Consider the following 115,343-nt stretch of genomic DNA (forward strand, 5'->3'; position numbering starts at 1 on the left):
CCTGATATTCAAATCATCACTAGATCAACTTTGGAACGAAACTTGGGAACAATGCATCGAGCAGGCGCAGATTTTGTAATGTCATATGCATCTATGGGAGCTACTACTATCCTTAATCTCCTACAACGTTCCGATATCTTAATGGTTGCCGAAGGTTTGGATCTTATCAAAGTGACTGTTCCTCAAAAGCTTATTGGCAAATCAATCATCGAGTCTGATATCAGGAAAGAAACTGGCTGTACCGTGATTGCCGTAAAGCATGATGAGGAAACGATGATCAATCCAGATCCTAAGATGGTTTTAAAAGAAGGTCAAAAAATCATTTTGATAGGAACAGTTGATGCAGAGAATAGATTCTTTGAGCTTTATGGAAAATCAATAGACTGATTTTCAGTGTGTAAAATGCATTTACGAATTCTTTATCCTGCGGTATGGGAATAAAGTCCTAACTTTGAACATTTAATTTGCTGTATTGATGCCAAAAATAATTCGAATTACAACTGTTCCATTGTCACTCAAACTATTGCTCAAAGGGCAGATGAAGTTTATGAAAGCCGCTGGCTGGGAGGTAATTATGGTAAGTGCTGACGGAAGAGAAGTCAACGAAATATTAAGAAAAGAAGCCTGTGAACATGAAGTTGTTCCTTTTACAAGAAAAATCACACCTTTTTGGGATATCTACTGCATCTGGATGCTATGGAGATTTTTTTTGAGAGAAAAGCCTGATATCATACATACACACACTCCAAAAGCAGGACTTTTGGGGATGATAGCTGGTAAACTTGCTGGAGTCAATGTCAGAATCCATACCGTTGCAGGTTTGCCTCATATGACTGCTGAGCCAAATAAGAAATCATTGTTAATCAAATCTGAAAAATGGACTTATAAATTTGCAACAGAGGTCTGGCCGAATTCTGAATCTATCAAAGAACTGATCCTGAAAGAAGGCTTGACCACAGTGGATAAAGTTAAGATTATAGGCAAAGGCTCCAGCAATGGGGTTGATTTGAACGAATTTAATAGATCAAGTCTTAAAGAAAATCATCTCGTAGCAGCCACAATGCGAGTGATGCCTGGGGAAAATGAGTTTATCATACTAGCGGTAGGAAGACTAGTCAAAGATAAAGGGATAGATGACTTGGTCAAAGCTTTTTTATCATCCAAAATTGTCAATAAATCCAAATTGGTTCTACTTGGAAGTTTTGAACAAGAACTGGATCCAATTGATGAATCCACCATTCGTCAGATTCAGGATCATCCTAAGATAGTCCATATTGAATGGACAGATCATGTCTCTCACTATATGGCCATATCGGATGTTCTGGTGCATGCATCTCATAGGGAAGGATTTCCAAATGTATTGCTTGAGGCTGGAGCCATGCAGTTACCTATCATTTGCTCCAATATCACAGGGAATAAGGATTTGGTTGAAAGTAGGCGTACAGGTTTAATTTTTCCCGCTAAGAAAGTGGAGGTTTTGCAAGAGGCATTGGAATTTGCTTATGTCAAACGAGAGTACATGCAACAACTTGCCGACAACCTATATTTGGAAATTAAGGAAAATTATAGCCGAGAGTATGTTCATGGTCAATTACTCAAGCAATATGAAAGATTACTTCAAAATAATTAAGAATTCTTAAATAATTGAATTGAATATCATAATTTTAAAATATGAAATATTTAGTAACTGGTACAGCAGGATTTATAGGTTTTCACCTTACCAATGCCTTGATACAGAAAGGCCATGAGGTATTAGGAGTCGATAATATAAACGACTACTATGATGTCAATTTAAAATACAGCAGGTTAGAAGAGGCAGGTATCAGAAGAGAAGATGTGAAACATGGGGTAGCAGTGTCTTCTGCAAAGCTCAAAGGATATTCATTTATGAAAATGGATATTTCTGAGAAAGAATTGCTCATGAGTTTATTTGAAAAGGAAGAAATAGATGTTGTAGTTAATTTGGCCGCACAAGCAGGGGTGAGATACTCTCTGGAAAATCCTGACGCATACTTATTGGCAAACATTCAAGGCTTTTTGAATATTTTGGAAGCATGTAGAGCATTTCCAGTAAAGCATTTGGTATACGCTTCTTCTAGTTCAGTATATGGTGCTAATACCAAAATGCCATTTGCGACTACACACAACGTTGATCATCCTGTGAGCTTATATGCTGCAACCAAGAAGTCCAATGAATTAATGGCGCATACTTATAGTCACTTATTTAAGATTCCTACCACTGGACTAAGATTTTTCACTGTGTATGGTCCTTGGGGTAGACCTGATATGGCTTTGTTTTTATTTGCTGATGCTATGAAAAAGGGTGAGAAAATCAAGGTCTTTAACCATGGCAAAATGAAACGTGACTTCACTTACATTGACGATATCGTTGAAGGGATCGTAAGGGTATCTGAAAAGCCAGCTAGTCAAAACCCAACTTGGTCTGGTGATTCTCCTGATCCGGGAAGCTCATATGCACCTTACAAAGTTTACAATATAGGAAATAGTCAGCCAGTTGCACTGATGGATTACATCAAGGCTTTGGAAGATGCGATGGGAATGACTGCTGAAAAAGATATGATGCCTATGCAAATGGGCGATGTGCCTGCTACTTATGCTGACGTCACAGATCTTTCTGAAGATACGGGATACAAGCCAAGCACTTCTGTTCAAGATGGAGTTGCAAAGTTCGTAACTTGGTATAATGAATATTACAAATAAACTTGCTTTAAAATAAACGTTTCCACTCACCCAACATCATGTTAATGAAAAGCATCCTGATCACTGGCGGAGCAGGCTTCATTGGAAGTCATGTAGTCAAACTTTTTGTTCAAAAATACCCTGATTATCGTGTGGTTAATTTGGATTGCCTAACATATGCAGGCAATTTGGAAAACCTGAGAGAAATAGAGGGTTCAGAAAACTATTCCTTCGAAAAAGTTGATTTGTTAGATGCGGAAGCCTTGGCAGCTGTATTTGAGAAGTATGCTATCTCAGATGTGATTCATCTGGCGGCAGAATCCCATGTAGACAGGTCTATCTCTGACCCTTTGGCATTTGTTCAGACCAATGTGATAGGTACAGTGAACTTGCTGAACGTCAGCAAGACGTATTGGAAAGTATTAGAAGAACACTTATTCTACCATGTTTCTACAGATGAAGTGTATGGATCATTGGGCGAAGATGGTTTTTTTACAGAACAAACTCCCTACGATCCTCAGTCTCCTTATTCAGCATCAAAAGCTTCCTCAGACCATTTTGTACGGGCATATGCCAATACTTATGGTATGCAAACGGTGATTTCTAATTGCTCCAATAACTATGGACCAAATCAGTTTCCAGAGAAATTGATCCCTTTGTGTATTCATAATATCAAGAATAACAAGCAGCTTCCCATTTATGGAAAAGGTGAAAACATCAGAGATTGGCTTTTTGTGGTGGATCATGCAAAAGCTATAGATACTGTTTTTCACACAGGGAAATCAGGGGAGACTTACAATATCGGAGGATTTAATGAGTGGAAAAATATAGATATAGTAAGACTTTTATGTGATCAAATGGACGAGAAGCTAGGTCAAGAAAAAGGTACTTCTCAAAGACTCATCACCTTTGTAAAAGATAGAGCAGGTCATGACATGCGCTATGCGATAGATGCCTCAAAAATTCAAAAGGAATTGGGCTGGGAACCCAGCTTGCAGTTTGAAGAAGGTATCAGTAAAACCATAGATTGGTACTTGTCCAATGAAGAATGGCTAGAAAATGTCACCTCTGGTAACTATCAAAAATACTACTCAGATCATTACCAAGATAGGTAAATATTATTCTTCTTTGGAGGGATTCCATTTGTCAGTTACGGCGTGAATCGTATTAGTCTTTTGAGACGATAAACTGATTCATACAAATCCCTAGAAAACAGGATTTATTCATACACATAGAGGCATTGATTCCCCAGCAGAGGGGTCAATGCCTTGTTTTTTTTGATGTCTTTGATTTATAAAACTCTAAAATCATCAAAACACCTTTTACCTCACTTTTCAAAAACTTAGCGCCTTCGTGCCTTCGTGGCAAAATAGAAATCAAGTAAACTCTTTTATTCTCTAAAACCTAATCCCGATAGCTATATAGACTACAATGTAAAATCCACTTCAAACCTTACATCTTCATAACTTAGTGTCTTCGTGCCTTCGTGGCAACAAAGGAATCAAGTAAACTCATGCTGTAAAACAAAATCTACATTCTAAAATCTAAAATCTACAATACAATCACTAAGACTATATAAATTTCCTCCTTCTGACCTTCAAAAAACCTACAATCTGATTATCTTTGCGAGCAAACGACCATTATGCAAAAGAGACTCGTACTGGATCAAAGGCAAATAGAAATCATTCTCAAGCGATTTTGCCATCAATTGATTGAAAATCATGATACTTTTGAAAATACCGTGCTACTAGGTCTACAACCTAGAGGACCTATCGTTTTGGATAAGATTGCGGCGAAGCTCAAAGAAATTACAGGATTAGATATTCCATTTGGATATTTGGATGCCACTTTTCACAGAGATGACTTTAGGAGAAGAGATTTTCCACTCAAAGCCAATGAAACCAAGATTAACTTTTTGATAGAAGGAAAACGCGTGGTTTTGGTCGATGATGTTCTGTACAAAGGTCGGTCAGTCAGGGCAGCAATGGATGCAATGATTGCCTTTGGAAGGCCAGCCAAGGTAGAGCTGATGGTCTTGGTAGACCGAAAGTTTACCAGAGATTATCCCATTATGCCAGATTACTGCGGATTGAAAGTCAATACCCTGGAGAGTCAATACGTCATCGTAGAATGGGCTGCCAATGGTTTTGAGAATGATGGTATTTGGATCACAGAAAAAGAGAAAAATTAACATGTCACAACTCAGCACAAGACACTTACTGGGAATAAAAGATATCAATGAAGAAGATATCCGATTGATCTTCGAGACTGCGGATAATTTCAAAGAAGTCATCAATCGCCCCATCAAAAAAGTGCCTTCACTAAGAGATATTACAATTGCCAACATATTTTTCGAGAATTCTACAAGGACAAAACTCTCGTTTGAACTCGCAGAGAAGCGCCTTTCGGCTGATATTGTCAATTTTTCTTCCAGCAATAGTTCAGTCAAAAAAGGAGAAACTCTAATCGATACGGTCAACAACATCCTCTCTATGAAAGTAGATATGGTAGTCATGAGGCACAGTAGCCCAGGAGCGCCCCATTTTCTTTCGAAAAATATCAAAGCAAATATTGTAAATGCAGGCGATGGGACGCACGAGCATCCTACGCAGGCGCTTTTGGATTCATTTTCTATCAGGGAAAAGCTGGGGGATGTTGCAGGTAAGAAAGTTGCAATCATTGGTGATATTTTGCACTCCAGGGTGGCGCTTTCCAATATCTTCTGCCTTCAAAAGTTAGGTGCAGAAGTCATGGTCTGTGGACCGATCACTTTGATTCCCAAGCATATCGCTAGCCTAGGTGTAAAAGTAGAGTACGATGTGCGCAAAGCCTTGGCTTGGTGTGATGTAGCAAATGTACTGAGGATTCAGCTGGAAAGGCAGCAGATCAAATACTTTCCTTCACTCAGGGAATACTCGCTGTACTATGGTATCAATAAAAAGATGCTAGATAATCTAGATAAAGAGATTGTTATTATGCATCCAGGACCTATCAATAGAGGTGTGGAATTGAATTCCGATGTAGCAGACAGCAAGCAATCTATCATCCTCAATCAGGTAGAGAATGGAGTCGCTGTCAGGATGGCGGTGTTGTATTTGCTGGCAGGAGGGAAGTAGTTGTAAGGAAGAGTTTTATGATGGATCGGGCATATTCTACTTAAAAAGGGCTGGGTTTACTGAATAAATGTTGATGTCTTTTTATTTCAAAGAGCTTAGGAACTCTTTTGGAGACATGATTGCTAAATTGCTATTTTTATAATCTTTCGTATTTCTGGTAATTATGATAGAGATCTTCTGGTGGTTTTCTGCAGAAAAATTTTGTAGAGCATCTTCAAAATCAGAAAAGCCTGAGTTTATTGCGTCCAAAACAGACTTTTTATCAATTGTCACAATATCAAAAAGTATATTGGTGACTAGATTTCTGAAATGATCGAGTATGTTCATATGTGACATGCCTAATCGCCTCAATAAATAGTATAAATTACTCAAGATGACTGGTGTTGTAAAGCCAAGAACCTCTTTTTTTTCACATAGATTGAGAATTGCTATAGCATCAGATGAAAAAGGTATGCGATCTGTCATGGCATCGAGGATAATATCTGAATCCAAAAGAACAGCTTTCATAGCTTAAGGTGTTTTTCAGTCAATGCATCACTAAGTTCTTTTTTATAGTCAAAATTTTTCGGGAGTTTTATGACTCCAGTCAATTTTTTGACATTTGGTGTTATTTCTTGCTTTTCCCGATCTGTCGGAAGTGACTTCAAGTAATTTTCTATAATCTGCGACAGGCTTTTACCATGTTCTTTTGCAAAAGCCTTAGCCTTTTCGATGACTGATTTGTCAATGGTCAATGTTAGTTTGGTACTCATAAGAAATACGTGTAGTTTCAAGAGTAAATATACGTATAATTAGAGATTAAAGATATTGTATTGTAGGATGTCAACATTGAATTTTGACTATTGATCTGAATAATTGTAAAGATAAACAAGTTATAAATTTAAAAGTAAGTCAATTCCAGTCATTCTACGATATAACAAACCATTGAAGAACCTAAGGCTACATATTATTGAATATCGGTCTTTTCTCATAAAACCAGCTGTTGGTACTAGGGATGTAGATGTGCTACTTTGGCTTTAAGTCAATAGAAGCCCGATTTATAGTGATGGGAAGTATGGTATAACATGTATAGATTCACTTTTTATTCATGATATTTTCCAAGCCCCATTTTTCCATCTCATGGAGTATAGGAGATAAGCTTTTTCCCATTGCTGTTAATGAATATTCGACCCTCGGTGGTATTTCGTTGAATTGCACACGCAAAATCAAATTGTCTTGTTCCAATTCCCTTAATTGCTCTGTCAAGACTTTTCTGGATATAGAGGGTATCCGAGCGGCTATTTCTCCAAATCTCCTAGTCTCTGACCTGAGACAGTACAATATGATTGGCTTCCATTTACCACCTATCAACTGAAGTATTCCAGTTACTGGACATTTAACTTCTTCGCTTATTTTGCCTTTAGTTACCATTTAGTTACCACTTTTTCTTTTGTTACCTTTAGGTAACTTGTTACATTTAAATACTAATATTAGTTACTTTGTGTAACAAATTTAATTTACAATATTTAAAAAGACAAATATGATTTTAGTAACAGGAGCAAATGGACATTTTGGCAATGCCACAATCAATTTTCTATTAGAAAAAGGAGTTCAAGGCAATCAAATCTCAGCCTTGGTAAGAAAAGAGGAATCAGCAGTTGAATTCAGGAATAGAGGTGTGAATGCAGTTATTGGAGATTACGATAGTTACGATTCACTTCTGAATGCATTCAAAGGAGTTGATAAGCTTTTATTCGTATCGGGGAGCGATCTGCTCAATCGACTTTCTCAGCACCAGAATGTAATCAATGCAGCAAAAGAAGCTAGAGTAAAGCATATTGTATATACAAGTATCAGCGCTAAAAATGAGACAGAAACTTCGCCATTATGGCTTGTGGTAAAATCTCATCTTCAAACAGAACAATGGTTGAAAGAAAGTGGGGTTGATTTCACCATACTTAAAAACAACCTTTACATGGATCTAATCCCAGCTTTTGTAGGTGAAAAAGTGTTAGAAACAGGGCTGATTTATTTACCCACTGAAGATGGTAAAGTAGGAGCAGTATTGCGTTCAGAATTGGCAGAGGCTACAGCCAAGGTCCTCATAGGTGTTGATCACGAAGGGAAAGTATATGATTTTTCAAACCCAGAAGCTTTTTCTTATCAAGAAGTGGCAAAAGTGATTTCGGACATTACTGGAAAGTCTATAAACTATGTATCACCTAGTGCTGAGGAGTATGCTGATACATTGAGCAAATATGGTGTACCACAAGACTTCATCGAGCTGTTCTCAAGCTTTGCCGTAGCACAAGCACAGGGTGAGTTAGATACTACAAATGATGATCTGGAAAAAATCCTTAATAGAAAACCTACAAGTATAAAAGAATTTTTAAGCCAAGTTTATACGCAAGCTACACCTATTTAAGCAATAAAAAACTGATCTTATTTGGTTTTATCTACCCTTAATTCAATGTCGTTTAGTTTTGACCTGCCAGGTTTTCCATCAAATAGTGCATGTGCAAATAATTGTTTTTTCCCTAAACACAGAACAAACCTGGCAGGTATTCTCAGTTTAATTAAACGGCATTGACCCTTAATTGGAAAATTGCACTTAAAAAAATGAGTAAATATTATAATTGGTAGAAAAAGCTGCTTTTCATTTTTAAGCAAAATAGTATTCCGTTTCGGGGGGGGGTAACTAATTTATTAGAATTATATTTTAAATTTGAAACTAAGAAAAGTACAATTTTACTTTATTTTTGCCTGAGGATTGGAACCAAGATTTTGAAATTTATTTTTTGTGTATTAATATTAAAAGTTGCTTGTTTTTAAGCTTTTGTTTTTGATATAGGGTTATTTTAAATTTTAATTGGTTATATATGAGGGTATTTGGATTGCTGGCTTTTTATGCAATTTGTCTTTTTGTAGTAGGTTTCTTGATGTTAGATACAGAAGCGATGCTAGTGAGTGAGCTTGCGCATCAAGTAGAAATTGAGATTCCTGAAAATGTGCTGTTGGATATGTTGGAAGAAATGAGGTACTGGAGTAAGTTTTCAGCCTTACTTACTTTGGTGCTTTTGACAATTAAGTGCTTTTTGATGGCATTGGTGCTTTATGCGGGACTTTTCTTTGCCAATAGGCATCAAGGTGTCAAGTTAGGGAGACTTTTTAAGGTAGCGGTCTATGCAGAAAGTATTATTGTAATAGCAGGAATGGTAAAAGTAGTTATAGGAGCATTTTCTGATTTTACTTATACGGAGTTCTCGCTTTTTTATCCTTTGTCGGTTTTGAGTTTTCTAGACCCAGAGGCAATTCAACCTTTATGGTATTATCCATTACAGTTGCTGAATGTATTTGAAATCATATACATTTTTTTATTGATTTATTTCTTTAGTCAAGAAATTGAAATCAAGAAAGCTGAAAGTTCCAAAGTTGTGTTGGGCTCATATCTTTTCTCTATGAGCTTTTGGTTGATTTTGATTTTGTTTTTAACCTTAAACTTTACCTAAGCCATGGTGAGAAAAATAGTTTTGTTGTTTCTAGTTGTCGGGATGTTTGGTATGATTGGGCTTTTAGCTTGGAAATATCAGAAGAAATCAGAAAACATTGCCCAGATCAAAGAGCAGATTCAAATTGCTCCTAATATTCGGCTAAAATCTTTTGATGAAGAGACATTCTCAATTAGTGATTTTGCCTCAGGAAGCCCATTGCTCATCATTTATTTCAACTCGACCTGTGAAATATGTAAGATTGAACTCAATGCCCTCAATGAGCGATTTACTGAATTTGGGTAAATCAATATACTATTGGTAAGTTCCCAAGAAAGGGAAGAGTTGGAAGGATTTATGGATAAATATCCATTTCTCTCCGAATCAAATATAAAAGTAGCATTGGATGAGGAGATGAAGCTTTCGGCTTACTTAGGGGTCAAATCTGTACCAAGTGTTTTTTGCTACGATTCCAAAGGGGAACTAATTGCCAACTATCAAGGACCTGTGAAATTGGACATCCTACTGGATAAGCTTTTGAACAGAAAGGAGGGAGAAAAATGAAAGTAGCGATATCCAAACTAAAGAAGTTTCATGTAAGCCAATTGGGGGAATATGCCTGTGGCTTGGCTTGCCTGAGTACCATCTCCAAATATCATGGTGGAGAAGTCACCCAGGAAAAGCTTCGTGATGTAAGTGGAACTACCATGTCTGGAACCACACTACTTGGTTTGATCCAAGCAGCCGCTGAGATTGGATTGGAGGCAAAGGGCTTTGAAGCTGAAGTCAAACACCTGAAAGAACAGGAATCTCCAGTGATTCTGCATGTGGTCATGGACAAGGTAAGAGAGCATTATATAGTGTGTTTTGGCTTTGATGGGGAGAGATTTTGGCTGAGTGATCCCGGAGTGGGGATTGTTTCTATGAATGAAACGGATCTGATGAATATCTGGAAATCTAGTATTTTGCTTCAGGTAAATCCTACCGAAAAGTTCCAGACCCAAAAAATCCAATCCAACTCCAAAATGGATTGGTTCAAATCCCTGATTGCAGAAGATATTCCAATTCTATTGGTTGCGACTGTTTTGGGGACTTTGATGGCTGTTACCGGACTTTCTACAGCGATTTTTTCCCAAAAACTGATTGATGATTTTCTCCCCAACCAGACCTATGACAAAGCCATTTTGGGAGTGGTTGCCTTGGGGTTGCTTTTGCTGTTCAGGTCATTGCTTGGTTATTTCCAAGGGGTCTTTATGGCAAGGCAGGGTAGAGATCTGAATATCCGGATTGTATCATCTTTTATCGGAAAGATTTTGCATCTGCCGATGAAGTACTTCAAGGGCTTCAGTACAGGTGATTTGATTGCAAGGATGAATGATTCCCTTCGGATCAAAAATACCGTTTCCTTGATTACAGGAACAGTAATTATCAATCTATTGGTCGTGGTGGTGTCATTGGTCTTTGTGTTTTATCAATCTGCCATTATAGGATGGCTTTGTGTAGCGGGTTCTTTGGCTTTTCTCTTTGTGGGATGGAGGTATCACCGTCCTATCATTGCCAAACAAAAGGAAGTCATGGCAGCCCATGCACTGAATGAGACCCAATACATCGATAGTCTCACAGGGATTCAGGTTCTAAGGTCATATGGCAGGGAGGATGTATTTCGCCAGCGGATCGATCAGGTTTATACCCATTATCAGACCAAGGGATATGATTTGGCTATTTTGGGCAATAACTTTTCCTTTTTCACGCAGATTATCGTAGCAGTGTTTACCAGTTTGCTTTTTGGAATGGGTGTTTATTTGGTTTTTCAGCAGAACCTGCAATTGGGTGAGCTGATGGCATTGATACAGGTAGGGAGTTCCATTATTCCTGCTGTGGCAGGATTGGTCGTTGCCAATATACAGTTTCAGGAAGCTAAAGTTGCATTTGACAGGATGCATGAGATTGCAGGATTGAAAGAAGAAGATCAAACGATACCAGAGAGCACATCTAAAACTATCCATGCTGAATGTCTTATGGAAGTCGATCAGGTGATGTTCCGTTACCCGGGGAGAAGTCCAATCCTGAAAGGGGTAAGCTTTGAGTTGCATGCAGGTCAGACCACAGCTTTGTTTGCCCCGGTAGGTACAGGGAAAAGTACACTGGTGGATTTGATTCAGCGCTTTTATATCCCGGAGCAAGGGAGCGTCCAAATGCCATTTTTGGGAATAGGAGAAATTAGCTTGAAACATTGGCGGGATCAATTGGGGGTAGTAAACCAAAAAGAGAAGCTATTCAACAGTTCTGTTTTGGATAATATAGCTTTGAGCAATACCCAGGAGGAGCTGGAAGCTACAGCAAGACTGCTCCAAGAATTGGGTTGGTGGGATATGTTTGCAGGATTGCCACAGGGAGTATTGACTCTCTGTGGAGAAGACGGCAGAAATCTCTCTGGCGGACAGCGACAACTCGTGGGGCTGGCTAGGGCAATAGTCAGAAAACCAAAGATTCTAATCCTAGATGAAGCCACATCGGCGATGGATTATGGGACAGAGCGAAAGGTTCAGACCCTGGTGCGGGATTATGTGAGCAATACAGGTGCATCCCTTTTACTGATCACGCATCAGCCAACCTTGGCAGCGAGTACGGACAAGGTAATGATCTTGGAGCAAGGTCAAATATCTGCTTATGACACAGCGGGTGAACTACTGCAATCGGATAATTTGCTAAGCAGGACCTATCAAAATATGTTGGAACCAAACTGGAGATAAGATGGCAGGATTGAAGTATTACGAACGGACGAAACTCCTGATAGAGTTGATCGAGAAAAAGAAGACGGGAGGGCCTGGTGACTTGGCCAAGACCATTGGTGTCTCCAAGAGAATGGTGTATTTAATTATTGATGATTTAAGATTAACACTTGGTAGGGATATCTGCTATTGTAAAGATGAAAAAAGTTATGTTTTTATCGAAAAAAGTTGATTTGGTGAAAGATTATTTCACTGATCCTATAATATACTTGTATTGTTAAATAAATTATCAACCAAATAAATTAAATTTGTTATGAGAGAGTTAAGTATTGAAAAAATGGAAATGGTGAGTGGAGGCGGCTGTCCTTGGTATACTGGTACTTTAGTTGGGGTGCCTTTTTACACAGCAGCATTATTATCAGGCCCTGCTGGATGGGCTGTAGGAGCTAGTGGTTTAGTTGCCAATGCAGTTGTTGCTTACGCATGTAGGAGAATATAGTCGATGAGTCAAAAGTTATTTAAAACTAAGTTGGATAAATTGAGTCTAGGAGAATCAAATCCTCCTAGATTCTTTAAATTAATGATTTATTTTTATTATGCTTCAAAAAACACATTTAGGTCAAATAAGTTTTTGATTTCTTATGTCTTACTTTATTTTATTCTTTTCTTGAATTATATGAGTTTTTCGTTTCTCAGTTTAATTGTACCAGATCAATCATATTATTTGATTTTTTCATCAATCATATTATTTGATTTTTTTTTAAAATATTATTTACCAGGCTTATTTATTGAGAACGTCAATAATTTTTTTAAAATTTCTTTGTCCAGAATAGATGTTTCCTTATTCTTAATTTTTAACGTTGTTTTTACCTACTCGAATTTTGCGATTATTTTTTCTGGTTTTTTTGGAGTACCTGTTGATTTAATTATTTCAATACTTTGCCAATTTATATTGAGTCACTTTGTGGTTTTACAACTAAAAATGAATTCAAAACCTACATACAACAATACCTTGCTCTTTAATGTGTTTTTATTAATTAGCAATTTACTTTGTGCTATTATTTTCAAAAACATAATTCCAAGTATAGGATTTGTTCTTTCGGGGTTTATAGTTTTTAATTACCATATCAATCATTTATTCCATGCAAAATAATTACTCAGAAATGTTCTCAGTTTTGACTAAGCTTGTTTTTAGCAATAATTTGATTAAGTCAAGAATTTATTTTAACATCATCTACCTTCCGCTTTTTCTTTTTATATTTATTATTATTATGAAAAATTTCGGTTTTGATTTGTTAGATTCTTATGCTGTAATTTCAATCTCTGGAATGTCATTTCATTTTATGGTTACAATTTTTAGTTTAAGTGCATTCAGTCCCAGTATGAAGTTTATTTTGATTAATAATCTTTTAATTAAAATTATAATTTATATTTACTTTTTAGGAGTGATCTGTTCATTTTCTTTTAGTATTTTATCAATTGGCTTGATCTTGATTGGTCAATACCAAATTAGTATTTTACATATATTGATATCATTTCTTTTAGTTAATTTTGTTTTTGCACCTCTAGGGTTGTGGATTTCATCTTTTGATTTCGTGAAAATCAATTTGTTTGAAACAAATAATAGATTCCATCAACCTTCTGCCACCTATATGGTAGTTTCTATTTTCTTCATTATCATATTTTTTTTATTCTTTGACGCTAGTAGTGAATTCCATTGGGATTTAACTTCAATATTATTTTATTTATTTGGTTTGATAGGAATTATTGGGGTTTCTCTAAAATATATATTAAGTAGTGTAATTAGGAATTATAAAAACTCTATTTTGAAATAAATGTAATGATTGAAATAAAAAAGCTAGAAATTAACCTTAAGGAGTATAAGGTAGTGGCAGAAAACATCCATATAATTGAAAATGAGAAGGTATTAATAACAGCAAAAAATAATTCTGGGAAAAGCATTTTTTTATTGGGACTTACAGGACTAATAAAAACCACCAGCAGAGATATTATTTTTTTTGATACACACTGTAAACAAAATTTATGGCAAAATTTCACAGGGATGTATTATGATCAATCTTCATTAATCCCTTATCTTACTCCTCATGAATATTTTATGATGTGTGGGAATTTAAAGGGTTTACCAAAAGGTTTAACTAAAACTAATTATGAAAGATACAGTGACTATTTATTTTTACCCAAAAACGAAAAAAAATATATTAAAGAATTATCATTAGGAACCCAAAAGAAAATTGGATTGATAGCAACCTTATTAGGAAATAATAAGATCATTCTATGGGATGAACCTTTTACCAATTTAGATGATGAAAGCTGTCAGTCATTAGCCTTACTAATCGAAAATGAGCTAAAAGATATCACGATCTTACTCACCTCTCCAAACGTAGAGTTGCCTTATGAAAAATCAACTTCTAAGCTTTTAATAAAGGAAGGTATTGTCAAAAAAATGTAAAGAATCCAAAAAGCATTTCATCTTCTTCAAGAAAAATATTGAACTTCAAGGAAATTGTAGCGGGTTGAGATTAAAATTGTGATATAGTTAAATAAATTATTAACCATATAAATTAAATTTTTAAGAGAGAATTGAACATTGAAAAAATGGAGATGGTGAATGGGTGGCTATCCAACAGAGATTGTATGTTAAGAGGATTAGGGACAACTGTTGCAATTGCAGGAGGTTTTTTATTTCAACCATTATGGGGTGTTGCATTTGTACTTGCTTCAACATCTGGTGATTGCTATTAATAAGTTAAAAGAGAATCATTTTAGGTTTTAAATATGGAAAATCAAAAAATATATGCCATACTTAGTTTGGTTTTTGTAATGGTCTCAATAATCCTTTTGCATTATGAAATTTTCCATCCATCTACTATAGCTGTTGTTTTTCTTGCCCCAGCAGCTTTTTTCCATTTACCACTTATTTTTCAAAGGAGAAAAACCAAATGAATTGTTTGCGTTTTGATGCTCTCTGTTTTTTAAGAATTTTAAAATATTTAATAAAATAATACTATGAAAGAGTCCAATTCAAAAATCATCACTTTCATTCATGTTCTTTTTATAATAGTTATCTACTTGGATCATGAATCAATTATCACAGACGAAGCATGGGCAAAAATTTTTATATTTTACTTTATCATTTTCCATGTTAGAAGTTTTATAACTTTACTAATGAAGAAGAAATTAAAAGTTTAACAATGTGTTAAACGGAGGATTTTTCTGTTGGAATATTTAGAAGTGTAATATAAGCACAGATGGACTTTTGGTGATTTAAGGTTCTTGCTTTGATCCTTCAGCTTGGCTATCATCGAGTTGAAAATTTAAAAAATAATTTTGTAGTTTAAGGAAGGTTTGCTAATTTTAAAAAATTAGTTGTTTTCTATAAAGTTACTTATTGTGATCAAATTGGCTAAATCTAGTACTGTGAGATTATTCTTTTTTGTCCTTATTATTTTGACTGTTTCTTGCAAAAATGAAAGTGTTGGGCAATTTTCGAATCTAACTTTAGATGATTCAAATACCATCACCCTTCCAGTGGATAAGGTGTCATCTAACTTTAAGGTTCTTTCTCAATATCATTATAATGTGAAGAATAAGGAAGAATACCTTATTCATATCAATACTTTTCCCTCTGATCCGAATTATATTTTTTTTGATAATATTGATGATCCCAGACAGTCTTTTCGTTTGAGCTTTCCTCAGGAAGGTCCCAATGGAGTGGGAAGCAGACAGAAATCTGAGGATTGAAATTAGTAGCTCATATACCTATACCCTTTAGATAAGACTACTAGTTGAATTTAAACTTTTCCAACGTTGGATTAAAAGTAAAAACAAATATTGTATACAAATCTGAACTTTGGAAAAGTTACCCTGAACTAAACGACATGGGGTCATATAATCATACATTTAACTTCCTATATTCTAACCATAACTCAAATTCCTCGAAAGAGATTTTATTAGAATTCGAATATTTATGTGTAAAAAATTTTATATTTTTGTGTATAAAAAAGTACTGATGCGAACCAATATAGAGATAGACCAAAAAGTCATTGATGAAATTCTTGAAAAAACAAGTATCAAAACAAAACGTGAGGCAGTCGATTTGGCATTAAAGGAATTTCTCCGAATGATCAAGTTGAAAGAACTGTCCGAATTGGCTGGTAAAGTCAATTGGTCTGGAGATTTAAATGCCATGAGGACTGATTGAAATGGACAATGTATTGATAGATACAAGTGTATGGATTAATTTTTTTGGTGGAAAAGACCAAAAGATTATCAGGGCCGTTCAGGAATTACTCAGTAGAGATCAAGTGGTGATTTGTCCTCCTATTTTCCAGGAGATTTTACAAGGGCTTAAATATCCAAAAGAATTTTTAGAGATAAAGGATAAGTTGAAAGCATTGAAGCAAATTCACGTCGATCCTTTTGAGGCTGCTGAAGGTGCCGCTCACATTTATTCTGTTTTAAGGTCACAAGGTATTACTATAAGAAAGAGCTATGATTGTCTGATCGCTTGGTATGCCATTAATACTAATGCTACACTTTTTCATTTAGACAGGGATTTTATTCCGATTTCAAAGAATTTTAAACTAAGATGCTTTCAGTATGGATAGTAATTGTATTGATGTTTTTCAATAAATACTGTAAATTAAGCTTGCTTTCTAGATTTGTATGAGTTGTGAAAGTGTTTTTGTAAATTAAGAAAAACATTAAATATGAAATCAATTCTTTTTATTTTCGTAAGTCTATTTTTCAATCTCTTTGACCAAGTAATTGACCGAGATAATAAGTTTTCGGTAAGTATTGAGATCAAAGAGTTGATGAATATGAAAGGTAATGCTGATTTGATGGATTCGGCAGGTGAACTAATTCAGGTTATCGAACTAGGTGATGATGGCATCATCATCGGAGATATCACAATAGGAAAGGAGAATGGAGTTTATAAGACTTTGTGGAATCAAAATCATGCCCTAACGTTTAATGCATCATTGACCAAGTTGGAAAGTAATACTCCAGAGAAGCTGATTTTTAAAAGGAAACTTATGCCTAAAAATAGCATAGTATGGAAAGGCAAAGGTGCTGAAGATATATTGGCAAAAACTAAAATAGACCGAGGAAAAGTGGTTATTACAGTGGATAAGTTGGATGATGAAGCTCTATTTGCAATGATTCTCATGGAAAGAATTCATCATGCAAGGTCATTGCTTATAGCGAGTACATCTTTCTGATAGGCTATTATGAAAAAGACTTGGATAGAAAAATTTCATGTAAGTAAGGAACCTACAGTGAAGCGACTGGAAAAGGCTTTTGCTGATATGCCAGAGCAATCCCTTATGCTGATTGCTACGCCTTCATTGATAGCGGATTACTTGAGGCAAGTTCCTATTGGCAAGGCCGTAGATATCAAAACACTTCGTAAGGATCTGGCATTGGAGTATGGGGCTGATCATACTTGTCCTGTCACCACTGGGATATTTTTGCGGATAGTAGCTGAAGCTGCTAATGAAGCACTTCAAGCTGGTGGTACTGTTGAGTCGATCACGCCTTTTTGGCGTGCGATAGTACCAGATTCACCTGCTGCCAAGAAGCTATCTTTCGGTCAAGAATTTTTGCTGCAAATGAGGCAGAAAGAAGAGATATAAGCTATGTAGTTTGCGTAGGGTAGGTAGAAAACCAGCTGTTGCGAGATTTTCAAATTTTTGATGCTTTTATAGTTGCTTCAGCTTTAAAAATTATTGTGATGTTTTATATACGGAGGATTTACAGCACTTAATGGTTGTAGAAGATAAATTGAAAATAGTTAATCCATATATTGCCTAAGCATCACCCCAAATCAGCAAACCAAAATTTCTTCTCGACTTCTTGGCCTTCAGCTGTCTTGAAGTGATAGGACTTACTTACAACCCCTTTCATGGTGATGGGAATTGTTTTTTTGAATATAGGACCATCGTAGCAAAAGGTGTGAAATTCACCATTTTCTCCACAAGGATCTACCTGATCTGTTAAGCTGTTCAAAAAATCGTGATCAAATGTTTTTCCTACCCATTTTTCAGCTATTTTATCCGCATCAGCTGCACAGATCAAAGTTCTGAATCCTTCGGATATGAAATTGTAAGCAGTTTCTTTTGTATCATCTTTCCACAACGGGAAAAGTGCCTTGAAATTCCGTTTTGCTAACTGATCTTCCCTGTAGGTTTTCAAGTCTTCAAGGAAAATGTCTCCATAAGCAATGCTGCTTATGCCAGACTCCTGCAATTCATCCAAATACTTGTTGATAGCTTTTTCATATTCCTTATTATCACCACAAGCAGGGTAGTAGAGCTTATCAAGTGGCAAGCCTAAAGCATCTGCTTGGGCTTCTATCAATGATTCATGGATGCCATGCATGCCTACTCTTCGGCTTTCTTCGCCAAAAGTAGTATGCAATCTAGTGATTTCAATATTTGGGTCATTCATCAGCTTCCAGAGGGCAAAAGCACTATCCTTGCCCCCTGACCAACTCATGGATATTTTTATCTTACTCATTTCGGTGATTTCTTGACACCAAAGGTAAGGAATATTTAGGGTAGTAGGTTTCTTGAAGTACCGTTGAATTTGGTGATACTGATAGCGGTGCAGTTTTCTGGTATCGCTATATTTCTGGTGTTTTGTGATAGATAGCCGCTTCCATAAGGTAGCTCAAGAACTTTGTCTGCCTCATTATCCATGCGAAAAATCACTTTGAAATCATCACCTTCTAGTTTTAGATGATTTATTCTATCCTTTTTCTCTTTCCTCCTAAAAACCTTTAATTCACCTTGATGCTGTTTGGCAATGAGTAAAGTCTCTCCATTTTTTCTTGTAAGACCTACCAAAGCCCTACCTTCGCCAGAAACTTCAAACCCACTGTTATTTTGAGGTGAAAGATTTTTCCCTTCCAAACTTACATCCAATACATTCCCAAAGGAGGCATCATATCTTCCACTTACTGATTCATTGCCATAGAAATTTCCTGTCATGAAGATTTGGTCATGGATGTGGTCAAAATAAGTTCCAAAACTAGGAGCAAGTTGAGTTTCTACAGGAAGAGGGGCAAGTTGGTATTTTCCATTTTCGTCTTTTTTCAAAATACTACTTTCAAATTGATGTGCCTTTAGTACTTGGGCTTTATCCAATTGCTCTTTGACGAAGAAGTTTTCTAAGTTATACTTTGCAAATTCTGAATACTTCAAAAACCTGTTTTTCCAAGAAGGAACTTGGCTTACAAGTTTATCCCTGCCATCTACTGGATAATGTCCATCAATTAGATAAGAGAACATGATGGGATCAATACTTCCATTATGATCAAAATCACCAGCAACAAGTACCAACGGTTTTTCAATATTTACATCCCAGCGTGTATTTTTCCCTGCATTACCGAGTATGTATCTCGGATAGCCATTAGAGTCTGTTCCATAGGCCTGAATGCTGTTCCACCAGCCTTCTGAGTGACTCGGGGCATAAGTTGTAGATACATTTTCGAAGATCACTTTATCCTCGTGCTTTGCTTGCTTGAAAAAGGTAATGGGCATCCATTCACCTACGACAATCAAGTCTATCAATCCATCTTGATCGAAATCGGTCCACAGCGCCGAACTGATCATTCCTAATTGCGAAACCTCAGATATGAGCTGACTGGTTTTATCGATGAACTTCCCATCTTGAAATGAAAGCAAGACAGCTGGTGGCGCTAGGGGATACTTTCCTGGTGTCACCCTTCCTCCAATAAAAATCTCGAAATTCCCATCTCCGTCAATGTCAGCCGCAGTAGCGATAGATCCACTAAAATTGGTATTTGGAATTTCTCCTTCAAACTTGCTAAAATTACCCTTGCCATCATTGAGATAGAGTCTGTCAGCGTAGTTGTCGTCATCTTCGAGGAAGCGACTACCACCACTAACTACATAGAGGTCTAAGTCACCATCTTGGTCGATATCTATGAGCAGGCAACCCATATCATCGGCTGGTTCCTCGCTAAGAATTTCCTTTTTTGTGAAATTTCCTTTTTGATCTTGGATAAAAACGAACCTGGGTTCACCAGAAGATCCACCTACAAATAGGTCATCCAGACCATCACCATTGATGTCACCTACAGCCATGCCTGGCCCATTTTCAGAATGCTTGTGTGGTAAAAGTCGCTGCCTGTTAAAATCATTGTAACTGCGATGCTCATGTGTATGAACAATTCCAACCTCACCCGAAATCTCCTCAAAGGTATAAGAATGGGTTAGTCGATATGGATTTTTAGCATCATTAGCATTCTTGTAATCAAGCTTTATGGTTTGATTGGGCTCTATGTTGGTTACTTGTTGTAATTTGCCATCAGGCCAAACTACATCAAGCTGGATGTCTTGAGCCGCTTTGTCAATTCCAAAATGAGCAATTGGCTCCACAAAGGACTTGTATCCTCGGGTAGGGTAGTGTTCGTAGTATTGGGTCTTGGTTTTGCCATGGAGTTGATAGCTCAAGGAAAGCTTGGAACCTAGTCCCATGGTGTTTAATGAGGAGCCAGTAATTTGAAATTTCAGGAAATTGCTAGCTTCTGGCGTTTTTTCTTGGTGAAGATTTTGGTAAATGTATGCCTCCTCATTGAGATTGTTGATCACTAAGTCTAAGTCCCCATCATTGTCAAGGTCTACATAGACGGCACCATTAGAGATTGAAGCATGCTTCATTCCCCAGTCTTGACTCTTATCGGTAAAGGTTAGGTCTCCTTTGTTTTGATAGAAGTAATTATTCAAACTAACTTCTTTAAGACTTGCCATTCCCTCAAGTAAATAAGCTCTTCTCTCTTCAGGGGTAGAAAATGTACTCAAGGTTTGCTTAAAGTTGATATGATCCATATCAGTCACATCTTTACCATAGCCATTGCTGACGAAGAGGTCTTTCAATCCGTCATTGTCAAAGTCTGCAAACAAGGGGCTCCAACTCCAATCAGTCATCGCCACACCTGCCAAAAATCCAATTTCACTAAATTTTCCATTGCCTTGATTGAGCTGTAGGGTGTTTCGCACATATTGTGGCTCGTATCCTCGGGAGAGGTTGTTCATGAACAAGTCATAATTAGCAGTAGGGGCAAACATGGTTTTTTGCCTATAATTATCTGGTGGAAACATGTCCAGAACCATAATATCAACCAATCCATCATTATTGAAATCTGCAACATCTACACCCATAGCATTGAAGCTTTGGTGTTTTAGCATTTGGTCTATTTGGTTAGTGAAAGTACCATCTCCGTTATTGATATACAGAAGATCATTGGTGATAAAGTCATTGGCAACATAGATGTCTGGAAAGCCGTCTTGATTGATATCACTGATAGCGAGACCTAGTCCATAGCCTTCTATCAAAATCCCAGCTTCTTGGGTTACGTTGGTGAAAGTCCCATCTCCATTATTTCGGTACAGTTTATCATTACTCTTGCCTTTTCCTGATTTTTCTCTTGGTCTAGAGGTATTTCTTTGAAAGGATTCCATGGCATTGGAAAGGATGTAGAGGTCAAGGTGGCCATCCAGATCATAATCAAAAAATGCTGCTTGAGTATTATATCCTCTGTCATCTATGCCATATTCGGCTGCTGACTCTTTGAATATGGGAATGCCATCATCATTGATACCTTGATTGACAAATAATAAATTAGGATTTGGGTTAGTTTCATCACGGTTTGAAATACTTACATAAATGTCAAGTAATCCATCTTGGTTTATGTCAACGACAGTAACACCTTCGGCCCAGGTTGAAGTGGATATGTTAGATGTTTTGCTAATGTCTTTGAACTGGAGATTCCCCTGATTGAGATAGAGTCTACAAGTGACTTGATTCCCTGTAAAAAACAAGTCTGGAAGCCCGTCATTATTGAAATCCCCCACAGCAACTCCACCGCCATTGTAGATATAGTCAAAATCAAGGATATTAAAATCATCATTGATATCTATGAAATTATTGAAGTCTATGCCAGTTTCGCTTGATTTGAGAAGCACAAACATTCCCTCATCCTGCTGCTCCTTTTCCAACCTACATGAGATGAGAAATAAGGTTAGAAAAATTATGAAGGATGAATTAAAATTTGTGATTAAAACATGTTTTCTGAATTTCACGGTGAAATTGAATTAGAGTTTGCAAATGATTATTGAGGCCCAAAGTCGAATATTATAAAAAAGGTAATGATATATAGACAATCCTAAAAGTAAAAAGCTATAAAAAAACCCGAAATATAAACTTCGGGTTTTTTATCTATATCACCCTGTGGTCAAAGACTGTAGGTGAACTAAATTTATGAATGATAGATTAATAACCTGGGTTTTGATCACTATTTGACAAGGCAGGGTTATTATCAATTTCTGCAAATGGCAATGGCATCAAATCATGGTGAGGGCGAAAGTTTGGAACAGGTTCACTTTGTAGGAAGCCTTGTCTTCTCCATCTTCTGATATCTCTATTTCTGATTTGCTCACCAGGCAATTCGACTTGTCTCTCATGTTGAATAGCGATTCTCATTTGAGCTTGAGTACCAGTAGGATACTGAGCAGTAGGGTAGAGCGGCATGTTTACGTCAGCTCTTTGTCTTGTCGCATTGAGAAAAGGCAATGCAGCTGCTGTGTTTCCAAGTTCGTTTTCAACTTCAGCCATCATCAAAAGTACGTCAGCATATCTGATGACCCTGAAATTAATCCCAGATGCCATATTTTCTGCTGCCTGCTTGTAGATCATGGTATACTTTCTCCATGCTGGTCTAGAAGAATCTCCAGAGAAGCTTTCTTCAGTGAGTACATTATTTCCATTGTTATAAGTGTCCCCTAGCTGATAGAAATTGTAATTGAATCGTGGGTCGTCTTTTGTCGCTCCGTTAGCTATTTTTTCAAAGGCATTTACGAGAGAAGTGCTTGGAACCAAGTTTTTCCATGCCGTTGGGCTATACTCTTGGCCTCTGAAGGTCGAAAAAGAAATGCCTGATCCATCTCCATCCCATACGTTGGCATCACCAAAATCCCTTGTCATGATTACTTCAAAGATTGATTCTTGATTGTGCTCATTTTCTTCTTCAAAGTTAGAAAGGTATCTGGGCATCAAGCTATATTCTCCTGAATTGATGATCGCTTCCAAAAGAGGTTTAGCAGCTGCATAATTACCTCTGAACAAGTGGACTTTAGCTAGCATAGCTTGAGCCGCTGCATTGGTAGCTCTACCTAGATCAGCACTACTATATGATGCTTTGTTGGGAAGTAATCTCGCAGCTTCTGTCAAGTCACTTATTGCTTGTTGGAATGTTTCTTCTTCTGTAGACCTTGGTAAAGCACTTTCTATGGCATTTGCCATTGTAGTCATCAAAGGTACTCCTCCCCAAAGTGAACCCAATTCATAATAAGCCCAACCTCTCAGAAAATGAGCTTCACCTTTGATCCTATTTCTTAGGCTCTCAGTAATTTCCTCAGAAACATTGTCGGCATTATCCAAGACAATATTGGCTCTGTGGATGATTCTATACCAACCTCTCCAATTCGAAATAATCAATGGATTAGAAGGATCGATAGCTCCTACGATGATTTGATTTCTATGGCCTTCTAGCTGACCTCCTCCAGAAGCGACATCATCCGATAACATGTCTTGTAAAAAGAAATATTCTCTGATATACAAATCTAAACCTTGTAGACCTGCGTAAGCTGCATTGATTCCAGCTGTGAGCTGTGGACCTGAAACGAAAAACGTTTCCACTGATAGTTGATTTGGGTTGATAGGATTAAGTTTATCCTCATCACATGAAGCCACCCCAATCAAAAGCAATAATGCTGTAATAAATAATCTGATTTTCATTATATATTCTTTTAATATTTTGGGTTAAAACGTAAGTTGTAAACCTCCTATGAAGGTTCTTGCAGCTGGATATTGACCGAAATCAATTCCTTGACCTAGAGTCGTGTTTATACCTGTTCTTGCAGCAATCTCTGGATCATATCCTGAATAATTGGTGAATGTCAGTAGGTTTTGACCAGATACGTAAACTCTGATTCTTGAGATCGACCCTTTGCTGATTTGTTCTACTAATGTGCTTGGGACAGTGTAGCCAAAGCTTAGGTTTTTTAACCTCAAGAAAGAACCATCTTCAATCCATCTAGAGCTTGCTCTAGCATTTCTATTTGGATCACTATTGATCGCTCTAGGCACACCTGTATCCGTATTGTTTGGAGTCCACCTGTCATTCACCACCGTGCTAGCATTGAATAATCTTGTCATCCCTTCGGTGTGAAATCTTAATAAATTGAAAATTTCATTACCTTGGACACCTTGCCAGAACATGGAGAAATCAAAGTTTTTGTAATTGGCTGAGAAATTCAAGCCATATGTGAAATCAGGCATGTAATGACCCAAATATGTTCTGTCACTGGCATTGATTTCACCATCACCATTTATATCTGCAAATCTGATATCACCTGCTGCAGTATGGATTTGGGGATTATATGGATCATCACCCTCTGGCAAATTTTGTCTCGGAGCTGAAATTGCCTCCTCATTGCTTTGGAAGATTGATTCTGCCATCCAGCCATAGAAGTAGCCAATTGGTCTACCTGCTTCGGTGAAAGTCAACGGGTCACCTTGGAAATCTGGACCAAATATGGTATTACCTGTACCTAATGATACCAATTCATTTTTCACAAAGCCTATGTTTCCATCCACGGCAAACTGGAAGTCTCCTGTATATTTTCTATAACCTAAAGTAAGTTCAATCCCCCTGTTGGATACTGTACCTACGTTGGCCACAGGTGCTCCATCATAACCTAATGAAGGTGGCACTGGCACACCTAGGATCATTCCCTCGGTAGTGTTGTCAAACCATTCAAAAGAGAAATTAAGCCTATCGTCGAATAGACCCAGATCAAAGCCTATGTTCTTCATGATGGTCGTTTCCCATCTCAAGTTTGCATTCGCTAAAGTTGAGATAGTACTTCCTGGTGCAGTAGTTCCACCAAAAGGATAGAAAAAGTTGCTGTTGATGGTAGCTTGGTATACATAGTTACCTATTTGGTCATTACCTGTCTCACCATAACTAGCTCTCAGTTTTAGATCACTTAATTGGGTCAAATTTTGCATAAATCCTTCCTCACTAAGTCTCCAGCCCGCAGAAATTGATGGAAAAGTACCCCATTTAGAGTTTGGTCCAAATCTTGATCCACCATCTCTTCTAATTGAAGCACTGAAAAGATATTTTTGGTCGAAATCATAATTGACTCTTGCCAAATAAGATATCAAAGCATACTCAAGCTTGTCACTTGATGCAGTCATATTTTGAACACCTTGCAGTTCACGAATTTCATTGGTTAGGAAATTCTGACCTGATCCTCCTAGTGAAGAGCTAAGAAATGTTTGCTGCTCGATAACTCCCAAGATATCAAATGAATGCTTGTCTATAGTCTTGGAATAGGTAAGTTGATTTGAAATTAATGGAGAGAAAAAGCTGAATCTATTCTGTCCAATGACTGCAAATGGTTGCTCATGAAAATCACCCGCTCTGTATCTAGGCACATATTCGTTTGTAGTACCCAATGCTAAATCTGTACCTACTAAGAATTTGTATTTTAATCCTTCAATGATATCTACATCTATATATGCAGAACCTAGAATTTTATACTCTTGTTGTCTATTAGTTCTTAGCTCTGCATTCAATACTGGGTTCTCAGCATCAGATCCATCCACTCTGTCTGGCCCTCTGAATCCACCCAATCTTGATCCATCCCTTACTGGAAGGTAAGGTACGGATTTTACCATATGCTCTAGCTGAGTTCTACCACTCACAAATGGCTCATTATTCCTGCTTGAATAAGCAATTGTCAATGTTTGACCGACTTTTACTCTCTTGTTTAATTTGAATTCGGTGTTGGATCTGAATGAGAATCGTTCGAAATCCGTACCTCTCATGATACCTTCTTGACCAAAGTATCCAGCGGACACATTATAAATAACTGATTCGTTTCCTCCAGAGATACCAACATTGTGATCTTGAATGGTAGCTTGACGGAACATTTCCCCTTGCCAATCTGTATTTACATTGGCTAAATCTCCTAGGTTATCAAACCTAGCAGGAGCAGGGTCTCCAGCATTTCCTAATAGATCTCTACCAAATGCAATATATTGGTCTCTATCTAGTAGATCGAGTGTTCTCCATGCTCTTTGTGTACCTACATAAGAGTCTACTGTTACTTTAGCTTTTCCTGGTTTTCCTTTTTTTGTAGTTACCAAGATTACACCATTTGCAGCCCTAGAGCCATAGATTGCTGCTGCTGAAGCGTCTTTCAATACCTCAATAGATTCTATATCTGCTGTGTTGATAGAATTCAAGCCTCCAGCAGGCACACCGTCTATAACGTATAGAGGGTCGTTGTTCCCTACAGTACCGATACCTCTGATTCTCACCACAGGATTGGTACCCGGCGCACCAGCATTGGTGACATTGACACCAGCTGCTCTACCTTGGATAGCTGATGCTAAGTTAGGTACTGGCAGTTCAGTGATTTGATCCGAAGAAATAGAAGTGATGGCACTTGTGACTGTTGCCCTTTTCTGCGTACCATATCCCACTACCACTACTTCAGAGAGAGACTCTTGAGTAGGTTGTAGGGAAATGTTAAATGTAGTTGTGTTTCCTACGACTCTTTCGATTTGAGTGTAGCCTATAAAAGAAAATACTAGGACCGAATTGGAAGAAGGTACACTTAAATTGAAAGTACCATCTATATCGGTGGCAGTACCTGTGGTACTTCCTTTGACGAACACGTTTACACCAGGTAGTGATTCTCCAGTATCACCATCTTTGACTGTTCCTGTAACTTGGATTTGTTGATTTCCTGTTTGAGCGAGAGCTTCTATCGGTTGATAGAAACACCATAAAGTTAACATACCTAATAAGGTGATGCTTTTGCCCAACAAACTGGAAAGTTTTGGGTAAATTGTTTTTTGCATAGGTTAATTTGGTTAATAATTATTTACAAACATACCATCTCAATTCTCGGGTGAATTCTGATTATTGATCATGGATTATAACTTTGAATTTATGCAAAAGGATTTGAATTGTGTTTCTCCTGATAATTGATATTAACTTAATAAAGAAGCTAAATTTCGTTTAAGAGAATAAAAAGAAATCGGTTGCATTTTGTTTCATTATTGCCAATACATTAAAAAAATAGCGATTATTAGAAAAATTAATGCTAAAAATAATTTTTTAATTTTCATGAAAAATTGCGTTTAGATGAAATCTTCAAAAAATACCATAATTTTAGCATTTTAGTCAATTTATACCGATCAAGTTAGGTGATTGTCTTAGAGGTTGACTTCGTAATTTAAAGTAGTCCAGACTTAAAATAATAAGTAAATAATGATGGAAGGTTTTTATTTATTACTTTCTTCGAATTAGATCTTATAGATGGATCGAATGAGGTTGAAATGAAAATTATGGATATCTGAAAAGAAACCATTTCCCAGTTATACAATTGTTTTTAAGATTAAGCCATTATTGGAAACTGAGTTCGATAAAGTTGAAAAGTTTTTAATTGATATTGATCCAGAAATAAACCTCAATTTGTTCGTATAGCTACTTATGGTATAAAAGTGGAAAGTGGTTATAAAAAATTCCTTATTCAAATTTCTCAAGACCATAGACCTAAACTATTTTCTAGGTCTATGGTTGATATTTCCTGTTTGTTTTACCTTCTAAAATAGAAACCAGAAGGCGCCACTCCAGTTGGTATGGTCTTCACTTGCTCTCCATTTTGGTCAAGTACAATGGCTGTTCCTGATCCTTGTAATCCATTGTCATCTGATACATAGATGCGCTTTTCTACAGCATCATAGCCAATACCGTACATCCTTCTTCCTTGGTAGAATTCTGAATCAATTATTTGTCCAGAAGTAATAGATATTTTGCTAATCATATCGAAATAATCAGGGTAGCCAGAACTTGAAACAATGTAGGCTTCTCCATTTTCAGCCAATGCAATTCTTGGTGTAGCATTCTGAATGGCTATCTCGGTGGTGTTTGATATGTTATAATTGGTTCTATTGATTTCGTGGAAATAAATGGCAGTGGAAGTTCTTGCAAATAATAGTAGTTTACCATCCAATTCGATAAAGCTAGCTGGAGTACCTACGACTTCTACACTCCTTTCGACTTCATCGCCACCTATGGGCAATACATCTATGGTCCTTGCTGCTCTACATGCGATTAAGATGTCATTGTTGATTTTGTATAATTTTTCTGGACTACTTGATGTTGGGATTCTTTTAGAAACCTGACCACCTGAAAGGTTGTCCACTACAGCGATGTAGGAGTCATTGAGTTGCCAGTTGCTGTCATAGGGGCCATGATCAGAAATATACAGTTTGTTGTCTGCCACGATGAGGGATCTTGGCTGGATCAACTCTGGATTTTCTTCACTTCCTTCTACCGATCCCACACTTTGAAAGGTGTTCTTATTCACAATTTCTACTTTTCCTGTATTTGAGACTAAGTAGAAGAAATCATTATGAGGTACAAGATCTTGAAGCACCCCTGCGAAAGGTCTGCTATTTACCTGCTCAAATATGTTTTGTTGTACCTCTCCAGTTGTGAAATTGTAATGGCTCACATCGCCATCTCTGGAACTGAAATTCCCCTCATTAATGATCAAAAGACCTCTTTCAAATTCGCCTAATGGGGTTTCGTCTCTACTGCTATCACAAGAGTAGATAAATAATGATAAGGCTAGGAGATAGCCTAGTAGTCTAAAGTTTCTCATAAGTTTACATTTATATTAATTTGATAATTTCTTCCTGGCATAGCCCTAAGTCTAAGTACTTGATAATTGCTATTGGTTAAGTTGTTGACTTGAAATCCAATGGAGGTGTTTACCATAGAAAAAAGCTTCAACTTGTGACTGATACCCAAATCCAAAAGCCCATAGGGAGCTACAGCTGAGATGTTGTCTGTGTTCACATATCGCTCACCTACCCAATGGCCGTTGATCATGGCTTCAGTTGCTTGATAGGCAATTCGAATATTGCCTTGAGCTTTGTGCTTAGGTGTTAGTGGTAATTGATTGCCCTGTGAGCGATCATTGGAGGAGATGCTGTTTAGAATTGTGGCAAGTGTATAGTTGTAGGTTGCACTTAAGCTGACTTTGACATTTCCATAAGTCTTAGATGCAGACCCAAAGTACTCAATGCCTTGATTTCTAACTTCACGGATATTTTCTGGACTCCAAAAACTTCCCCTTGGTAGCCAAATGATCCAATTGTCTACCCACATGCTGTAAAGGTTGATTTGATTTTTTAGCTGAAATCCATCTTTTTCCAGTTCTTGTTTCAAGCCAATTTCAGAACTGACGCTTTTTTCGGGTTCGATATCTGGGTTGCCACCAGGTACCCAAAACCTATCATTAAGCGTAGGAATCTTGAAACTTCTAGAAATGGTGGTGTGGGTACTAATTTTATTGTATTCCCCTTTTCTAAAAGTCCAATCTGCTCCAGCACTTGGAGTGAAAGGTGCTAAAGTACCATCATAGAGCATTTGCCTAAGGTTGATTGAAATGGCTAGGTCTGAAATTGGGCGAATATTTATAGCTTGGTAAAACTCTGTCCGATCATCAGTTGCCTGATAGCTGCTCAAGTTACCCCTCACATGATTGTGGCGAATGCCAGATTTTGATTGGAGCTTTTCTGATACAGTCCAGTCTACATCTGTGGATAGTAAATACTGCGCTGTTTGACTCAAACTGCCATTGAAATCGATTTCATCCAATACTACACCTGACTTTATGTTCCAGATCAAATTGCTAGAGAACTGATTATAATCGACCACTGCACGAAAATTCCTGTCTAATTGTTGATCCCGATCATTGGAGCCCATCACCGGTTGGATTTGCCTATCGGTGAAGTTATACCAAATGGAAGTGCTGAGCTGTTGTTTTTTACTTAGGTTCCAAGCCAAATCTTGCATGGCTCCAAATTGCTCTACAGCTGCATGTCTTTGTCTTTCTTCAGGGCTACCAGCTCTTGCGAGGTTATTGAATTTGAAGTTGTTTTTTGTATAGTTCCTATACGCTCGTGTTCTTGTAGAGAAATTTTTATTAGAAAATTCATACGCTACCAGTTGATTCCATCTTCCGAAGCTGCCTAGGGTTGTATTTATTCTTGTTTGATGTCCTTGATTGAATTGATTTCGGCTGTTGAGGTGCACTGCTCCACCTATCGCATCTGTGCCATAAAGTGCTCCTGCACTACCGTAGTGAATGGTAGCTTGATCAAATCCACCTACAGGGATAATCGAAAAATCAGCTTGTCCCAAAGAGGGGCTATTTACTGGTAGGCCATTCCAGAAAACAGCATTATGTCCAGCGGAAGTACCTCTCATGGTCAAAGAAGCGAGCATGCCTGGGCCATATTGTCTAAGAAAAAGCCCCGTTCGCTGCTGCAAGACTTCTGCAAAAGCTTGTCCTTGAAAATCAGCTAAATCTCTTGAGTCTATCGTCTGTAGTGTCTGCCCATGGCTGAATTTCTCAAGAGGCGCGGCATACACATCTATAGCATGAAGTTCTACAGTATCTTGTAGGCTATGCTGGTAAGTAACTGTATCCAAGCTCAAGGATACAAGGTATAATAAACTGATGAGCAACAATTGTTTTGAAGTTAAATAATGGCAAATGATTATTTAAACTCATTGCAAGTGCGAAATTTGTTGTGAGAGAAATGAGGGTGATACAAGCCATTGGCTTTCTTGTTTACTTACAAAGGGTTGGAACCCTTTATGTACTTATTTCCAAGAGCTGTAACAGATTCTTTTCATCTCCGCCTTTCACCCGAAAGCTTTGAATTTGAGTAGAAAAGGCAGGTCTCCTGGCTTCCTTGGATTTGCCAGCCTTCTCATCCTTTCCCGATAGTGATCGGGATGAACAATGGCAATGTAGAGGCAAATCACTTTCTCAGCATTTTCTGAGAAAAGGTTACAGTTGCGGGGACAGCTTCGGTATTACACCGAATTCCCTTTTAATCTCGAGGGCCTGATTTAGGATCGAGAACCAATTCATGCTGCAAACATAAGGATTCAATTCGATAGTTTTCAAACAAACTTTGGAAAAATGATTTCAAATAGAGTCGAGTTGAAATTTTCTTTTGATGAATTAATTGGAGTAGCTTTATAACGGCTTTTGAGTGAAAACCCAATCCCGTTTGTATATTTGAGGTGATTTTGGCTTTATTTTACCCATTATGATTTCTTATCAAAACACCTTCAAACTATTTTCCATCGCAATTTTACTTATCAATCTGCTTGCTTCATGTGAGGGTAAGGTAAGGTCAGTTCCATCCAATGAAAAAGAAATTCCCAATCTCTATGCGAAAGGTTTTCAGGTGTTTGAGGGGGAGAGTTATTGGGTGTTGACAGTCACAAAGGCCTTTGGTGGTACCCATAAGCCATTCAAATATTTGATTTTGGAAGACAAAAATGTCGTGCGACCTGAAGGGGATTTTGATGCTGTGGTTACATTACCGATTGAGCAAGTGATATTAACTTCTACCACTCAAATTCCTCACTTGGATTTACTTTCGAGTACAGAAAAACTCATTGGTTTTCCCAACTTAGATTTGATTTCAAGTCCTTTGTCAAGGAAACACATTGAGTATGGAGCGGTCCGAGACTTGGGGTCGGGTGCTCAAGCCAATGTGGAAATGATGGTAGACTTAGAACCTGATTGGGTGATGATTTCTACGATGGGTGAAGATTTAAAGCATCTAGATTTGCTAAAGACTGTGGGAATTCCAGCCTTGATCAATGGTGAATATGTAGAGCAGCACCCACTAGGAAGAGCAGAATGGATTAAGTTTACAGGTGTATTGTTAGGAAAGTTTGAGCAGGCATGCAAGGTTTTTGAAGAAATAGCCAACGAATATCTCGAGGCCAGTCAATTGGTGGATGAAAATGCTTCAATTAATAGACCTACTGTGATGGCGGGTGTGATGTATAAGGATATCTGGTATGTGCCGGGGAATGATTCATGGGGAGCTCAATTGCTAAAGGCAGCAGGAGGGATGTACATCTTTGATGATCAGGAAGGTACAGGGAGTGCTCAGCTCAGTTATGAATATGTATTGGATCAAGCGCAAGATGCTGAATTTTGGCTTGGTGCTTCTGATTACACCTCTCTTGAAGCCATGAGAGCTTCGGACAAAAGATATGTGAATTTCGCAGCATTTAAGCTAGGTAACGTTTATTCTTACACTTCCAAAAAGGGAGAAACGGGAGGTATAGAATATTTCGAGCTTGGCTACATGCGACCCGACCTCATACTAAAGGATCTTATCAAAATCTTGCATCCAGAATTATTGCCAGATTATTCTATGTATTTTTATGCCAAGTTGGATGAAAATTAAAGGGAAGCATAATACTATTTTTGCAATGTTGCTATTGATGCTCATATTGGTTTTTTTTATCAATATGAGCATAGGATCTGTGACTATCCCATTTATGGAGATTGTGAGACGAATTTTTGGAAATGAATTTTCTAGAACATCCTGGGAAATCATCATCTTTCAATACAGGTTGCCAAAGGCATTTACAGCAGTATTAGCGGGAATATCCTTATCAGTAAGTGGCTTACAGATGCAGACATTTTTCAGAAATCCGCTTGCCGGACCCTATGTATTAGGTATTAGTTCAGGAGCTGGGTTAGGTGTAGCCTTGTTGGTGATGGCAGGTTCAGCTTTTGGGCTTAGTTTTTTTTCAGGAGGTATCGGGCTGTGGGTTGTAGTTATTGCAGCAGCTGCTGGTGCTATTTTAGTTTTATTATTGATGAGTTTTACTGCTTGGCGAGTGAAAGACAGCATGACACTGTTGATAGTAGGGCTAATGTTTGGGAGCTTGGCTGGGGCGATAGTGTCTGTACTGTCTTATTTCAGTGATGCAAATCAACTCAAAGTTTATACCATTTGGTCTATGGGTAGCCTTGGGAGTACTTTTTCTGGTCAGTTAGAATTGTTTTTTGCAGCATGTCTCGTTGGATTTTTGCCAATACTGATTTTTATAAAGTCATACAACGCAATGCTTTTGGGAGAGTCTTATGCAAAAAGTATGGGGGTAAATATTCAAAAACTTAGGTGGGGTATGATCATTAGTACAGGTGTTTTAGCAGGTTCAGCAACTGCTTTTTGTGGTCCTATTGCTTTTATTGGAATAGCAGTTCCCCACATGGCAAGATTGATCTTCAAGACTGGTGATCATAGGGTTTTATTCCCTGCCTCGGCTTTGATGGGAGCGATAGTTTTGTTGTTTTGTGATGGGATCAGCCAGCTTCCAGGTTCGGCTCAAACACTCCCAATCAATGCAGTCACTTCTTTGATAGGTGCTCCCATGGTAATTTGTTTGGTTTTGAAAAGGAATTTTAGCAAAGAATTTTAATCAAAATGGTCAATGGAAGATAGGAATATTGTATTGAAGGCATCAAGCCTTAAGCTAGGTTACAAGAGAAAGGGTGTAGATGTAGTGATAGCCGATAGGCTGGAGCTGGAGCTTTATCAAGGAAAACTTACATGCTTATTGGGGCCTAATGGGGTAGGGAAGTCTACATTAGTAAAGACTATCATGGGGCAATTACCCAGTCTTGGTGGTGAAATTTGGCTTCAAGGAATGTCACTTGGGAAAATTTCAACTAAGGAGCTTTCAAAAAAAATTGCTGTAGTATTGACAGATAAGGTGAGTCTAGGAAATGTGACAGTATATCAGATGATTGCTTTGGGAAGAATCCCACATACGGCCTGGCATGGAAGTATGTCGATTGGAGATCACCAAAAGGTGGAAAATGCCATTGAAATCACAAAAATAGGCTACTTGCGACATACAGTCTTAAGCGAACTGAGTGATGGACAGCTTCAAAAAGTAATGATCGCTAGGGCATTGGCTCAGGATGGGGAGTTATTGATTTTGGATGAGCCGACTGCTCATTTAGACATGATCAATAGGTTTGAGGTTATGCATCTTTTGAGAAGGATTGCCAAGGAAGAGCAAAAGGCAATTTTGGTAGTCACGCATGACCTTGATATTGCTATAGATACTGCGGATGAATTTTGGATCATGCAGTGTAGTCAGCCTTTGGTATGTGGTACACCAGAAGACTTGATCATCAATGGTCAAATCAATTTGTTACTTCCAGATGCAAAACTTCAATTTGATCTTACGTCGGGCAAAGTTCAAGATGCAAGTCCTTTTGAGTTTCCAGCTATCTCAGGGGATGAAACATCAGTGCTTTGGCTAAAATCAATCATCAGAAAAAATGTCGCAAGATTTCTTAACTTGGAATTAGAGTTAACAATAGAAACTAGTCCTTTTCTATTGAAGGCAAAAGATGGAGATCAAATAAAATATTTTCATTCATTTCAGCAATTTATTGACTTTTACGCTATTCGTTGAATTGAGTCATAGTCATATTGATGCCTATAGCACAGAAAGACAGGGTCATTTCAATGGCTTTGTCCATATACATGGGTAGTTCATCAATTTCTTGTTGTGTCCATCTTCCTAAGACATATTCCACTTGCCTTCCTTTAGGGTAGTCATCACCTATGCCAAATTTCAATCGAGGGTAGTCTTGACCTCCTGTGAGCTCTTCGATATTTTTGAGCCCATTATGGCCAGCGGCTGACCCTTTGCCTCTCATCCGCAATTTCCCAAAGGGAAGAGCGACATCATCCACGATAACTAAAACATTTTCTTTTGGAATACTGAGTTCCTTCATCCAATAGTTTACAGCTTTTCCGCTGAGATTCATATATGTGGTTGGTTTGATCAAGTGAATGTGACGTCCTTTGAACTTGAACTCCGTTGTAAAAGCCAGTCGTCCACTTTTCCATGAGACTCCTTGCTTATCGGCAAGTCTATCTAATGTTAAAAATCCTACATTATGGCGCGTCAGTTCATACTCAGGGCCGATGTTTCCTAATCCTACGATCAAGTATTTCATATTGATATTTGTGCTGAAATTAAATCTGTTGATAATATCACCAATTTGGTATAAGAGCTATTCGTGAATGCTATAGTTTCATGCTTATGCAAAAATAAAAAATCCTGCTTGCGAACAGGCAGGATTTTAAAATATTGCATAGAGCTGGAATTATTCAGCTTTTTTACCTCTAAGTGCTCTTGGAATACCGATCGTAGCGATAGATACGTTAGGGCTTGTAAGGATTTCAAAACCTTCTACTGACAACTCACTTACTTTTACAGATTTACCTAAGTCTAGGTGAGAGATGTTTACTGGAATTCTATCAGGAAGATTAGCAGCAAGACCTTTTACTTGAAGCGTTCTAGCTTTCATTTCCAACTTACCACCTTTTTGGATACCTGGAGAAGTTCCTTGGATATCTACTGGGATGTCCATTTTGATAGGCCTGTCTTCCGTATATGCCAAGAAGTCAGCGTGAAGCAATACCTCAGATACTGGGTGAAATTGAGCTTCTCTCAAGATGGCTTTCACCTTTGTACCTTCGATGTTCAAATCTACCATGTGAACATCTGGTGTATAGATCAAGTCTCTGAAAAGGATGGCAGGAGAGTGGAAGTGAATCTGCTCTTTGATACCTGGACCGTAAACTACACAAGGAACGCTTCCTTCTTCTCTGATTTCTTTCAGTGCAGCTCCGTCGAGATTTGCTCTTTTAAACCCTATAATCTCTAAAGATTTCATAAATTTTAAAATTGATTTGTTATAAATAATTAAATGTAATTCTTAAATAAATAATGCAGAGATTGATGTATTTCCTGTCACTGCATGTATTGCTTTTGCGAAAAGGTCTGAAACTGATATTACCCTAATTTTTTCAGACTTTTGTCTTACAGGGATCGTGTCAGTGACTACCAATTCAAGTAGCACAGAGTTTTCAATGTTTTCGTAAGCTTTTCCAGAAAGTACACCATGAGTTGCTATTGCTCTTACAGATTTTGCACCTTTGTCCATGATGATCTGTGCAGCTTTGCAAAGCGTACCTGCTGTATCCACTAAGTCATCTACCAAGACAACGTCTTTTCCTTCTACATCTCCGATCACTTGCATAGAAGCTACTTCGTTAGCTCTTTTTCTGTGCTTATCACAGACTACCATTTCTACTTCAAAATGCTTCGCATAAGACCTTGCTCTTGCAACTCCACCCACATCAGGTGCAGCAAAAATCAAGTTACTTGTATCTAAGCGCTCCAAATAGGGCACAAAGATAGCTGAACCATTCAAATGATCCAAAGGTAAATCAAAAAATCCTTGAATTTGACCTGCATGAAGATCACAAGTCATGATACGATCTGCTCCAGCAGAGGTTAAGATGTTTGCTACAAGTTTTGCAGCAATAGAAACCCTCGGTCTGTCTTTTCTATCTTGTCTAGCATAGCCATAATATGGGATAACTGCACAGACCTTGTAGGCAGATGCTCTCTTGGCAGCATCTATCATCAGACAGAGTTCCAATAAATTGTCAGCAGATGGATTTGTAGATTGAATAAGAAATACAGTACATCCTCTTACTGATTCGTTGAAGCTTGGAGACATTTCTCCGTCGCTAAATTTAGAAAGGGTAAGATCTCCAAGTTTTTTGCCATAATGCTTGGCGATTTTTTCTGCTAATTGGATACTGTTGGTTCCGGCGAAGAGTTTGACCTCAGTCATTTTTGTGAAGGGTTTTGGATAAGAATCTATTTGATTTCGAATGCTTACAAATGTATGGATTTTTCATAAGCATACAGCATGTAAATTTCAGCTTTGAATTATTATTCGGTTTCAATCGATTGTGCCACAAGTTCTTGGCCTATTAGTTTACCAATGATCATATATTGATCAAGTTGCAAGCAGAAGTCTATATCTGCTTCTATGTTGTGGTTTTGTAGTCTCTTGGCGTGTGAAGCTTGGGCGAGAAATCCCGGTAAGTTAGTTTTAGTTGTTTCGTAGAGGGATTTCATTGCTATAGCTCCGTCACAACTTATTGAAAAATCTTGTGCTAATGTACTTACTAATGCTCCTGCGTATAAAGAATCTTCTAAGTTGAACTTTCCTTTCCAGCCTGCACAGTGGATCAGAATGTCGGCATTTTGTGTTTTGAGGTATTGAGCAGTCGCCGAAAGGTTGATGAAGGCACCTATCAAGATTGCTTTAGCTCCTGATTTTGATTTCTCTATAGCAAGTGTCCCATTGGTGGTAGTCATGGCGATTTTTTGACCTGCAAATGCATTATCTAAATAAGCCAAAGGAGAATTCCCAAGCAAAAATCCATCTGCAGGTTGACCATTTCTTTCACCTGCGATCAGGTAGCCTTCAGCTTTCATAGACCTGCATGTTTCCAAGTCTGCTACTGGTGTGATACTGCTTACACCATTACCCAAGGCTGTTATCATCGTAGAGGTAGCGCGAAATATATCTACTACGACGACTATTTTGTCATTGATGTCATGTAGGTGAATTAGCTCTGGACTAAAGCAAACTTCTATATTTTTTTTCATGATAGGCAAAAGAAAAACCCGCAGTGCTCAAGGAAGGACATGCGGGTTCTATTTAATGTTATTTGTAAAGTGGCAGTTTTTCCACCTTAGCGGGGATGTTTTTATTTCTAATCTGTATGTAAATGTCTGTGCCCACGGATGCATATGCTGTTTGTACATAGCCAAGTCCTATTCCTACAGACATGGATGGAGATTGCGTGCCAGAAGTCACTTCACCGATCGTTTCCCCATCCATATTAAGGATAGGGTAGTTAGCCCTTGGAATACCTCTCTCATGCAATATAAAGCCAACAAGCTTTTTATCTACTCCGGCTTCTTTTTGTTTTTTGAGGTTGTTACTATTGATGAATTCTTTTGTGAATTTTGTAATCCAACCTAGTCCAGCTTCTATAGGGGAGGTCTCGTCATTGATGTCGTTACCATAGAGACAATAGCCCATTTCCATTCTTAGGGTATCTCTTGCTCCAAGACCTATGGGCTTGATGTCAAAATCTTTTCCAGCTTCGAAAATTGCCTCCCAGACTTTTTCTGCATCTTGATTTTTTACATAAATCTCAAATCCTCCAGCACCAGTATATCCTGTCCCAGAAATGATTACGTCTTGTACTCCTGCAAACTCACCTACGGTAAAATGATAAAATTTTACCTCGGAAAGATTTATGGGTGTCAAGGATTGTACGGCTTCTATTGCTTTTGGACCTTGGATGGCAAAAAGGGATATTTCTTCAGAGATGTTTTCTAAAGTTGCTCCTACGGTATTGTGCTTATTGATCCATGCCCAATCTTTTTCGATATTAGAAGCATTGACTACTAGCATGTATGCTTCATTATCAAACTTGTACACAATTAAATCGTCCACAATTCCTCCTTGTTCATTTGGGAAGCATGAGTATTGCGCCTGTCCATTGATAAGCTTAGAGGCATCATTAGAGGTTACTTTCTGAATCAAATCCAAGGCCTTCGGGCCAGTTACCATAAATTCTCCCATGTGTGAGACATCAAATACACCCACTCCTTCTCGCACAGCTTTGTGTTCCTCAATATCTGAGGTATACCTTACTGGCATATTGTAGCCAGCGAATGGTACCATTTTTCCTCCTAGTGCCACGTGGAGGTCGTTAAGTTGTATTTTTTTGATGTTTTCTTCCATGATCGGGTTTATTTCTTGAGCAGACAAAGGTAAATAAACATGCATAAGAAAGCGAAACTGAATTTGAAATATTATACTAATGGCTTGCTGCCAGCCTAAATTTTAGGTTATTTTAGCAAAAATTCTAAAACTGAATATGTTCAAAAAAATATCGTTTGTTGTCATTGGAATGATAATGTTAGGGATATCTACAGATTCCCAAGCCCAAAAGGACCGTTATCAACAGAAGGTTAAGTATGAAATGGATGTGACTATGGATGTTGTGAAAAATCAATATACTGGTACTCAGAAGCTTCATTATACAAATAATTCGTCCGATACGCTCTTTAGAGCATTTTACCATTTGTATTATAATGCCTTTCAGCCCAATAGCATGATGGATGTAAGGTCACGAACCATAGCAGACCCTGATCGTAGGGTCATGGATCGAATTCAAAATTTGAGTCCTGATGAATTCGGGATTTTAGAAGTAAAAAAGCTTTCCATGAATGGAAAGCCTGTGAAGTTTGAACATGAAGAGACTATTCTCGAAGTGGATCTAGTTGAGCCAATTCTGCCTGGACAGACGGTAGTATTTGATATGGAGTTCTTTGGTCAAGTGCCCCTTCAAGTCCGTAGAGCAGGCAGGGACAATGCTGAAGGCATAAGGTATTCAATGTCTCAGTGGTATCCTAAGATGGCTGCATATGATACGAGAGGTTGGCATGCTAATCCATATATAGGAAGAGAATTCTATGGGAATTTTGGGGATTTTGATGTGAAAATCACCATTGACAAAAGCTATACATTAGGAGGTACTGGCTATCTACAGAATGCCAATGAAATCGGTAAGGGATATGAGGATGAAGGAGTAAAAGTACCTAGTACGAGAGGAAAAAACCTAACATGGCACTTCAAGGCACCAAGTGTACATGATTTTATGTGGGCTGCAGATCCTAACTACACGCATGAAAAAGTTCAAATGGAAAATGGGCCAATGGTTCATTTACTTTATGTGAAAAATGAGAAGACGGAGGAAAATTGGGGTAAGTTGATGCAGTACACTATTGATGCAATTGAATATTGCAGTGAAAATTTTGGTAAATATCCTTATGATCAGTATTCTGTCATCCAAGGTGGAGATGGTGGTATGGAGTACCCAATGGCCACTTTGATCACAGGACACAGAAACTTACGAAGTCTGGTTGGTGTGACAGTTCACGAATTGATTCATAGTTGGTATTATGGTGTCCTTGGGTTCAATGAGTCTTCCGAACCTTGGTTGGATGAAGGTTTTACCACTTGGGGTACTTCAGTAGTCATGGACGCAGTGTTTGAAAAGGATCCAAATTTTGTCCATGAGGGGAGTTACCGTTCTTATTTTAGACTAGAAAATGCAGGATATGAAGAGCCACTCACCACTCATGGGGATCATTATAATTTAAATTCAGCCTACGGACCAGGGACTTACAACAAAGGAGCAGTTTTCGTAGAGCAAATGGCTTATGTGATAGGTAAAGAGAATTTTGATAAAGCTTTGCTTAAGTTATGGAATGATTGGCAATTTAAGCATCCGAATGGACACGATGTAATTAGGGTTTTTGAGCAAGTAAGTGGCCTAGAGCTAGATTGGTATTATGATTACTTTATAGCTTCTACAAAGTCCATTGACTATGGTGTGAAATCTGTGGAAGCCGTAGGTAACGATTCCAAAATTACCCTAGAGCGAAAAGGCATGATGCCTATGCCAGTAGACTTGGTTGTGACATATCAAGATGGTTCACAAGAGATGATTTATCTCCCACTTGTCATCCAAAGAGGTAGCAAGCCAGAGGAAGAAGGGATGCCTAAGCGTGTCAAAACTCAAAAATGGCCTTGGACGAATTATAGCACAGAAGTAATGTTGGAAAGACCTATAGCTGATATCAAGTCTGTGGAAATTGATCCAAGTAAAAGAATGGCTGATGTGAACAGAGAGAACAACAAGCTCGAAGTAACTACAAGTATTCAGAAAAAGTGATTGTCAGTAGGGTTCGTGAGTTCAGTGGGGTTTAAATATTAACTTGAGCCAATTCGAATTCTATGAATTCAAATGATAATCTTTACCAAGTAATCTGTCATTGGAAACAGCATACTTAATTTTTCTCTTGAATTATTAAGTGGCAATGAAAAGGTCAACAGCTGATTCAAGTTGTTGACCTTTTTTGGCAAAAAAAAAGGAAATCAATTGATCTCCTTTTTATTAACTATGGTATTTTTAATTAACCAGCGTTTTTCTTGTCTTGAACTTCCTTACGGATGTCCTGTGCTAGATTCTTAAGATCTTGCATTCCTTTTCTAACTCTAGTTCCGGCTGCTTGATTGCCTTTGTCATAGAATTTTTCGAAGTCACCTTCTAGACCTAGTACAAGATCTTTAATTTCGCTAAATCTGCTCATAGTAAAAGTTAATTTTAAGGTTGATGATAAGTTTAATTTGACGTTCAATATATGCAAAATGTTTCTAAAACAACAATTAGACGACTTTTTTGTCTATTTTTTTTTATTCCCCAAAGGAAATAGCTAGTTCGGAAGTTTTATAATATCCACTAGCTAGTTTGTCCTTTACAGCTTCAAAGGCAGCTATAGTCTCTTCTACATCTTCTAATGTATGTACAGCTGTAGGTATTAACCTCAAGATAATCATGCCTTTAGGTACTACAGGGTAGATTACCACTGAGCAGAAAATGTTGTGATTTTCTCTTAAATCCTTGCTCAAAGTAGCGGCTTCTCCTACTGTTCCATTCAATACTACTGGGGTTACAGGAGAATTGGAGTTGCCAATGCTGAAACCTTTTTCAGTAAGCCCATTTTTCAATGCATTAACGATTTTCCACAAGTTGTCTTTCAATTCGGGCTGTGTTCTAAGCAACTCTAATCTTTTCAACGCTCCTTCTACAAGTAGCATAGGGAGAGATTTTGCAAAGATTTGAGAGCGCATGTTGTACTTCAGGTAATGGATCACTTTGGCATCACCAGCGATAAATGCACCTATGGAAGCCATAGATTTTGCAAATGTGGAGAAATAAAGGTCTACTTGATCCTGTACTCCTTGTTCTTCACCAGTTCCCGCACCAGTTTTACCCATGGTACCAAATCCATGCGCATCATCTACCAAAAGTCTAAAGTTGAATTTCTCTTTCAACTTGACGATCTCAGCAAGTTTGCCTTGATCACCTGTCATGCCAAATACACCTTCGGTTATTAGTAGTATGCCGCCACCTTGCTCATTAGCGAGTTTGGTAGCTCTTTCAAGTTGCTTTTCACAGTTTTCTATGTCATTGTGAGGAAAAACATAGCGTTTTCCTAGGTGCATTCTCAATGCATCTATGATACACGCGTGGCATTCACTATCATATACGACTACATCTTTTCGATCCAAAACAGAATCGATCACTGAAAGTATACCTTGATAGCCAAAGTTTAGCAAATAAGCGCTTTCTTTACCAACAAAATCTGCCAGCTCTCTTTCCAGCTGCTCGTGAAGGTCTGTCTGACCAGACATCATTCTAGCCCCCATTGGGTAAGCAGCACCCCATTTTTGGGCAGCTTCTGCGTCAGCTTTTCGTACTTCAGGATGGTTGCCCAGGCCGAGGTAATTGTTCAGACTCCAAGTAAGGACTTCTTTGCCTTTGAATTTCATCCTTGGAGCGATTTCGCCTTCCAGTTTTGGGAACGTAAAATATCCTTCTGATAGCTCAGAATGCTTGCCCAAAGGGCCCAAGTTCGTATTTAATTTATCAAATAAATCCAATGCTTTGAAAGGTTTTGTTGTACAATTTTTCAACAACGGTCGATACCGCTAAACTCGCCAAAAGTAATACTTTTTACTATTCCTACAAAATTTGAGGGGTCATTTCAAATATTCTTTCAAATCCTCACATAAATTTATTTACTTCGTGAGTTAAGCTTTTTTGAATAGATGAAAAAACCCAAATATGAAAAAAATACATAAACTTCTGGTAGCCAATAGAGGAGAAATAAGTCTTAGAATCATGAGGACTGCTAGAGAGATGGGCATCAAAACCGTGGCTGTGTACAGTGAAGCTGATCGCCATGCTCCGCATGTCAAGTATGCTGATGAGGCAGTTTGCCTTGGGCCTGCACCTTCTAATCAATCCTATTTGTTGATAGACAAGATCATACAAGCATGCAAAGATCTCCAGGTAGATGCCATACATCCAGGCTATGGGTTTTTGTCTGAGAATGCAAAATTTGCTCAACGGGTCAGTGAAGCTGGGATAATCTTTGTGGGCCCTTCTCCACAGGCTATAGAGGTGATGGGTTCCAAATTGGCAGCAAAGCAAGCTGTATCTAAATATGGAATTCCTATGGTGCCAGGTACGGAAGAGGCCATATCTGACATAGACGAAGCCAAGTCTACAGCTGCATCTATCGGCTATCCAATCTTGATCAAAGCCAGTGCTGGTGGTGGAGGTAAAGGAATGCGTATTGTAGAAAAGGAGGAGGAATTTGAAGAACAAATGCAGCGCGCTATATCAGAGGCTCAGTCAGCCTTTGGTGATGGTGCAGTTTTTATAGAGAAATACATTACCTCACCTAGACATATTGAAATTCAGGTATTGGGAGATCATCATGGAAATGTGGTTCATCTCTTCGAAAGAGAGTGCTCTGTCCAAAGGAGGCATCAAAAAGTAGTGGAAGAAGCACCCTCTGCTGTGGTATCTGAAGCTATGAGGCAGAGAATGGGTGAGGCTGCTATTATGGTTGCTAAGGCTTGTGATTATTATGGAGCAGGGACAGTTGAGTTTATCGTAGACGAAGCCTTGAACTTCTACTTTTTGGAAATGAATACCAGGCTTCAAGTGGAGCACCCTGTCACCGAGATGATCACAGGAGTAGACTTGGTGAAAGAGCAAATTTTGGTAGCTGAAGGCCATCAGCTATCTTTTGGTCAAGAAGATTTGAAAATTCATGGACATGCTGTAGAAATCCGAGTGTATGCAGAAGATCCTAAAAACAATTTCCTTCCTGATATCGGAAAGCTACAAACTTACACCAGACCACAAGGATCAGGTGTCAGGGTAGATGATGGCTTTGAACAAGGTATGGATATTCCTATTTACTATGATCCGATGATCGCAAAGCTGATAACCCATGCAGACACTAGAGAAAAGGCAATGGACAGGATGATCAGGGCGATAGAAGAGTATCAGATCACAGGTATAGAAACTACTTTAGGTTTTTGCAAATTCGTCATGAAGCATGAGGCCTTTAGAAGTGGTGATTTCGATACCAAATTTGTGGAGCGATATTTTACGCCAGAAAGCCTTGATGAGCAGTGGACTGATGATGAACTTTCTCTTCTTGCTGCCTCTGCCGTTGAGATTTTTGAATCTTCAAAGAAGGATTTGCGAAAAATAAAATCTTTGCAAGGGGATCAATTCCCAAGGACAAAATGGAAAAATAGGCTTCTGTAATGGCTGAAATACTACCTATCAAAGCCTTCCGATATCACGAAAAGTACAAATATCTGATGGAGGAGTTGACTTCTCCTTTGTTTGACGTAGTATCTACCAAGCAGAGAGAGGCATTGTATGCTAATCCTATCAATAGCATTCACTTATCTGTACCTCAAGGTCCAAAACCAGCTCAAAGGGCTAAGCAATTGATGGATAAATGGAAGCGAGAAGAGGTCTTGGTACAAGATCATGAGCCTGGAATCTATGTGTATTATCAATATTTCCGCATGCCTGGTCAAGAAGGAGAAACGTGTAGGAAAGGCTTCATCACTCAGATCAAAGCATATGATTGGGAAGAAGGTGTCGTCTTGAGACATGAAAATACCATAGCCAAATCAGTAAATGATCGTGTCGAGCTCCTAAGGCATACCAAGTTCCAATCAAGTGCAACTCATGGACTGTATGAAGATGATGCTCATACACTCGAATCCTATATGGATCAAGCAATCACCAATCCATTGTATGATATTGAGGATTATCAAGGGGTAAGAGAAGTCCTAGGAGTAATCCGAGACAAAGAGACAATCAGCAAATTTGTAAAGCTTCTTAGCGAAAAGCAAGTGATCTTGGCAGATGGTCACCATAGGTATGAAGGTGCCATAGCATTCAGAAAGGAAATGATGGCGTCCAACCCAAGTCATACAGGAGCTGAGGCGTATAATTTCCACATGATGTATCTGACCAATGCATCAGACAAAAACCTGAAGATTTTGCCTACGCACAGGGTTTTTACTGGGATAGATTTGTCTTCCAAAGAATTGCTGGAGAAAATAAAAGCATACTTCATCATCCGTCAACTCAACGATGTGGATGAGATAGAAGAACTTATTTTGCACAAAAAATGGGCTTTTGGTCTAATGTTGGGTGATGAAGCTTATAAAATCAGACTTAAGCCTGAGTGCATCCATGAGCTACCATCTAGTATTCCTGAAGTATTACATGATGTAGACCTGATTGTACTTCACTTTTTCTTGATAGAGAAAGTGCTGGGTATACCTATGGCAGAGCAGCGTTACTCAGATGAGATAAATTATGAACGTAATTTGAGAAAATGTCTGGCCAAAGTAGTCTCTAAAGAAGCATCTTTTGCGATCATTACCAAAGATATAGCCATGAGACAAGTCCTTGAGGTGTGTAAATCAGGTCATACAATGCCACAAAAATCGACCTATTTTTACCCCAAAACACTTTCAGGTCTATTGTTTGCCTCGATAGAGGAGGAGGAGTTTAAGTTTTCATATGATTTGTTTAAAAGATGATCGATCTAAAAAATAAGCAACTGATATTGGCGTCCAAATCACCTCGAAGGAAAGAACTTCTTGCAGGTTTGGGTGTCGATTTTATAATAAAGACCAAAGATACGGACGAGAGTTTTCCAGATGACATGGATCCTTTCGAAGTAGCAGGTTATCTTTCTAAGAAGAAGGGAGATGCATTTGCGCATGAATTGATGCATGATGAAATACTTCTGACAGCAGATACAGTGGTGATTCTGGATGGGAAAATCTTAAACAAACCTAAAGATGCAGAAGAGGCAGTGGCCATGATAACTGCGCTTTCTGGCAAAACTCATCATGTTGTCACAGGGATTTCCTTAACACATGCAAGAGGTCAATCTACTCAGCAGGATAAAGTAAAAGTTGAATTTGCTGAGTTATCATCAGAAGAAATATCTTATTATGTAAATAACTTTTCTCCGCTGGACAAAGCTGGGGCTTATGGTATACAAGAGTGGATAGGATATGTAGCCGTAAGTAGGATAGAAGGGTCTTTTTACACTGTTATGGGATTTCCTGTTCATTTGGTTTACCAAGCTTTGAAGAAATTGATCGATGGGGAATAGGTAGTCTATTTTTATAGGGGTAATTATTACAATCAGGTAAAAGTATTCAGGCAAAATCCTTCGAGGGTTCAAGATTGGATTGATATCATCTAGTCAAAGCCCTAATGACTTTGAAAAAGATTAACCTTAGGGGGGGCTTATGCTAGGGAATATTAAGTGCTATCTTCATTTAATCTCTGATTAGTAAGATACTCTCAGGTTGAAAAAAAAATCGCCTTTGAATCTAGTTGAAAAAATTCTTCTAGATTCAAAGGCATTTTAGTTTTATGATAAATAACTATTATTCTGTCTTTTTGGTCACTTTGAGGAGGTCACCTTCTTTGATTTGCTTGCTCACTGTAAAGTATGGACCGGAGATGATTTCGTCACCCTCTTCAACACCTTCTGTCACTTCTATGTGATCAAAGTCCGAAATTCCTGACTTAATCTCTCTTTTTGAAGCTTTGCCGTCTTTTACTACAAAGACCAATTCTTTGGATTTTTTGCTACCGTCAGCTGTGGTATTTACTTCATCCTCTCTGGTAGTGACAGCTGCCAAAGGCACTGCTAGGATGTTTTCTTTCTTCTGCGTGATGATGTCCACACTAGCGGTCATTCCAGGCCTAAAAGGAAACCTGTTTTTCTCAGTCACCAATTCTGCATAAGAGTCATTCAAAATTCTGATTTTTACCTCAAATTCAGTCACAGCATCTATGCTGGCTTTGGTATTTGCTGAATTTGCAATTGAAGTTACTACTCCCTTGAATTTTTTGGATACAGATGCATAAGAATCTACATCTATTAATGTGGTGTCTCCCAAGCTGATTCTGATAATGTCATTTTCATTGACATTGACTCTTACCTCCATTTTGCTCAGATCCGCTAGTCTTAGCATTTCTGTACCAGCCATTTGTTGCGTGCCTACCACTCTTTCCCCCTTTTCTACTAGGAGTTTCGAAACCGTACCATTTACAGGAGAGTAGACGTTGGTAAGTCTCAGGTTTTCATTGGCTTCATTTACTGTCGCTTGTGAGCTTTTGATGATATACTCTGCACCAAGGACAGTTTGCTTAGCAGCATCTAGATCATTTTTTGCAGTCAAGAAATTTGATTGGGCAAGTTCCCAGTCAGAGTCTGAGATTACTTTGTCTTTGTGCAGTTTTTCATTTCTATTATAGTCTAGCTCTGCTCTGGTATATTGCGCTTCAGCTCTTTTTAAGTTTGCTTCGGCTTGAGCCAAGTTAGCTTTTTGTTGATTTAGGTTTGCCTTGGCTCTATCCAGCGCAGATATGAAATTGTCAGGACGGATTTTTACAAGTAGATCTCCCACTTTTACTGAATCTCCTTCTACCACATTGAGCTCAATGATCTCACCTGCTACATCTGGGCTGAGCTTTACTTCTATTTCTGGCTCGATGACTCCAGATGCGGAAACCTTTTCAGTGATGGTTACTTTTTTAGCAAGTGTTGTTTCCACAGGGATTTCCTTTTCTCCACCAATCCACCCAGCAGATCTACCAATAAATGCGAATACTACCAATACACCTACAGTAATGAGCAGGATGTATAATACTTTGTTTGATTGTTTTTTTGCCATGATTCTAATTATAAATTAAGCGGATTGCCTAGGTAAAAATCTAATACTTTGACTCTAAAGATATAAGTGTACTTTGCTGTGACTAGATCAGCTTGCGCATTGAAAAGGTTGTTTTGGGCCAGTTGGTAATCTGCAAAGTTGATTGCCCCTGCATCAAATCGCTGCTTGGCGATACGGAAGGATTCATCCAAAGCTGATACCCTTACCAAAGATGATCTATAGGCCTGATCAGCAGCGATTGCATTGGTGAAGGCAACTTCGATATCTTGCCTCAACTCATTTTTAACCTCAAATGCTGTAATCTCACTTAAGTTTCTTTGTAGCCTTGCACGTTGCAGACCAGCAGTATTTCTGAAGTTTGAGAATATCGGGATGCTCAATCGAACGCTGGCTGCTTGAGATAGGTTGTTTTCTAATTGTGTCACGAAAGGATCACGATCTCTTAGTAGTGGGTTGACATCTACATAGTTCGTGAAAACATCAGCACCAATACCAAGAGTAGGGTAGAATGCGCCTCTAGCTATTTTGATACCATACTCGGCACTTTCTACAGCTAATTGAGCAGCTTTGATTTGTGGTAAAATCTCTTTCGAAAGTTCATAAATCTCGTCAACGCTTTCTCCAGATAAGGCTACTGTTTCTACCGAAAGGTCGGGAGCAAGTACTTTTAAATGAGGGTCAAATGGCAGCTGCATCGCCTGCAATAAATTAAGCTTAGCACCTCTGAGGGAGTTTTCAGCATTTAAAACTTCCAGTTCGTTGGTTGCATTTTGAGCTTGAAGATCAAGCTTATTGGCAAGTGGTAGAGAGCCCGCATCCACTAATTTGGTGGTGTTCTCAAGTTGCTCTTTCGTTGAAGCCATTTGATTTCTAGCGATCTTCAATTGTTCTTCTGAGAAGATCACATTGATAAACAAGTTGATCACGTTCAAGGTGATATTGTTCTCTGTAGTCTTTACATTAAGTTTACTGACCTCAATGTCGCTTTTGGCTTGGTTGATTGTGTTGGTGATTTGCTGACCTGCAAACAAAGTGAAATTGGTGCTTGCTGAAATATTTACGTTTCCAATCCTATTATTTTCAAAGAGGTTGGTCACGGGGTTGATCGAACGACCCCATCTGTACCCAGTAATTCCACCAGCTGAAAGAGAGGGTAGTCTTTGTCCTTGACTTTGAAGTAATGTGGCTTCATTTAGAGCCAAGTTGATCTCGCTTCTTTTTAGCGTAAGGTTGTTTTCTAAAGCAATTTCGATGCAGGTTTGGAGGTCTAATGCATCATACATACTTTCTTGAGCCCTTATACCTTGGCTAAGTAAAAAGAAAGAAAGCAGCAATTTTAAAGTGTACTTGTTTCTCATGCTATATTTATAAATCTATGTCTGGTATGTATATTAGTTCTTGAATCCAAGGGATACTTTTTAGGTATTCGATAGTGATCGGTTGCATACCAGAATCCATTTCTATGACATGGCAAGCTAGGTCATTTTTTCCTTTTCTAGATACTGACATGGTGGCTATATTGGCTTTTTCTTGTGCTATGACACTAGAAATGAAAGCTATAGCCCCAGAAATATCTTGAGCTTTAATGATCAATGTGTGGGATTGTGCTGTGAAGTCAGCATTGAAACCATCCACGTATGCAATATTGATCAGTCCACCGCCTAGACTTTCTCCAATGACCTCTACACTTTTGTCTTCTTTAAAAAGATTTAATTTTATCGTATTGGGATGGTAGATCGAGGCATTTCCTATCGATTTAAATTTATAGACTAAACCTTTCCTTTCCGCTTCTTCAAATGCAGTTCTAATCTTTGGGTCATCAGTTTTGAAATCCATCAACCCACCTATAATGGCTTTATCACTTCCATGTCCCTCGTAGGTTCTCGCAAATGAATTGTAGAAAGTGATCTCTGCGCGGTCGGGAGTTCCCCCCAATACTCTGATTGCAGCTCTGGCGATTCGCACTACTCCTGCAGTATGCGAAGAGGACGGTCCTATCATTACTGGTCCTATCATATCAAATACACTGCTTTTTCCACTCATCTTAAACTTGGTTTTCCAATTTTTATGCTAAAATAGGATTTAATTTTAAGTCATTGTAAAAACGCTAGTTTAATACTGATGAATGGCTGTTTTTTAACATTATTTATTTTCTTTGTGCTTAATTAGTACTATACGAAATAATATTTTGTACGAAAATGAACGGTTTTATGAACGTTAGTGATACAGTTATTCTTTCCAAGCTGAAGTCAAGCTTTTGGGAATCCACATCGTTTCAAGTTGCTAATCGAGGACTACTGTATGCAGACGGTATTTTCGAAACCATGATTTTCCATAATGGAAAATTTAGATTTAGGGAATTTCATCAGGAGCGAGTCTTAGAAGGCTGTGAAGCCTTAGGATTGAGAAAGGATTCTCTTAGCAGCTTTGAGCAGTTGGAGGTACTTTTAACTAACAAATGGTCTCATTCTGATCCTTGCAGGGTGAGGTGGACTATCTTTCGAAAAAGTGGAGGGAAGTATGCTCCACTTTGTGACGAGGTAGAGGAACTTCTCCAGCTGGAGGCATATTATCCATCTAGCAAATCCAAAAAGAGTGCATTCGTGCATCCTACAATCAAATTGCATGAATCCATGTTTAGCAGTTGCAAGACAATCAACGCTCTTCCATATGTGATAGCTAATAGAGATAGGCAGCTTCAAGGGTTCGAAGAAGTGCTGCTCCTTGATCATAGAGGATATCTTTCTGAGGCTGGAGCAGCAAATTTATTTTGGCAGACTGGTGGAAAATTCTACACCCCATCTCTATCCAACGGTTGTATCAATGGAGTGGGTAGAAGGGTTATCTTATCTCACATGAAGTCAAAACATATCCCTTATGAAGAGGTCGATGCTACTTTGGAGTCTTTGTATGCAGCGGATACTGTTTTTGTTAGCAACGTGACAGGTATCAGTTACCTGCATCAGGTTGGTAATCGGCTGCTAAAGCAATCAAAAGTGGCTTTTTTGGAACATTTGTTTGATTTTTAGAAGATTTAGTTACCCAATTTGTGAATTAAGATCACCACCATTCTAAACTATCAGCTGAACTTTTCTTAGCGAGCAGATCAAAAATAATTTGTCCAATTAGACCTATACAGCAACTGGAGCTTTAATATGAGGATGTGGATCATATCCAATCAGCTCAAAATCTTCAAACTTGAACTCGAAAATATCTTTGACTTCTGAATTGATTTTCATCGTAGGCAGGGGTCTGCACTCCCTGCTCAACTGGAGATGCGCTTGCTCCATGTGGTTGCTGTACAAATGTGCATCCCCAAAGGTATGAATAAATTCTCCCGGTTGTAAACCGCATACTTGCGCAATCATCATCGTAAAAAGTGCATAAGAAGCGATATTGAAGGGTACGCCTAAGAACACATCTGCACTTCTTTGATATAGCTGACAGGAGAGTTGTCCATTGGCTACATAAAACTGAAACATAGTATGGCATGGAGGTAATGCCATATGGTCTACATCAGCTACATTCCAGGCAGAAACAATAAGCCGTCTACTATCTGGCTTATTTTTGATTTGATCTATGAGGTTTTTGATTTGATCTATTTCTCCACCTTTTCCATCTGGCCAATGCCTCCATTGATATCCATATACTGGGCCAAGGTCACCATTATCATCAGCCCATTCGTCCCAAATGCTTACTTTATTGTCATTGAGGTATTTGATATTAGAATCACCTTTGAGAAACCAAAGCAATTCAATGATGATTGATCTTAGGTGGCATTTTTTTGTAGTGACCAAGGGGAACCCATCTTTTAAATTGAATCTCATTTGGTATCCGAATACACTTTTGGTGCCTGTACCGGTGCGATCTCCTTTTTCTACACCATTGTCCAAAATATGTCTCATCAAGTCGTGGTACTGCTTCATTGCTTACGCTTTTTTTAGGGAGCGGCAATTTAAAAAGATTAATAGCAATCAAAAAGTGGTTTTTGGTTTATGTTTGTTTTCATCACAAAATTCTAAACTTGTTTTTTAAATTCATCAGTAGATTGTAAGCCTAGCTGCTCTTCTGTAGCTTTGGTGATCTTTCTGATTTTTTGGTCTAGCTTTTCAGCCTCGCTGAGTATATTGTTGAAAAATGACTGAATCTCAGACTCGTCCATGCTGTCGCGGTCAGTTTTTAGCATTTCTACTAATCCCATGATATTGGCAAGAGGACTTCTTACTTCATGAGATTGAATCCAAGCTATTTCTTTGAACTTCTCGTACTGAGCTCGGATTTTGGCGATTTGTTCTTTTGACTTTGTGATATCTTTGATAAGTTGAGTTACTCCGATCATCTGTTCGTTCGAATCATAGACTGGATAAAACATAAACTCGACCCATTGAAGTTTATTGTCATTTCTTAGCAGTTCTTTTTCAAAAACCTTTATTTCACCATGAAGTGCGGCTATAAAGTTAGGGTAAAATTCCTGTTCAATTTCTTTGAGTATAAAGTCTCTATAATCGACACCAATTGAAATTCTTTTATTTGAGGTAGTTTGACAGTGCTTGATAGCTACTTTGTTAAATGCCATCACCTTGAATTCCTGATTGATTAAGATAATACAATCGGTAGTGCTGTTTAGTATAGCTTTTAACTTGTTTTCTGATTCTAGAAGTAAAAATTTAGCTTGTATTTCTCTGGTATTATCCCTTACAATTATCATAACGTTACTTTCAGAGGGAATAACAATTCCATAAAAGTAAAGGTCAAGCTCTTCATGGTACTCTTGAAAATCAATAATCTTATTGTTTGATTTAGACTCTTTGATCGCATTCCATAAGGGAGAAGCTTGGTTTTGGCTTTTGGAGAATTTGAAAGTGCTATTTTTTTCATCATCACTTTCTAAATTGAAGAGCTTTTCAGCAGCTTTGTTAGAATGAATAGTGTCTAAATGATCATTCAAACAAATAATGCAATCAGAAAGGAAATTGAAAACTTTATCGAATTGAAATTTTTTTATGGCTGGTCTTGGTAAATCCTTTTCCCTTATGCTTACATCAAAACCCACCATAAGAATACCTAAAGGAAGATTTTGAGCACCTAAAATACTTGTAAAAGCCCATCTGGTCGAGACTTTTTGACCAGAAACTATGAGGTGATTTCGAAGATCTACTTGGAAGCTTTGCTCGGGGTTTTTGGTACATAATGATGCTGTATGGATGGCCAAATCTAAATCTTCACTGACTATATATTCAAAAAATGATTTCCTTTCAAAATTGGCTTTTATGTTGAAAAACTTCTTACTAAAGTAATCATTTATATACAAAACTTTGCCTTCCATGTCTACAATAAGCACATAAAAAAGACCCGACTTGTAAATCCAGTCGGGCAAGTGATAGCCATACTCATTATGAGGTTGTTTTTCCTGCGGAGACAATGAAATAAGTGGTTTGGGTGATTAACTTCTTGATTTGGAGTACAAAAGTTACGACAAATATCCATGATCTAAATATTATTGAATAAATCTTTCTTGATAATAGAGTAAGTTACATTTAATTATTTTTGAAATACAAAATAATTATTTTGAAAAACGCAAAGATATCAAAATAGAATTTTGTGTTGAAAAATTAGTTAAAAACCAAACCTTCTAGGGTCTTTTGCTTATTTTATTACCCGAAATACTTTTTTGTCTTGAGCATTTGAACCTTGTAAGTAGTTTTCTGTTTTTGGAAGCATGTTTTGTCTTCCGACCTTGAACCCTTGCACGCCACATCTTAAAGGAGGACGTCTTCATGGTTTTTCTCATGATTTCAATCACTTCTTTTTCTGAAACTCCAAACTGATTATTGATCGCATCAAAAGTGGTACGGTCTTCCCATGCCATTTCTACAATTCTGTCAACTTCTTCTGCTGACAATATTTTTCTCTTTTTCATTCTAAAGGCCTTATTTAGGTCAAACTTTGTCGAATTCTAAATGTTTATGCATTATGCAAAAATTGAATGTGGTATGGTTCAAGAGAGATCTTCGATTGAGTGATCATGAACCTTTGAAAATGGCCATAGCATCAGGAGAACCGCTGATTTTGGTGTGCTTTTTTGAGCCTCAATTGTTGAATTCGTCAGTCAGTGATGAGAGGCACTGGAGATTTGTATATCAAAGCTTGCTAGATATGAATTCTCAACTAATCGAGTTTGGAACTCAGGTATATTGTTTGTACGCTGATCCAGAAGTTTTTTTTGAAGATTTGCATAAAAAATATGCAATAGGCAAGGTGTTTTCTCATTTGGAAACGGGCATTCGGATTACTTTTGATCGAGACCTGAGAGTTGGGAGCTTTTTTGAAGAAAGTGGGATCAAATGGGTCGAATACGCCCAGCAAGGTGTACAGCGGGGAAGAAAGCACCGGAAGAACTGGTCTTCGGCATGGTATGAGCAGATGAACAAACCCTTGCAGAATCCTGATTTGAGTATGGGAGTTTTTGGGAAGCTTGATGAAGTAATGTGTTCTAAATATTGCATGAATGATATTCCCCAATCTTGGCGAATATCACATCCTAAAATGCAGGAAGGTGGGGAACGAATGGCTTCTAAATATCTACATTCTTTTTTGCATGATAGGGTGAAAAATTACAGTCTACATATATCAAAGCCCGAAGCGAGTAGGAGAGGTTGTAGCAGGTTATCACCATATTTGGCTTGGGGGAATTTATCTATCAGGCAAGTCTATCAAGCTTCGGAAGTAGTTCGCAAAAGTGGAAAGCAGAAGAGAAATATTCTGAATTTTCAATCCAGGTTACGTTGGCATTGTCATTTTATACAGAAATTTGAAATGGAATGCCGCATGGAAAATGAGCATGTCAATAGGGGATTTGAACTTATACAAAAGCCTTACGAAGCTGACAAAGTTAAAGCTTGGGAATTAGGGAATACGGGCTATCCTTTAGTCGATGCCTGTATTCGATGTCTGAAAGAGACGGGTTACTTGAATTTTAGAATGAGAGCAATGATTGTTTCATTCCTTACGCATCACTTATATCAAGATTGGAGAGTGGGAAAGGATTTTTTGGCACGTCAGTTTTTGGATTATGAGCCTGGAATACATTATCCTCAGCTTCAGATGCAAGCTGGCGTGACTGGTATCAATACAGTCCGGATATATAATCCCATCAAGCAATCCTACGACCATGATCCTGACGGTGTATTTATTAAAAAATGGGTGCCTGAACTTGAGAAAGTTCCCGTAACATTGATTCACGAACCATGGAAGATCACCCAGATCGAGCAAGAGATGTTGGGTTTCAGGCTTGGGATAGATTATCCGATGCCGATCGTAGATTTCGAAACAGCCTCCAAGCATGCTAGAGAAAAGTTATGGGCTGCACAGCGACTTCCTGCAGTGGTGGAGGAAGCTAAGCGTGTATTAAGTTTTCATACCATGGCTGGAAGGAAGGTGTAAAGGGAAATAGCAAGCAATTTTTGTTACTCACTTTCTCCCGGTCTATACCTTGCTCTTGCATGATTTAATACATCTTCTCTGTAGTAATTGACTTCTTTGAATTCTCCTTTACTGTACATTTCGGCCTGATCCACAAAATGTGGTGAAAATGGATTGCCACTTTGTCCACCTGCAAGGAGTGATTTTGCCCTGACTTTCTCGCCAAACTCTACAGCCGCTACAAAGCTATTGCCCACATTTCCGTACCACTTCTTGGTGTTTGGATAAGCACGACTGCCGTAGGCAGCAAGAGATCCCCACACAGAGGCATTGTAGCCTATAGGTAGGCTAGGAAGCTCATCATAAAACTTGCCCTGAATGTCGTTTGTCACACGCTGAAACCTATTGATCTCACCCCAAGGTGTGTTCCAAGTGCCAAAATCATCCACCAACTTATCTATGGCTTGTTCGAATGCCTCAAGCTTCTCTTCATTACTTAGCGCTTCTGTGATAAAGTCAAAAATATAAGTGTCCCATGCTCTCTCTTTATTTCTGATAGAAGCCATCAATTGATTTCCCCAAAACACAGCCAAGGATGTTCCTACAGACGATACTCCTGTTTTCAAATCCCATTCTGAAAGGATATCGATAGGGTCTTTGAGTTTACTTTTCTTTGTGTCATGCGTAGGGAGTTCATGGTAAGCTTTTATCAAAGAAGGTACTAGCCTCTCGAAGGCCATCAAAGTAGGCTCATAGGCAACATCTCTGATCAATTGTTCCAAAGTCAGCTCTTTTACATCAGAAAGTATCCTTACAGCATTGATTCCTCGGGCATTCTCTACGTCCCATGCAACATAAGCGGGATAATCAGTCCTTTTTGGACTATCTTTTCCCAGTGCATTGAAGGGATCTGAGTTGCAATGCTGGATCCAGCCATTGCTAGGGTTTTCTATGTAGATGATTTCTTCAATCTCATGTAGTCCTTGCCAATCTGTGGCAGGATTGCTGCCATCTACTACGTTTCTCCAATCAAACTGTGGATCTCTCTTAGGGATGAAATTCCCATGATAATAGGCTATCGTTCCATCTTTATCAGCGTATACGGTGCTATTTGAGGAGTTGGTTTTGAGGTTCGTATTGGCTTTGAACTCTTCATGATTTTTGGTTTTGGTACGTTTGTAAGATTGCGTGAGTGCTTTTTCTCTTTCTACCATCAAGGCTATAGCTATCCACTTATCATCTTCTGACCTGATCACAGGGCCGTGATGTGAATAGAAGGCTGTGAACTCTTGTTCAAGCAGTTCATTACCTTCTTTATACTTAACAGTGATTTTTTTCTCGGTAAAAGGTCTCCAGTTTTTTCCAAATTTGTAATGATACTTTCCTTTTCGCTTTTCAACTGTGAGTGCGTAGTGATCTATGGCGTCAGCTTTGGCAGAAGTATGCATCCAGCCATTGTATTCGCTGAATCCTTGGTAGATAAAAAACTGCCCCCAAGTAACTGCACCATAGGCATTCAACCCCTCTTCGCTGACCATATGAACTTCTGGCCTGAAATAGAAAGAGGTATGTGGATTGATCATCAGCATGGCATTTCCAGATTTGGTTAGCTTAGGGGCTATCGCAAATCCATTGGATCCTCGAGGATCTTCTTCCCAATCTCTTTCTGTATAAGATAGAAGTTGATGAGATTTTTCACCATAAAATGATTTGAGTCCATTTGCTGAAATGGTTTCAATGTCTCCACCAATACTTCCCTCACTGAATGTTAGCGCCATCCAAGGTTCAAATTGACTGATAAGCTTCGGCTGGACTTCGGGGTGGGTGTGGAGGAAGTAGTTGATTCCAGCTGCCCAAGCATCCATGAGGGATTTTAGCCATTGGGGGCTGTTTTGATACTCTTCTTTCACCACTTCTGGATCAATGTAAAGTTTCATCCTCAGGTCAATGTAAAGCTGAGAAATACCTTCTACTTCTGCCATTCTGCCCATGGCGTTGATATAATTCGTTTCTACCCTGTTGAAATCATCTTCGCACTGGGCGTAGATCATCCCAAAGACAGCGTCAGCATCTGTTTTGCCATAGATGTGTGGTACGCCCCATTGATCTCTGATGATCTCTGTACGGCTGGCATAGCTTTCCCATATCGATAGGTCTGTTTGAGCAAATACGGAATGTGAAAAGATAAGTGCAATTAGCTGTAAGAAGTAGAGAATTTTACGCATGAGGGAGGGGTTTTGTGAATGTATGCTGTTGGTGTAATCGGAATGCTCTCGCTTTGTTATTCTGATCAGTCTATGTTCTAAAATAAAAATGAGTCCAAATCACCGTTTAATTAGGGATTTGAACTCAAACTTTATTTGCTTTTCTGTTTTTCAAAAACTTGATTGACGAAAAGTATATGAAATGGTAATGCATCTGTCCAATAATCCCAAGTGTGAGCTCCAGGTCGCTCTATATATTGGTGCGGTGTGCCATTGTCAAGTAAGAGTTGGTGAAGCTGTCTGTTAGTTTCTATCAGAAAATCATCTATGCCGCAATCTATCAGTAGCTCTATGCCATTTTCCTTCATCTGATCGACAAGTCCTACGGCGGTATATTCACTGAAAGGATAGTCGTAATTGATTTCTCCTAGCATTTCCTGTTGACTCTTTTTTCTTTCGGCTTGGGTCGCCTCATTGCCTACCCATGTTCTCACGTCTATATTCATCACGCCACTCATAGAGCCAGCGGCAATGAAGAGGTCAGGGTTCTTTGCTGAAATCATCATCGCTCCGTGTCCTCCCATAGAAAGTCCCACGATGCCTCTTGATTTCCTGTCGTTGATCGTCGGGAAGTTCGCATCTACATAAGGTATGAGTTCCTTGCTGATATATGTCTCATACTTGACCGAGTCCATGAGTGGGCTATCATAGTAGTAAGAAAAAGGTGCTACACCAGGAGTTATAAGAATGATTTGGTACAAGTCAGCTAAGTCTTGAAGCAAATTGGGTTTTCTGACATTTCTATGCCAGTCCAGATAGCCACCCCATGCACCATGAAGCACATATACAGAGGGGAACTCTTGATCTTTTTCCTCGCTACCAGATGGCTTGACCACGGTGGCTTTGAGGGATTTCTTCATCGCTTGGCTATATACTTCTATGGTGTCAGTTTTTGCTTGGCTGATACCTCCGCTTAGCAATAGTATTAAAAATGTAAGTTTTAGTAGTTTCATAGGGTTTATAATGATTAGACGGGGGTAATTTAAGGATACCATACAAGAGACACAAGTAGTTTTTGTTTTTGGGAAGATTGTTATTTTAAACTGGTGTTTTTACTTTGAGAAGTGATTTGAGCTATTAGGAGCTTTTTAATATTTATAAGTATGAAGTTAAGATTTCTAATTTGCGTATTGATTGTATGGAGCATTGTCTTTGTAAGCTTCTTGACTTATATTTTTTTCCATTATGGAGAAAAATTTGGAACGTACTTAGCAGGATTGGGTGTTTGAAATGAGGTTATTTTTAGAAAGTGTTTTACCGATTTTAGTTATTTCTCCACTTATGATTTTTTTCATAAAAGACCGCTCTTGCATTAAAACTTTGATTTTGGCTTCAATTATTTTTGTAGTTTATCAAATAGTCCTTAAACTACCATTAGAGATCAGTGATTTGAGCCTTGTCAAAAGTAAATGGAATTGGTCAGGTAAGTTTTATTCGATTGTATTTGGGGTATTAGTGTATTTACTTTTACGAAGAAAAATTAAGCCCTTTGATTTCATTCGCTTAAAGCAAAATTATAAAATGTTAACAAAGACCATTTTATTGTCAACAGTTCCTTTAGGAATTGCAATGTTTTCTTATTTCGACACTTCAAAAGCTTTCGATTTTGAAACCCTTGTATTTCAATTAACAATGCCAGGGATTGATGAAGAACTCATGTTTAGAGCAATTTTATTGGGTCTTTTGCTTAAATCATTCAAGGATAAGTTTACAATCTTTAAAATCAATCTTGGAAATCCTAGTGTCTTGTTTGTTGCGCTTTTATTTGGCTTGGTTCATGGGATTCATGTGTCGAACAATTTGAAAGTTGGATTTGAGTTTGTTTCATTTTCAGGATCTTTCACCTTTGGATATATTTGGGGATGGGTTACCTTAATGAGCAGGAGTATATTACAAGCCGTAGTTTCTCATAATTTGACTAACTTTATTATGAGTTTATTAAGAATGGTCAATTAGTTAGCAACTGCTTGTTATCGTCAATTTTTAATGAAAATTTGATTAAACTATCATAGGAATGAAAAAGCATTTGAAACCACTTCTTTTGACTTTACTAATAGCTTATGCAGTTGGTGAAGGATTGAAATTGGTACTTGGAAGTGAAGCGGTTACTGGGGGACACTTAGTAGTGATGTCTGTGTCAGTTTACTTTTATTTAAGAAGGTATCCTTTTCCAAGTGCTAGAACTGTAAAAAATGAAAAATGGATCAATCAAAAAACAGAAGAATAAATGAGTTACTTAATGAAGTATTTGGAGGTTGCTTTTTGGATTTCAATGGGTATCATAGGTTTATGCCTTATCGCTTATATGTTTGGTTACTTGAGCGGAATGGTTGAATGTCAGTTGGACTGTATGTCTACCTTTTAAAATAAATCAAAACAGGTGCTAAGAAACAAATGCTTGGCACCTGTTTTCAAATGTGTTCCGACAGTACAGGAAAGTTTTTTGGAGTAATAAGCTATTTTTGAGCTTTGATAAAACAAATAAACCCTGTCAAAGAAAATGGAAAGCATAACCTTTAATGTCAAATCAATCTTTTTTATATTTTGCTTGGCTGTCTTGATGCTCAATTGTCAGCCACAATCTCAGAAATCAGAAGAACAAACATCAGGCGAGACTAGCGATAAGGAGATGAATGATAGTAACACACCACTTCATTTGCTACAGCCTGATTATCCTACCCCTTATGGTGCACCAGAAGCTTCTGAGGTGAAAATGGTGATAGATAGGGTGAGGGATTATTTGGACAAAGTGACGTTTGCAGAAATGCTGACTGAAGAAGGTGGAGATAAAATAAGTGATTATGATCAAGTAGATGAAAAATCTATATTGAAAAAAGGGGATTTTAGGCTTTTAAGCTATGAATGGGGAGTCACTTACGCTGCGATGCTACTGGCAGGTGAAGTGACCGGTGACGCTGCCTACACCGACTACACCAAGGATCGTGTGAAATTTTTAGCTGACTTGTATCCAAGATTTGAGAAAATGGGTGATGGTAAGCATGCCTTACATTCCATAGTAAAGCCAGGAGCTTTAGATGATTGTGGTGCCTTATGCGCTGCATTTATCAAGACAGAAGCGTCAGGACTTGATGCTGATGTAAATCCCATGGTCAACAATTTTATGGATTATATTCTCACCAAAGAATTCAGGTTGTCAGACGGGACTCTGGCAAGAAATAGACCTCTTAAAAATACACTTTGGCTAGATGACCTGTACATGAGTGTTCCTGCTATAGCCCAGATGGGTAAAAAGACTGGTGATCAAAAGTATTTTGATGAAGCTATAAAGCAAATCAGCTTATTTTCTAAACGGATGTTCAATGAGAAGAAGGGACTTTACATGCATGGCTGGGTTGAAGGTATGGAAGTCCACCCAGAATTTCATTGGGCAAGGGCTAATGGCTGGGCACTTTTGACTAAGGTAGAAGTACTGAAAGTTCTTCCAGAGCAGCATCCTGGTAGGAAAATGGTAATGGATCTTTTACATCAGCATATCAAAGGTTTAGCGGCACTACAGTCTGGCTCAGGTTTTTGGCATCAACTTTTGGACAAAAACGATTCATACTTGGAAACCTCTGCCACAGCGATCTATGCATACTGCATCGCAGCAGCAGTCAATGAAGGATGGATTGATGAATTGGCCTATGCACCAATGGCACTTTTGGCATGGAACGCTGTATCCACCATGGTCAATGAAGAAGGTCAAGTGGAAGGAACATGTGTAGGTACTGGAATGGCTTTCGATCCAGCATTCTATTACCACAGACCTGTAAACAAATATGCCGCTCATGGCTACGGACCTGTGATCGCAGCGGGTGCCGAGATCATCAGGATGCTCAATCAAAATGATTTTGAAATCAATGACAGTTCATTACAGCTATTGAAAAATTAGGGAGCTAATCTTTTGATGTGACTATGCTATAATCTACCATACTTCCTGTTCATATTTCATTTCTGATAAGTGTAATAATTACATTTAATTTATATCTTTGGTGTTGTAGAATCAAATAATAAACCTTAAGACATCAACATCATGAAGAGAATTACCTTTTCTCTATTGCTTGCAATAGGGATTTGCTGGGGAGTGTATGCCCAGCAGAAGATTAGTGCCTTTGAAGTAGACTTGAAAAGTAAGGGAGCAAGCATAGCCCCAGACATGTGGGGATTATTTTTTGAAGATATCAATTTTGCAGCTGACGGTGGTTTATATGCCGAAATGATCAAGAATTATTCTTTTGAATTTCCTTCTCCTTTTATGGGATGGCAGAGGATCCAAGAGCAAGGTGCTATGGGATACCATTATACTAAGCCACACTTGGATGAAAGTAAGAATAAGAAATTTCTTCAAATGCAGCGATTGAATGAAGAGGGCGTTTTCGGAATGTCCAATGCTGGATTTCGTGGAATGGCCGTGAAGGCCAATGCAAACTATAGGCTTACATTTCTGGCGAGAATTGCCAAAGGTGAAAACTTATCACTCAAAGCTCAGTTGGCAAAAGGGAGAAATATTTTGGCGGATGTAAATATCGAAGGGCTTACCAGGGATTGGCAAGAATACGAAGTGATGTTGACTGCGTCCGAAACAGCCGATCAAGTGAATTTTAGAATATTACTAGAAGGTGAGGGTGAGCTTGATATTGATATGATTTCACTTTTCCCTGAAGATACATGGAAAGGTCGAAAGCGTGGACTTCGAAAGGACATCGTGCAGCTCCTTGCAGACATGAATCCTGGCTTTTTAAGATTCCCAGGAGGCTGTATTGTCGAAGGTTTTGATTTAGAAAACCGATACCAGTGGAAAAATACCATAGGGGAGATGAAAGATCGAGGCACGATGATCAATCGCTGGAACATAGAGTTTGCCCATCGCAATGCACCAGATTATTTTCAATCATTCGGCTTAGGCTTTTTTGAGTACTTCCAATTGGCAGAGGATTTGGGTGCTGAGCCATTACCAATTTTGAGCTGTGGACTAGCTTGCCAGTATAATTCTGGTGAAATTGTACCCTTGGATATGCTTGATGAATATGTTCAAGACGCCTTGGACTTGATAGAGTTTGCCAATGGATCAGTAGAGACGGCTTGGGGTGCAAAGCGTGCAGCCATGGGGCATCCAGAACCGTTTGATTTGAAATACATCGGCGTTGGTAATGAAAACTGGGGGCCACAGTATATTGAAAGAGCGGATGTGTTTGAAAAGGCCATCAAATCTGCCTATCCAGATATGATTATCGTCTCTACTTCTGGCCCATCTCCAGATGGGCATGAGTTTGATTACTTATGGAAGGAATTGACCGCTAGAAAGGCGGAGTTGATAGATGAGCATTACTACAAGTCTCCAGAGTGGTTTTTGGAGAGTGCGAGAAGGTACGATAACTATGATAGGAATGGTCCAAAGGTGTTTGCTGGAGAATATGCGGCTCATTCTACCACTGAAAAAGATGCATTGAAAAAGAATAATTGGGAAGCGGCGCTTTCAGAGGCAGCTTTTATGACTGGTTTGGAAAGAAATGCAGATATCGTTCGATTGGCTTCCTACGCGCCGCTACTGGCACATGTAGATGGATGGCAATGGGCGCCAGATATGATATGGTTTGATAATTTAGGTGTTTATGCTACCCCGAATTACTATGTGCAAAAATTGTTTTCCACTAACCCTGGTACACATACCGCCAAGATTACAGCCAATGGGAATAGTGTAGCTGGTGAAGATGGAATGTACGCTTCCGCTACTATAGATGAGAAAGCTAAAGAAATTATCTTCAAAATAGTAAATACCAATGCGGAGATGCGAGCTTTTGATATCAAGCTTAGTGGGAATGTAAAAGGGAAAAATGCCACATGGATTGAATTACAATCAAACCAATTGGATGTGGCTCATTCATTGAAAGAGCCTAAGAAAATTGCTCCAGTAGAGAAATCAGTGGAGATTCAAAAAAGGGTAGTCAAAACAGAGCTTAAACCCTATTCTGTAAATGTCTTCAGGGTCAAGCTTTGATAAATAAAGGGTTAATGATTTAAGGCTTGGGTTAAACACCAAGCTTAAAGCTAAGCAGTCTAATTTGTTTTTCTTTGAATATAACTTTAACGAAAGCTATGTTCAACAATGCGATCTTATTAATAGGCATAACATTTTATGGATATGCGGAACTTTGCCAATAACATTACAAAATTCCGATTTATCTAACTTCCGATATAAATTGATATTGGATACTTATGGATATTGACTATTAACAACCTGTTGAGCCAATGAATTGAATTTGCTGGCAAAAAAGCGTATAATCAGATAACATTTGGAATAGTCGATAGATCAAATTGTGGTCTACAAGAAATTAAAAAATTCCCTGATTGAGAAATTTAGTTAGACTAAAATCTCGATTAGGGAGTTTTTATTTTACAACTTATCCCAGAGCAAGAGTTCAAGTTCGAGGTTGGTTCGCTCTTTTCCTTTGACAAGAAAAAGTGCTGTAAAGTAATCCACTTCCTCACCGATCATTTCAAAAAAGGTAGATTTGATCCAGTCTTCATTGGCAAACTTTTCAGTAGTAGCCTTGACACCAATATCATGATCTGAGAAAAAGACGAATTGCTCTGTACCATTTGGGCCTTTCATGCGAGACACCACTGCGTGTTCATATTGGGTACCATCTCCTATACTAAGGTTGATTAATGTGTCTTTTTCTGCTGCACTATTTTTATATGAGATGGTATATTGATTTATTTTGAACTTTGAGTTTTTATCATTGAAAAGGTCTAGGAAGATATTTTTGTTTTTCACTGGACCTATATAGATTGAGTTTACCTGAGAGATATCTTTGATGGAAGTCTGCGAAGTGAACCTGATATCAAAATCACTTTTATTTGCATGAAAAACCCTAGAAATATTTAGTGTGCCTGTAGCAGCTAAGCCAGTGACATAAGGGTAGTTAGCAGGGTATACAAAGTCTTTTTTATCAGGATTTTCTTCCAAGAAGGTATAATAGTCCTGTAAATTATTGATATTGTAATCTCTATTCCAACCATTTCGTCCGGTAACAGTGGTACCCATTACTCCAAAAAAATCACCCACAAATAAGGTCGTAGGCAATTTATTTGAAAAATAACTATGCCAAATGGGTGTTTTTTTGTTGTGATAAGAAAAGAAGCTAATACTAAAAATTAAGACCAAAGAGGCTGCTAGGAAAAAGTATCTTTTTTTTCTTCGTTTTTCAATGATAACCTTGGGGTCTTTGGCTCGCTCTATGAATTCTACATGGTATTGTCCTTTTTCGATTACGAGTTTTATGTTGTCATTTTTACCGTCGGAAGCATAGTATTTCTCTAATTTTTTTCTCAAATGATAAATATTCACCCGCATATGGGCAGCACTTTTTTCATCTGCATAGTCTTTTCCATAGAGTTCTACAGAGATGATATTCTCTTTCAAGTCCTTATTGGCCAATGACGCCTCTACCAGATACTTCAGAAGCATAGAAGTAGAAGGAGATTTAGAGAAAATCTTATTTGAAAGTACTTTCTGAAGAGCACTAAGTTGATCAGATTTATCCATTTTGGAAAATTTAGGGTTTGGTTAATCGAGAAGATAATCTTGCTTTACAGCGTTTGAGGGGTGTTTTTAACGGTTAAAGATACCGTTAAATCTCCGTTAAATTTAGATTTTTTGTTTTTAATTACAATAATTACTGGAAGGAAAGTCTGGTAAAAGTTTTAAAAGACATTCTTTATTCGGCATTCCTATAATTTGAAAGTATTAAATAAAAAAAGCCTATGAAAAACCAAAAAAAGAAATCACTAATTTCTTAATGGAATTTAGTTAAAACATTATTAACAAATAACCCAACCTAGAAAATGAAACAATGTTTACCATACAAGTTTATTATAACTTGTTTTTGTATTGTGCTTATATTACTTCAAGGGGAAGTAATAGCTCAAGACAATCAGATTACAGTAAAAGGAGTAGTCAGAGACCGAACAGGTGAGACTATAGTAGGAGCCAACGTGATATTAGAGGGCACTACCATTGGGGTGGTAACAAACCTCGACGGTGAGTTTGAGATCTCAGCACCTAGTAATGGAGTACTTTTAATAAGTTTTGTTGGCTACGAAACATCTAAAATTGCTATTCAGGGAAGACCTAACATCAATGTTGAGTTGAAGGATTCAGAGTCTACTTTGGATGAGGCGGTTGTAGTAGGTTTTGGAATGCAGAAAAAGGCCAGCTTGGTAAGTTCGATTACTACCATAAGACCAGAAGAGTTAAAAGGTCCAACAAGCAACCTGACCAATATGATAGCTGGTAGGGTATCTGGAATGATTGCTTTTCAGCGCAGCGGAGAGCCAGGATTAGATAATTCACAATTTTTTATTAGAGGTCTGGGATCCTTTGGCTCTGGCCAAGTTAGTCCTTTGATTTTGATAGATGGAGTCGAGTCAAGTGTTACAGACATGGCGAGATTGCAGCCAGATGATATTGAGGCGTTTTCTGTACTGAAAGATGCTACAGCTTCTGCTGTGTATGGTGCAAGGGGTGCAAACGGAGTGGTTTTGATCAATACAAAATCTGGATTTTCTGGTGAGACAAAATTTTCTTTTAGAGCAGAAAACCGTGTCTCTACCAATACCAGAAATTTTAATTTTGCAGACAATATCACTTACATGAATTTGGCCAATGAAGCTTCATTGACAAGAGAAAGGACGGCGGTTTTGCCTTATTCTCAGACCAAAATTTTCAATACGGCTCAAGGGAATGACCCATATTTGTATCCTTCGAATAATTGGATTGAACAGTTGATTAAGCCTTTCACAATCAATCAAGGCTATAACATGAGTGCGCAAGGTGGGGGTGAAAAAGCGAAATACTACATTGCGGGTACTTATAACATTGATAATGGGGTGCTTAATGTAGATCCTATCAATAATTTCAATAGTAATATTAAATTGAGGAATTACTCTATAAGGTCAAATATCAATGTCAATCTTACCAATAGTACGGAAGCTATCATAAGAATGTACGGTCAGTTTGATGACTTCAATGGGCCAGTTGGAGGAGGTGCAGCTACCTTCAACAGAGCAATTTGGTCTAATCCTGTGATGTTTCCAGCAGTTTATCCTTCGGAATTCTTACCTTTTATTGAACATCCCTTATTTGGAGGTGCCATTACAGGTTATGGAAGCACTACTTTGCTAATGAATCCTTATGCGGAGATGGTGAGAGGATATCAGCAATATAAAACTTCTATGATTCAGCCTCAAGTTGAGATCAAACAAAACCTTGATATAATCACCCAAGGGTTGAGTTTTAGGACAATGGGTTTTTTAAAACGATATGCCAGAGTAGACGTAACAAGGCAATATAATCCATTCTTTTACAGCTCAAGACTTGACCCAGCTACAGGAAGAATCAACCTTTCTGTGCTGAATGACGGAAGTGCTACTTCGGTGGGTACTCCCGGTACAGAATATTTGGATTATTCTCCAGGTGATAGAGCGGTCAATTCTAGAACGTACATGGAATCTGCGATTAATTACAACAGGACTTTTAATGAAAAACATGCAGTTTCTGGAATGTTGATTACCATATTCAATAGTTTTGAAGATGGCAATGCCATGACGGTGCAGTCTTCATTGCCTCAAAGAAATACTGGAGTGTCAGGTAGATTTACTTATGGATATGACGACAAGTACCTGGCGGAATTTAACTTTGGTTACAATGGTTCAGAGCGATTTGCTCAGAGTTACAGGTTTGGATTTTTTCCATCGATGGGCTTTGCCTACAGGATTTCTAATGAATCATTCTTTGAGGGTTTGAAATCAGTAGTAGATGAGATGAAGATCAGGGGAACAATGGGATGGGTAGGAAATGATGCTATTGGACTATTGAATGATAGATTTTTTTACTTGTCAGAAGTTAACATGAATAATGGAACATATGGAGCGACTTTCGGGGATGAGTTTGGATATTCTAGACCAGGTATCTCTGTTTCAAGATATGATAATCCTTTTGTAACATGGGAACGTTCCAGACAAATCAATTTGGGCTTGGATTTTACCTTATTCAACGCCTTTGATGTAATTGTGGATGCTTTTCAGCAGAATCGCTATGATATTTTACAACCAAGATCTGAGATAGGACCTACTATGGGTTTGATGGCAACACCGTTTGCCAATACTGGAGAAGTGATGAGTAGAGGGGTAGATTTGACCTTGTCATATAACAAATCAGTTGGGAGACATTCCTGGATCAACTTCAGAGGGAACTTCACTTATGCAACAAGCAAAATCTTGAAATTCGATGAGGTAAATTATCCTGATGATGTATCTTACTTATCCAGAGTTGGTCACCCAGTAGGGCAGACGTTTGGATACATTGCAGAGCGATATTTTGTAGATGATGCAGAGGTAGCTAATTCACCAGCACAATTTGGGACATACATGGGAGGTGATATCAAGTATTACGACACCAACGGTGATGGCGTCATCTCTCCATTAGACATGGTACCAATCGGACATCCTACTACACCAGAGATTATCTATGGTTTTGGTGGTACTTATGGGTACAGGAGATGGGATATTAGCTTGTTTTTCCAAGGTTCTGCACGATCATCTTTCTTTATCAACCCACAGAATATTTCTCCTTTTGTGATCAATGGAGGAGCGCAGAATGGATTATTGAGTGTAATCGCAGATAGTCATTGGTCTGAGGAGAATCGTGATCTTTATGCTTTTTGGCCAAGAATGAGCAGTTACTTTGTCGAAAATAATAACCAAACGAGTACCTGGTGGATGAGGAATGGAGCATTTCTTAGGTTGAAGAATGTAGAAGTAGGCTACAATGCACCTACTCAGTTTGCTGAGAAGTTGAAACTTAGAAGCCTTAGGGTATATGGCAGTGGGTCTAATTTGGCAGTTTGGAGCAATTTCAAAATGTGGGATCCTGAGATGGGTGGGTCAGGATTGGGATATCCAGTTCAGTCGGTATATAACCTAGGTGTACTTTTGGATTTTTAAATAAACAGCAATGACAAGAATTAGAAAAATCAAAAATATAATTATACTAAGCATTACCATGTTTGTCTTGTTTGGTATACAGTCTTGTGAGAGTTTTCTGGATGTAGTTCCAGATAATGTCGCAACTATAGAAAATGCATTTAAGTTGAGGAATGAAGCAGAGAAATATTTGTTCACGCTTTACTCCTTCATGCCCAGGAATGGCAATACAGAACACAACATTGGGCTACTGGCAGGAGATGAACTTTGGATTCCTTACGAAAAAAGTATCACAAGTTATGCTTTTGAGATAGCTCGTGGCAATCAGAGAAGAGCGAACCCTTTTATGGATGTGTGGAGTGGCAGACTTCAAGGTGGCGGTCCACAACCTAGTGGAAGCGCATATGGTCATTATCGATTGTTTACAGGGATTCGACACTGCAATATATTCTTGGAAAATCTTCAAAGAAGTGGTTCTGTTCCGGATCTAGGAGAAATAGAGAGAAGGAGATGGATTGGTGAAGCGGAGTTTTTGAAAGCTTATTATCATTATTACTTGCTTAGGATGTACGGGCCTATTCCGATCATCGATACAAATGTGCCTATAGATGCACCAGAGGATGAAGTGAATGTCAAAAGACGCTCAGTGGATGATGTTGTGAATTACATTGCTGATCTTTTAGAAGAAGCAGCGGATAAGCTACCGATGACTATCACAGATAGAACTACAGAAATGGGGCGGTTAACTAGACCTGCGGCCATGGCACTAAGAGCTAAACTCTTAGTGATGGCAGCTAGCCCACTATTCAATGGGAACAGTGATTATGCGACGCTGACTAATAAAGATGGTGAGCAGCTCTTCAATACAAGTTTTGAGATGTCTAAATGGGAAAGGGCTTTGGCTGCTACTACAGTAGCTGTAGCAGATGCTGAAGCGGCGGGTCATTTTTTGTACCAGTTTGGTCAGACCAATTTCAACCTAACCGACACGACGATTACTGAGCTAAGTATAAGACAAGCTGTCACAGAGCGGTATAATCCTGAGCATGTTTGGGCAAATCCAGTAAGTGTAGCTGTCAACTTACAAAGGGATGCAATGGCACCTCTTATGGCAGGGCACGATCATAACCATGCGCGCAAAATTCTATCAGCTCCGATTAAAATTGCTAGACAGTTTTATACCAAAAACGGTGTGCCAATCAATGAGGATAGGACTTTAGACTTTTCTGCTATTGATGCCTTGAGAACTGCCACTAGAGAAGAAAGGTTTTATATTGAGGAAGGTTTTAGAACAGCCAGAATCAATTTTGATAGAGAGCCAAGGTTCTATGCATCCTTAGGATTTGATGGAGCAAAGTGGTATAAATATGATAGCCCTACTCAATCAGATGAAGGCACCTATGTGCTTCGGGCCAAGTATCCTGACTATGCTGGAAGTAGCCATGCTTTTCATACCAATGAAACAGGCTACTATATCAAAAAGTTGGTTGATTGGAATCAAGCAATGACAACTTCATCAGCTACTTATAGAGGATATGCTTGGCCTGAAATAAGGATGTCAGATTTGTACTTATTACATGCAGAGGCGATGAATGAAGTAGAGGGATCTAATCCAACAGTCATTGAATATATAGATAGAGTTCGTGCAAGAGCGGGATTAGAAGGTGTAGTATATTCTTGGCAGAACTTTTCGAACAACCCTAACAAATATTCTTCAAAAGATGGACTTCGTGATATCATCCATCAAGAAAGAATGATTGAATTAGCGTTTGAAGGTCAAAGGTTTTGGGATTTAAGAAGATGGAAAAAGGCCAATTCGTTTTTGAATCAACCTATTACGGGTTGGAATGTAAGAGGAGAAAATGAAGCTTCGTATTACCAAATAGTAACGTTGTTTTCACAAAGATTTGTAGCCCCTCGAGATTACTTTTGGCCTATCGGGGAATCAGCTATTATTCAAAACCCAAACTTGGTGCAGAACCTTGGTTGGTAACATTAACCCAAAATTAAAAATCATGAAAAATATAAATTTAAAGCACTTTATATGGATCAGCTTGAGTTTGCTAGCAATCTGGTCATGTGCAGAGGAAGACGGAAGGGAGCCTTTCTCAAAAAACTTAACGCCTCCAGGACAAATTAGTGAGTATTCTGTTGAAAATTTGCCAGGAAGGGCTAAGATAACCTATTCACTACCTTCCGATAAAGATTTATTGTATATCAAAGCTCAATACACGCTTGGAAATGGAAGGAAAATGGAGGTAAAATCATCATACTTCAATAATAGTTTGGTAGTAGAAGGTTTTGCAGATACACTTTCTCATGAAATCAAACTATACAGTGTAAATAGAAGCGAGGTAGCATCAGAACCAGTTTCCGTAATGATAAAACCTTTGGAAGCACCTCTCTGGGAAGTATATAGAAGCTTAGAAGTAAATACTGCTTTCGGTGGAATTAGGATCAATGCCTTAAACCCTTTCCGTGAAGATATTGCGATATTGGTAATGGAGAAGAATGAGTATGGAGATTGGGAAATTGACCCAAATAGTGTCTATACTTCCACTGATTCGATCGACTATGCCATCAGAGGAATGGACACCACTATGCATGAGTTTGCTTTTACAATAAGAGATCGTTGGTTGAATTATACTGATACAGTATTTCAAGATATCAGTCCACTTTTTGAAATGCCACTACCCAAAGCAAACTACAGAGGATTTCCTCTTCCAGGAGATGCACCTGGTCATCCGTCAACTTCACATGCAGGAATGTGGGATGGGAATATTATCGACTGGCCATCTATTTACATGACTCAAGCTGTACATCAAGGGCCTCATACGATTACTTTTGATGTTGGTGTATTGGCCAAAATGAGCCGAATTGTCATATGGGATTACCCTGAATACTTTAATGGAAGAACATACTATTATTTACACTGTCTGAAGGAATTTGAAATCTACGGCACGGATAATCCTAACCCTAACGGCAGTATGGACGGATGGGAGCTTCTAGGAAGATATAATGCTACAAAGCCTTCAGGCCTTCCTCATGGTCAGCAAACAGATGAGGACTTCAGAGTAGCAAATGAAGGGTTTAGTTGGGAATTTGATATCAATGCTCCAAAAGTCAGATATCTGAGAATTCGATCTACTAGAAACTGGGGTGGAAGTACAAACATGGCCATTTCTGAAATTCAAGTTTATGGAGACCCAAGGTAATCTAAGTTCACTCAAATTAAACATTAGAAAAAATGAAAAAGCATTTTAATATATATGTGTTGTTGTGCGGGCTACTAACCTTCACATGGATGTCTTGCTCTGAAATGGACTCGTATTTGAGGTTTGTTGAAGATGGGGAGAAGCTTTATACTGGAAAAGTAGATTCTTTGCAGGCTTTTGGCGGAAAAAATAGAATTCTGATCAAAGGGTTATTTATGTCAGACCCAAAGGTTACAGATTGCGTGATATCTTGGAATGCAGGTCAAAATTACATACAAATACCTGTCAATAGAACACAAGGAGTGGATACATTAAGCTATTTAATAGAGGGGCTTGAAGAAAATAACTATAATTTCGAGGTGATTACTTTGGACAAAGATGGTAATAAATCCATCAGTTCATTTATTTCTGGAACTGTGTATGGTGATAGATATAAAGAATCTTTAAATAATCGACCGATCAATATTGCAGAACTATACGCCGGAGATCTCAATACAACGATCGAATTTGGTCGAGTAGACTTGACCAGTGGGATATATGGAATAGAGTTGAAATATATGGATACTGATGGTGTTATCAATGAAGAGTTTCTCTCTATTGATGATCAGGATTTGGTCTTACCCAATTACATGATAGGAGAGCCTTTTGAATATCGTTCTATTTTCATACCAGAACCAAATGCTATTGATACCTTTTATACTGAGTTTTCAGCTGTTGTACCTAGTATAGTTTATTTGAAAAATTTCCGAGTTCCTTTTCGACAAGTTCAAAGACAGGGTAGATGGGGAATACTTGAAAGCTGGATAACCAATGATGCAGTGAGAATTCATGCAGGCGGAAATGGTGGCTGGGACGAATGGAACTCAAATATCTTCAATGTGGAATCTGGTTGGGGAGCACCTGCTGTAACCAATGGCAAAATTTATCAAGTAGTTAACCTTTCCCCTGGCACTTACACTTTCAAAGCTAATCCTCGTACAGTTGAAAATGGCACTGTTCCAGATACTTCTATGGAAGGTAGAGGAGATCAATCTTATTTGGTAGTAGGTGAAGGAGATACATTACCAGATGTAGTTGATATTGAGACTTCGCCAGCTACATTAGGATACCTCAGGGTATTGCGAAGTATTCATCCAAGTAATTTTGAAGTCGAGTTTACCATTACTGAAAGTAAACAAGTGGCCATTGGATTTGCAACCACTCAAGCTGGAGGTCAAGTAGGAAGCCAATTCCCAGGTTCGGCAAATGGTAGGCATTTCAACATCATTTCGTTTGATTTTTTCAGACATAATGATTAACAATCACATAATAATTTATCGAAACTAATAATTGGGTTAATAGCAAAGTTGCAATTACCAGATTCATCTGGTAATTGCATTTTCTCAATAACCTTCGATCAATAATTCCCAATTAAAATAATGTCATTTCGTTTATCTAAAAATTTCAAAAACTACTATGCTTTGGTAGGAGTTTGGGTGATAATTTCATCAAATTTCCCCTTACTTTATGCGCAAAGTTTGACACCCAGTATTTTGAATCTCAACGGGGACTTTGAACTAATTTGGTCAGATGAATTTGACTCAGGAGAAGCTCCAAATTCAAATTTTTGGTCTTTCGAGCAGGGATTTGTAAGAAACAACGAACTTCAATATTACCAAAAAGAAAATGCCTTTGTCAAAAATGGATTATTGATCATCGAAGGAAGAAGAGAGCGTGTTGTCAATAGCAATTTCGAATCTAATAGTAAAGATTGGAGGAAAAATCAAAGTGAAGCGGCTTACTCATCTTCAAGCATAAATACTAAAGGTAAAATGGAGTTTCAGTATGGCATCCTAGAAGTCAGGGCTAAAATCGATACATCCCTAGGTATGTGGCCAGCCATATGGACGCTAGGAGTAGAGAAACAATGGCCAGCAAATGGTGAAATCGATATCCTGGAATTCTACAGGCGAAATGGTCAAGCTTATATTTTGGCCAATGCAGCATGGAAAGGTGAACAGCAATCGGTGATGTGGGACGAATCAAAAATTGAAATTGAAACTTTCATTAATGAGGATGAGCATTGGCCTTCAAAATTTCATACTTGGACAATGGATTGGGATGAAAAAAGAATATTATTGTACTTGGACGGACTGCTATTAAACCAAATCGATTTGTCAAAGACGATAAATCCTGAAGGATTCAACCCATTTCATCAACCACATTATCTACTATTGAATTTAGCGATAGGCTCCAATGGTGGTAACCCCAAAGACACAGTTTTTCCAAAGCAATATATCGTAGACTATGTCAGGGTTTTTCAAAAAAAATAATACCTCAATGTACATTACTAAATATCACAATGTTTCTATTATAGTGCTGTGTTTGGTATTTCTCCAAACTTCACTAGCCCAAACCACCACCGAAAGATCCTTATTTATAGATCAATTGACTAAAATAGCTGATCCTGTCTTGGTGAATTTGAGCCAAGATAGGTTGAAAGCTACCATGCCCATAGAGGTTGCGCCAAATGCTTATGGAGATAGGGATAAGGTGACTTATTTGGAGGCATTTGGAAGACTGGTAGCTGGTATGGCTCCTTGGCTGGAATTGGGACCAGATGAAACTATTGAAGGGAAGCTAAGAGAGAAGTATATATTGATGATTCATCAATCGCTGAAACATGCTACTGACCCTAAGGCCAAGGACTTTATGAACTTTACAGATCACGGTCAGCCTCTGGTTGATGCGGCTTTTTTGGCTCAGGGTTTATTGAGAGCACCTTCTCAGCTCTGGGAAAGACTAGATGAGGTCACCAAGCGTCAGACGATTGATGCGCTTCGCGCTACCCGTAAGATCAGTCCATATTACAGCAACTGGCTATTGTTTACAGGTATGATAGAAGCAGCTCTGCTGAAGTTTGATGGAGATGGAGATATGGTTAGGATAGCCTATGCCCTGAATAAGCACAAAGAGTGGTACTTAGGTGATGGTATATATGGAGATGGCCCTGATTTTCATTTTGACTATTACAATAGCTTTGTGATTCAACCTATGCTCTTAGACATCAGCAAGACGCTGTTAGAGACTGGGAAGGGGAACAAGTCAGACTATGATCTTTTTCTAAAAAGAGCCCAAAGATATGCAGCTATCCAAGAGAGACTGATTTCTCCTGAGGGGACTTACCCTGTGATAGGAAGATCTATGGCGTACAGGTTTGGTGCTTTTCAAGCACTCTCTCAAGTGGCACTTTGGGAAAAATTGCCTGAAGGAGTATCACCAGCACAGGTTCGAGGAGCAATATTGGCCATAGTAAATAAGCATTTTCAATCCGAAACCATGTTTGATCCAAACGGCTGGTTGAAGTTAGGCTTCAATGGCGCCCAGCCAGAGATTGCCGAACCATACATTTCTACTGGTAGCTTGTATTTATGCGCTCAAGTATTTTTGGTACTTGGGTTGCCAGAGCAGTCAAGCTTCTGGGCTGATCCTGCGGAGCCTTGGACACAACAAAAAATATGGGGAGGTCAAAAGGTGAAAATTGATAAAGCTATTTAAGATGAAATGTATCAACGCATTTGTTTGCCTCATCTTCTGGATTTCCTTTCAATGTGTCAATTGCATGGCTCAAGATTACCAAAATGATCAGATCAAAATCTCTACAATAGGAGAAGGATGGGCAGGGAACTCCATCAATACGGTAATCTTCAGAAGGAACGCCCTAGATAGTAAAGATGGGTTGCAATTCGCTGCTTATTATGATCCTGATGGGAAGGTTGTACTTGCTAAAAGAAAACTTGATGAAGAAGTTTGGCAAACGGAAACCACAGCATTTACTGGAAATGTCAAAGATGCTCATAATGCTATTAGTATTGTATTGGATGGAGACGGGTTCCTACACATGTCTTGGGATCATCATGATAATCAACTTCACTATGCAAAGAGTGTTGAGCCTTACAGCTTAATAATGGGAGATATGGAATCATTGACTGGTAGTGAGGAAAGCCATGTCACTTACCCGGAGTTTTACCGACTTCCTGATGGAGACTTGATCATGATGTATCGATCAGGCGGATCTGGAAGAGGCAATCTAGTTATCAATCATTATGATTTGTATGCTCAATCGTGGAGACAAATACATAGAAACTTGATAGATGGAGAAGGTGAAAGAAGTGCATATTGGCAAGCTTGTATAGATGATGAAGGATTTATTCACCTCAGTTGGGTCTGGAGAGAATCTTGGGATGTAGAGACCAATCACGACATGGCCTATGCCATTTCGAAAGATAAAGGACATACTTGGGAAAACCATTTGGGTGAAAAATATGCCTTACCTATCAAGCAAAACACAGCAACTTATGCTTGGAGGATTCCACAAAACAGTAACTTGATCAATCAAACAGCTATTACAACCGATAAAAAGGGTAACCCCTATATAGCAACATACTGGACGGATAGCGCTGAAAATCAGGTGACACAGCTTCAGGTGATCTATCAAAAGGGAAAGGCATGGAAGAAAGTGAGCCCTAACCATAGGAGTCAATTTTTTGACCTGGCAGGAGGTGGCACCAAAAGAATTCCTATCTCCCGTCCACAGCTTCTAGTGGACCATAAAGGAGTAATGTACTTGATCTATCGAGATGAAGAGTTTGGAGGAAAGGTCTTACTAGTCCATGGAAAATCAAAAAGATGGAAAATGACAGCGCTCAGTTCAGAGGACGTTGGTCAATGGGAGCCAACGCTAGACATTTCCAGATGGAAAGATGAAAAGGAACTTCATCTTTTTGTACAAAAAGTCACTCAGATTGATGGTGAAGGCCTTGCTGACCATAAATCTTCTCCTGTAACCGTACTACAGATAAAACATTTAAATCAAATCAAATCAAACTAACTTACCAAAATGAAAAGGCTTTTGACATACCTAGTGATCGGAACGGGTATTTATTTTGCAGCTTGTACAGCACAAAGTAAAACAGAGGTTCAAGATGACGGATTAGCGACATTAGAAACAGTAATTCAGCAGGCTTCGGATCAATACAAATATTTGAAAGACAGACTTCCAGACCAGAGGTTTCCAAAAACTTACCATGCAAATAGCGATAAGTTAGAAACATCGGGCTCTGGCTGGTGGTGTAGTGGGTTCTATCCTGGATCTCTTCTGTACATGTATGAGCAGAATCAAGACAAAGAGTTGTTGGAAGAGGCGGAGAGGATCTTGTCTATTTTGGAAAAGGAAAAGCACAATACGACAACGCATGATCTTGGATTTATGATGTTTTGCAGCTTTGGAAATGCCCTTGAAATTGCTCCAAAGGAAGCGTATAAAGCTATTTTGATTCAAAGTGCAGAGTCCTTGAGTTCAAGATTTGATGAAAATGTTGGATTGATCAAGTCTTGGGATTCCAAAGAAGGAGATTACCTCGTGATCATCGATAATATGATGAATCTAGAGCTTTTGTTTTGGGCTTCTGAGGAGACTGGTGACCCAAAGTACAAAGAGATTGCTATCACACATGCAGACAACACGATTAAGCATCATTTTAGAGAAGATAATAGCAGCTATCATGTCGTGAATTATAATCCAACAACAGGAGAAGTTACCAAAAAGCACACAGCACAGGGATATTCTGACGATTCAGCATGGGCTAGAGGTCAAGCATGGGGTCTATATGGATATACGGTAATGTACAGGTTTACCAAAGATCAAAAATACCTAGATCAAGCTGTCAAAATTGCCAATTTCATGTTAGATCATCCGAATTTGCCTGCTGATAAAATTCCATATTGGGATTTTGATGCACCTAATATCCCCGATGCCTTAAGGGATTCTTCTGCTGGAGCTATTGCAGCGGCAGCATTACTCGAGCTGACTACATATGTAGACCAACCTGATTCTAAGAGGTATTTTGATGATGCAGAAAAGATGATATTCTCTTTGGCATCCGCTCCTTACTTAGCAGAACCAAATTCCAATGGTGGATTCATACTAAAACATGGAGTAGGCCACATCCCAGAAAATACAGAAGTAGATACACCACTTACTTATGGAGACTACTATTTCTTAGAAGCTATCAAGCGTTACAAAAACCAACTTAACTAATACTAATGAAAATTCTCAAACCTATTCTATCTCTCTATTTTCTTGCATTTGCAGTATTATTCAATTCGTGCGCTGAAAAAATTCAACCCGAAGCGTACCTTTTTGCCTATTTTATTGGAAATGGTCCAGGTCAAGAAGCAGTACACTATGCGATCAGTGATGATGGATTTACCTATCGAGCCTTGAACAACTACTTGCCAGTAATAGACAATGATGTAATCAGTAAACAAGGTGGAGTAAGAGATCCACACATTTTAAGATCAGATGATGGCAAATCATTCTACATGGTATTGACAGACCTCTATGTTCCAAATGACGGCTGGACTAATGAAAGCATGATCCTTCTCAAGTCCGATGACTTGGTAAATTGGACGCATAGCAATATTCATATCCCAACTGTTTTCCCTGAGAACTTCAAGGATGTAAGAAGGGTATGGGCACCACAAACTATTTATGATGCCAAAGCCGGCAAGTATATGGTTTACTGGTCCATGCAGTTTGATGGAGAAGCAGATATCATCTATTATGCCTATGCCAACAAGGATTTTACGGCTTTGGAATCAGAGCCGAAGCAGCTTTTCTATCATCCAGAAGGAAAATCTTGTATAGATGGTGATATCATCTTTCATGAAGGGAAGTATCACTTGTTCTTCAAGACAGAAGGACACGGAAATGGACTCAAGAAGGCTGTATCTGACAAGCTTACAGAGGGATATGAAATGAAAGATGAATACCTTCAGCAGACCAAGGAGGCAGTTGAAGGGTCTGGGATTTTCAAGTTGAATGATTCTGAAAAGTATATTCTCATGTATGATGTGTATATGAAAGGCTCATATCAGTTTACTGAAAGTACAGATTTAGAAAGTTTCACAGTGATTGATGAACAGATTAGCATGGATTTTCATCCACGACATGGCTCAGTGCTACCGATCACACTTGAAGAAAAGGAAAGGCTTTTGGCTAAGTATGGATATGCAGATGAAGCTGCAAATGGAAATCCTGTTTTGAAAGGGTACTATGCTGATCCAGAGATTATCTATTCTGAAAAAGAGCAAAAATACTTTCTATACCCAACCAGTGACGGATATGATGGCTGGTCTGGGACTTATTTCAAGACTTTTTCTTCAGAAAACCTTCGAGATTGGAAAGAAGAAGCTGTGATTCTTGATTTGAAGAAGGACGTTTCGTGGAGTGATATGCATGCATGGGCTCCTACCATGCTAGAAGTCAAGCGTGGGGATGATTATGAATATTTCTACTACTTCACCGCTAGTCAGAAAATTGGTGTGGCTACATCAAACAGTCCTTCTGGACCTTTTTTGGATATGGGTAAGCCACTTGTAGATTCAAAGCCAGAAGGCGTAAGAGGTGGGCAGGAGATAGATCCAGACATTTTCGAAGATCCTCAATCTGGAAAAACTTTCCTTTATTGGGGGAATGGATACTTAGCCGCAGTTCCTTTGAATGATGACTTAATGAGTTATGACAAAAAGCAAGTTAAAGTAATGACTCCTGATGAATCATTCAGAGAGGGAGTGGAGGTTTTTTTCAGAAAGGGTAAGTACTACTTCCTATGGTCTGAGGATGATACAAGGTCAGAAAATTATCGTGTGAGGTATGCGATATCTGATAGTCCACTAGGTCCATTGGAAATCCCAGAAAACAACTTGATTCTAAAAAAGAACCCAAAATTGGGGATTTATGGTACTGGGCACAATTCCGTGATCAATGTACATGGAACTGACGATTGGATGATAGTCTACCACAGATTCAACAGACCAAAAGGGATCAATATGGGTGGTGCAGCTGGATTCCATAGAGAGGTTTGCATAGACAAAATGGAGTTTGATGAAGCTGGATACATCAAAGTGATTGAACCTACTCTTGAGGGGGTGGTTTTAGAATAGTCTGAGTATGAGAACCAAGTATCCCTGTGGTGTTTAGAATCAAATCACAGGGAGCTTTTATCCCTCTGAATGGATTTTAGGAAGTTTTAAATGCCCGACATGATTAAGTTATTCATAACCATATTTCAAAATTATGTGAGATGAAAAATACCCAAAAATTAGCTGTAATTTGTATTTTACTTTTTATGTCCATTAATAAAGGATTTGCTCAAGACCTGAAAAAGGAATTTTACCCAGGCCAATCGTGGACGGATACCAATGGAAACGTTATCAATGCTCATGGAGGTGGTATTCTTTATGAGAATGAAACGTACTACTGGTTTGGTGAAAGTAGAGCGGAGAGAGCTTCTCTTGGTGTAGCTGTCTATTCTTCAAAGGATTTGTCAATTTTCGATTGAAACCTAACCCTATTTAATGTAATAGAACTATTTGACCACCTTTATTGACCAATTTGTCACCTCTGCTTGAAGTGGTGCTTTGTAATTTAGTGGTTAGAATATCACTCCTTTCATGATATATATGAGAAGGCAGTGTCAGTATGTAGTCATAAACCTAAAATAAACATGAAACACGTATTCGCAATGTCACTTTTGCTGATCTGCAATTTGGTATTTGCCCAAAATCAAAATAATGAATGGGAAGATCCTACTATCTTAGATAGAGGAAAAGAAGCTGGTAGGGCGTTTTTCATTCAGTATGATTCAGAACAGAAGGCATTAAAAAATGATTTGGCTTTCAACTCTTACTATAAGAGCTTGAATGGTCAGTGGAAATTCAACCTGGTGAGAACCCCAGATCAAAGGCCACAACAATTTCACGAAGTCAATTTCAATGATAAAGATTGGGATTTGATTTCAGTGCCTTCCAATTGGGAAATGGAGGGCCATGATATTCCGATCTACACCAATGTATCTTACCCGTTTCCTGCTCGACCTCCTTTTGTAGATAATAACTACAATCCTGTGGGAAGTTATCGAAGAACTTTTGACCTACCTGCTGGCTGGGATGATAAGCGCATTGTCTTGCACTTCGGTTCGATTTCAGGTTATGCAAGGGTATTTTTGAATGGTAAAGAGGTGGGGATGACTAAGGCATCCAAAACACCCGCTGAGTTTGATGTCACAGAACACTTAAATAGGTCAGGCAATGTTTTGGCAGTGCAAGTATTCAGATGGCATGATGGCAGCTACTTGGAGGATCAAGATTTTTGGAGGTTGAGTGGATTGGAGCGAGATGTTTTTCTCCAAGCCACTCCAAAACTTTCCATTGCTGATTTTACAATACAAGCTGGATTGGACTCAAATTACAAAACAGGTCAACTTAATGCCAATATAGAGCTTAAAAGCGCAGCTGGAAATGAAGTTAAGACTGCAAGTGTATCATTTATCTTGTTAGACGCAAATGGGAAAGAGGTTTTCTCTCAAAAGAAAAATGTTTCAAATTTTGACAACAGTGTAAAGTTTGAAAGCAAAATTAACAATGTTCAAAAATGGTCTGCTGAATCACCTTATTTATACACATACCTCATCAAGTTGGAGGATAATCAAGGTAAATTGCTCACAGCAGTGAGTAAAAGAACAGGATTTAGAACTATAGAAATCAAGAATGCGCAGCTAATGGTCAATGGCATGCCTGTATTGGTCAAAGGGGTCAATAGACATGAGCACCATGAGACAAAAGGTCACGTTCCTGATCGAGATATCATGATCAAGGATATTCAATTGATGAAGCAGTTCAATATGAATGCAGTGAGAATGAGTCACTACCCTCATGACCCAGCTTGGTATGAGCTATGTGATGAGTATGGGCTATATGTGGTGGATGAAGCTAATATTGAGACGCATGGTATGGGAGCAGAGCTGCAAGGCTGGTTCAATAAAGATAGACATCCAGCATACAGAGAGGAGTGGAAAGCAGCGCACATGGACAGGGTACAGCGAATGTTTGCTAGAGATAAAAATAGTACCTCTGTGATCATTTGGTCCATGGGTAATGAATCTGGTAATGGTCCTGTGTTTTATGATGCTTATGATTGGCTGAAAGCCAACGACAAAACCAGACCTGTGCAGTTCGAACAGGCTGGTGAAAATAGTAATACAGACATAGTTGCTCCTATGTATCCTTCCATAGAGTATATGCAGCGATATGCAGATGACAAGACCCAGAAGAGACCTTTTATCATGTGTGAGTATGCGCATGCTATGGGTAATAGTGTGGGGAATTTCCAGAAATATTGGGACATTATCTTGGGAAGCAAGCATATGCAAGGTGGCTTTATCTGGGATTGGGTAGACCAAGGACTCTTGACTTATGATGAAAATGGTAGACCATACTGGGCCTATGGAGGTGATTTGGGTGGTTTTCATTTTCAGAATGATGAAAATTTCAATGCCAATGGTCTGGTGTCAGCTGATAGAACCCCACACCCCTCACTTTATGAAGTGAAAAAAGTATATCAAAATATACATTTTAAGCTTAACACTGATGGAACCATTCAGGTAAAAAACTATTTTGATTTCACAGATTTGAATCAGTTTGCATTCTCATGGGAATTGTTCAAGAATGGTGAGTCAATCCAATCAGATGATTTTGAGGTACAACTAGCGCCACATGGCGAAAAGAAAGTAAGTGTCAAGCTTCCTAAAATGGGAGATGATGCAGAATACCTTTTGAATGTATATGCTAAAGTAAAAAAGGCAACAGCGGTACTGCCTGCTGGTCATGAAATTGCTTCTGAACAATTTAGCGTTGGCCAAAAGACTTTCTTTGAAATCGAAAGGTCTCTTTCAAAAAGTCTTAGCCATGAAGAAAAAGAAGGCATTCTTCATTTTCAAACAGGAGAGATCATTGGGGAATTTGATCTCAAAAGAGGTGGTTTTAGAAAGTACACACTCAAAGAAGGAGAGCCAGGTATCATAAGAAGTTTTCCAGAACCGTACTTTTGGAGAGCTCCTACTGACAATGACTTTGGAAATCATATGCCTAGCAGACTTGGCGTGTGGAAAACAGCCCATTTGGGGAAAAAACACCTGGGTTCAAAAGTTGATAGCAATCACCCCGCAGGTGTCTTGATTTCTTCCACTTATCAATTGACCAATATCATGGTAGATTATCAAGTGGACTACTTGATTCAACATGATGGCCAAGTGCGTGTGACGGCGAGTATGGATTTTTCTGATAGAGAGCTTCCAGAGTTGGTTCGTTTCGGTATGAGAATGGAACTACCAGGTCACTTGGATAACCTAGAATACTACGGAAGAGGTCCTTGGGAAAACTATGAGGACAGAAAGTCGGGATCACATATTGGGATCTATAAGGATAAAGTTGCCAATCAATACAATATGAACTATATCAGACCACAAGAGTCTGGTAACAAGACTGATGTCAGATGGCTAACACTCACCAATCGTGATGGCAAAGGTTTGAAAGTAACAGGAGTTCAAGAAATCGCATTTTCAGCATTGAATCTTTCAGTCGAGGATTTAGACCCAGGGTTTACCAAGAAGCAACAGCATCCCACTGATTTGAAACCTAAGCATCAGGTTTTTCTTCACATAGATTGGAAGCAGCGTGGCCTAGGAGGTGACGATAGCTGGGGAAGGTATCCACATAGAGAATATTTATTGCTTGACAAAAAATATAGTTACAGCTATGTGATTTCATTGGTGAATGATTGATAGGTCATGATTCATTGTCTTTTAGGTTTGATTTGAATTTCTTCCAAAAATGGGTTGAGTGTAAATTCTATTTACGCCTTGGAATTCTCAAGAGATCTATCCTAATCGGTATGGAATCATGAAAGTAGTGTTTGCTTTGATTGTAACTTCAAAGACAATCAGTCTAACTCAAAACCTTTGAGGTGCTGATTTTATCTCTCAATACACATTCATTTTGCCTCAAACTTTCAAAAAGATAAAATTTGCACTCCAAGTCCTATTTTTTGACGGATTTGGAGTGCTGATTTGGATGATTTATAAAGATATTTCAGCCTCGTATTTCTTGATTAGCTGCTCATGTTTTGGAAAAGCTGAAACCTATTGATGTGAATTCAGATTTCGAAAAATAGGCAGCAACAACGCAATAGAGTTTGGATACTTAGCAAAACTCAATAAGGAAATACAATTGTATAAGAAACCCGCACAAAATATTAGATAATTACGAACCTATTAGACCCTATGAAGTTTTCATTTGAAGAGCACAGCCACCGAAGATTCAATCCATTTACAGACTCCTATGTTCAGGTCTCCCCACATCGCTCCAAAAGGCCATGGCAAGGACAGCAAGAGAGGGTGGCAAAATCAGAGGCGATAGCCTATGACCCTGAATGCTTCCTATGTCCCGGTAACACTAGGGTAGGAGGAGAGGTAAACCCAGACTATAAAAATACCTTTGTTTTCACCAATGACTTTGGGGCATTGACACAAGATATTCCGAGTGGGGAATATGAAGATGGTGATTTTTTCAAAGCAAAAAGTGAAAGAGGGATTTGCAAAGTGATTTGTTTTTCTCCGGATCATTCCAAAACCATACCTCAACTGTCCCAAGAGGAAGTGTTTGAAGTGGTCAAAACATGGAAGAGGGAATATTTGGAGCTTTCCCAGCTTGATTTTATCAATTATGTCCAAATTTTCGAAAACAAAGGAGAAGTGATGGGATGTTCAAATCCTCACCCTCATGGTCAGATTTGGGCGCAAGAAAGTATTCCTGATGAGCCTTTGAAGAAGCAGCTGAACTTTACTTCCTTTTTTCTCAATAAAGGGGAAAACATGGTGACAGCGTATGTGAAAGCAGAGCTCAATAAATCAGAAAGAGTAGTTTATCAAAATGAACATTTTGTTGTCTTAGTTCCATTTTGGGCGGTTTGGCCCTTTGAAACCATGATAGCTCCTAAGACGGCTATATCAAGTTTAGCCAAGATGTCGGATGAAGAGATGGCCTCTTTGGCAGATGCCTACAGGGTATTGACCATAAAGTATGATAGCTTATTTGAGGTGTCTTTTCCTTATTCGGCGGGGATACATCAAGCGCCTACAGATGGGCAAGATCATCCCGAATGGGGCTTGCATATGGTATTTTATCCTCCATTGTTGAGGTCTGCCACTGTCAAAAAGTTTATGGTGGGCTATGAAATGTTAGCCAATCCGCAAAGAGATCTCACTGCTGAGAAGGCAGCTGGTATTCTAAGGGATCTTTAGCATTTCATCCAAATTCTCGCCTGATTCAAGGCCTGGGTATAGATAGCGCAATAATCTATACCCTAAAAAGGATTGCGGGATGTTATTGTGAAATGAATTTGTTTATAAATTTTGTTTTAACTTGCCAAACTTATGGCCAAATTATCTCTTTTTAAATGCATGATTACATAGTAGAGAGATGAGGTGGGTAAGAAAATACATGACTTGTTTTTAGAAAAGGCGACAGGATTAGGGAAATAAGTTGCTTAATTAATTTCTAAATAAATATTACACAGGTAGGGTGACTTTTGTCGTTACGCTGTGTCTCAAAGACTCATGTTAGATAGGGAAAAGTTGAAATTAATGACGGACGAAGCCATAGTCTCGGAGATGGCAAAATCAAAGGATATCCGTTGTTTTGAGGAACTGTACAACCGATACGAAAAATTGGTTTTTAACAAGTGCCTGAGTTTTACCAAATCAAAAACCGTAGCACAAGATATCACCCACGACATTTTTTTAAAGTTATATGTAAGTATAGGTAAATTTCAAGGTAAATCTAAGTTTTCCACTTGGCTTTACAGCTTGACTTATAATCATTGCGTTAATTATGTAAATAGAGATAGAGATGCTAGAATGATGCGTCATGCAGTGGACACAGACGAATTACTTAATCTCCAGAGCCCAGAGGATGAATTTGAGATTCAGAATATGGAAGTAGAGCGGCTGAAGTCTGCATTGGAAAAAATTGACCCTGAAGAAAAAATGCTACTTCTACTCAAATACCAAGATGACGCAAGTATAGGAGATTTAGAAGCATTGTATGAAATCGGTACCAGCGCGGTAAAAATGCGACTGAGTAGAGCAAAGAGTAAGCTGTTGAAAGTCTATAAATCCATAGAAATATGAGTGATAGAAACCCCTTTAAATTATTAGATCAAAAGTTAGAAGAAACTCCACCTGAACTTAAAGAAAAAGTTATGGCAGACGTTTCCAAAGCTAAATTGATTTTAGAAATTGCAAGTCTATTTGGAGATGCATTACCTGTTTCCTTAAATGAGTTGTTTATCAATAAAAATAAAACAAACTGATATGAAAACAATTACTGATTGGGCAGAAGTAACCATGAATACTTTTTTGAAAATGGGAGAACAACTTAGTGCTAATCTAATTAGCTTGTTGGGCGCAGTGGTGATCCTCATTTTGGGATGGCTTTTTACCAAATTGATCACCTTTGTTCTTGCAAAAATTCTTGAAAAATCTAAAGTAGATGAGATTTCAAAGAAGCTCAAGGAGTCCAAGTCATTTGGAGAGGCTTCAATTGAGTTTGATCTATCCAAAGTCATAATCGCATTTGTTAGGTGGATTTTATACTTGGTATTCTTAATTGTAGCAGCAGATATTTTAGGATGGACTGTGATTTCCAATGAAATCACCAATTTAGTTTCCTATTTACCCAAGCTATTTAGTGCTTTAGCCCTTCTGATTATAGGTCTATATATCGCTAATTTTATCAAAAAAGCTATCAGAGGCTTTTTAGAGGCAATAGCATTTGCTGGTGCTTCTATGGTAAGTGGTATAGTTTTTTTTATCATAGCAATTATTTTTACACTTACTGCTCTCAATCAAGCAGGTATAGACATCAGCGTCATCACTGGGAACTTGGTGATCATCGTCTCTGGTGTGGTGCTTACCTTGGTTATAGCATTAGGTGTGGGCTCCATCGAGCTCGTTCAGAAGACTTTATACACTTACTACGTGAGAAGAAATTACATGATTGGTGACATAGTGTCTTATAAGGACAAGAAAGGGAGGCTAGTAGCCATAGGAAACTTGACAGTGGTCATAGCCAATGATCAAGGGGAGTTTCACGTTCCTATCAAGGATTTTGCAAATGAGGTTACTGTAAAGTATTGATTTGTTCAGATAACTTCACTAAAAAACCAAAAAAACACGATCTTAATTTTCAAAATGGTCGTGTTTTCTTTTTTTTAAATTATTGAATAAAAGGTGTTTGCGTCATTTTTTCAAAATGCTTTGTTATTTTTTTTAAAAAATATGTGACCAATTTCAGAGTACTGTGTCATAATAAGCAAACCAACTATTATTATGAAAGCAAATCGAATAATCTTATTTACACTGTTGACAGCAGTGGTTTTCGCATTAGGATCATGTAATAAGAAATATACTTTTCCTAATTCCACTGTGGTGCCAGGTGCAGATGGCCAAGTGAAAGTGAAAAAGCAAAAAGGAGGAGTCTATACATTCGATGTGAATGTAGAAAATTTGGCAAACCCTTCCAGACTTACGCCTCAAAGAGAGTTTTACATTCTTTGGGCAGAAAGCAAAAATGGTGAATATCAAAACTTGGGAACTCTGGATGTTTCCAAAAGAAATAGAGCAAAATTGTCAGGTGCTGTGACTTACGGGCCTCAGCACTTTCTAGTCACAGCTGAAGATGTCAAAAATGCCAATTGGCCAAACCTTGATCAGACGATTTTCAAAAGTGAGAGATTGAAATTGAAGTAATGTGTTAAATATTTTTTGTAAAGGCACAGATTGTTTTGGCTGTGCCTTTTTTTTTATGCCTTGTTAAAATCAGCTTTATGAAATTCTACGATGAAGTTAGCAGTTTTAGAAACTCTACCAGGTCTAAACTCAAATTTATAGATAAAGAGATCAGCCAAACAGAAGCAATGCTTTCTCCATTTTTGGGCCAAGAATTAGAAATTTTTAAGGATTTTCAAAAAGTGAAACAGCTTAGAGAAGAGCTCAACACCCTGTATTTTTCAGTGAATGTTCACAATCCCACTTTTCAATTGAGTGCTGATGAATTTCATCAAAAATCAAATCTTCTCTTAGGAGAAATTTTTGGACTAAAAGGGAAAATAAAATGAAAAATGCATATCCGCAAAGTTGCTTGTCATCAAATCACATAGGGCATTCTAAGAACTAGATTTTAATTGATATTAAAAATTGATCCAAAAGTAATCTTTTGATTACTCTTAAACCTTCTTCTGATATCGATGTAGTTATTCTTGAAACAAAACTTATTTTAGAATTCCTTTTTTACTTGTCCAATATCCTATATAGTTCTGTGATCTGAGTTTTAATTTCTATCAGCTCTCGTTCATATTTTTTTTTGTTGCTTACATTGTTTTTAAATCTTCTGTCTATCTCTGAAATTTTTTTCTTGATTTGAGTTAATGTTTGATTAATCATAATTGTACTGTTAATGAATTGAATTTTATAATTTTTGTGGTTCTTTTGAATCTAAATATTGCCATTCTTTCGAAGTAATATCATTGACTCCCATCCAGTAAGTGTTGAGCCCCACTTTATAGCTTCCAAAATCATATGACTCAAAGTTTAGTATCATTTGCTGGGCAAAATTTTCCTCGAAGGAGGTATTGACCCAATTGGAAAGTCTAGACTCAGGATGACATCCTTTGCTCAACATCTTTAAAATTTTTGTCTTAGAAAGAGGTTTTTTTTCATTGATCAGAAGTTCAATGTTGATAGCGGGATATATTGATCCACTTTTTTCGAAAATAATAGACATCAAATTATGAATGCACAATAATTCTTTTTGATGAATAGAGTTTTCAAATAAATCCTCAGGTTTAGACAGAATTTTGAACTTATAGTAGGATTTCAAGGTTTGTGAAATTCTCTCACCAAAAATCTCATTGATTAAAAGTGTACAAGCGTCTTCTTGTGAATATTTGCTCAATCCTATTTTTAGAAAAATCTTTTTATTTACAGTCGTTGAATGAACGGTAATGTTCATTTTAGCTAAAAGGGAATCCATATGCTCATCTGACAATGACGAGCAAAATGATGTTGTATTCATATCGAGTATTCGTACATGATATTCCATATTTAAAAGTCTATTGATTGTGTTTTCAAGTATTAAATTTTATTGGTCATTTAATATTGAGTTGTTAAAACAAACGAGGGTTATACGTTTATGAGACACAGTATATTAGATTTGGTCACAATTGATAAAAAAAAAAATGGCTAGATTTCTGTAAACTTGTTTTTGATGATTTCAGTATAGCGTATAGCTATTCCTACACTTTAAGACTTAATGAATGAAATATTGGAATTATGCATTTATAATCTTTCTCTCAATGAACCTAGGATGCAATTCTAATAAGAAAGTTTTGACCCGTCGGGATTTGATATGGGCAGAAGAGTTTGACTACGTTGGCTTACCCAAAGCTGAACATTGGGTATTTGAAGAAGGGAAAGTTCGAAACAAAGAGTCTCAATACTACACCAAAGAACGGCAAGAAAATGTATACGTCCGTAAAGGAAAACTCTATATTACGGCTCGAAAGGAGGATTTTCCAAATTCGAAATACGAGAAAGGAAGTAATGATTGGAGAAAAAGTAGCCCTGTATCCGAGTATACTTCTGGTAGTATAAATACCGCTGGACTTTTTGCATGGAAATATGGAAGAATAGAAGTCAGGGCAAAGTTGCCAAGAGGGAAAGGGGTGTGGCCTGCAATTTGGATGCTTGGAGACAACTTTGAAGATGTGGCTTGGCCACATTCAGGTGAAATTGATATCATGGAGCATGTCGGCAAGGACCCGAAAACCATACACGGCACAGTTCATTTTCCTAAAGGCGATGGTGAATTATATGCCTCAGATGGAGGGCAAATAGAAATAGAGAACCTTTCTCGAAAATTCCATATTTACGCCATAGAGTGGAATGAGGAAACTATTTCATTTTTTGTCAATGAACAGATCTATCATGTATTTGAAATTGATCAGGCGGGTATTGGAGAGGATAATCCTTTTCGAAGAAAACATTTCCTTTTGCTCAACTTAGCCTTAGGAGGATCTTGGCCAGGACCTATTGACGATAGTATTTTTCCTCAAAAGTTTGTAATTGATTACGTGAGAGTTTATCAATAATTCTCTCCAAGTTATTTTTTTAGAATGTCGGATGTTATTTATGTACTTAATCAAATTTACCAGTAGCTTACAGAATATATCGAATTAACTTGGCTTCGATTCGCTTCATACGGACTAGTTATCAATTGATATCTGAATGCTGGAAAACCCCAAACATGACTTGGTTACTGAGATCTTTGCGGATATACATTTTTCAATAGAAAAGCTACAAGATATATTTCATTATTTGAGCTGAAGTTAGTGTATCTTTGTACGTTGTTAATATTTTATCCTATGATAAAAAATATCCCAAACCCTTTAATTATTTGTATAGGAATGAGTATCTCGTGTTCCCAGCAAAATGCTGAATTTACCTACCCAGAAGTTCATCCCCCTGTGGCAGAAGTAAAACCATTTGAAATCACATCGAAACACGGTCATGTGAGAGTTGATAATTACTATTGGCTCAATGACCGTGAAGACAAAGATGTAATAGCTTATCTTGAAGCTGAAAATGCCTACATGGATACGATGCTGGCACATACCAAAGAGTTTCAAGAGACCATTTTCAAGGAAATCAGAAATAGAATCAAAGAAGATGATTCTTCAGTTCCTTATCAGCTTGGAGATTATTTTTACTATAGTAGATATGTTGAAGGGGGAGAATATCCAATTTATGCTAGAAAGAAAGGCAGCTTAGATGCAGATGAAGAAGTGATCATGGATGGAAATGAACTTGGAAAGGGCAAATCTTTTCTAAATTTCTTTACTTCGGTGAGCTTAGATCACAACCTAGCGGCTATCATCATGGATACTCAAGGCAGAAATTTTTATAATGTAATCATCAAGGATCTACGCACTGGTGAGATTCTACCAGACAAGGTAGAAAATATCAGGAGTAGTGCTGTATGGTCTCCAGACCACAAGTCTTTCTATTATGCTGTGCCTGACCCAGTAACTTTGAGGAATTATCAAATCAAAAAACACACTTTGGGACAAGATGCATCCAAGGACGAATTGATATATGAGGAAAAAGATCAGACCCTAAATTGTGGTGTCGGAATAACTAAGTCAAAGGAGTATATAATCATAGGATCAGGAAGGACAGATGCTTCGTATGCCCTTTATATAGACGCCAAAAATCCAGCAAAACCAAAACCCATCATACCGATCGAAGACAATGTTCAATATGATGTGGATCATGTTGGGGGTGATGAATTCTACATTTATACCAACAAAGATGCTGTGAACTATCGATTAGTGAAAGCTAAAATAGGTTCATCAAACTCGAAGGACTGGATCGATGTAATTGAAAATAGACCTGATATCTTTCTAGAGCAAGTTGATTATTTCAAAGAATTTTTGGCTATACAAGAGACATACCAAGGACTCGCAAAGATCAGAATCATGAGACTGGATGATCAATCTTCGCATGAGATCAAGTTTGAAGAGCCTGCATATGCTGCTGGATTGGGTTACAATCCTGCATTTGAAACAAATATAGTGAGGTACGCTTACACTTCTATGACGACTCCAAGTTCGGTGTACGATTACAATATGAAGACAACGTCAAGTGAATTGAGAAAAGAGCAACCTGTCCTTGGTGATTTTGATAAAAGTAATTATCAAACAGAGCGAGTAATGGTGACAGCTAGAGATGGTAAAAAAGTGCCTATGTCAATTGTCTACAGAAAAGATAAATTCAAAAAGGATGGAACTTCTGCTGGATGGGTATATGCATACGGGTCTTATGGGTATTCTATGGACGCTTCTTTCAGCACATCAAGGCTGAGTCTACTTGATAGGGGATTGGTGTATGCCATTGCTCATATCAGAGGAGGTCAAGAAATGGGGGGAGATTGGTATGAAGATGGGAAAATGTTGAATAAGAAAAACACATTTTATGATTTTATAGATTGTTCAAAATGGCTTCAGGATAATGGATATGTAGCCAAAGATAAATTATTTGCTTCTGGAGGAAGTGCTGGTGGTTTACTGATGGGTGCCATACTCAATATGGCGCCTGAGCTGTATAAAGGTGTGATAGCTGATGTGGCCTTCGTAGATGTGGTGACCACAATGATGGATGAATCCATTCCTTTGACCACTTTTGAGTGGCTAGAGTGGGGCAATCCTAATATTCAAAAAGAATATGAATACATGCTTTCCTATTCACCATACGACAATGTAGAAGCCAAAGACTATCCGCATATTTTAGCTACTACTGGTTTGCATGATTCTCAAGTTCAATATTGGGAACCTGCAAAATGGGTCGCAAAACTCCGGACACTGAAGACAGATAAAAATAATCTTTTTCTATATACCAATATGGATGCTGGGCATGGCGGAGCAAGCGGAAGATTTGAAAGTCTTAAAGAAGTAGCTCGAGATTATGCATTTGTGTTTGATATTTTGGGAATTAGAGAATGATAAAAATATCAATTCGAGAATTGATAAAAGTGATAATTCTTTGAATTGTACAATTTTCATTAGAATAAAGGTGAAAAACTTTCAAAAAATACCCTGATCAGGGTATTTTTTGAAAGTTTTTTTTTCCTACCTTTGTGCCGGGTGATTAAGCAATTTTTCTTTGGCGAATGCCAAACTTTAGAACTTCGAAGGGCTATATTTTTTAGCCCTTCTTTATTTTTCCACCCTCAGTTTGAATCCATTTTCTTCCTAATCCTTATTGAGAGTTGTGCAAATTTGAAAAATTACCTAGTCAATTGCGGGAATTTAGCTCTAGACAAGGAATCTACCTTGCTCTGCTTATGCTCAGAACTACAGTTCAGGCAAAGCAACCCGTCTTGATTGAAAACCCAATAATGCTTAGAATTGATGTCTCTAATTTTATAGCCATTCTTGGTGAGTGTGTTGCGGATCACTGGAATGGTAGTTTTATCAAGAATAAATACCTGATCATAAGGTATTTCCAAAATCAAGTCAAGCTCTTGAACTCTGAATTTCTCAAGTTTGGAATAGTCAAGTGACCTATCTAGAATCAATAAGCTGTCTTGTAATTGGTAATTGTAAGGGATCTCTTGTGCATTTGTTTTTGCATCATTATAGCTTTTTCCCCTAGATCTTAATTCTTTGATCAATGTGATGATTCCAGTGTCTTTTCCAGTAATTTGAAGCTTGATTTGATTGCTCAGGCTCATTTTATCACTATTCTCTTCAGTGGATATGACCAAAATGTTATGCCCAAATTCGATTTCATCTGACTGAGAAATTGAGGCCTCTGCTTTGAATTCTTTGACAACGCCAGGTGCTTGAAAAGCTGCCGCTCCCACGCACAATAGCCAAATACCTAAGGCTATCAATCCAGACCTTCCATCAATCACACTTCTTTTTACCCATACGCTAATAGCCAATATAATTAGCACTAGACCAGGTATCAGGACGATGAGGGCTGTGATGATGGCCAACCACTCAGGCATCAATTCATTGATCCATTGTGTAGGAATCTTAACACCATCAAAGAGGATTGTATCGCTCGTAGGAATTACATTAAAATAAACTGATATCGCTGCTATGGGAGTGATGGCTATAGATATACCTATCACAAATATCAATAGTCCAAACAATACCCTGAGTATAGATAACAACACCAGTCCAAGGGGCCCCAAAGCCTTACCCAGGCCATTGATGATTACTCCAATGAGTCTAAAAGGTGCTAAGATTATTTTTTTGAAGGTACTTTCTTCTTTTGACACAATCGGATTAAGATTTTCCAAAATAGTAGATTCTATATTGTCTAAAGTTATGGCTCCACCTTTCATTTGAATTCTTTCTGTGATAGATTTGGCCATAGGAGTGATGATCCATAAGATCAGGTATATTACCAATCCTGACCCTCCTGCAAATATCAGAGCTATGAAAATCAATCTAGCCCAAAGTACTTCTATTCCAAAATAAGCTGCTAGTCCACTGGCTACACCTCCAAGCGTCCTATCATCTGGGTTTCTGTACAACTTCTTGATTTGCTTCTGATCTGGATCTTCAAAAGAAACAGGTAGCAAGACCCAAAGGACTACATAAGCTATCAAAGCAAATAATCCCAAAGAAAGACTGAAATTTAGATTCCAAGGAAATCCTTCAAAGCTTGTACCTCCTAATTTTAAATTCCCACTGAAAAGCAAAAGAATAGCAATAAGTCTAGTCCACAAGGGGTCTATAGAAAAGTAGTGAGCTATACCTGCGCATACACCACCCAATATTTTCCCTTTTTCCATTCTCATGAGCTTTTTATAGCCAGTTGCATTGGGATCATTTGGGGGAGTGATGTATTTGTAGAAATCATTCTCCTTGCTAGATTCTTCAGCTTTTGGAGTTTCCAAGTTCTCTTGCTCTTCTTCTATCGCTTTAAAATCAGAAATTGTACCCATTTTTTCAATAAGCTTACTTACATCATCGGCGGTGATGACTTGTTTATTATTTTTTAGCTTACTAAGGAAGATTTCTGCTATCCTATTTTCAATATCTGAAATGATCTCTTGGTTATCTTCATAATGGGAGAAATGTTTATTGATTGCCTCAAGATATTTTTTGAGAGAGGCATAGCCATCTTCTTCGATATGAAATAAGATGCCGCTGATATTTATACTTATGGTCTTCTTCATGATTTAATGCTTTGTGGTGATAAACTGGATAGAATGTACTAAGCTTTCCCAAGTCTGATCTAAGGTAGCTAGGAATGCTTTTCCGTCTTCTGTAATTGTATAATACTTTCTTGGTGGGCCAGATTCAGATTCGATCCATTTATATGTGGCAAGTCCTGATTTCTTTAGCCGATTAAGAAGTGGATACAAGGTGCCTTCTACCACTATCATCTGTGCCTCTGTAAGCTCATCAATCATGTCTGAAGCATATACTTCACCCCTGGATATGATGTGTAAGATGCAAAATTCCAAGAGGCCTTTCCGCATTTGAATTTGGGTGTTTGATGCATTCATATATTCAGTAGTTTTTACTTTTTTCCTCTCCAGAATTTATGATGGTTTTTCCACTTTCTGGATTTGTTCATGCCATTCAGAAAAGAAAAACTATACCAAAGTTAAAAACGCTACCTTGCATTACCAGTTTCTAGGCATTACTGTATCAGAAAAAAAATCATAAATTTTTGAAAATATTTGAAATTTTAAAAAGAAGGCATCTTTTACTTGCTTAGGTGGTGAAATGGATTTTTTTGCTAGTATTCGTCAAGTTATATCTTAGCAAAATGATGTGTAATTTGATCGTACAATAAAGTGACCGATTTCGAACATATTTAATGGAAAATCTTGATGTTGAATTTTTTGGATGAAATTAAAAACTGTGAATTTTATGATTACTTTGCACATATGATTTAGACTTTTACATGAATTGTATAAAATATTTGGTAGCTCTTACGACAATATTGGGATTGGTTCGAATCAGTTCTGCTCAGTCTTTCGTGCCCAAATATTCCAATGAGTTCATGAATATCGGCATCGGTGCGAGGGGTTTAGCAATGGGAGGAGCTCAGGTATCAGCTGTCAAAGATGTGACTGCTGTTTATTGGAATCCAGCAGGTCTTATAGGTGTAAAGCATGAATACGAATTCTCCTTGATGCATGCTGAGTATTTTGCAGGCATTGCAAAGTACGATTATGCAGGCTTTACTACCAATATTGAAGAAGACAATCAAATAGCCATTTCTCTGATCAGGTTTGGAGTGGATGATATTCCCGATACGCGGTTCTTATATGATGCCAATGGAGCACTAAATTATAACAACATTCAGTTTTTTAATGCGGCTGATTATGCTCTTTTGTTATCTTTCGCTAGGGATGTATCAGATGTTTTCAAATTTGGAATCAATACCAAGATCATTCATAGGAATGTTGGTAAATTTGCCCATGCATGGGGATTTGGACTAGACCTGGGAGGCTTGGTTTTATTAGATGAGTGGAGAGTAGGAGTGATGCTTAGGGATGTGACTTCCACCTTCAATGCTTGGTCTCACAATGCTGAGATGGTCAGAGAGGTATATGCCCAAACTGATAATGAAGTCCCAATCAATTCAATTGAGTTGACTTTACCTAGAGCTATTTTTAGTGTCACAAGAGACTTTGAAATTACTGACGATATCAGGGTTCAAGGAGTGTTAGATTTGGACTTCACTTTTGATGGCAGAAGGAATACCATTTTCGGAACAAACTTGGTAAGCATAGACCCAAGATTAGGCATAGAAGCAGCCTATAGAAGCTTGTTTTTTGTAAGATTAGGCGGTAATAATATTCAAAGAGTGGTGGATTTTGATGCTTCTCAATCTCTAGTTTGGAGACCTAGCTTCGGTCTAGGGGTTCTTCTAAGTGAAAGATTTATGATAGACTATGCCCTGTCTGATATAGGAAGTGTGTCCCAGACTCCTTATTCCCATATTTTCAGTGTGAAAGTAAGTCTCCATACATTCGATGAGAAGTTCAGGTTAAATAAGGGTTGGAAATATTGATGATGAAAAGGTTCTCTCTGATCTTGCTTTTGTTTTTTGAAGTCTGCCTCGTAATGGGACAAACTAACTGGATAGACTATGGACAAACCTACTATAGAATTCCCACAGTAGAGGATGGCTTGCATAGATTATCATTTACTACACTTTCTGCTTCCGGTATTGCCCCAAGCACTATAGATCCTAGAAATATAAGAATCTTTCATAGAGGAGAAGAAGTAGCGATTCATATAGAAGGTGAGCAGGATGGACGTTTTGATCAGCATGATTTCATTACATTTTTTGGAAAAAGAAATGATGGTACATTGGATGCCAAACTCTATACAGATCCTTCCCACGTAGGGAACACATTGTACAATACCCACAATGATACTACTGCCTATTTTTTGACAATTTCTCCAAGTATACGTGGCAAGAGAATGTTGACTAATGCTATAGCAGATGCCAATTCGGTAAGACTTGATAGCTATCACTCTGAGAGCACTCAGATTTTCTCTGATCAGTATAATCTATCCTTCTCGTATTTTCCGGGAACTAGACTTTCTGAATTCGAGGAAGGACAAGGCTGGATGTCTGCACCAGTCGTCAAAGGTACTCCTAGAAATATCACTTTTTCTAACTTAGGAACTGTTCCTGATGGAATGAATGCCACCCTGCACATGGGATTGACAGGAAGGTCCGAAACACCTCACAGCACTATACTTCGAGCTGGAGCCAACGCCAGTTCTTTACGCATCATAGGAACATACACTTATCAAAACTATCAGGCCATCCATATCGAAGCCTCTTTACAGTCTTCTGATTTCAATTCTGATGGTAGCATAGTGGTTCAGCTTCAGTCAAACGGTTCCACAAATACGGATAATACATCAATCGCTTATGCGAAACTTACTTTCCCCAAGCAGCTTGTCAATAGAGATATCAATAAGGAATGGATCATTACTCAGGGTCAAGAAGGAGTATTGGAATGGTCTGGATTGGTTTCAAATTATGTAGCTCACGACCTTACTGATCCCAACAACCCCATCAAAATTCCACTTGTACCAAGTGAGAGAAGGATACGTATGAAAGTTGGAGAAGCAGGAGAAGTAAGGAGAGTTTTGATGGAGAACACCCAAAATATCAGAGATATCAATGTGATGAGGCCCGTGAGATTTAGGAACTTTTTGACGCAAGCAGCTGATTTCATCATCGTAACTCATCCAGTTCTTAGAAGACCTTCAGCGAGTTATGGAGACCCTGTTTTGGCTTACGCAGCCCATAGAGCGTCCGCATTGGGAGGCGGCTATGATACCTTGGTGATCAATATTGATGAGCTTTATGATCAATTTTCATATGGAGAAAAAACTCCTTTGGCGATATATGAATTTTTGAGAGCATATTACCCAATTCATAAGCCAGATAACCTACTCTTGATGGGAAGATCTAATGGGATCTTTAGCACAGCTAGAGAGAACAATATCAATCAATTTTATAGAAAAAGACCTTCAATTTTTCAATTTCAAGACCTTATACCTCCAGCTGGATATCCATATGCAGACAATAATTTTTCAATAGGACTAGATCCTGCACACCCTCATGTTTCTGCTGTAGCGGTGGGTAGAATCCCTGCCAGAAATTCCGACCAAGTGGCTGCTTATTTAGAAAAAATAAAAGAAAAGGATGCGCTTGGTGCATCAGAACCATGGCAGAAAGAAATAATTCATCTAAGTGGAGGTGTAAGTGCTTTTGAATTGGAAAGGTTTTTTAACTTTCTCAATGGGTTCAAAACCATCGCTGAAGGACCATATCTGGGGGCCAATGTGACAACATTTAGAAAACGTTCTAATTCTACTGTAGAACTTATAGATGTATCAGGAGACGTAAATAAAGGTTTGAGTTTGATTACTTTTTTTGGACATGGAGCTCCTACTGTCCTCGATATAGAAATCGGATTTGCTTCTGATCCAACTATGGCTTTTAATAACAGAGGAAAATACCCCATGCTACTTCTCAATGGCTGTGATGCTGGAAATGCTTTTGGAAATGCTTATACTTTTGGAGAAGATTGGGTACTTACGCCTAGTAAAGGTGCCACAAATTTTATGGCTCATGCTAATATTGGCGTTGATATTTATCTTCGAAGATACAGTGAATCTTTCTATACCACTGCATTTGCAGATTCTTCTATGATTCATCAGCCCATTGGGAAGATCAGAATGGAGACAGAAAAATTGTTTTATAGTAGATTTGGAACATCAGAAGTCAATCGATCACATGCGGAACAGTTGGTGATGCTCGGAGATCCAGCAGTGAGGATGTTTCCCGCAAATAAGCCAGACTATGCGCTTCAAGCAGATGAGGTGATTTTGGATAGTTTTGAAAATGAGCCTTTCAACGCTCTGGCCGATTCTTTAAGGTTATCTACTGTAGTTAGAAACTTAGGAAGGGTGGATTTTGATTCGATTATACTCTCAGTGACCAGACGGCTTCCAGATGGAAGCTTGATAACTTATCCAAGTAGAAAAATAGCACCAATCAGTAGAAAAGATACAATTCATTTTATCATACCCAATACTGGATTGGCGGCATTTGGAGATAATTTATTCAGCATAGAGCTCAATAGAAATCGAGATGTGGCAGAAATGACTTATGCTAACAACTCAATTTCGGTATCCAAATTCATCCCTATGAGTGGTACCATGAACTTGTTGCCATTTAATTTTGGTATAGTAAATAATAGTAAGGTAGAGCTGATTGCTCAGATCCCTGGAAAAGCAGTAGAAGAAAGGACTGTGATCATTCAGCTAGATACAGCGGCTGATTTCAGTTCGGCAAGGAGGAGAGAGCAGCGTGTGACTACATCTAGCATCACCACATGGGAAGTGGATCTCTTTGGAAATATAGCCGCTAGAGATTCCGTGACATTCTATTGGAGGTCAAGATTTCTCAATCCTCGAGCAGGAGAAAGTGATGAATGGGTTCAGTCTAGCTTCTCATATATTCAAGCAGGTCCAGAAGGATGGACACAGCGGACACTTCCACAATTAGAATCCAATGGATTGGTAAATCTTGAGGTAGATCGCTCCAGAAAAATTTGGAAATATGAAGATACAAAACTCAATTTCGGGGTTTTTACTTTTGGAGTAGATGCTGATAGTCTTACTTTCAGAAACACACAATTTTATCTTGAGGGAGTGCCTCAAATCATCGATAATGCATTGAATGCCAATAGTAGACTTTGTCCAAATGGATCATTGGGTTTGGTAGCCTTTGAAAAAAGGTCGCTAACGCCATACTTGGTAATTCCTATTCCAGGGTTTGATATTTTGGATGGTAGGTCCTGTGGGAGAGTCCCGCAGGTAATACAGAGTATACGTAACTCATGGCTATCCGATCCTAATCAAAACATACTCAGGGAATACATAGACGGTTTGGCTGAGGGGGATTATGTAACCATTTTTTCTGTAGGATCAGTGAATTACGAGCAATGGCAGGAAGTGGTTTTTGAAAAGTTGAAAGAGGTAGGTGCTAATGAAGCACTGCTGAGAAATCTCAAAAATGGTGAACCTTACATTTTGCATGGCCGAAAAGGAATGAGACCAGGGGAAGCGGTAGAAATCGTAGGGAAAAAAGATATCGAAGTTTCACCCGACCAGCAGATTATTGAGTTTGAAAGTGATGTGGTTGGATATTTTACTTCTGGAAGTATTATCACACCAAGGATCGGCCCATCAGCAGATTGGAAGCGGTTTTTCAAAGATGTGAAGACTAGAGATTGGATAGATGAGGAAAAGACTGTATTCGATGTGATCGGAGTGAGGGATAATGGCGAGGAAACTATTCTATTTCAAAATGTAAGAGAAAATCAATTAGACTTATCGTCTGTGAATACTACGCAGTTCCCTTATCTCCGATTGAGGTATGCCATGAATGATGAGCTATCTACAGCACCAGCTCAATTGAACAGGTGGCAGGTCAATTATACTGGAGTTCCTGAAGGTGTGTTGATATTCAATGGCAGAGAACAAAAGCTGAATCTACAAGAGGGACAAGATGCAGTGTTGAATTTTGAATTTGCGAATGTATCCAAATATGACTTTTTAGATTCTCTTTTGGTACAAGTTAATCTCTATAATTCAACGACCAGAAATACAGAAGAAAGAGTCTTCAAAATTCCCCCAGTGAAATCTGGAGAAAGTCATGCGTTTGCATTGGACTTCGAATCTGCGGGTAGAGGCGGAAGTATCAGCATTGAGGTAAATGTCAACCCAAGGATCATCATGGAGCAGACTTTTAGAAACAATCTAATAGATCTGCCTGACTATATTCAAGTCACTCCAGACAATACCAATGCGATCCTAGATGTGAGTTTTGATGGTACTTATATCATGGATGGAGATATCGTGTCGCCTACAGTTTTGATCAATACTTTGTTGAGAAATGAAAAGACTCTTTTACTCAAGAAAGACACACTTGGGATAGAATTATTCTTGAAAAAGCAGTGCGATGGATGTCAATTTGAAAGAGTAAATTTCTCCAGTCCAAAGGTGAACTGGACAGCAGCAACAGAGAATTCCAGTTTCAGCATTGGGCTGTTGCCAGGGCCATTGGAGGATGGAATCTACACTTTCAGGGTGGTCACGGAGGAGCTAGGTGTTGACAAGCCCTTTGAGGTAAGTTTTGAAGTGATCAATGAATCTACCATCACCAATTTTTACCCATATCCTAACCCATTCAGTACTAGTACCCGCTTTGTATTTACAGTGACTGGGTCGGAAGTCCCAGATCAGATCAAAATCCAGATCATGACCGTGACAGGTAGGGTAGTACGGGAGATCCTCCAAGATGAATTAGGAAACATCCGAATTGGGAATAATATCACAGATTTTGCTTGGGATGGAAGAGATGAATTTGGAGATCAGCTAGCCAATGGCGTATATATCTATAGGGTTTTGGTGAGAAAAGAGGGGCAATTTATTGAGCCAAGAGCTACAGCGGGTGATAGAGGATTCAAACAAGGATACGGTAAGATGTATTTGCTGAGGTAATTATTTGCTCTCAAAATTATTAACTTCCTGCTCATTTTTTCAAATTTGATATTTAACCTTTTATTGATATTAACCAATAGTAACTGATCTTACCCATGGATTGATATCATTAGCTAAGAAGCGGGCAATCAAATTAACCTCGATGCATTTCCGCATAGATAGTAGCCAACAGATTTATAATGATACATTACAGTTTTTCATTCTCCCCTGTTTCCAATGATACATTTGATTCTTGGATCTTAGATTTGTTTGCTTGGGTTTGTATCATTGCTAGATGACTAGTTAAGCTTATTTAGTTTAATTTCAAATTATTGTGTTACAGCACTTTTGGTAAGGTTTTTCGTATATTTAATACAAACTAATCACACAAAAAAATGGAAAAAACATGCTCAAATTGTAATCACTGGCAGCCAGAAGCGCCAGTTGTTGCTAAAAAGGAAAATTATGGAGAGTGTAATAAATTAAGCCACATTGATTCTAAAATGGATCCAGACTATATCATTCCAGTTTTGAACAATGGCAAGCCACTAAATGCGGATGCAAAGGCGGTAGAGTTTATTACTGGTGCTAACTTCGGTTGCAATCAGTTTGCTGAAGCTTAAAATGCTCAATCAAATTGCAAAAGCCTCTAATATTTCTGGGATATTAGAGGCTTTTTTTATGCAGTCATGATAAAAGAGGAATTTATGTAGACCATGAATACTATCCTGCCCAACCTTCTCTATCTAAGCTTCTGTATTGAATAGCCTCTGCCAAATGTTCTACTTTTATGTTTTCGCTATTTGCTAAGTCTGCGATTGTTCTTGCTACTTTCAATATCCTGTCATATGCTCTTGCTGAAAGTCCTAATCTTTCCATGGCCGTTTTGAGCAATGATTTCCCTGCTTCATTGATCTGACACATTTCTTTGACCATATGAGATGGCATCATGGCATTACAGTAGATTTCAGGAAATTTTTCAAACCGTTCAAATTGAAGTTTTCTACCAATGATCACTCGATCTCTAATCGAATCACTCGATTCGGCTTTTCTAGTAGAAGTCATCTCGTCAAACTTGACAGGCGTCACTTCTACATGGAGATCAATTCTATCTAGCAGAGGACCAGATACCTTATTTAGGTAGCGTTGTACTACTCCTGGTCCACAGACACATTCTTTTTCTGGATGGTTGTAATAGCCACAAGGACATGGATTCATACTAGCTATGAGCATAAAGTTAGCAGGATAATCTACAGATACTTTTGCCCTAGAGATAGTTACTTTTCGCTCTTCAAGCGGCTGTCTCATCACTTCTAGCACTGTTCTTTTGAACTCTGGTAACTCATCCAAAAACAAGACGCCATTGTGCGATAGGGAAATTTCTCCAGGCTGTGGGTTTCCTCCACCACCTACCAAGGCTACATCCGAAATGGTATGATGTGGACTTCTGAAAGGTCTCTGTGCGATTAAGGATGCATTTTTGCCAAGCTTACCTGCTACAGAATGTATCTTGGTCGTTTCCAAAGCCTCTTGAAGAGACAGGGGTGGTAAAATGGAAGGGAGTCGCTTAGCAAGCATAGTCTTTCCTGCACCTGGAGGCCCTATCATGATTACATTATGACCACCCGTGGCAGCGATCTCCATAGCGCGCTTGATGTTTTCTTGACCTTGTACATCTGCAAAATCGAACTCATATTTGGCTAAGGAATTATAAAAAATATCTCTTGTATCAGTGATCAGTGGCTCTATTTCCAACTCACCTTCCAAAAACCTGATGGCTTCATCGACATGAGATACCCCAATGATGTCTAAGCTATTGACTATCGATGCTTCGGCAGCATTTTCGAGTGGTAGGATAAATCCCTTAAATCCTTTTTTACGAGCTTCGATAGCGATGGGTAATACACCTTTTACAGGTCTCAGCTGACCGTCAAGAGCAAGTTCACCCATGATCACATATTGATCTAAAGTGGGGAAAATGACTTGCTCCGAGGCTTTTAATATTCCCATAGCAATCGGAAGATCGTAAGACGAGCCTTCTTTTCTAATGTCTGCTGGCGCGAGATTTACTACTACTTTTTGTCTGGGCATTCTATAGCCATAGTATTTCAGAGCAGACTCTACCCGCTGTTGACTTTCTTTGACTGCGCTATCTGGGAGTCCGACCATGAAGAAGTTCGTTCCCTGACCCACATTTACCTCAATGGTGATCAGCTTTGCATCTACACCTGATACAGCACTTCCAAAAGTTTTTGCTACCATGATTCTTATTTGAAATTCAATAAAAAAGGAAATCTAAAAGATTTCCTAATGTAATGATTTTTGTACTAAAAAGCTGAATTCTTATTTGAAATTCTGCCTTGGTTTGATTACGGAATTATCCTTTTCCTCTTCTTTAGGTTCAATCCTTTGCTCAAAGCTCTTGAGTTTGATACTCTGTTCCAAGTCATACATTCTGGCTTTTAGCTCTTTTTTCTCTAGTTCCTTTTTTGCTAGATCACTTCTTAAGTTTCTAGCTACGAGTGAGGATGTGCCCCAAGCGCATAAGAATAGGATAAGACCGACTAGCAAAAACGTGACTACGGTCCCAGATTGTAGCGTTTCCATTCCAAATAAGCTCTTTGTGCTTTCGAAGCTTAAGAAAAACACCAAGCTAACTGCAAAAAACAATGCAACTAGCAATTGCATGATACTATTAAATTTACTCATCTGATTCGTTTTTTAATTGTTTGGGTCGTTAAATATACTAAACTGTCTGCATTGAGGAAAGTTTCTTGTAAATACCTTCTTGCTCAATCAGCTCTTGGTGAGTACCTCTTTGTACAATTTTACCTTTCTGAACCACTAAAATCAAGTCTGCATGTTGAATCGTGCTAAGTCTATGTGCAATTACCAAAGTCGTTCTATTGGCCATGAGTTTGGTCAATGCTTCTTGTACCAAGTGTTCCGACTCTGAATCCAAGGCAGAGGTAGCCTCATCCAAGATAAGAATTGGAGGATTTTTTAGCACTGCTCTTGCGATGCTTAGGCGCTGACGTTGTCCCCCGGATAGCTTCATGCCCCGCTCACCTATTGAAGTCTGGTATCCTTTTTCTAATCCAACGATAAATTCATGAGCATTTGCAATTTTTGCAGCTTCAATTACCGCTTCCTCCGAGGTGTTTTCAAGTCCAAAGGCTATATTGTTGAACACTGTGTCATTGAATAATATTGACTCTTGGGTGACAATGCCCATCAAACTTCTTAGCTCTAGAAGGCGGAATTCGTGCAATGGAACCCCATCTAAGAGTATCTGTCCCTGGCTCGGGTCATAGAATCTAGGTACAAGATCTGCTATGGTAGATTTCCCTCCACCTGACTGACCTACCAGGGCTATTGTTTTACCTTTTTCAAGACTGAAGCTAATATCCTTGAGGACTAATTCTTTTTGATAACGGAAGCTGACTTTGTCGAAGGTTACTTCTTTTTCGAAGCCGGTTACAGGTTTTGGATGTGTTGGATTCTTAATCTTACTAGGTGTATCTACTACCTTGAAGATCCGCTCAGCGGAAGCTAATCCTCTTTGAATCACGCTTGCAGCTCTTGAGATCTCTTTGGCAGGGTTCAGTACTTGAGTGAATATGATGATATAGGTGATGAAATCACTTGCGCTCAAATCAGAATTATTACTCAAAACCAAGCTGCCCCCATAAATCAAAATTCCAGCTACTACCGATACACCCATAAATTGTGAAATGGGTGATGCTAATTCATTCTTTTTGGCCATAGATATATTGACCTCGGAATAGTAGTCTGTCTCTTCGTCAAATTTTCCATTGACGTATTTCTGAGCACCAAATGCCTTAATTACCCTCATACCTCCGATGGTTTCATCCAAAATGTTCACGATTCTACCTAATGATTCTTGACTTTCAACTGCCGTCTTTTTCAATCTTTTGGTAATCCCTCCTATGATTGCGCCTGAAATTGGGATGATCAGAATCGTGAAAAGGGTCAATTTGACAGACATAAAAAATAGAACAGCAAAGTACAAAATGATAGTGGCAGGTTCTCTAAATACTACACGAAGAGATTGAACAATACTATTTTCAACTTCTTGGATATCGTTTGTCATTTTGGACATGAGGTCACCTTTTCTTTCACTCGAAAAATAACCAATATGCATTTCAGTAACATGACTGAAGATGTCCATCCTCATTTTTTTGATGATCTCTGCTCTGACTCTTGCTAGAACTACACCTGATAGGTAGGCGAAAAGGTTAGAAAGAAAAACGGAGATAACTATTATGATACATACATAAAGTAATGTGCCGAATTTCCCGTAAGTTTCAGCTACTTGATTGAAATAGAAATTGAATAGCTGTAAAAAATAATCTATCGTAAACGAAAATTCTGGTACTTCTTGTGTTGTGACATATTGACTTGCATCCCCTTGTTCAAATATGACATCAAATAAGGGCTTCAATAAAGTGAAATTTAGTAAGCTAAAAATGATCGCTAATAGGGTATAGAAAATGTAAATTGGAATAAATCTCCCATAAGGTTTGGCATAGGAGAGTATTCTGAAATAAGTTTGCATTTGGTTATATTATATTTTGAGGACGCAAGTTAGTCAAATTTAAAATGCCTCCTTCATTACATATTAATAATTGAATTCTTGCCTCACGATATTTAATCGTATTCCGAATTGTGAAAATGATTGAATTTCTGGAGAGTCAATGTTTTGTGCAGTTTTTCTTCTAAGTGTTTGACTGAAATCAAGGAACAAATTGTGCTTTAGCATATAGCTTAGATTTACATTGCCCATCAAAACATTATTGGAAATACCTTGGCCTATAGTGTGACCAAAAAGTCCCATTCCTGTATTTGTCACTAACCTGTTCTTAAGTAAATCACCACCATAATTCGTCAGTTCGTCTGGGTCAGTTCCGAAGTTTTGATATATACCTGTAGCATGGATAAATACTTTTGGGGCTGGTTGATATCTGATAATGCCTATCCATTCTCTGAAATTTGCTCCCAATGGATGTGCAAGCGGAGTGCGGTAATTATTGAATGCTTGGTATTCGAATTTCTCTTGATACGTATATGGTCTCGCTTGGTTGTACTCAAGCTGTAAATCTAAGTTCGCTATTTTGAACAGGTTGATGTATTTATAACCTAGTTGAATTGCATGCTTGTTACGACTTGAGTTTTTTCCATCAATTCCGAAGAATTCATTAAAAACGAATTCATCTAAGGCAAATTGTCCATACAACTGCATGCCAGGAGTAAAGTTCCATTTTCCATCAAATCCCAACATCACTTTGTCTGGAGTGCCAAGCTGATGCTCTATCCATCTGTAAAAAATTACTGGATTTAAGTAATTCAAATCAAATTGATTAGCCATCACTGATTCAAAAACTCCAACGTTAAGCTTTTTGCCCAAATTGATGCCTAGTCTATGGTGACTAAACCACTTCTGAGGGTATCGCCCGTCGGTCGGTCTTTGCCTATTGTAGATCACATCGGCAGTCATTTGAGACCACAAGTTGGTCAAGTTAAACTTCCATATTTTTGTATTTAGCTTGAAGAAAACATAGGGATTGGAAAAGTCTGACAAAATCATCGAGCGATATCCTTCACCAACAAAGTTTCTGTCATGTCCAAACTGCGCTTGAATGTGTTTGCTTACATTGAAGCTTATGTGCCCCATGGCAGAGAAGTAACCGTAGCCTTCATTCCCATATTCTTTCCAAAAACCCTCACCAGGGACTGCTCCATTGGCTATAGCATATTCCTTTACCCAGGAAGGGAAGACCGTTTGAGTCGTGGAGAGATAGGTGTAGAATCCAATTTTCTGATCTATAGATCCACGTAATTCAATGCCCCTTGTATTACGAAATCTAAAATCATCTTCTCCAGACTCCTTGCCTGCTGATAGGTATATGACAGGATTGATATGTATATCAAAATTTTCGTCTCGGTAATGATACAAGTCCGCTTGCCTTCGATAGAGATTTTTGAATATGGGATTTCTCGAGCTTTCTGTATTATCCAAATTTTGTTCCCAGCTATCATTCAGTAGATAATTAGTATTAAATTGATCTGATGCAGATTGCATAATCCTCGCAGAGTCACTAGCGTATTTATTCACCAACGCTGAGATTTGATCTCTTCTGTAAGGTTTGACAGTCGTGTGAAACTCACTGTAGCTGATACCATCAATGATTTCATACCGCTCTATGAGGTGATAGTAATCTCTGTTGAACGGAGCGTAGGCAGCTTGAGCAAATAATTTCGCATGGGATAGGGCGAAAAAAGTGATGAGCAAATAAAGGTTTTTCATGAGGTGATTTTCTTTTCAAGAATCGTAAATCTATAAAAAGTAGTGTGAATTCAGATGCTTTAGATTCCAATTGAGTATATTTGTAAAAATAAATTTCAGAATAAAGCAAAGTTTTTGATAAAATCAAGAAATAGATTTGGAAGGTTTTTTAAAAAAGGATAACTTTGTGCCTCATTTGAAAAAAGCGATACAAGATAAATAATAATACAATGAAAAAAGATATTCATCCAAACTACAGAGATGTCGTATTCTATGATACCTCTAGCGAATATAAATTCTTGACGAAGTCAACTATCGAAACCAACGAAACAATCGAGTGGGAAGATGGAAAGCAATACCCAGTATTCAAAATAGAAGTAAGTTCAAATTCTCATCCTTTCTACACAGGTAAGAAAATGTTGTTGGATACTGCTGGTAGAGTTGAGAAGTTCAACAAAAGATACGCGAAGAAGTAATTTACAATACTTCAATAATTGTTTTAAAAAGTCTCTGGGGAGTTGTATTCCGAGAGACTTTTTTATTTTTGTGTCATGGACAATTTGATTTTATTTGATGACCCTGCTATCAGAGGTTCATTATTGCCTTTTACATTTACAAGGCCAGTAGCTGCTATCAGGGTTGGGATCATGACTATTTCCGAAAAATGGGAAAAAATCACAAATTCTACCATCGGCTATTTTACACAAGATTACTTAGCTTCAAAATATCCGCACGACTCACAGCCCTCGATCATGGTGAATGGTTCCTTGTGCCCCAATCAAGAGCTTTGGGATACAATTTCCAGGCTAGAGCCTTCTCAAGCGTTGTGGGCTGGGAATTTGTTGATAGCGACTCATTGTGAATCTCCAGCCTCTTTCACCATAGAATGGGCAAAAAGCAAAGAGTCTCTTTCTTTCTCGGGAGAGGTGAGATCGATCCAAAAGATCTGGAATATTTTTGAATTTAATTCTTCAGAGATCAAAGCAGATTTCTCAAGAATAACTTCTGGTAGAACTTCAATCGGGATAGAAGATAAGCATACCGTAATTTATGGTGAAGATCAAATATTTGTAGAACCTGGAGCCAAAATCAAAGCAGCAGTTCTCAATGCTGAAAATGGCCCTATTTATATTGGTCGAAATTCAGAAATCCAAGAGGGAGCTTTGATAAGAGGGCCATTTGCACTATGTGAAGGATCCACGGTCAATATGGGGGCAAAAATGCGTGGAGATACTACTATAGGCCCTCACTCCAAAGTAGGTGGAGAGGTCTCCAACTCGGTGATATTTGGGTACAGTAATAAAGGACATGATGGATTCATGGGAAATTCTGTATTAGGAGAATGGTGTAACTTAGGTGCCGATACCAATACTTCCAATCTAAAAAACAATTACGCTGACGTCAAGGTATGGGATTATACCAAAGGAGGTTTTTCCAATACTGGTTTGCAATTTTGTGGCCTGATGATGGGAGATCACTCCAAGTCTGGGATCAATACCATGTTCAATACTGGAACTGTCATAGGCGTAGGTGCAAATGTCTTCGGTGATGGGTATCCGAGAAATTTCGTACCATCATTCTCTTGGGGAGGAGCAGCGGGATTTAGTACTTTTCAATTGAGAAAATTCGAAGAGGTAGCGATAGCGGTGATGGGAAGAAGAAATAAAGAATACAATAACATAGAAAAGGATATCATTCAGAGGGTATTTGAGCTTACCAAGCATTACCGAATTTGGGACAAATCGATTTAATCTACCACTATGCTATTTTCTTCGATACCAGGACTTGATGAAGTCAAAGAAAAAATCATTAATGCAGTGAAGAGTAATCACCTCGCACATGCTTTACTCTTTCATGGGCCCGAGGGCTCAGCGAATCTTCAGATGGCTCTTGCATTATCGACATATTTGCACTGTCAGAATCCTGGAGAGACTGATGCCTGTGGTACATGTCCATCTTGTCAAAAGATGGCCAAACTGGTGCATCCAGATATGAACTTTGTCATGCCAGCACCCGGAGATGAGAAGGAAGATGATGAAAAAAAGAAAAAGGTCGATTTTGTAGCTTCATTTAGAGATTTTGCCATCAATCAGCCTTTTGGAAATATTTCGGATTGGATTTATTTCAATGAAATTGATAAGAAACAGCTTAATATTTCAAAAGGCTCGGCTCGTAATATCATGCGAACCATATCTCTTAAGTCTTTTGAGGGAGGATATAAAATCATGATGATATGGGGTGTAGAGTATATGAATACCGCTGCTGCCAATGCACTGCTCAAAGTTTTGGAAGAGCCACCTGAAAAAACATTGTTTTTATTACTTACATCCCAACCAGAGCAGCTTCTCACTACGATTCTCTCACGAACCCAAAAGGTAATGGTGAGGGCATTTTCCGATGAGGAAATCAAGGATCATCTCGTGTCTGAAGGAATGTGCTCCAAGGAAGCTGCTGAGCAAATTGCTCCTTTGGCAGATGGAAGTATGCGAGAAGCGTTTCGTATGATAGATCAAGTACAAGACGAAAATACGCTTCAAGTTAGAGACTGGTATAGAGATTGCTTTAGCCTTAGTATAAGTAAGCTTTTGTCTAGAGCGGATGATTTTTCCAAAAAAGATAAAGAAGCTCAAAAATCTTTCTTACTTACAGGAATGAATGTACTTCGGGAAGTCATGCTCAGTAAGTCCCAACTTGTCTCTTTGATGAGAAGTGGTGCTGAGGAAAGAGATTTCATAGAAAAGTTAGGCGTACATGTACTAGACGCTGAGAAAATCCAAGACATGTATCATCAGCTGAATTCCTCGCATTACCATTTGGAAAGAAATGCAAGTTCAAAAATTTTATTCACAGATTTGTCATTCCAATTGGCGAGGATCCTAAGAAGAAAAACGAATTAATTCATGGAAAAGAAGATTATTGGCAGAAAAGAAAAGATTGATCTGCCAACTTGGGGATTGAAGAATCTATCTGCCAAGGTAGATACAGGTGCTTACACAAGTTCAATTCATTGTCAATATGCAGAAGAAAGGGAAGTAGAGGGAGTTATGACTCTATTTTATAAGGTACTATCTCCAAGTCATAAGAGGTACAAGGATATAACCTATTCAACTACATCTTACACTCAAAAAAAAGTTAAAAATTCCTTTGGCCAAGCGGAAGTACGGTATAAAATTACTACAAAAGTCTGTATGTTTGGTGAAGAGTTTGAAGCTGAATTTACTTTAACAGACAGGTCAAAAATGAGAAATGCAATTCTTATTGGGCGGAAAATGGTTCAAGGCAAGTTTTTAGTAGATGTCTCAGCAATAAACCTGTCACAAAAATCAAAAAAATGAAAATCGCAATATTATCAAGGAACTCTCAGCTGTATTCCACAAAGAGATTGAACGAAGCTATTTTGGCAGCTGGTCATGAATCTATGATCGTAGATCATTCTCTTTGTGATATTATCATAGAGCAGGAAGGCCCTTCCATAATTTATAAAGGAGAGAAATTGATTGGTGTAGATGCTATCATTCCTAGGATAGGTGCTTCAGTGACTTTTTATGGTACTGCGGTGGTACGTCAGTTCGAATTGATGGGCGCATTTTCTGCTGTAGAGTCACAGGCAATAGTAAGAAGTAGGGATAAATTACGATCACTTCAGATTTTATCGAAAGCAGGCTTAGGTATGCCCAAGACCGCCTTTACAAATTTTTCAAAAGGTGGTGAAAAGACCTTAATTGAGCAAGTGGGAGGAGCTCCATTGATTATTAAGCTATTGGAAGGAACTCAGGGTCTAGGGGTAGTTTTGGCAGAGACAAAGAAAGCTGGACAGTCTGTTATTGAGGCTTTTCATGGTTTGAAGGCAAGAATAATCGTCCAAGAATTTATCAAAGAAGCCAAAGGAGCAGATATCAGGGCATTTATTGTAAATGGTAAGGTAGTGGGCGCAATGAAGCGACAAGGAGCTGAGGGTGAGTTTAGATCAAACTTGCACAGAGGAGGAAAAGCCACTGTTATCCGATTGAGTAGGGCTGAAAAACAAGCAGCTTTAGGAGCAGCTCGTGCACTTGGTCTAGATATTGCTGGGGTGGATATGCTCCAATCGGCAAGAGGTCCCCTGATCTTAGAAGTAAACAGTTCCCCAGGTTTGGAAGGAATAGAAAAAGCTACAGGTGTCAATATTGCAGGAGAAATAGTGAAGTTCATAGAAGAATCAGTCAATAAAAAGACGACTAAAAGGAAAATTAGAGAATAATGCAGACCGTAAAAATTGGTACTAGGGGCAGTAAGCTTGCTCTCTGGCAAGCATACCATGTTGCTGATTTACTAGAAAAAAATGGTATAGCCTCAGAGATAATTATCATAGAAACAAAAGGTGATAAGATTCTTGACGTATCTATTGCAAAGATTGGAAGCAAGGGTGTTTTTACTGAAGAGCTTGAAGATCAGCTAGCTTCAGGAGTGATAGATATTGCCGTACATAGCGCCAAGGACATGCAATCTTCACTTCCTGATGGTTTTGACTTGATTGCTTTTACAGAGCGAGAAAAAGTGAACGATATCATCTTGAGTCACTTAGAGGATATTGATTATACAGATACAAGCAAACCACTGATATTAGGGACATCTTCTACCAGGAGAGTTGCTACTTTAAAGCATTTCTATCCACATATCAAAACAGTGGAAGTGCGTGGGAATCTCCAGACCAGAATATCAAAAATGGAATCTGGAGTATGTGATGCCTTACTTTTGGCCTATGCAGGTGCGCACAGAATGGGCTATGATAGCATGATCCGAGCAGAATTGTCTCTTGATGAGTTTACTCCAGCAGTGGGTCAAGGTTCTGTGGCCATAGAAGCAGCATCAACTTTAGATAAAGCTTTGAAAGCCAAAATTGTGGAAGCTACACATCACAAGACGACGGGCTATCGACTTCTGGCTGAGCGAGCATATTTGAGAGTGCTTGAAGGAGGATGTAGCATACCGGTTTTTGCACTTGCAGATTGTAAAGAAGAGATGCTTACAATCAAAGGGGGTATAGTGTCTCTAGATGGATCAGAGAGAATCATCCATGAAGTGACAGGAAATGTAAAAGATGCAGAATTGCTTGGTTTCAAACTAGCTGACAAAGTATTACAGTCTGGTGGAGATAGGATTTTGAAGTCAATCAAAAACGCTTTGAATAAATAATGAAAACTATTCATATTATTGCTGTATTGGCCCTTTTGATGATGGGCTGCTCTGTGGAGAAGGACTATTTGATCAAAATCGAAACTAGGCACGGAGAAATGTATGCGGTATTGTTTGACGATACACCAAAGCATAAGAAAAATTTCATTGAACTAGCTGAAAAGGGTAGGTTTGATTCTACTGAGTTTCATAGGGTGATAGAAAATTTCATGATTCAGGGTGGCGATGTATTTGCCAAAGAAGGCTTGCCTAGAGATCAATGGTATACAATTCCTGCTGAAATTTCATCCAATAGAATGCATGCGAAAGGTATGATTGCAGCTGCAAGAATGGGAGATAACGTGAATCCAGAAAAGGCATCCAGTGGTTCACAGTTTTATATTGTACAAGGCAAAGTCTATGACAGGGATGAGTTGACCACAGACATGAGACAGCTTGGTGCCCGATTCAATCAATATTTACAGTTGGGTAGTAACAAAGAGCTGAAAGAAAAGTATACTCAACTATACAATGAGGGATCATTTGATCTAATGAATAAGATGCTGCTTGAGCACAAGGAGAAGTTAGAAGATTTTTACAACATTATACTTGGTAAAGAGATCAAAAAGGATCGTGTAGAGGCCTACAGTACTATAGGTGGTGTTCCTCACTTGGATGATGAGTACACAGTTTTTGGTCAATTGATCAAAGGTCTTGATGTGATGGAGCAGATTGCTAAAGAAAAGACGGGATCTCAAGACAAGCCATTGGAAACAGTCTACATGAAAGTGACAGTTTCCCAAATGACCAAGAAAAAAATCACCAAGGACTATGGATATTCATATGAGTAAAGTGAAGAAGAAGATCCTTATAACAGGTGCAAATGGACTACTAGGACAAAAGTTGGTAGATCTAATTTCTAAAGATGAAAACTATGACCTGATTCCAAGTGGTCTAGGTAAAAGTAGATTTCCAACGAGTTGGCAAATTGATAACTGGGTGACATTGGATATTTGCAAAGAAGATCAAGTGATGGATACTTTTGAAAAGCTAAGGCCTGACTTCGTGATACATACGGCAGCTATGACCAAGGTAGATCAATGCGAAGATCACAAAGAGAAGTGTAGAGAGCTAAACATTCATGCTGTTCAAAACTTGGTGGATGCCTGTTCCAAATACAAAACACATTTGATTCATTTGTCAACAGATTTTATTTTTGATGGTCAAAATGGGCCATATCATGAGGATGATAAAGCCAATCCTGTCAACTTCTATGGATGGACAAAACTAGAAGCTGAAAACATAATTTTGAAATCGAGCATTGATGCTGCTATCGTAAGAACTGTGCTAGTCTACGGAATAGCCAATGACATGAGTAGATCAAACATTATTTTGTGGGTAAAAGACTCGCTAGAAAAAGGAAAACACATCCAACTTGTCAATGATCAAGTCCGTACGCCAACATTAGCCGAAGATTTGGCTTTAGGATGTTTCCTTATCGTTAAGCACAATGCAAAGGGTGTCTACAATATTTCGGGAAAGGATGTACTTACACCGTACCAAATGGCCTTGGCAACAGCTGATTTTTTTCAATTGGATAAAACCTTGATCTTAGAGTCAAATTCTACCAAATTTCAGCAAAAAGCAAAAAGGCCTATGAAAACTGGATTTTTTATTGATAAAGCTGTGAAAGACTTAGGGTATAATCCCAAAAGTTTTATGGATGGAATTGGTATTTTGGCAAAACAAATTAAATTAGCCGATTCTTAACATTACAATAATTTATCAATCAACAACAAATTAATTAAACAGTATGGCATTAAAATCAGAAACTGAAGGCAGGGGCCAGTGGGGATCCAGCCTTGGGTTTATAATGGCAGCAGCTGGATCGGCTGTAGGTCTTGGTAATATTTGGAGATTTCCTTACATCACTGGAGAAAATGGAGGAGGCGCTTTTGTCTTTGTTTATATTCTCTGTGTATTGTTGATTGGTACACCTTTGCTTTTCAATGAACTAGCATTGGGAAGAATTACTGGTAAAAATCCAATTGGGGCAATGAAAAAAGCTTCAAAGAATAAGTTATGGATGATACCTGGTATCATGAGTGTAGTGATTTGTTTTATGGTACTTACTTATTACTCTGTGATTGCAGGTTGGACAGTGGGTTACATCATTACTGAGTTAATTAATATTCCGGTAGATTTTGAAGTTTTTGTAGAGACACCAAAGTACATTATTCCACTGACTTTCTTTTTCATGATGATCACGATCATAGTGATCCTTGGAGGAGTTTCAGGAGGCATTGAGAAAGCTTCTAAGTTGTTGATGCCAGTTTTGTTCATTTTGATCATATTGATCGCTGCTAGAAGTGTCACGCTTCCAGGAGCCTCAGAGGGTATTAAATATTACTTGAAACCCGATTTTTCAAAAATTGATGGTGGGGTAATCTTAGCAGCTTTAGGTCAGGCATTTTTCTCTATGAGTGTAGGATGGGGTTTGATGGTAACCTATGGTTCTTACCTACCGAAAAGCTCCAATTTAGTATCAAGTGGTTTGTGGATAGGTGCATTGGATAGTTTTGTTGCACTACTTGGGGGATTGATGATATTCCCAGCTGTGTTTGCATTAGGCTTGAAGCCAGACGTTGGTCCTTCTTTGGTGTTTAATATTCTACCTCAAGTGTTTGATCAAATACCAGGAGGTGCAATTATTGGAGCATCATTTTTCTTGCTACTCATGGTGGCAGCATTGACTTCTACGATTTCTATGCTTGAGGTTCCTGTGGGATATTTCATTGATGAGAAAAAGGTTTCAAGAAAAAAAGCAGCTTGGGGTGT

Annotated in this window: 95 protein-coding genes and 1 riboswitch (2 of these 96 cut by a window edge); of the genes, 63 read left to right on the forward strand and 32 right to left on the reverse strand. The window is 38.3% G+C overall.

The features are described 5' to 3' along the window. The 6 genes from MM214_RS03620 to MM214_RS03645 all read left to right on the forward strand — a co-directional run. Positions 1–387, forward strand: partial view of a potassium channel family protein gene (locus MM214_RS03620; RefSeq protein ID WP_241292110.1) — the final stretch only. Its footprint begins 1,311 nt before the window's first position; only the last 387 of its 1,698 coding nucleotides appear in the window; its start codon lies off the left edge, out of view; the stop codon is at positions 385–387. Positions 388–475: 88 nt separating this feature from the next. Next, the gene (locus MM214_RS03625) at positions 476–1,630 is read left to right on the forward strand and encodes a glycosyltransferase family 4 protein (RefSeq protein ID WP_241292112.1); all 1,155 of its coding nucleotides are present in this window, start codon (positions 476–478) and stop codon (positions 1,628–1,630) included. A gap of 41 nt (positions 1,631–1,671) precedes the next feature. Then, positions 1,672–2,721, forward strand: a complete 1,050-nt coding sequence (locus MM214_RS03630) for an NAD-dependent epimerase (RefSeq protein ID WP_241292114.1) — start codon at positions 1,672–1,674, stop codon at positions 2,719–2,721. Between the two features lie 38 nt (positions 2,722–2,759). Continuing rightward, entirely contained in the window at positions 2,760–3,815 is a 1,056-nt protein-coding gene (gene rfbB, locus MM214_RS03635; protein WP_241292116.1) for a dTDP-glucose 4,6-dehydratase, read from the forward strand. Positions 3,816–4,342: 527 nt separating this feature from the next. Continuing rightward, positions 4,343–4,891, forward strand: coding sequence for a bifunctional pyr operon transcriptional regulator/uracil phosphoribosyltransferase PyrR (pyrR, locus tag MM214_RS03640; protein ID WP_241292118.1), 549 nt, complete (start codon positions 4,343–4,345; stop codon positions 4,889–4,891). A gap of 1 nt (position 4,892) precedes the next feature. Further along, complete coding sequence (locus MM214_RS03645) at positions 4,893–5,816, forward strand: aspartate carbamoyltransferase catalytic subunit (RefSeq protein WP_241292120.1); 924 nt, start codon at positions 4,893–4,895, stop codon at positions 5,814–5,816. A gap of 81 nt (positions 5,817–5,897) precedes the next feature. Here MM214_RS03645 and MM214_RS03650 read toward each other — a convergent pair whose 3' ends face one another. The 3 genes from MM214_RS03650 to MM214_RS03660 form a co-directional block, all read right to left on the reverse strand. After that, a complete protein-coding gene (locus MM214_RS03650) occupies positions 5,898–6,323 on the reverse strand; it encodes a PIN domain-containing protein (RefSeq protein WP_241292122.1) in 426 nt (141 codons plus the stop codon). Next, positions 6,320–6,568 (reverse strand): DUF6364 family protein, encoded by a 249-nt coding sequence (locus tag MM214_RS03655; RefSeq protein ID WP_241292124.1) that lies wholly within the window; start codon positions 6,566–6,568, stop codon positions 6,320–6,322. Before MM214_RS03655 ends, MM214_RS03650 begins: the two co-directional genes overlap by 4 nt. Positions 6,569–6,890: 322 nt before the next feature. Further along, complete coding sequence (locus MM214_RS03660; protein ID WP_241292127.1) at positions 6,891–7,226, reverse strand: winged helix-turn-helix transcriptional regulator; 336 nt, start codon at positions 7,224–7,226, stop codon at positions 6,891–6,893. Between the two features lie 109 nt (positions 7,227–7,335). On the opposite strand from MM214_RS03660, the gene MM214_RS03665 reads away from it, so the two are divergent. From MM214_RS03665 to MM214_RS03725, 13 genes are all read left to right on the forward strand, one after another. Then, a complete protein-coding gene (locus MM214_RS03665; RefSeq protein WP_241292129.1) occupies positions 7,336–8,220 on the forward strand; it encodes an SDR family oxidoreductase in 885 nt (294 codons plus the stop codon). Between the two features lie 454 nt (positions 8,221–8,674). Then, positions 8,675–9,304, forward strand: a complete 630-nt coding sequence (locus MM214_RS03670; RefSeq protein ID WP_241292131.1) for a hypothetical protein — start codon at positions 8,675–8,677, stop codon at positions 9,302–9,304. Between the two features lie 3 nt (positions 9,305–9,307). Further along, positions 9,308–9,589: a peroxiredoxin family protein gene (locus MM214_RS03675; protein ID WP_241292133.1), complete on the forward strand. Its 282-nt coding sequence runs from the start codon at positions 9,308–9,310 to the stop codon at positions 9,587–9,589. A gap of 12 nt (positions 9,590–9,601) precedes the next feature. Then, complete coding sequence (locus MM214_RS03680; RefSeq protein WP_241292135.1) at positions 9,602–9,847, forward strand: hypothetical protein; 246 nt, start codon at positions 9,602–9,604, stop codon at positions 9,845–9,847. Then, positions 9,844–12,036, forward strand: a complete 2,193-nt coding sequence (locus tag MM214_RS03685) for a peptidase domain-containing ABC transporter (RefSeq protein WP_241292137.1) — start codon at positions 9,844–9,846, stop codon at positions 12,034–12,036. The genes MM214_RS03680 and MM214_RS03685 overlap by 4 nt, the downstream gene beginning before the upstream one ends. A 1-nt stretch (position 12,037) precedes the next feature. Continuing rightward, positions 12,038–12,247 (forward strand): hypothetical protein, encoded by a 210-nt coding sequence (locus tag MM214_RS03690; RefSeq protein ID WP_241292139.1) that lies wholly within the window; start codon positions 12,038–12,040, stop codon positions 12,245–12,247. A gap of 81 nt (positions 12,248–12,328) precedes the next feature. Then, entirely contained in the window at positions 12,329–12,514 is a 186-nt protein-coding gene (locus MM214_RS03695) for a hypothetical protein (protein WP_241292141.1), read from the forward strand. Positions 12,515–13,855: 1,341 nt separating this feature from the next. Then, positions 13,856–14,485, forward strand: a complete 630-nt coding sequence (locus MM214_RS03700; RefSeq protein WP_241292143.1) for an ATP-binding cassette domain-containing protein — start codon at positions 13,856–13,858, stop codon at positions 14,483–14,485. Positions 14,486–15,453: 968 nt separating this feature from the next. After that, positions 15,454–15,777 carry a hypothetical protein gene (locus MM214_RS03705; protein WP_241292145.1) on the forward strand — a complete coding sequence of 108 codons (324 nt, stop codon included), beginning with the start codon at positions 15,454–15,456 and terminating at the stop codon, positions 15,775–15,777. 250 nt (positions 15,778–16,027) lie between these two features. Beyond that, positions 16,028–16,237, forward strand: a complete 210-nt coding sequence (locus tag MM214_RS03710) for a type II toxin-antitoxin system VapB family antitoxin (RefSeq protein WP_241292147.1) — start codon at positions 16,028–16,030, stop codon at positions 16,235–16,237. 1 nt (position 16,238) lies between these two features. Beyond that, positions 16,239–16,643, forward strand: a complete 405-nt coding sequence (vapC, locus tag MM214_RS03715) for a type II toxin-antitoxin system VapC family toxin (protein WP_241292148.1) — start codon at positions 16,239–16,241, stop codon at positions 16,641–16,643. A gap of 102 nt (positions 16,644–16,745) precedes the next feature. Further along, the gene (locus MM214_RS03720) at positions 16,746–17,258 is read left to right on the forward strand and encodes a hypothetical protein (protein ID WP_241292149.1); all 513 of its coding nucleotides are present in this window, start codon (positions 16,746–16,748) and stop codon (positions 17,256–17,258) included. Positions 17,259–17,267: 9 nt separating this feature from the next. Continuing rightward, positions 17,268–17,672 carry a hypothetical protein gene (locus tag MM214_RS03725; protein ID WP_241292151.1) on the forward strand — a complete coding sequence of 135 codons (405 nt, stop codon included), beginning with the start codon at positions 17,268–17,270 and terminating at the stop codon, positions 17,670–17,672. Between the two features lie 181 nt (positions 17,673–17,853). On the opposite strand, the gene MM214_RS03730 is transcribed toward MM214_RS03725, so the two are convergent. From MM214_RS03730 to MM214_RS03755, 6 genes are all read right to left on the reverse strand, one after another. Beyond that, complete coding sequence (locus MM214_RS03730) at positions 17,854–18,555, reverse strand: Dph6-related ATP pyrophosphatase (protein ID WP_241292153.1); 702 nt, start codon at positions 18,553–18,555, stop codon at positions 17,854–17,856. Between the two features lie 35 nt (positions 18,556–18,590). Continuing rightward, complete coding sequence (locus MM214_RS03735) at positions 18,591–22,061, reverse strand: VCBS repeat-containing protein (RefSeq protein WP_241292155.1); 3,471 nt, start codon at positions 22,059–22,061, stop codon at positions 18,591–18,593. A gap of 274 nt (positions 22,062–22,335) precedes the next feature. Continuing rightward, positions 22,336–23,859 (reverse strand): RagB/SusD family nutrient uptake outer membrane protein, encoded by a 1,524-nt coding sequence (locus tag MM214_RS03740; RefSeq protein ID WP_241292157.1) that lies wholly within the window; start codon positions 23,857–23,859, stop codon positions 22,336–22,338. Between the two features lie 24 nt (positions 23,860–23,883). Beyond that, a complete protein-coding gene (locus tag MM214_RS03745) occupies positions 23,884–27,000 on the reverse strand; it encodes a SusC/RagA family TonB-linked outer membrane protein (protein ID WP_241292159.1) in 3,117 nt (1,038 codons plus the stop codon). A gap of 740 nt (positions 27,001–27,740) precedes the next feature. Continuing rightward, the gene (locus MM214_RS03750; RefSeq protein ID WP_241292161.1) at positions 27,741–28,811 is read right to left on the reverse strand and encodes a YncE family protein; all 1,071 of its coding nucleotides are present in this window, start codon (positions 28,809–28,811) and stop codon (positions 27,741–27,743) included. Beyond that, positions 28,808–30,685, reverse strand: coding sequence for a TonB-dependent receptor (locus tag MM214_RS03755; RefSeq protein ID WP_241292163.1), 1,878 nt, complete (start codon positions 30,683–30,685; stop codon positions 28,808–28,810). Before MM214_RS03755 ends, MM214_RS03750 begins: the two co-directional genes overlap by 4 nt. Before the next feature lie 194 nt (positions 30,686–30,879). Continuing rightward, positions 30,880–31,108, reverse strand: a riboswitch (cobalamin riboswitch). A 170-nt stretch (positions 31,109–31,278) separates the two neighbouring features. Between MM214_RS03755 and MM214_RS03760 the strand changes: the two genes are divergently transcribed. Genes MM214_RS03760 through MM214_RS03770 form a run of 3 tightly spaced genes read left to right on the forward strand, consistent with a single transcriptional unit; the run spans position 31,279 to position 34,471 of the window. Then, the gene (locus MM214_RS03760) at positions 31,279–32,439 is read left to right on the forward strand and encodes an ABC transporter substrate-binding protein (RefSeq protein ID WP_241292165.1); all 1,161 of its coding nucleotides are present in this window, start codon (positions 31,279–31,281) and stop codon (positions 32,437–32,439) included. Then, a complete protein-coding gene (locus tag MM214_RS03765) occupies positions 32,429–33,463 on the forward strand; it encodes a FecCD family ABC transporter permease (RefSeq protein ID WP_241292167.1) in 1,035 nt (344 codons plus the stop codon). Before MM214_RS03760 ends, MM214_RS03765 begins: the two co-directional genes overlap by 11 nt. A gap of 12 nt (positions 33,464–33,475) precedes the next feature. Continuing rightward, positions 33,476–34,471, forward strand: coding sequence for an ABC transporter ATP-binding protein (locus MM214_RS03770; protein ID WP_241292169.1), 996 nt, complete (start codon positions 33,476–33,478; stop codon positions 34,469–34,471). On the opposite strand, the gene pth is transcribed toward MM214_RS03770, so the two are convergent. From pth to gcvT, 5 genes are all read right to left on the reverse strand, one after another. Then, a complete protein-coding gene (pth, locus tag MM214_RS03775) occupies positions 34,461–35,021 on the reverse strand; it encodes an aminoacyl-tRNA hydrolase (protein ID WP_241292171.1) in 561 nt (186 codons plus the stop codon). The two genes, MM214_RS03770 and pth, sit on opposite strands and share 11 nt — an antisense overlap. Positions 35,022–35,171: 150 nt before the next feature. Then, positions 35,172–35,744, reverse strand: coding sequence for a 50S ribosomal protein L25/general stress protein Ctc (locus tag MM214_RS03780; protein ID WP_241292173.1), 573 nt, complete (start codon positions 35,742–35,744; stop codon positions 35,172–35,174). Between the two features lie 42 nt (positions 35,745–35,786). Continuing rightward, on the reverse strand, positions 35,787–36,713 hold the full coding sequence (locus MM214_RS03785; protein ID WP_241292175.1) for a ribose-phosphate pyrophosphokinase: 927 nt from the start codon (positions 36,711–36,713) through the stop codon (positions 35,787–35,789). Positions 36,714–36,814: 101 nt separating this feature from the next. Further along, positions 36,815–37,540, reverse strand: coding sequence for a 2-phosphosulfolactate phosphatase (locus MM214_RS03790; RefSeq protein WP_241292177.1), 726 nt, complete (start codon positions 37,538–37,540; stop codon positions 36,815–36,817). A 58-nt stretch (positions 37,541–37,598) separates the two neighbouring features. Beyond that, positions 37,599–38,690, reverse strand: coding sequence for a glycine cleavage system aminomethyltransferase GcvT (gene gcvT, locus MM214_RS03795; protein ID WP_241292179.1), 1,092 nt, complete (start codon positions 38,688–38,690; stop codon positions 37,599–37,601). Positions 38,691–38,826: 136 nt separating this feature from the next. On the opposite strand from gcvT, the gene MM214_RS03800 reads away from it, so the two are divergent. Beyond that, positions 38,827–40,689: a M1 family metallopeptidase gene (locus tag MM214_RS03800; RefSeq protein WP_241292182.1), complete on the forward strand. Its 1,863-nt coding sequence runs from the start codon at positions 38,827–38,829 to the stop codon at positions 40,687–40,689. A 241-nt stretch (positions 40,690–40,930) separates the two neighbouring features. Here the strand turns inward: MM214_RS03800 and MM214_RS03805 are convergent, their stop codons facing one another. Together MM214_RS03805 and MM214_RS03810 are read right to left on the reverse strand one after the other, a co-directional pair. Then, the gene (locus tag MM214_RS03805; RefSeq protein ID WP_241292184.1) at positions 40,931–41,107 is read right to left on the reverse strand and encodes a histone H1; all 177 of its coding nucleotides are present in this window, start codon (positions 41,105–41,107) and stop codon (positions 40,931–40,933) included. Between the two features lie 103 nt (positions 41,108–41,210). Beyond that, positions 41,211–42,461, reverse strand: coding sequence for an aminotransferase class I/II-fold pyridoxal phosphate-dependent enzyme (locus tag MM214_RS03810; protein WP_241292186.1), 1,251 nt, complete (start codon positions 42,459–42,461; stop codon positions 41,211–41,213). Positions 42,462–42,645: 184 nt separating this feature from the next. Here MM214_RS03810 and accC point away from each other — a divergent pair, with 184 nt between their 5' ends. Genes accC through MM214_RS03825 form a run of 3 tightly spaced genes read left to right on the forward strand, consistent with a single transcriptional unit; the run spans position 42,646 to position 46,033 of the window. Further along, on the forward strand, positions 42,646–44,148 hold the full coding sequence (accC, locus tag MM214_RS03815; protein ID WP_241292188.1) for an acetyl-CoA carboxylase biotin carboxylase subunit: 1,503 nt from the start codon (positions 42,646–42,648) through the stop codon (positions 44,146–44,148). Then, positions 44,148–45,449 (forward strand): DUF1015 domain-containing protein, encoded by a 1,302-nt coding sequence (locus MM214_RS03820; protein ID WP_241292190.1) that lies wholly within the window; start codon positions 44,148–44,150, stop codon positions 45,447–45,449. The genes accC and MM214_RS03820 overlap by 1 nt, the downstream gene beginning before the upstream one ends. Then, positions 45,446–46,033, forward strand: coding sequence for a Maf family nucleotide pyrophosphatase (locus MM214_RS03825; RefSeq protein ID WP_241292192.1), 588 nt, complete (start codon positions 45,446–45,448; stop codon positions 46,031–46,033). The genes MM214_RS03820 and MM214_RS03825 overlap by 4 nt, the downstream gene beginning before the upstream one ends. A 280-nt stretch (positions 46,034–46,313) precedes the next feature. On the opposite strand, the gene MM214_RS03830 is transcribed toward MM214_RS03825, so the two are convergent. The 3 genes from MM214_RS03830 to sdaAB are packed head-to-tail and all read right to left on the reverse strand — an operon-like array spanning position 46,314 to position 49,652. Next, entirely contained in the window at positions 46,314–47,609 is a 1,296-nt protein-coding gene (locus tag MM214_RS03830; RefSeq protein ID WP_241292194.1) for an efflux RND transporter periplasmic adaptor subunit, read from the reverse strand. A gap of 8 nt (positions 47,610–47,617) precedes the next feature. After that, the gene (locus tag MM214_RS03835; protein ID WP_241292196.1) at positions 47,618–48,967 is read right to left on the reverse strand and encodes a TolC family protein; all 1,350 of its coding nucleotides are present in this window, start codon (positions 48,965–48,967) and stop codon (positions 47,618–47,620) included. Positions 48,968–48,974: 7 nt separating this feature from the next. Then, complete coding sequence (sdaAB, locus tag MM214_RS03840) at positions 48,975–49,652, reverse strand: L-serine ammonia-lyase, iron-sulfur-dependent subunit beta (protein WP_241292198.1); 678 nt, start codon at positions 49,650–49,652, stop codon at positions 48,975–48,977. Between the two features lie 167 nt (positions 49,653–49,819). Here sdaAB and MM214_RS03845 point away from each other — a divergent pair, with 167 nt between their 5' ends. Further along, positions 49,820–50,638: an aminotransferase class IV gene (locus tag MM214_RS03845; RefSeq protein WP_241292200.1), complete on the forward strand. Its 819-nt coding sequence runs from the start codon at positions 49,820–49,822 to the stop codon at positions 50,636–50,638. Between the two features lie 102 nt (positions 50,639–50,740). Here MM214_RS03845 and MM214_RS03850 read toward each other — a convergent pair whose 3' ends face one another. From MM214_RS03850 to MM214_RS03860, 3 genes are all read right to left on the reverse strand, one after another. Beyond that, entirely contained in the window at positions 50,741–51,535 is a 795-nt protein-coding gene (locus MM214_RS03850) for a thymidylate synthase (protein ID WP_241292202.1), read from the reverse strand. A 92-nt stretch (positions 51,536–51,627) separates the two neighbouring features. After that, positions 51,628–53,031 carry a PAS domain-containing protein gene (locus MM214_RS03855; protein WP_241292204.1) on the reverse strand — a complete coding sequence of 468 codons (1,404 nt, stop codon included), beginning with the start codon at positions 53,029–53,031 and terminating at the stop codon, positions 51,628–51,630. A gap of 210 nt (positions 53,032–53,241) precedes the next feature. Further along, positions 53,242–53,529, reverse strand: coding sequence for a TIGR03643 family protein (locus MM214_RS03860; RefSeq protein ID WP_241292206.1), 288 nt, complete (start codon positions 53,527–53,529; stop codon positions 53,242–53,244). A 53-nt stretch (positions 53,530–53,582) separates the two neighbouring features. On the opposite strand from MM214_RS03860, the gene MM214_RS03865 reads away from it, so the two are divergent. After that, entirely contained in the window at positions 53,583–55,052 is a 1,470-nt protein-coding gene (locus MM214_RS03865) for a cryptochrome/deoxyribodipyrimidine photo-lyase family protein (RefSeq protein ID WP_241292208.1), read from the forward strand. 23 nt (positions 55,053–55,075) lie between these two features. On the opposite strand, the gene MM214_RS03870 is transcribed toward MM214_RS03865, so the two are convergent. Together MM214_RS03870 and MM214_RS03875 are read right to left on the reverse strand one after the other, a co-directional pair. Further along, positions 55,076–57,256 (reverse strand): penicillin acylase family protein, encoded by a 2,181-nt coding sequence (locus MM214_RS03870; RefSeq protein ID WP_241292210.1) that lies wholly within the window; start codon positions 57,254–57,256, stop codon positions 55,076–55,078. 131 nt (positions 57,257–57,387) lie between these two features. Beyond that, positions 57,388–58,248 (reverse strand): alpha/beta hydrolase, encoded by an 861-nt coding sequence (locus MM214_RS03875; RefSeq protein WP_241292212.1) that lies wholly within the window; start codon positions 58,246–58,248, stop codon positions 57,388–57,390. Between the two features lie 277 nt (positions 58,249–58,525). Between MM214_RS03875 and MM214_RS03880 the strand changes: the two genes are divergently transcribed. The 4 genes from MM214_RS03880 (at position 58,526) to MM214_RS03895 (ending at position 63,293) form a co-directional block, all read left to right on the forward strand. After that, positions 58,526–59,251 (forward strand): CPBP family intramembrane glutamic endopeptidase, encoded by a 726-nt coding sequence (locus MM214_RS03880; protein ID WP_241292214.1) that lies wholly within the window; start codon positions 58,526–58,528, stop codon positions 59,249–59,251. Between the two features lie 58 nt (positions 59,252–59,309). After that, positions 59,310–59,522 (forward strand): hypothetical protein, encoded by a 213-nt coding sequence (locus tag MM214_RS03885; RefSeq protein WP_241292217.1) that lies wholly within the window; start codon positions 59,310–59,312, stop codon positions 59,520–59,522. Between the two features lie 273 nt (positions 59,523–59,795). Next, a complete protein-coding gene (locus tag MM214_RS03890) occupies positions 59,796–61,187 on the forward strand; it encodes a glycoside hydrolase family 88/105 protein (RefSeq protein WP_376856712.1) in 1,392 nt (463 codons plus the stop codon). Positions 61,188–61,328: 141 nt separating this feature from the next. Beyond that, on the forward strand, positions 61,329–63,293 hold the full coding sequence (locus MM214_RS03895) for an alpha-L-arabinofuranosidase C-terminal domain-containing protein (RefSeq protein WP_241292219.1): 1,965 nt from the start codon (positions 61,329–61,331) through the stop codon (positions 63,291–63,293). 396 nt (positions 63,294–63,689) lie between these two features. On the opposite strand, the gene MM214_RS03900 is transcribed toward MM214_RS03895, so the two are convergent. Beyond that, entirely contained in the window at positions 63,690–64,844 is a 1,155-nt protein-coding gene (locus MM214_RS03900; RefSeq protein WP_241292221.1) for a helix-turn-helix domain-containing protein, read from the reverse strand. 347 nt (positions 64,845–65,191) lie between these two features. Between MM214_RS03900 and MM214_RS03905 the strand changes: the two genes are divergently transcribed. The 17 genes from MM214_RS03905 to MM214_RS03985 all read left to right on the forward strand — a co-directional run bounded on the left by MM214_RS03905 (position 65,192) and on the right by MM214_RS03985 (position 87,553). Next, complete coding sequence (locus MM214_RS03905) at positions 65,192–68,302, forward strand: SusC/RagA family TonB-linked outer membrane protein (RefSeq protein WP_241292223.1); 3,111 nt, start codon at positions 65,192–65,194, stop codon at positions 68,300–68,302. Between the two features lie 10 nt (positions 68,303–68,312). Continuing rightward, the gene (locus tag MM214_RS03910) at positions 68,313–70,274 is read left to right on the forward strand and encodes a RagB/SusD family nutrient uptake outer membrane protein (RefSeq protein ID WP_241292225.1); all 1,962 of its coding nucleotides are present in this window, start codon (positions 68,313–68,315) and stop codon (positions 70,272–70,274) included. 22 nt (positions 70,275–70,296) lie between these two features. After that, complete coding sequence (locus MM214_RS03915; protein ID WP_241292228.1) at positions 70,297–71,496, forward strand: DUF4959 domain-containing protein; 1,200 nt, start codon at positions 70,297–70,299, stop codon at positions 71,494–71,496. 32 nt (positions 71,497–71,528) lie between these two features. Further along, positions 71,529–72,794, forward strand: coding sequence for a DUF4998 domain-containing protein (locus MM214_RS03920; protein ID WP_241292229.1), 1,266 nt, complete (start codon positions 71,529–71,531; stop codon positions 72,792–72,794). A gap of 120 nt (positions 72,795–72,914) precedes the next feature. Further along, complete coding sequence (locus MM214_RS03925; protein ID WP_241292232.1) at positions 72,915–73,808, forward strand: glycoside hydrolase family 16 protein; 894 nt, start codon at positions 72,915–72,917, stop codon at positions 73,806–73,808. Between the two features lie 7 nt (positions 73,809–73,815). Beyond that, positions 73,816–75,033, forward strand: coding sequence for a DUF2264 domain-containing protein (locus MM214_RS03930; protein ID WP_241292234.1), 1,218 nt, complete (start codon positions 73,816–73,818; stop codon positions 75,031–75,033). Positions 75,034–75,097: 64 nt separating this feature from the next. Continuing rightward, positions 75,098–76,366, forward strand: coding sequence for a BNR repeat-containing protein (locus tag MM214_RS03935; RefSeq protein WP_241292236.1), 1,269 nt, complete (start codon positions 75,098–75,100; stop codon positions 76,364–76,366). A 9-nt stretch (positions 76,367–76,375) separates the two neighbouring features. Beyond that, positions 76,376–77,575, forward strand: a complete 1,200-nt coding sequence (locus MM214_RS03940) for a glycoside hydrolase family 88 protein (RefSeq protein ID WP_241292238.1) — start codon at positions 76,376–76,378, stop codon at positions 77,573–77,575. A 5-nt stretch (positions 77,576–77,580) separates the two neighbouring features. Further along, positions 77,581–79,482 carry a family 43 glycosylhydrolase gene (locus tag MM214_RS03945; protein ID WP_241292240.1) on the forward strand — a complete coding sequence of 634 codons (1,902 nt, stop codon included), beginning with the start codon at positions 77,581–77,583 and terminating at the stop codon, positions 79,480–79,482. A 140-nt stretch (positions 79,483–79,622) separates the two neighbouring features. Next, on the forward strand, positions 79,623–79,880 hold the full coding sequence (locus tag MM214_RS03950; protein ID WP_241292242.1) for a hypothetical protein: 258 nt from the start codon (positions 79,623–79,625) through the stop codon (positions 79,878–79,880). A gap of 165 nt (positions 79,881–80,045) precedes the next feature. Next, positions 80,046–83,159: a glycoside hydrolase family 2 TIM barrel-domain containing protein gene (locus tag MM214_RS03955; protein ID WP_241292244.1), complete on the forward strand. Its 3,114-nt coding sequence runs from the start codon at positions 80,046–80,048 to the stop codon at positions 83,157–83,159. A 498-nt stretch (positions 83,160–83,657) separates the two neighbouring features. Further along, positions 83,658–84,677 carry a UDP-glucose--hexose-1-phosphate uridylyltransferase gene (locus MM214_RS03960; RefSeq protein WP_241292246.1) on the forward strand — a complete coding sequence of 340 codons (1,020 nt, stop codon included), beginning with the start codon at positions 83,658–83,660 and terminating at the stop codon, positions 84,675–84,677. Between the two features lie 315 nt (positions 84,678–84,992). Further along, a complete protein-coding gene (locus MM214_RS03965) occupies positions 84,993–85,565 on the forward strand; it encodes an RNA polymerase sigma factor (protein ID WP_241292249.1) in 573 nt (190 codons plus the stop codon). Further along, complete coding sequence (locus MM214_RS03970; RefSeq protein ID WP_241292252.1) at positions 85,562–85,747, forward strand: hypothetical protein; 186 nt, start codon at positions 85,562–85,564, stop codon at positions 85,745–85,747. Before MM214_RS03965 ends, MM214_RS03970 begins: the two co-directional genes overlap by 4 nt. 1 nt (position 85,748) lies before the next feature. Further along, positions 85,749–86,573 carry a mechanosensitive ion channel family protein gene (locus tag MM214_RS03975; protein ID WP_241292255.1) on the forward strand — a complete coding sequence of 275 codons (825 nt, stop codon included), beginning with the start codon at positions 85,749–85,751 and terminating at the stop codon, positions 86,571–86,573. Positions 86,574–86,765: 192 nt separating this feature from the next. Next, positions 86,766–87,185: a hypothetical protein gene (locus tag MM214_RS03980; protein WP_241292258.1), complete on the forward strand. Its 420-nt coding sequence runs from the start codon at positions 86,766–86,768 to the stop codon at positions 87,183–87,185. 77 nt (positions 87,186–87,262) lie between these two features. Then, positions 87,263–87,553 (forward strand): hypothetical protein, encoded by a 291-nt coding sequence (locus MM214_RS03985; RefSeq protein ID WP_241292261.1) that lies wholly within the window; start codon positions 87,263–87,265, stop codon positions 87,551–87,553. Between the two features lie 350 nt (positions 87,554–87,903). Here MM214_RS03985 and MM214_RS03990 read toward each other — a convergent pair whose 3' ends face one another. Further along, positions 87,904–88,509, reverse strand: a complete 606-nt coding sequence (locus tag MM214_RS03990; protein ID WP_241292264.1) for a hypothetical protein — start codon at positions 88,507–88,509, stop codon at positions 87,904–87,906. Positions 88,510–88,789: 280 nt separating this feature from the next. Here MM214_RS03990 and MM214_RS03995 point away from each other — a divergent pair, with 280 nt between their 5' ends. Continuing rightward, positions 88,790–89,584 carry a glycoside hydrolase family 16 protein gene (locus MM214_RS03995; RefSeq protein ID WP_241292267.1) on the forward strand — a complete coding sequence of 265 codons (795 nt, stop codon included), beginning with the start codon at positions 88,790–88,792 and terminating at the stop codon, positions 89,582–89,584. A gap of 273 nt (positions 89,585–89,857) precedes the next feature. After that, positions 89,858–91,993, forward strand: coding sequence for a S9 family peptidase (locus tag MM214_RS04000; RefSeq protein ID WP_241292270.1), 2,136 nt, complete (start codon positions 89,858–89,860; stop codon positions 91,991–91,993). Positions 91,994–92,277: 284 nt separating this feature from the next. Here MM214_RS04000 and MM214_RS04005 read toward each other — a convergent pair whose 3' ends face one another. Continuing rightward, positions 92,278–94,185, reverse strand: a complete 1,908-nt coding sequence (locus tag MM214_RS04005) for a PspC domain-containing protein (RefSeq protein ID WP_241292273.1) — start codon at positions 94,183–94,185, stop codon at positions 92,278–92,280. Positions 94,186–94,188: 3 nt separating this feature from the next. Continuing rightward, positions 94,189–94,518, reverse strand: a complete 330-nt coding sequence (locus MM214_RS04010; RefSeq protein WP_241292276.1) for a PadR family transcriptional regulator — start codon at positions 94,516–94,518, stop codon at positions 94,189–94,191. 404 nt (positions 94,519–94,922) lie between these two features. Here MM214_RS04010 and MM214_RS04015 point away from each other — a divergent pair, with 404 nt between their 5' ends. The 3 genes from MM214_RS04015 to MM214_RS04025 all read left to right on the forward strand — a co-directional run bounded on the left by MM214_RS04015 (position 94,923) and on the right by MM214_RS04025 (position 101,667). Continuing rightward, positions 94,923–96,038, forward strand: coding sequence for a putative type IX sorting system protein PorV2 (locus MM214_RS04015; protein WP_376856711.1), 1,116 nt, complete (start codon positions 94,923–94,925; stop codon positions 96,036–96,038). Positions 96,039–96,091: 53 nt separating this feature from the next. After that, positions 96,092–101,065: a putative type IX secretion system sortase PorU2 gene (gene porU2 / locus MM214_RS04020; RefSeq protein ID WP_241292279.1), complete on the forward strand. Its 4,974-nt coding sequence runs from the start codon at positions 96,092–96,094 to the stop codon at positions 101,063–101,065. Positions 101,066–101,439: 374 nt separating this feature from the next. Next, entirely contained in the window at positions 101,440–101,667 is a 228-nt protein-coding gene (locus MM214_RS04025; protein ID WP_241292282.1) for a hypothetical protein, read from the forward strand. Positions 101,668–101,767: 100 nt separating this feature from the next. Here MM214_RS04025 and MM214_RS04030 read toward each other — a convergent pair whose 3' ends face one another. From MM214_RS04030 to MM214_RS04045, 4 genes are all read right to left on the reverse strand, one after another. Then, positions 101,768–103,306, reverse strand: coding sequence for a YifB family Mg chelatase-like AAA ATPase (locus tag MM214_RS04030; RefSeq protein WP_241292285.1), 1,539 nt, complete (start codon positions 103,304–103,306; stop codon positions 101,768–101,770). A gap of 81 nt (positions 103,307–103,387) precedes the next feature. Further along, positions 103,388–103,753 carry a hypothetical protein gene (locus MM214_RS04035; RefSeq protein WP_241292288.1) on the reverse strand — a complete coding sequence of 122 codons (366 nt, stop codon included), beginning with the start codon at positions 103,751–103,753 and terminating at the stop codon, positions 103,388–103,390. A gap of 37 nt (positions 103,754–103,790) precedes the next feature. Further along, positions 103,791–105,623, reverse strand: a complete 1,833-nt coding sequence (locus MM214_RS04040; protein WP_241292290.1) for an ABC transporter ATP-binding protein — start codon at positions 105,621–105,623, stop codon at positions 103,791–103,793. Positions 105,624–105,686: 63 nt separating this feature from the next. Further along, entirely contained in the window at positions 105,687–107,372 is a 1,686-nt protein-coding gene (locus tag MM214_RS04045; RefSeq protein ID WP_241292292.1) for a hypothetical protein, read from the reverse strand. A 209-nt stretch (positions 107,373–107,581) separates the two neighbouring features. Here MM214_RS04045 and MM214_RS04050 point away from each other — a divergent pair, with 209 nt between their 5' ends. From MM214_RS04050 to MM214_RS04090, 9 genes are all read left to right on the forward strand, one after another. Continuing rightward, on the forward strand, positions 107,582–107,827 hold the full coding sequence (locus tag MM214_RS04050) for a type B 50S ribosomal protein L31 (RefSeq protein WP_241292294.1): 246 nt from the start codon (positions 107,582–107,584) through the stop codon (positions 107,825–107,827). A 75-nt stretch (positions 107,828–107,902) separates the two neighbouring features. Next, entirely contained in the window at positions 107,903–109,102 is a 1,200-nt protein-coding gene (locus tag MM214_RS04055) for a GlmU family protein (protein WP_241292296.1), read from the forward strand. A gap of 9 nt (positions 109,103–109,111) precedes the next feature. Next, positions 109,112–110,248, forward strand: coding sequence for a DNA polymerase III subunit (locus tag MM214_RS04060; RefSeq protein ID WP_241292298.1), 1,137 nt, complete (start codon positions 109,112–109,114; stop codon positions 110,246–110,248). Between the two features lie 3 nt (positions 110,249–110,251). Next, positions 110,252–110,686: an ATP-dependent zinc protease family protein gene (locus tag MM214_RS04065; RefSeq protein WP_241292300.1), complete on the forward strand. Its 435-nt coding sequence runs from the start codon at positions 110,252–110,254 to the stop codon at positions 110,684–110,686. Further along, on the forward strand, positions 110,683–111,591 hold the full coding sequence (rimK, locus tag MM214_RS04070; protein ID WP_241292302.1) for a 30S ribosomal protein S6--L-glutamate ligase: 909 nt from the start codon (positions 110,683–110,685) through the stop codon (positions 111,589–111,591). Before MM214_RS04065 ends, rimK begins: the two co-directional genes overlap by 4 nt. Continuing rightward, positions 111,591–112,526, forward strand: coding sequence for a hydroxymethylbilane synthase (gene hemC / locus MM214_RS04075; RefSeq protein WP_241292306.1), 936 nt, complete (start codon positions 111,591–111,593; stop codon positions 112,524–112,526). Before rimK ends, hemC begins: the two co-directional genes overlap by 1 nt. After that, entirely contained in the window at positions 112,526–113,356 is an 831-nt protein-coding gene (locus MM214_RS04080; RefSeq protein WP_241292308.1) for a peptidylprolyl isomerase, read from the forward strand. Before hemC ends, MM214_RS04080 begins: the two co-directional genes overlap by 1 nt. Beyond that, positions 113,337–114,275: an SDR family oxidoreductase gene (locus MM214_RS04085; protein WP_241292311.1), complete on the forward strand. Its 939-nt coding sequence runs from the start codon at positions 113,337–113,339 to the stop codon at positions 114,273–114,275. Before MM214_RS04080 ends, MM214_RS04085 begins: the two co-directional genes overlap by 20 nt. A gap of 43 nt (positions 114,276–114,318) precedes the next feature. Beyond that, positions 114,319–115,343 carry the 5' portion of a sodium-dependent transporter gene (locus MM214_RS04090; protein WP_241292314.1) on the forward strand. It continues 376 nt past the right edge of the window, so 1,025 of the gene's 1,401 nt are visible here — the first part of the coding sequence; its start codon is at positions 114,319–114,321; its stop codon lies off the right edge, out of view.

The organism is Belliella kenyensis (assembly GCF_022549675.1).
Classification (GTDB): Bacteria; Bacteroidota; Bacteroidia; order Cytophagales; family Cyclobacteriaceae; genus Belliella; species Belliella kenyensis.

What these genes read in the sequence shown, in the direction of transcription:
- pyrR (WP_241292118.1), top strand. Translation starts at nt 4,343, where the DNA reads ATGCAAAAGAGACTCGTACTGGATCAAAGGCAAATAGAAATCATTCTC.
- MM214_RS03780 (WP_241292173.1), bottom strand. Translation starts at nt 35,744, where the DNA reads ATGAAATCTTTAGAGATTATAGGGTTTAAAAGAGCAAATCTCGACGGA.
- MM214_RS03675 (WP_241292133.1), top strand. Translation starts at nt 9,308, where the DNA reads ATGGTGAGAAAAATAGTTTTGTTGTTTCTAGTTGTCGGGATGTTTGGT.
- MM214_RS03850 (WP_241292202.1), bottom strand. Translation starts at nt 51,535, where the DNA reads ATGAAGCAGTACCACGACTTGATGAGACATATTTTGGACAATGGTGTA.
- MM214_RS03870 (WP_241292210.1), bottom strand. Translation starts at nt 57,256, where the DNA reads ATGCGTAAAATTCTCTACTTCTTACAGCTAATTGCACTTATCTTTTCA.
- MM214_RS04010 (WP_241292276.1), bottom strand. Translation starts at nt 94,518, where the DNA reads ATGAATGCATCAAACACCCAAATTCAAATGCGGAAAGGCCTCTTGGAA.
- MM214_RS03965 (WP_241292249.1), top strand. Translation starts at nt 84,993, where the DNA reads ATGTTAGATAGGGAAAAGTTGAAATTAATGACGGACGAAGCCATAGTC.
- MM214_RS03835 (WP_241292196.1), bottom strand. Translation starts at nt 48,967, where the DNA reads ATGAGAAACAAGTACACTTTAAAATTGCTGCTTTCTTTCTTTTTACTT.
- porU2 (WP_241292279.1), top strand. Translation starts at nt 96,092, where the DNA reads ATGGGACAAACTAACTGGATAGACTATGGACAAACCTACTATAGAATT.
- MM214_RS04050 (WP_241292294.1), top strand. Translation starts at nt 107,582, where the DNA reads ATGAAAAAAGATATTCATCCAAACTACAGAGATGTCGTATTCTATGAT.
- MM214_RS03890 (WP_376856712.1), top strand. Translation starts at nt 59,796, where the DNA reads ATGGAAAGCATAACCTTTAATGTCAAATCAATCTTTTTTATATTTTGC.
- MM214_RS03730 (WP_241292153.1), bottom strand. Translation starts at nt 18,555, where the DNA reads ATGAGTAAGATAAAAATATCCATGAGTTGGTCAGGGGGCAAGGATAGT.
- sdaAB (WP_241292198.1), bottom strand. Translation starts at nt 49,652, where the DNA reads ATGAGTGGAAAAAGCAGTGTATTTGATATGATAGGACCAGTAATGATA.
- MM214_RS03825 (WP_241292192.1), top strand. Translation starts at nt 45,446, where the DNA reads ATGATCGATCTAAAAAATAAGCAACTGATATTGGCGTCCAAATCACCT.
- MM214_RS03885 (WP_241292217.1), top strand. Translation starts at nt 59,310, where the DNA reads ATGAAAAAGCATTTGAAACCACTTCTTTTGACTTTACTAATAGCTTAT.
- MM214_RS03670 (WP_241292131.1), top strand. Translation starts at nt 8,675, where the DNA reads ATGAGGGTATTTGGATTGCTGGCTTTTTATGCAATTTGTCTTTTTGTA.
- MM214_RS03955 (WP_241292244.1), top strand. Translation starts at nt 80,046, where the DNA reads ATGAAACACGTATTCGCAATGTCACTTTTGCTGATCTGCAATTTGGTA.
- MM214_RS04055 (WP_241292296.1), top strand. Translation starts at nt 107,903, where the DNA reads ATGGACAATTTGATTTTATTTGATGACCCTGCTATCAGAGGTTCATTA.
- MM214_RS03920 (WP_241292229.1), top strand. Translation starts at nt 71,529, where the DNA reads ATGAAAAAGCATTTTAATATATATGTGTTGTTGTGCGGGCTACTAACC.
- MM214_RS03695 (WP_241292141.1), top strand. Translation starts at nt 12,329, where the DNA reads ATGAGAGAGTTAAGTATTGAAAAAATGGAAATGGTGAGTGGAGGCGGC.
- MM214_RS04030 (WP_241292285.1), bottom strand. Translation starts at nt 103,306, where the DNA reads ATGGTAGCAAAAACTTTTGGAAGTGCTGTATCAGGTGTAGATGCAAAG.
- MM214_RS03845 (WP_241292200.1), top strand. Translation starts at nt 49,820, where the DNA reads ATGAACGTTAGTGATACAGTTATTCTTTCCAAGCTGAAGTCAAGCTTT.
- MM214_RS03745 (WP_241292159.1), bottom strand. Translation starts at nt 27,000, where the DNA reads ATGCAAAAAACAATTTACCCAAAACTTTCCAGTTTGTTGGGCAAAAGC.
- MM214_RS03865 (WP_241292208.1), top strand. Translation starts at nt 53,583, where the DNA reads ATGCAAAAATTGAATGTGGTATGGTTCAAGAGAGATCTTCGATTGAGT.
- MM214_RS03970 (WP_241292252.1), top strand. Translation starts at nt 85,562, where the DNA reads ATGAGTGATAGAAACCCCTTTAAATTATTAGATCAAAAGTTAGAAGAA.
- MM214_RS04040 (WP_241292290.1), bottom strand. Translation starts at nt 105,623, where the DNA reads ATGCAAACTTATTTCAGAATACTCTCCTATGCCAAACCTTATGGGAGA.
- MM214_RS03770 (WP_241292169.1), top strand. Translation starts at nt 33,476, where the DNA reads ATGGAAGATAGGAATATTGTATTGAAGGCATCAAGCCTTAAGCTAGGT.
- MM214_RS03910 (WP_241292225.1), top strand. Translation starts at nt 68,313, where the DNA reads ATGACAAGAATTAGAAAAATCAAAAATATAATTATACTAAGCATTACC.
- MM214_RS03665 (WP_241292129.1), top strand. Translation starts at nt 7,336, where the DNA reads ATGATTTTAGTAACAGGAGCAAATGGACATTTTGGCAATGCCACAATC.
- MM214_RS04065 (WP_241292300.1), top strand. Translation starts at nt 110,252, where the DNA reads ATGGAAAAGAAGATTATTGGCAGAAAAGAAAAGATTGATCTGCCAACT.
- MM214_RS03820 (WP_241292190.1), top strand. Translation starts at nt 44,148, where the DNA reads ATGGCTGAAATACTACCTATCAAAGCCTTCCGATATCACGAAAAGTAC.
- MM214_RS03945 (WP_241292240.1), top strand. Translation starts at nt 77,581, where the DNA reads ATGAAAATTCTCAAACCTATTCTATCTCTCTATTTTCTTGCATTTGCA.
- MM214_RS03895 (WP_241292219.1), top strand. Translation starts at nt 61,329, where the DNA reads ATGAAGAGAATTACCTTTTCTCTATTGCTTGCAATAGGGATTTGCTGG.
- MM214_RS03630 (WP_241292114.1), top strand. Translation starts at nt 1,672, where the DNA reads ATGAAATATTTAGTAACTGGTACAGCAGGATTTATAGGTTTTCACCTT.
- MM214_RS03950 (WP_241292242.1), top strand. Translation starts at nt 79,623, where the DNA reads ATGAAAAATACCCAAAAATTAGCTGTAATTTGTATTTTACTTTTTATG.
- MM214_RS03700 (WP_241292143.1), top strand. Translation starts at nt 13,856, where the DNA reads ATGATTGAAATAAAAAAGCTAGAAATTAACCTTAAGGAGTATAAGGTA.
- MM214_RS03995 (WP_241292267.1), top strand. Translation starts at nt 88,790, where the DNA reads ATGAACCTAGGATGCAATTCTAATAAGAAAGTTTTGACCCGTCGGGAT.
- MM214_RS03935 (WP_241292236.1), top strand. Translation starts at nt 75,098, where the DNA reads ATGGCTCAAGATTACCAAAATGATCAGATCAAAATCTCTACAATAGGA.
- MM214_RS03975 (WP_241292255.1), top strand. Translation starts at nt 85,749, where the DNA reads ATGAAAACAATTACTGATTGGGCAGAAGTAACCATGAATACTTTTTTG.
- MM214_RS03860 (WP_241292206.1), bottom strand. Translation starts at nt 53,529, where the DNA reads ATGAAAAAGAGAAAAATATTGTCAGCAGAAGAAGTTGACAGAATTGTA.
- MM214_RS03880 (WP_241292214.1), top strand. Translation starts at nt 58,526, where the DNA reads ATGAGGTTATTTTTAGAAAGTGTTTTACCGATTTTAGTTATTTCTCCA.
- MM214_RS03740 (WP_241292157.1), bottom strand. Translation starts at nt 23,859, where the DNA reads ATGAAAATCAGATTATTTATTACAGCATTATTGCTTTTGATTGGGGTG.
- MM214_RS03960 (WP_241292246.1), top strand. Translation starts at nt 83,658, where the DNA reads ATGAAGTTTTCATTTGAAGAGCACAGCCACCGAAGATTCAATCCATTT.
- MM214_RS03930 (WP_241292234.1), top strand. Translation starts at nt 73,816, where the DNA reads ATGTACATTACTAAATATCACAATGTTTCTATTATAGTGCTGTGTTTG.
- MM214_RS04035 (WP_241292288.1), bottom strand. Translation starts at nt 103,753, where the DNA reads ATGAGTAAATTTAATAGTATCATGCAATTGCTAGTTGCATTGTTTTTT.
- MM214_RS03685 (WP_241292137.1), top strand. Translation starts at nt 9,844, where the DNA reads ATGAAAGTAGCGATATCCAAACTAAAGAAGTTTCATGTAAGCCAATTG.
- MM214_RS04025 (WP_241292282.1), top strand. Translation starts at nt 101,440, where the DNA reads ATGGAAAAAACATGCTCAAATTGTAATCACTGGCAGCCAGAAGCGCCA.
- MM214_RS03805 (WP_241292184.1), bottom strand. Translation starts at nt 41,107, where the DNA reads ATGAGCAGATTTAGCGAAATTAAAGATCTTGTACTAGGTCTAGAAGGT.
- MM214_RS04045 (WP_241292292.1), bottom strand. Translation starts at nt 107,372, where the DNA reads ATGAAAAACCTTTATTTGCTCATCACTTTTTTCGCCCTATCCCATGCG.
- accC (WP_241292188.1), top strand. Translation starts at nt 42,646, where the DNA reads ATGAAAAAAATACATAAACTTCTGGTAGCCAATAGAGGAGAAATAAGT.
- MM214_RS03900 (WP_241292221.1), bottom strand. Translation starts at nt 64,844, where the DNA reads ATGGATAAATCTGATCAACTTAGTGCTCTTCAGAAAGTACTTTCAAAT.
- MM214_RS03655 (WP_241292124.1), bottom strand. Translation starts at nt 6,568, where the DNA reads ATGAGTACCAAACTAACATTGACCATTGACAAATCAGTCATCGAAAAG.
- MM214_RS04015 (WP_376856711.1), top strand. Translation starts at nt 94,923, where the DNA reads ATGAATTGTATAAAATATTTGGTAGCTCTTACGACAATATTGGGATTG.
- rimK (WP_241292302.1), top strand. Translation starts at nt 110,683, where the DNA reads ATGAAAATCGCAATATTATCAAGGAACTCTCAGCTGTATTCCACAAAG.
- MM214_RS03830 (WP_241292194.1), bottom strand. Translation starts at nt 47,609, where the DNA reads ATGGCAAAAAAACAATCAAACAAAGTATTATACATCCTGCTCATTACT.
- MM214_RS04000 (WP_241292270.1), top strand. Translation starts at nt 89,858, where the DNA reads ATGATAAAAAATATCCCAAACCCTTTAATTATTTGTATAGGAATGAGT.
- MM214_RS03725 (WP_241292151.1), top strand. Translation starts at nt 17,268, where the DNA reads ATGAAAAAGACTTGGATAGAAAAATTTCATGTAAGTAAGGAACCTACA.
- MM214_RS03660 (WP_241292127.1), bottom strand. Translation starts at nt 7,226, where the DNA reads ATGGTAACTAAAGGCAAAATAAGCGAAGAAGTTAAATGTCCAGTAACT.
- MM214_RS04080 (WP_241292308.1), top strand. Translation starts at nt 112,526, where the DNA reads ATGAAAACTATTCATATTATTGCTGTATTGGCCCTTTTGATGATGGGC.
- MM214_RS03915 (WP_241292228.1), top strand. Translation starts at nt 70,297, where the DNA reads ATGAAAAATATAAATTTAAAGCACTTTATATGGATCAGCTTGAGTTTG.
- MM214_RS04060 (WP_241292298.1), top strand. Translation starts at nt 109,112, where the DNA reads ATGCTATTTTCTTCGATACCAGGACTTGATGAAGTCAAAGAAAAAATC.
- MM214_RS03800 (WP_241292182.1), top strand. Translation starts at nt 38,827, where the DNA reads ATGTTCAAAAAAATATCGTTTGTTGTCATTGGAATGATAATGTTAGGG.
- hemC (WP_241292306.1), top strand. Translation starts at nt 111,591, where the DNA reads ATGCAGACCGTAAAAATTGGTACTAGGGGCAGTAAGCTTGCTCTCTGG.
- MM214_RS03650 (WP_241292122.1), bottom strand. Translation starts at nt 6,323, where the DNA reads ATGAAAGCTGTTCTTTTGGATTCAGATATTATCCTCGATGCCATGACA.
- MM214_RS04085 (WP_241292311.1), top strand. Translation starts at nt 113,337, where the DNA reads ATGGATATTCATATGAGTAAAGTGAAGAAGAAGATCCTTATAACAGGT.
- MM214_RS03875 (WP_241292212.1), bottom strand. Translation starts at nt 58,248, where the DNA reads ATGAAACTACTAAAACTTACATTTTTAATACTATTGCTAAGCGGAGGT.
- MM214_RS03980 (WP_241292258.1), top strand. Translation starts at nt 86,766, where the DNA reads ATGAAAGCAAATCGAATAATCTTATTTACACTGTTGACAGCAGTGGTT.
- MM214_RS03765 (WP_241292167.1), top strand. Translation starts at nt 32,429, where the DNA reads ATGAAAATTAAAGGGAAGCATAATACTATTTTTGCAATGTTGCTATTG.
- gcvT (WP_241292179.1), bottom strand. Translation starts at nt 38,690, where the DNA reads ATGGAAGAAAACATCAAAAAAATACAACTTAACGACCTCCACGTGGCA.
- MM214_RS03925 (WP_241292232.1), top strand. Translation starts at nt 72,915, where the DNA reads ATGTCATTTCGTTTATCTAAAAATTTCAAAAACTACTATGCTTTGGTA.
- MM214_RS03985 (WP_241292261.1), top strand. Translation starts at nt 87,263, where the DNA reads ATGAAATTCTACGATGAAGTTAGCAGTTTTAGAAACTCTACCAGGTCT.
- pth (WP_241292171.1), bottom strand. Translation starts at nt 35,021, where the DNA reads ATGAAATACTTGATCGTAGGATTAGGAAACATCGGCCCTGAGTATGAA.
- MM214_RS04005 (WP_241292273.1), bottom strand. Translation starts at nt 94,185, where the DNA reads ATGAAGAAGACCATAAGTATAAATATCAGCGGCATCTTATTTCATATC.
- MM214_RS03720 (WP_241292149.1), top strand. Translation starts at nt 16,746, where the DNA reads ATGAAATCAATTCTTTTTATTTTCGTAAGTCTATTTTTCAATCTCTTT.
- MM214_RS03645 (WP_241292120.1), top strand. Translation starts at nt 4,893, where the DNA reads ATGTCACAACTCAGCACAAGACACTTACTGGGAATAAAAGATATCAAT.
- vapC (WP_241292148.1), top strand. Translation starts at nt 16,239, where the DNA reads ATGGACAATGTATTGATAGATACAAGTGTATGGATTAATTTTTTTGGT.
- rfbB (WP_241292116.1), top strand. Translation starts at nt 2,760, where the DNA reads ATGTTAATGAAAAGCATCCTGATCACTGGCGGAGCAGGCTTCATTGGA.
- MM214_RS03990 (WP_241292264.1), bottom strand. Translation starts at nt 88,509, where the DNA reads ATGAATACAACATCATTTTGCTCGTCATTGTCAGATGAGCATATGGAT.
- MM214_RS03940 (WP_241292238.1), top strand. Translation starts at nt 76,376, where the DNA reads ATGAAAAGGCTTTTGACATACCTAGTGATCGGAACGGGTATTTATTTT.
- MM214_RS03750 (WP_241292161.1), bottom strand. Translation starts at nt 28,811, where the DNA reads ATGAGAAACTTTAGACTACTAGGCTATCTCCTAGCCTTATCATTATTT.
- MM214_RS03625 (WP_241292112.1), top strand. Translation starts at nt 476, where the DNA reads ATGCCAAAAATAATTCGAATTACAACTGTTCCATTGTCACTCAAACTA.
- MM214_RS03760 (WP_241292165.1), top strand. Translation starts at nt 31,279, where the DNA reads ATGATTTCTTATCAAAACACCTTCAAACTATTTTCCATCGCAATTTTA.
- MM214_RS03790 (WP_241292177.1), bottom strand. Translation starts at nt 37,540, where the DNA reads ATGAAAAAAAATATAGAAGTTTGCTTTAGTCCAGAGCTAATTCACCTA.
- MM214_RS03690 (WP_241292139.1), top strand. Translation starts at nt 12,038, where the DNA reads ATGGCAGGATTGAAGTATTACGAACGGACGAAACTCCTGATAGAGTTG.
- MM214_RS03785 (WP_241292175.1), bottom strand. Translation starts at nt 36,713, where the DNA reads ATGACTGAGGTCAAACTCTTCGCCGGAACCAACAGTATCCAATTAGCA.